Source organism: Streptomyces sp. SP18BB07 (assembly GCF_036322545.1).
GTDB lineage: Bacteria > Actinomycetota > Actinomycetes > Streptomycetales > Streptomycetaceae > Streptomyces > Streptomyces deccanensis.
The window spans coordinates 171,145-278,038 of sequence record NZ_JAQYWT010000362.1 but is presented as its reverse complement, the minus strand read 5'-3'; the positions used below and the strand labels follow the sequence as shown (position 1 = coordinate 278,038).

Here is a 106,894-nt window from a genome sequence, read left to right as displayed (position 1 = left end):
TGCTCTGAACGTCCGCATGCGGCCACCACCCGGTCCACCAACCCCGGCGGATACACCCAGGTCAGAAGACCAAGACCCGATAAGTCAGACGCACTCGCAGCCACCCCAACCACCCCCGGGACCCACTGCCAACCAGCCTACGCCCACGGCAAAAGCAACGGCATTGCGCCTAGAGGTTGTCCCGTATGAGGTGTGAGTTATCCGGCGAGGGAGAGGTTGTGGAGCCGGGCGATGCCCAGCATGGCCTGGTGAATGCCGTTGCCCTTGAGCCGGCAGTCCCGCAGGATCTTCCAGTTCTTCAACCGCGACAGGGCGTGTTCCACCCGGGCTCGCGCCCGTCGGTGGACGGCATTCTCCGCTTCCTGCTGCAGGCTGAGGTGCGTCTGACCTCGTCGTTTGCGGTGCGGGATGAGCAGGCCGGTGCCCTGGTATCCGCCGTCGGCGATGGTCGGTGCGCCGCGGCAGGCCCGGTCGACGCCGGACTCCGTGAAAGCCCGGCAGTCGTTGCGGCTGCCGGGCAGCGGCAGGCCGATCGCCACTACCAAGCGGCTGTTGGCATCGATCACGACCTGCACGTTCGTCGAGTACCGATAGTTCTTACTGGACGCGGCCACGCTGCGATCACGGGTGGGCACCAGAGTCCCGTCGACGATGTAGACGGTGTCTTTGCGCGGTCGGCGGGCCGGCGAGATGGCCAGCAAAGGCGCCAAGTGATCGAGGATGCGGTCGGCCGCAGACTTCGAGACCCCGAACAACGGGGCCATCTGCCGCAATGTCAGGTTCGTGCGCCAGTACGTAGCGACCAGCAACACCCGGTTCTCCAGCGGCAGCCGCCAGGGACGGCCGCGCTGAACGTCACCACCGCGACGCCGCACCAACGCGACCAGCCTGGTGAACTGCGACTCGGTCAGCCCGGAGAACGGCTCGATCCACTTCGGATCATCCGCTGAGATCACCCCACCCATGCCCAGCCAACGCACCAACCGCCCCACCGGTTACGGGACAACCTCTAGGTATGCGGATCGCTGGGTGCGTTTCCACAGCCTTCCCGGCTCGAAGCGCTACCCGGAGTCCGAGGACGAGTACGCGATCGTGCTGGACCGGTACAACACGATCCTCGACGAGTTGTTCGCCGACACGGACGTGTTCGTGGTGACCATGGATTGGTCGAACACACCGACCGGGCCCGCAGGTTACCCGACGCCACGACAGATGCTGCACCCTGACGGCATCCGCTGGTGGACCGAGTCGAAGCAGGACGACCCCGACCCGGATTTTCACACCCACACACGTCTGTACATCGACCGACGCCCGTGGGAACGCGGCTGCGTCGATGAGCTGTTGCGAGCGGTCGCGGACGATGCACTCGCCGAAGTCTTCCTCACCGACACGGAGCTTCGATGCATCCACCATCCCTACGACGGCGGCGCAGACGTCATCCTCGCCACGCCTGCGGAGCGCGACCGTGTGCGTGACCGACACACAAACTGGCTCTCCAGTCACCCAGCCTGCCTCTGAAACCCACGGCGGCTCCCCCTTCCCCGACCGACGCGCATGAGTCTGTCAACGCTTTTCGATGACTTTGTCAAGCCTCGTTCACAGACCCTTTCACCTGTCACCGACTCCTCTGCACAGCCCCCGACAACCCGCACGATGCTGCGTCCGACGTGCACCGTCGCAACGAGCGGCGGTCGAAAATCGCTGGCCTGCTGACCTGGCCGACTCCACGCTGTACGCCATGGAAGAACCGCACCGCAGGATCCGCGCGCTTCACACGGCATCGACGATCACCGTCTACCAGGCGTACTCCCCTCAAATCGGACTGCCCACCATCCGCGACGGCCGTTTTCCCGCCGCGTGGAAGCCTGACCGCATGACGTGGATCAAACCCAGTTTCATGTGGATGATGTACCGCTCCGGCTGGGGCATGAAGGAGAGTCAGGAGACCGTCCTGGCCTTCGAGATCACTCGCGAGGGCTTCGACTGGGCGCTGCGCCATGCCTGCCTGTCGCATTACGTCCGCGGACTGCATCCCGATCGCGACACCTGGCAGCGTGACCTCAAGCGCGCACCGGCCCGTGTCCAGTGGGATCCCGAACGCGACCTGCACCTGCGTCCCCTGCCGTACCGCTCGCTGCAACTGGGGCTCTCGGGTGAGGCATCGTCGCGTTACGCGGACGAGTGGATCGTGTCCATCAGCGACGTCACCCCGCTCGCCCACGAGATCCACGCACTCGTCAGGGACGGCGAACTGGACTCAGCTGCCCGACTGCTCCCCCAGGAACAGGAGTACCCCGCCAGTGCAGAACTCCTGGCCCACCTGCGTCCCTGACCGGCACTCCGGGCACAGCCGCCAGGATCACCCACGGGTCACATGGCAGCAAAGGTCTGTGAACGGTGCTTGATGATCCACGTCATCCGGTCCCGCTTCCACGCGGCCGGGAACCGGCCGTCCCGGGCCGCTGGGCCGCCAATCTCCGGGCGGTACGCCTGGTAGACGGTGACCGTGTCGGGGGTGTGGCGGGCACGGACGCGGAACCTGGGCTCGGTCGCTGAGGGGCGTTCACTTTCAGTCACGGGCACCAGGTTCGGTCACGGCGACGCCGCCGAGCCACCGAATATCCACGGCCGACGCGCGGCCGGTCACGGGCCCGACGGCTCTGCGGCCCCGGAAATATCCCCCATCCGCCCGCACGCCCCTTGGCGTGGCGCGTGTCCTGCCCCAAGACTGAGCCGATGACGCAGCGTGTGGAGCTCGCGACCGTGATGGACCGGCTCGCCGTCGACGGCCTGATCACCGAGTACGCGGTGGCGGTGGACGACGGCGACTGGGCGGCGTACCGGGACCTGTTCGCACCGCGGGGCCGCGCGGACTACCGCTCGGCCGGCGGTATCGAGGGCGATGCCGGGCAGGTCGCCGGGTGGCTGGCGCGGAGCATGGAGCTCTTCCCCATGCGCCAGCACCTCATCGTCAACCGCCGGGTGCGCTTCGAACTCCTGGAGCAGGACACCGGCGACACCGCCCGGGTCCAGGCGGACTACATCAACCCGATGCGCTTCGCCGGCCACGACGGGGGATCCACCGCCCCCGACTTCGTCTGCGGCGGCCGCTACGCCTTCGCCCTCGTCCGCACGCCGGACGGCTGGCGCCTGCGCGAGGTCGTGGTCCAGGAGAAATGGCGCCGGGCCCCCGAGGGCCTCACCCCCACCCAGCACCCCTCCCCAGCCTGACCGAACCACCCGTTCCGACCCCTCAGCCACGCCCCCGCTGTCACCACCCCCGCGCCCCGCGCACCACCCCGACGCCACGGCCACGCCCCCGCCGCCACCACCCACAGACCCGCGCCCCGCGTACCACCCCCACCCCCACCCCCGGCCCAGGCCCTCTGTCGGAGATCGTCCCCGGCGCGCACACTGGAAGGACTCACCGGTGGGGAGGGAGGCGCTGTATGCGGACGGCGGACTGGGTGGCCTCCCCATGGCGGCGGCGGACAGCGCACTGGTCGGCCACCCCATGGCGGCGGACGGAGGACTGGTCGGCCTCCCCCTGGCGGCGCCGAGCGGCCCTCGTCGTGGCCGGAGCCCTGCCCGTGCTCGCGTTCCCGGAGCCGGGCCTGTGGTGGTTCGCCTGCGCGGCGCTGGTGCCGTGGATGCTCGTGGTCCGCACGGCCCCGACCGGCCGCCGGGCGATGTACGACGGCTGGCTCGGCGGATGCGCGTTCATGCTGGCCATGCACCACTGGCTGCTGCCGAACCTCCATGTGTTCACCTTCGTCATCGCCGGCCTGCTGGGCGCGCTGTGGGCACCCTGGGCCTGGCTGGTGCGCCGTTTCCTGGCCGGGACGCCGTCGCCGGGCCGGGTCGCCGCCGCGCTGCTGGTGGTGCCGTCGGGCTGGCTGGTGATCGAACTCGTCCGCTCCTGGCAGGGCCTCGGCGGGCCGTGGGGCCTGCTGGGGTCCAGCCAGTGGCAGGTGGAGCCCGCGCTGCGGCTGGCCTCGGTCGGCGGGGTCTGGCTGATCAGCTTCCTGCTGGTGGCCGTCAACGTCGCGGTCACCGTGCTGGTCGCCGTGCGCCGGTCGCGGGCGCCGGCGCTCGCCGGTCTCGTCGCGACGGCCATCGCGACGTCGGCGGTGTGGCTGTGGGCGCCGCGCCCCGACATCCGGGGCGAGGTGCGGATCGCCGTCGTGCAGCCCGGGGTGACCGACGGCCCCGACAACCGGTTCGACCGTGAGGAGGCGCTCACCCGCCGGCTCGCCGGGCAGGACCTCGACCTGATCGTGTGGGGCGAGAGCAGCGTCGGTCACGACCTCGCCGACCGCCCCGACCTCTCCGACCGGATCGCCGCGCTGGCCCGCGAGACGGACACGAACATCCTGGTGAATGTGGACGCCCGCCGCTCCGACCGTCCCGGCATCTACAAGAGTTCGGTGCTGGTGGGTCCCGACGGCCCGACCGGCGACCGCTACGACAAGATGCGCCTGGTCCCCTTCGGCGAGTACATCCCGATGCGCTCGCTGCTCGGCTGGGCCACCTCCGTCGGCGAGGCCGCCGGTGAGGACCGCAGGCGCGGCACCGAGCAGGTCGTGTTCGACTCCGGGGAGGGGCTGCGGATCGGCCCCATGGTCTGCTTCGAGTCCGCGTTCCCCGACATGAGCCGTCATCTCGCCCGGGACGGCGCCGAGTTGCTGCTCGCGCAGTCGGCGACCTCGACGTTCCAGCAGAGCTGGGCCCCCGAGCAGCACGCCTCGCTGGCGGCGCTGCGGGCCGCCGAGACCGGCCGCCCGATGGCCCACGCGACGCTCACCGGTGTCTCGGTGGTCCACGGCCCGGACGGCGAGCGCGTCGGCCCCCGGCTCGGCACCGACGAGAGGACGACAGCGGTGTACGTCGTGCCGCTGGCGAGCGGCACGACGCCGTACGTCCGCTTCGGGGACTGGCCGGTGGACGCGGCGCTGCTGACGCTGCTCGCCTGGGGCGCCTTCGAGGGCGTACGGGCCGTACGGCTCAGGCGGCGGACCGGTCCTCCACCGCCCGGACCACCCGCTCGCACAGCTCATGGGTCGCCAGCGCGTCCCGCGCGCTGAGCACCCTGCCCGCGCGCACCGCGTCGAGGAAGGCGAGGACGGCCTGCTCGATGCCGCGCTGGCGGGCCACCGGCACCCAGTCGCCCCGCCGCCTCGTCGACGGCTGCCCCTTGTGGTCGATCACCTCGGCGAGGTTCACGACCTGTCGCTTGGTGTCCTGGCCGGAGACCTCCAGGATCTCCTCCGCCGAGCCACTGAGCCGGTTCATGACACCGAGCGCGGTGAATCCGGCTCCGGAGAGCTGGAGCACCACGTGGTGCAGCAGTCCGTCCTCGGTCCGGGCCCGTACGGTCACGTCCTCGATCTCGCCCGGCACCAGGAACCGCAGGGTGTCCACGACATGGATGAAGTCGTCCAGGACCATCGTGCGCGGCACCTCGGGCAGGCCGATGCGGTTCTTCTGCATGAGGATCAGCTCGCGCGGATGGTCGGCGCACTGCGTGTACCCGGGCGCGTACCGCCGGTTGAATCCCACGGCGAGCCCGACGCCGCGCTCCTCCGCGAGCCGTACGAGCCGTTCGGAGTCGGCGAGTTCGTACGCGAGCGGCTTGTCGACGTACGTCGGCACACCCGCCTCCAGCAGGCGTTCCACGATCTCGGGGTGGGCCACGGTGGGCGCGTGCACGAAGGCCGCGTCGAGGTCCTGGGCCAGCAGCGCGTCGAGGTCGGTGTGCCGCCGGCCGGGCGGGAGGTGGAGGCTGTCGGCGACGCGGGTGAGGGTGGCGGGCGTCCGCGTCTGCAGATGGAGTTCGAGCCCCGGTTGGGTGCCGAGCACCGGCAGATACGCCTTCCGCGCGATGTCGCCGAGCCCGATGCAGCCGACCTTCACAGGGGTCTCCCGTCCACGGTGTGCCGTCGAAATGCCTCGTCGGCAGCATACGGGGGCTGCGAGGATGGCCGGCATGACCGAACTGCGCACCGAACCCTCCGTCACCGCCGACGAACGGGCCATGTTGGAGGGCTGGCTCGACTACCACCGGGAGACGCTCGCGCTCAAGTGCGAGGGCCTGGACGACGCCCAGTTGCGGACCGCCTCGGTGCCGCCCTCCGAGCTCTCCCTCCTCGGTCTCGTCCGGCACATGGCGGAGGTCGAGCGCATCTGGTTCCGCAAGGTGCTCGTGGACGACGACCAGGGGCCGATCTACTTCAGCGAGGCGGACCCGGACGGGGAGTTCCATCCGACCGAGGCGGACACCTGGGAGGAGGCGTACGGGACCTGGCAGGCGGAGATCGCGGTCGCCCGCCGCAACGCCGGGGCCTTCGCCCTGGACGACGTCGCCAAGGCCGTGCACCGGCGGTCGGGCGAGGCACCGAGCCTGCGGTGGCTCTACACCCACATGATCGAGGAGTACGCGCGGCACAACGGTCACGCGGACCTGCTCCGGGAGCGGATCGACGGGGTCACCGGGTACTGACCGGCCCGAGCCCGACGAGAGGCGAGTCGCCCGCGCACGGCATCGGCGCCCCAGAGTGCGGCCCGTGGCGTCGTCGGGGTGCCGCGGGCGTCACCCATGTGGGGGCATCATCCGTCCGTCCTCTCCCCAAAGCCGCACGGACACAGCAGAGTTGCGCGCGTGCATCGACCGACCACCACCGCAACGCTCCTGGTCACCGTGGCCGTCTCGGCTCTCACCGGCTGCGTGACCGCGCATGACCCGCCCCCGTCGCAGGCGCCGCCCGTCCCGTCCCGGCCGTCCGAGCCCCGACCGGACGGCACCACGGAGACTCAGATCGTGGAGGCCCCGGCGCGCGAGGCCCTGAGACTGGTCGGCCCGCCGAGGGAACCCACTCCGAGCGCGCCCCGGAAGCCGGGGCCCGCCCCGTCCGCTCCGCCCGCCACCGGCGCCGCCCCGACCCCCGCCGCACCCCCACCACCCCGCGACGAGCGACCGGCGCCCCGCGAGCGGCACGACCCGCCGCCCGGTTCCCGCACCCACGTCGAGATCCCGCCCCTGCCCAAGTCCGTCCCGACGACCCCGCCGAAGAACGCCGACGTGTGCGCACTCGGCCACCGCTACGGCGGCTGGGGCAAGGACACCCCCCAGGCGGCCATCTGCAAGGACGTCTACGGCCGTTGACCCCCGGCGGACACGCGAACGGGCCCGCCCCAGCCGCACCCCCTAGGGCCGCTGTCGTGGCGGCCCCGGTGTCTCCCCTCCGGTGGGGCCCGTCTCGTCGAGCCGGGCCTCCAGGCGGGCCAGGGCGGTGCGGACGCCGTCGCCGTGGCCATCGTCCCCCAGCGTGGCCAGCGCTGCCCGGGCCAGCCGCAGATGGCTGCGGGCCGCGTCGTGGCGGCCCAGCCTGGCGTAGTCGGCGGCGAGGTTGAGGTGGAGCGCGGGGTAGAAGGCCCGCGCCGCGAGCTCATCTCGGTCCTTCGTCGGACGGCCGTCGGAGAGTTCGTCGGCCGCCGACAGCGCCCTGAGGTCCCAGGCCAGTTCGGTGTCGGGGTCGTCCTGGGTGTCGGCCATGTAGTGCGCCAGGGTGCAGCGGTGGAGCGGGGCACCGTCCTCCCCGATCTCCGCCCACAGCCGCAGCAGACGGTCCCGGGCCTCCTCGCGGTCACCCCCGTGGTGCAGCATGACCGCCTGCCCGATCCGGGTCATCACGGCGTCCGGCGCCATCCGCTCCTGTCGCTCCACCACCGCGTCCTCCGCACTCGTCGGCCCGTGACCCGCCTGTCCCTCCCGACGCTAGCGGCAGGCACGGGCGATCCCGGTCAGGCCGCTCCGTACGACCGCGGGGCCGCCCCGGCGGCCGTACGGCGAGCAGCCGGGCCCGTCAGCCGAGGTCGGGGATGGTCCAGTCGATCGCCTCGTGGCCCTGCCGGGCGACGGCCTCGTTGATCTGGGTGAACGGCTGGGAGCCGAAGAACTTCTTCGCCGACAGCGGCGAGGGGTGCGCGCCCTTCACCACCGCGTGGCGCTCCTCGTCGATCAGCGGGAGCTTCTTCTGCGCGTAGTTGCCCCACAGCACGAAGACGGCCGGATCGGGCCGGTCGGCGACCGCGCGGATCACGGCGTCGGTGAACTTCTCCCAGCCCTTGCCCTTGTGCGAGTTGGCCTCGCCCGCGCGGACCGTGAGGACCGCGTTGAGCAGCAGCACGCCCTGCTGGGCCCACGGCATGAGATAGCCGTTGTCCGGGATGGGGGTGCCCAGCTCGGCCTGCATCTCCTTGTAGATGTTCCGCAGCGAGGGCGGGGTCTTCACCCCGGGCCGCACGGAGAAGCACAGCCCGTGGCCCTGGCCCTCGCCGTGGTAGGGGTCCTGACCGAGGACGAGGACCTTCACGCTCTCGTACGGCGTGGCGTCGAGCGCGGCGAAGACCTGCTCACGGGGAGGGTAGACGGGACCCTTGGCGCGCTCCTCCTCGACGAACTCGGTGAGTTCCTTGAAGTAGGGCTGCTGCAGCTCGTCCCCCAGGACCCCGCGCCAGGACTCGGGCAGCATGGCGATGTCGGTCACGTCAACTTCCTCCGGTGTGCGCTCACTTCACGGCCACGGAACACGCGGCCATGGGCAGCCGCGCGAGGCGCGGCCGCCGTCAGAGCACAGAACCTACAGGCGCCCACTGACAACGGGGCCCGGCACCGGGAATTACCAGCTGGTCTTCCAGGACAGCTGCCACATGGTCATCATCGTCGCGGGGTCGATGACGTTCTCCAGGCCGGCGATCTCCTCGTTCGCGGCCGTGTACGCCTTGCCCTGCCACAGCGGGATCAGGCGGGCGTCGTCCACGAGGATCTGCTGGGCCTCCTCGAACTCCTCGGCGACGGCTCCGCGGTCGCTCTCGGCGCGCGACTCCGGGAGCAGCTTGTCCGTGATCTCGGGGGACTTGTACGGGGTGCCGAGCGCGTTCTGCTCGCCCACGAAGGGGGCGATGAAGTTGTCGGCGTCGTTGAAGTCGGGGTTCCAGCCACGTCCGAAGACCGGGTACTCGCCGTTCTGGTAGCCCTCGGAGTAGGTCTTCCAGGGGCGGCTCTTCAGCGTGACCTTGAAGAGTCCGGACGCCTCCAGCTGCCGCTTCAGCTCCTCGAAGGCCGGCTTGGTCTGGGAGCCGTACCGGTCCGTGGTGTACCAGAGCTCGAGAGGAACCGTTTCGGTGATGCCCGCCTCGGTGAGGATGGACTTCGCCTTGGTCGCGCTGGGGTTGCCGTAGTCGTCGAAGAAGCCCGTCGTGTGGCCCACCAGACCCCTGGGGATCATGGAGTACAGCGGCTCGACGGTGTCCTTGTAGATGTTGTGCGCGAGCGCCGGCCGGTCGAGGACCTGGGCGACCGCCTTGCGGACCGCGGGGTTCTTCGTCCAGGGGTCCTTGGGGTTGAACACCAGGTAACTGATCTCGGTGGTGGGGTTCTCCACGATCTGGAGCCCCTCCTCGTCGTGGTTGGCCTGAATGTCCACGATGTCCGAGGCGCCGAGACCCCGGTAGATCACCGAGATGTCCTTGTTCTTGAGGGCCTTGACCATCTCGTCGGACTGCTGGAAGTACTGGATGGTGACGGCGGAGTTCTTGAGGTCCGCGATGCCCTCGTAGTTGTCGTTGCGGACCAGCTCGGCCGTCTTGCCGTCCTCGTAGGAGGCGAGGTTGTAGGGCCCGGAGCCGACGATGCCCCCACCCTCGCGGAGCTTGTCCGCGGGGTACTCCTCGGGGTCCACGATCGACATCGCGGGCGTGGTGAGCACCAGGGGGAAGGTCGCGTCGGGCTGGCTGAGGTGGAAGACGACCTCGCGGTCGCCCTTCGTCTGCACCCGGGAGAGAGTGGTCAGCAGTCCGGCGGGGCCGCCGTTGACGTTGATCTTCTTGATGCGGTCGAACGAGTACTTGACGGCCTTGGCGTCCAGCGCGTGCCCGTTGGAGAACTTCAGGCCCTCGCGCAGCGTGCAGCTGTAGACCGTGCTGGAGCTGTCCGTGAACTCGCAGCTCTCGGCGGCGTCCGGCTCAGGCTCGGACCCGCCGGGCGAGTAGCCGAGCAGGGGCTGGAAGACGTTGCGCATCAGCTCCCAGGAGCTGTCCCAGGCCGCGGCCGGGTCCAGGGTGCTCGGCGTACTGGTCGTCCCCACGACGATGGGGTCCGCGTCGTCGGAGGCGTCCGAGGAGAACACACCGCACCCGGTCACCACGGATATGGACGCGATCACCGCGAGTGGCGGCAAGTATCGGTTCCGGTTGAACACGTGCATGCTCCTCGAAATGCCGTACCAAGAGTGGCCGAACGATACCGCAGGCCCCGGAGCCGATCCCGCCCGGCCGGTGGAGCCCTTGGTCAGTCCGCGTGTGACGGCGTTGTCGAGGTCCCGTGAGGGTGCGGACGGGCGCCGGAGATGTTCGGTGAATCGCGCACCGGCGCCCGTCCGTACTCTGTCAGCCCACCCCGGCGTTGAGGAAGATGCCGCCGTCGACCACGAGGGTCTGTCCGGTGATCCAGTCGGACTGCTCGGAGGTGAGGAACGCGGCGGCGCCACCGATGTCGGAGGGCACACCGAGCCGCCCGAGCGGGTAGGACGCGGCCGCCTCGGCCTCCCGGCCCTCGTAGAGGGCCTGGGCGAACTTGGTCTTCACCACGGCGGGCGCGATCGCGTTGGCCCGCACCTTGGGCGCGTACTCGTGCGCCAGCTGGACGGTCAGGTTGATCATGGCGGCCTTGCTGATGCCGTACGCGCCGATGAACGGCGACGCGGAGACACCGGCGACGGAGGCGATGTTGACGATGGCGCCGCCGTTGTCCTTCTGCCAGGCGTGCCAGGTCCTCTGGGCGAAGCCGAGCGCGGAGACGACATTGGTCTCGAACACCTTGCGGGCCACGTTCAGGTCGAGGTCGGCGATCGGTCCGAACACCGGGTTCGTGCCGGCGTTGTTGACCAGGTAGTCGACGCGGCCGAAGGCCTCCATCGTGCGCTCGACGGCGAGGGCCTGGTGGGCCTCGTCGTGGGCCTTGCCGGCGACGCCGATGACGCGGTCGGCGCCGAGCTGCTCGACGGCCTCCTTGAGCGCGTCCTCGTTGCGGCCGGTGATGCAGACCCGGTCGCCGCGTGCGACGAGGGCCTCGGCGATGCCGTAGCCGATGCCGCGGCTGGCGCCGGTGATGAGCGCGACCTTGCCCGAAAGTTCGGGGAGTTCCACCGAAGTCATGTTCTGGATCCCTTAGTTGAGCGGTCCGCCAGCGACGTACAGCACCTGACCGGAGACGAATCCGGCGTCCTCGCCCGTGAAGTAGGCGATGGCTCCGGCGATGTCCTCCGGGCGGCCCACGCGCTGCACGGGGATCTGGGTGGCCGCGGCGGCCTGGAAGTCCTCGAAGCCCATGCCGACGCGGGCGGCGGTGGCGGCGGTCATGTCGGTGACGATGAAGCCGGGGGCGACCGCGTTGGCGGTGACGCCGAACTTGCCGAGCTCGATGGCGAGGGTCTTGGTGAAGCCCTGCAGACCGGCCTTGGCGGCGGAGTAGTTGACCTGGCCCCGGTTGCCGAGCGCGGACGACGAGGACAGGTTCACGATCCGGCCGAACTTGGCCTCGACCATGTACTTCTGCACCGCCTTGGCCATCAGGAAGGCGCCGCGCAGGTGCACGCTCATGACCGTGTCCCAGTCGGTCGCGCTCATCTTGAACAGCAGGTTGTCGCGGAGCACGCCCGCGTTGTTCACCAGGATCGTCGGGGCGCCCAGCTCCTCGGCGATCCGGGTGACGGCGGCCTCGACCTGGGCCTCGTCGGAGACGTCGCAGCCGACCGCGAGCGCCCTGCCGCCCGCGGCGGTGATCTTCTCCACGGTGTCCTTGCAGGCGGCCTCGTCGAGGTCGATCACCGCGACGGCCCGCCCCTCGGCGGCCAGTCGTACGGCGGTCGCGGCGCCGATGCCGCGCGCGCCACCCGTGACCACGGCGACACGCTGCTCAGTGGTGGACATTGCTGGTTCTCCTCGCCCTTGGGATGCGGCTCCTGCGGCGCGCCCATCTGGTGAGCGACCGCTTAGTACCTTCAGCACACGTGACGCTAGAAGTCCTGGCACCCGGTGTCAACGTTCCACCAGGTGTGATCCCTGACGTCCGTCGGTCACTTCACCAGCAGGGCGAGCAGCCGCTCGGCCTCCGCCGCCGGATCCGCGGTGAGCCCAGTGTGCACGGGTCCCGCCTGGACGACCGTGGACCGGGGCGCGACGAGCCACCGGAACCGCCGTCCGGCGTCGTCGGAGGCGGCCTGCCCGGCGGCCTCTCCCCCGGCGCACACGCCCTCCACGGCGCGCAGCGCGGCGCGCACGCCCGCCACGTCCGCCCCGGGGTCGAGGGCGAGCAGCTTGGCCTCGTCGAGGTGGGTACGGGCCGCCACCAGGGCCCGGGAGCGGCTGTAGACGAGCACGCCCGCGTTGAAGCACTCGCCGCGCTCGACGCGGGGCACGATCCGCAGCAGCGCGTACTCGTAGACGTCCCGCCCCGTCGCGCCGGTCCCCAGGAAGCGGTCGCTCACTTGATCCCCTCGATACGTTCGTGGATGCCGACGGCGCGGGCGAGCAACGGCTGCGCGTACGCACGCCGCAGCGCGTCCGGCGTCTCGAAGCCGGGCTCGTCCGCCAGCCAGACGTCCGGGATCTCGGCGGTCACCTCGGCGAGCAGGTCCTCGGTCACCAGGGGCGCGAACTCGGCGGCGGCCGACGCGACATCGGGGCCGAAGCGGGCCAGGGCGTGGTCGGCGGCGTCGTACGGCTTGGCGGCGGAGGCGCGGGCGCCGGGCCAGTGGTGGTGCCAGATCATGGTGGCGCCGTGGTCGATGAGCCACAACTCGCCGTGCCACATCAGCAGGTTGGGGTTGCGCCAGGACCGGTCGACGTTGTTGATCAGCGCGTCGAACCAGACGATCCGCCCGGCCTCCTCGGGGCTCACCTCGAAGGCCAGCGGGTCGAAGCCGATCGCCCGCGTCAGGAAGTCCATGCCCAGGTTGGTGCCGCCGCTGGACTTGATCAGCTCCTGCACCTGTTCGTCGGGTTCGCCGAGGCCCAGGACGGGATCGAGGTCGACGGTCACGAGACCGGGCACGCGCAGTCCGAGCCGCCGCGCCAACTCCCCGCAGACCACCTCCGCGACCAGCGTCTTGCGCCCCTGACCCGCGCCGGTAAACTTCAGGACGTACGTCCCCCGGTCGTCCCCCTCGACGAGACCGGGCAGCGAGCCGCCCTCCCGCAGAGGGGTGATGTAGCGGGTCACGGCGACCTTTCTCAGCATTTCCTCAGGCCACCCACTTCATTCACCTTGCAATCCACGGTTGACGTCCGGGGTGTCGGAGAGCGTGAACCGTCCGCCATCAGACCTGGGGAGAATCTGGGGAGTTTCGGCCGTCATGCAGATCTCCCCGACTCTCCAGTAGTCCGTCAATGACCGTTCGGCCCTTGCGTCCGGCTTCCGGCATGAAGTGAGCATAGTAACCGAGGGTGATCGTCGGCGAAGAGTGGCCAAGCCACCGCGCCACGGTCACTACGGATTCTCCCGCCTCCAACATGATCGAGGCGTAGGTGTGCCTCAGCACGTGGAAGCCATCCTTCGGGGCCGCCGCCCACTGCCAGGGCTTCGCCCCTTCGGCGCGCGGCGGGATGACGCCGGCCTCGGCCAATGCGGGCTTCCAGGTGTAGGTGTTCCACGTGTTCACCGCGATGGCGTTACCGAAGCGGGTAGTGAGCAGCAGGGAGAACTTCTTCCCTTGCCCTCCCGGCTTCCCCCACGGAAGCTCGACCTCCACCGGCGGGAACGCCGCGACGTGGCGCTTCAACTCCTCGGCCACCGAGGAGGGCATGTCGACGGTTCGGGTCCTCTTTCCCTTCGGCAGGGCGAAGTACAGCCTTCCGTGGATCGCCTGAACTTGGCGTCGGACGTGGAGAACGCCTCGTGCGTAGTCGATGTCCGCCGGGCTCAATCCGAACACCTCGCCTTGCCGGAGCCCGCACCCCAGGCCCACTACGACGGCGATCCTGTTTCGCGGACTGATGAGATCGCGGACTCGAAGCGCGGTAGCCAACGGCCACGCATCGCGTCGTTCCTGGGGCGCCTTGGGCCACCGCACGGACTTCGCGTGCATGGGGTTCCGGGCAAGCCGCTTGTCGTCGACTGCTGCCCCCAGGATGGAGGAAAGCTCGGACAGAATGCCACGCTGGTAGTCCACCGACGAAACGGTTGACTCCAGCTTGGCTATGTAGGCGCGAAGGTCGGCCGCCGTGATGTTCCGCAGCGGGAGTTCACCCAGATGCGGAACAATGTGAAGGCGCGCTCGGCGTTCCTGGTTGTCCTGGGTCTTCGGCACACCGCCTCTACCCGGCGCCCAGTGCATCGCAATGTAGTCGGCCAGCGTGATTGATCCATCGCGCGGGTCCACAAACTCCCCGCGTTCCTCATCGGTAGCTGCCCGACGAAGCCACGCCTTGGCATCCTCCAAGGTGTCGAAGGAACGGTCCCGAACCCCGGAGATGCCGGCGACCTTGTACCGCTTCCCCTTGCCGTAACGGGCAGTTCGTTCCCTCTTCCCTGTGATCGGGTCCTTTTTCTTCTTGATCCAGCGGTCTTCGATGTAGCCGGCCAGGGCAGCCTCCTTGTCGAGGGGGAATTTCGCTGCACGATCTCTGGCGGCTCATGTATTGGCGGTACGGCTGACCCGTTGCTCCGGAATCGCAAGCACCGGGTTCAGGGCGCTGTTGGAACGGGAGTCGGCCTGTTCCTGCTCGCGGATCCAGGCGTAGAGGGCTTCCCTCCGGTACATAACGCGACCGCGAGGCCCCATACGGAAGCTCGGCGGTCCCTGCCGCCGGTGCCGCCAGACGTAGAGCGTGTGCGGTGAGAGACCGAGATATTCGGCGGCGTCCTTCACATTGAGGAACGCCGTACGTGCCGTGCCCGTGACAACGGGCACGGTTGTAAGGGCAGGTAGCAGTTCTGCAGGCATGGGAGGTTCTCTGTGGGATGGGGGAAGGAGCGGGCCCGGGTGTGGCCGAGAGCTGGATCTCGGCCACACCCTTCGCCCTTGCTGATGTGGCGAGAAATAAACTGGCGCTGCAAATCAGGGATGCCGCAGGCGGGGGCCGCTCATCACCTCCTGCGTCTTGCGGCACTAACGACTGCGTTCCGCAACAGCTCCACCGCCAAGCACAGCCGCTGCGAACGCCTTCGATGATCGTGACGATCGCCGGTTTGGCCAACCGGCGATCGTCGTCTATGTTCCGCCCTCACGAGAGGGTCCACCGCCGGTCTAATCGATGGCCGGCGCCAGTCGGCCAGCCGGTACGGCCCGAATGCAAGGGCCCACGGTTGCCATCCCATCGTCAGTGAGCCGGTCGTGGTTGCCTGCCACAACCCATTCGCGAGCGCCGCCAGGTCGAGCGACGTATCACGTTACGGCCTCCGGGGGCGTCGCAAGGTGTGTGAGAACCGATCGGTTTCAGCAGTAGTCGCGTTGCAGCCAATTCCTTGCCGAACAGCCCACAGCGCGACAGGTCGTAGTTCTTCAACTCCTGAGCTGTCCAGACGTTCCGGCGCGCCGAGGAGAAAGAAACGATGTCCGCGAAACGAGCGAACCGAATCGCGGGACTCGACGGGATTACCTCCTTGGACGCGGCCTACAGTCCCGGACCAGTCAATGCGGCTCGTCTGGACTGCCGTGCTGGCCGACCTCTATCCGGTCGGCCCGGAAGCCCGTACGGTTCACTGGCCTGCAATTTCCAGCTCGTTGTACGTTGGCATGATCCCAGCGGAGGTTCCAGTCCGTTCGGACTCTTTCTCGTCTGCCGTGAGCTGAGGGTCCGGATTCAGCTGGCTTCATTGAGTTCCGTAGCTACGTTTGCGCGAGGGCCAGGGGATGATTTTGGCGGTCAAAACTCCATCCCTCAGCAGCGGCCCGGCCTCCTCCCCCTCCGGAGGCCGGGCCGCTGCCATGCGCTGAAGGCCCAAGTCGGCTGTCACAACTCGGGCGGGACAACCGGGCAACGTTTTCGGACACGACCGTCAGTTCACGGTCATCGACCACGCACCGCGCGAGAGGGTGAGAGTGCCGTCCGGGTCGACCCGGGCCTGCGCCCCGTAGACCGGCAACGCGCCCTCGCGGTTGAGCCGGTGCCGTATCCGCTCCAGCGCGTCCCACAGGCGCCTCGGGCCGCTCTGATGCACTGTGGGCGAGTCGAGGAGCCCGGACGCTGTGGCGCGAGCCCATGACCCGTCCGGGTGGAGCAGCCATACCGTGCGGGTATCGCCGTCCTGGGCGTGCCGGTAGTCGATGCCGGGGAGGTTCAGCGCGAGCATCGACATGACGTCCCAGGCGTCCGGGGGGTACAACAGCGGGTACCGGCTGGTGGAGGTCGCTTCGCCCTCCCCCTTCATCGCTCCCCTCCAAACGTCGTCCGCCGGGTGCGCGTAGTCGGCGCCATGCCGGGTGGGCATGAATCCCGCCCGGTCCCACTCGATACGCCCGACGGCGCCGCCGTCCTCGGTCTTGTCCGCGGTGAGGATCAGGCCCGTGCCGGCGAGCGTCGTCACGAACCGCCCGCCCCTCCGGAGCGCCTGGAGCCAGGACACCGGCACACGCCGCACGGACACCGTGGCCACGATCCGGTCGTACTCGCCGGGCAGTGGCCCAGTGATGTCGCAAACCTCGACGCGCGGGCGCTCGCCCATCAAACTCAGCCGATCCTGGGCGATGTTCACCAGCCACTCGTCGACGTCGACGCTCGTGACGTGGTCGCCGCCTAGCCGGGCGCAGGCGAGAGCGGTCCCATAGCCGGTGCCTGTGGTGACCAGGATCTGATTGTCGTCGGCGATCATCGCGTGCCGGTACATCCGGACGACGAGGCTGGGCAGCGTCGAGGAGGACGTGGGCGTGCCGTCGCTGATGATACCGATGCCTTCGATGTTGGCGACGTCGGCGTGACAGGTGTCGACGCGGGTGACCAGTGTCGTGTCCGTGTAGACGTTCTTCAGCCAGGCGTCGGGGTTGCTCTGGCCGTCCCGCAGGATCCAGACGTCGCCGTCCGCTTCCCACCACCGAGGGACGTACGTGTGTCGCGGCACGGTGGCCACGGCGGAGTACCAGCGCGATTCCGGCCGTACGACCTCGCGTGCCAGGCGCTGGGCATGAGGTAGCCATTCCATCGCTTGCGGCCTTCCTTTCCTCAGTCGTACGCCGGGTCGCAGGCCTCGGTGTTCGCCGGGTCGCAGTCGTTGGAGTCGGCCGGCGTACAGTCCGACGACGCGGTCCGACGCGGGATGCTCGCCGCGGTGAACGCCCATCGCTGCCCGCCGAACACCTCAGCGAGTCCATCGGTCTTCGCGTTTCCCGTCTGGAGGAACCGGCCCAGCACGCACGGGGTCACCGTGCCGTCGGTCATGACCGCAGCCCGCCCGTCCGCGCAGCCACCGCACAAGTCGTCGACGCTCGGGATGTGGACCTCGCCCCGGCCGACGCTGCGAACGCGGTCCGTGTTCACCCTACGCACGCCGAGCCCAAGCAGCTCTTCGCGGGCCTCCGCGGTGCGCTGCCCTTCGAACACCTCGACGATGCCGACCTGCAAGGGGATGCCGCGCTCCAGGGCCTGGACGATGTTCGCGCGGGTCGCCGCGTGTGAGTCCCTCCGGGCGGTCACCCGCTCGTGCTCCTCCGCCACGTCGCTGTAGTACGAGGTGGCCAGGGACACCTTCGGGTGCTGGAACAGCTCCCAGTGCTCGTGCTTCACTCGGTACAGGTTGCTGTAGACCTGGACGCCGAGGCCTTCGGCCAGGGCGCGGTGCACGAGGGCCTCGAAGTCGGGGTGCATCGTCGGTTCACCGCCGATGAACTGCACCTTCTTGACCCCGATGGCGGCCGCCTCGCTGATGAGCCGCTTCCAGTCGTCGCCGGTCATCTCGCCGTGCCCCTCGGTGGGGCCAGCCTTGGCGTAGCACAGCGAGGGACAAGTGAGCTGGCAGCGCTGGGTGAGCTCCAACTCGAGGAATTCCGGAACCGTCGCTCGTGCGGGAGCCTCGGGCGCGATCGTCATTGCGTCTCCTTCGTAGGTAGAGACTTCCAGTGGGCCCGGCGCGAGGAGCGGGATGTGTGTCGTGAGAGATCACAGCGGGGGTCTCCCCCTCGCTCCAGGGTTCTTGCCTGCCCGATGGCCGGGGCCGGACGGCACCCGGGCACCGGGCAGAGTCTTCGGCCCGGCTGGGTCAGCCTCCTGCCGACGGGCGGGCTGCTGCGCCTCTCCTCCGTGGAGTCCACAGCTGAGCAGTGCCGGCGACCTCCGCGACGGCGAGGGTCCCGGACAACAGGCGCGATATGGCGGCCGTGGCCATCCAGTTGGCCAGAACGGTGAGGTCGAACGCCAGGTGTCTGATCACGAGGGGAGCTACGCCCCCGTACCGCCGGACCACGACGGGCAAATGGCTCGGCGCCATCACGCGCTCGCCGCCTCTCGCACGGTCGAGCCGGCTTGCAGCTCGTCCAGGTCCACGACTGTTACGTCCGTAAGGGTGGCGGCCAATTGACTGCCTACCATCCACCTCATACGCCAGTCGCCGTTGAACACCACCGTCTTGTTCGCGGCCAGGACAGGCAGAGGCCCCGTCCCGCGCTTGTAGAGACTGCCGTACACGCCATCGACGACGGCCGTTTTGGCACGGACGGCCACGACGTTGTCGCGCAGGTGCGGGCACAGGCGCGCGGCTACAGAGGCGTGCGCGCGGCACAGCGGCGGATGCGTCGTGACCTCGCGCTCAGGCCAACCCTCCACGCCCCGGTAGTCCTCCAGCAGCCAGAGCCGGCCCTGCTCGTTCACGTCCGAAGGGCGGTTGCACACCTGGCACAGGAACAGCCGCATCGCGCGCTTCTGCCGGGGAGCGTGCACGACATCGAACAGGGCCTCCCCCACGCCCCGCCGCAACGCCCACCGCTTCCACAGTGCCCCGGCCTTGTCACGGCCCTGGGCGTTTCCGTTCGCGCCGATCGCGTCCTCGAAGGCGATGCCGTCGGATGCCTGCACGATGTGCGGCTGCGGCAGGCGCTCGCCGGTCCACGCGGCGATCTCAGGGACGGGGAGGCCTTTGTACGTGAGTTGTTCGGGCATGTCTCTCTCGCGGTGACCGGGTTGTGGGAGTGGAAGGGCTGGCTGAGTGCGCCGAGGGGGAGGGCGTGTCACGAGAGGGCATCTCCCATCAGGTCGATGAGCGTGAGCACGGCCAGGGCGAAGCGGCGGAGGTGGCCGTCGGCGTACTCCGGGCGGGGATGCTCGGCGCTCAGGATGACCAGGCGCGTGATTTCGTCGACGGGGTACGGCGTCACGAGGTGCGGCACGTACTGGACCAGCTTCGCGGTCGCTTCCTCGAACCGCCGTGCGATGGCGGCGGCTTGGCGGGGGGTGGGGTGCGCGTGCTCGCCGAGCACGGCCTCCAAGTCCTCGAACATCTGCTGATCGACGAACTCGCGGGCCAAGGAGCGGAGGAGCGCGGCCCGGGCTGCTGCGAGGGTCTCGTGATCATTGCGCCACCGAAGGTTGGGGAGCGAGGCGACGATGTCAGCGTCGGCGGTTGCTGCGACCATCGGAAACCTCTGGGGGGATGAGGAGTTCGGGCATGTGTCTCTCGCAGTGGCAGGGGGCGTCGGCCGCGCGCCCTGGGGAGGACCACACGCGGCCGACGCCGGTCTATGGGGTGGCGGCGAGCGCGCCGTTCACCGCTCCCTCACGGGGAGTTGTCCGGCGTGATCGGCTCCGGATTGGCGAGCCTGCTCAAGGGGGTCGTCCACTCTCTGCCCCCGCCCTCCGGCAGCAGCCAGGCCACGGGCGTTGGCTCCTCGCCGTCCGGGGCAACGGCTCGCAGACGTCCCCGGCGGCCGGTCGCGGTGTCCTCGACGGTCCGGCCGAGCCAGGGGTGATCACGATGCTGGAGGTCGGTGGTCTTCACCTGCTCTCACCGCCGCTCGTCCGCAACGGCTCCCAGGAGTAGCGCACCTGTACGCCGTGGTCCTGGAGCCACTGGACCTCGCGGTGCCGCAGGTCGTGTGCGGCGTCGGGGGCGATGGCCGAGGGCCACCGGACGATCACCACTGCGACCGCGGCGGTCTCCGCCAGCTCCCGCACGCGCATCCAGCCCTCGCGGCACTGAGGGTCGGGCTCCCCGAACGGGTCGCTGATGACCTCCGCGACCCGCAGGCCGCGCGCCTCCGCCAGGGCGCGGCCCTCCTCTTCCGCTCTCTTGGCGGCCAGGCCGGGGGCGTACGTTCCCGGCTCGGCGCACACGTACAGAACTGCGGCTTTCGTGTCCGGGCCGGCGGGTGCGGTCCTCTGTTTCGGGGTTTGGATCATGGTGGGCCTCTTCGTCGTCTCGGTGCCCGCTCGTTCCCCTTGTGGGAGTGGGAAGTTGAGCGGGGCCGTACACAACAGCTAACCCATCGTCACCATGCGTCGTGTATGACGAAGTTGGCCGAGCTACGGCTGCCCTGACTGACGAATTGACTCGCCCTTTACCCTGGGGGCTGGTCCCGACCTTCTACCGTGAAGGCATGGCGGAGACCCGAAACGACCCCTTGGCCGCCTGGCTCAAGGCTCACGAGATGTCGGCCGCAGAACTGGCAGACGCCGTCAATGAGGCCATTCTCAAGCTCACCAGCAAACCCGGAGCCACGTCGGAACGCACCGTGTGGCGGTGGCTGTCCGGCGAGAACCGATGGCCGCAGACGCTCCAGCGCACCGCACTGGAGATCGTCACCGGCGTCACCATCACAGGCCTGGGGTTCGTGCCTCGGAGGAAAGACAAGACCGTCTCACCGCCCCCAGCAGCTCACCCGGAGGACCCTTCAGTGCACCGCCGCCGTTTCGTCGGGGCGGCCACCGGCACCGCCGCCGGCGTCGCCATACCCTTCGCCAGTGCAGGCTCCCGCCGGTCCCGCGTCGGCACCTCCGACGTGATCCGGCTCCGGGACAACGTGGAGAACCTCGTCGAACTGGACGCGGTACGCGGCGGACACACCGCCCTCGAACGGGCCGCTCTGGCGGGAGCTTCCGAAGCCCTCGGGCTCCAGAAGCAGTCCACAACGCAGCGCGTGCAGCGACGCCTCTTCGCCCTCGCCTCAGACTTCACCGCAACCGCCGCATGGTCCATGATCGACGCCGGGCAGCTCGACAACGCCGGCCGCCACCTCGACCGCGCGCTCACCCTCGCCGGCATGGCCCAGGACCCGGACATGACCATGCAGGTGTGGAACCTTCGGGCCATGCTCGCCCGGCAGCGCGGTGACTACGCCGAAGCGGTCGGTGCCGCGCAGGCCGCACAGGCGACGACCGCCGTCCGCCGCAGCCCCATGCACGCCTCCCTCGCCCATGCCCGGGCCTCTATCGGTCTCGCGCACGCCAAGGAGCACCGCGCGGCCCTGCGCTCCCTCGGCCGAGCCGAGGACGCCATGGCCAAGGCCGACCTGTCGGCCCCGCTGCCCACCTGGATGTCCTTCTACGGACCCGCAGAGCTGCACTCGATCACTGCCATCGTGCACAACGTCGTGGGCCGCTCCGCCGAAGCCGAGGCCGCCTCCCACCGGGCACTGTCCGCCCTGCCCAAGGCCTACCGCCGCAACCGCGCAAACGCCACCGTCCACCTCGCCGTAGCCCAGCTCCGACAAGGCGACGTCGAGCAAGCCGTCACCACCGGCGGCCAGGTATTCGACATCATGGCGGGTGCCCCCATCCCTGGCCGGATGCGTCAGGCCCTCGGGGACTTCCAGCGCGACCTGATCACCCTCGCCCCCTCCGCGCACCTCGCGCACGAGTGGATCGACCGCTACCGGACCGAATGGAGCACCCCTTGACCACGTCCACCGTCGAACTCCGCCGCTACGGGCACGACGACCTACCGCACATCAGGCAGACCCTGCTCGATGTGCACGCGGACGCGTACGCGGACGAGATGGAAGACGAGTTCAACCAGCGGTTCCCCTGGTTCGTCGACCACTGGGGCGGGCACCCCGGCTTCGCGTGCGTCATCGGGTACGACGCCGCCGAACCCGTCGGCTTCGCCTACGGCGCCCCGGCCACCCCCGACCGCGAGTGGTGGCGCGAGCACCTGGACACGCCGCCAGCAGACGCCTCCACGTTCTCCGTTTCCGAGCTGATGGTGCGCCCGAAGTGGCGGAAGACCGGCACGGCCGAGCAGCTCCACGCGGCCCTGCTCGAGGGCCGACCGGAAGCCCTGGCTGTCCTCCTCGTCGACCCCGACCACCCCAAGGTGCAAGCTCTCTACGAGGCATGGGCCTATCGGAAGATCGGCAACCGCCAGCCCTTCCCAGACTCCCCGAACTTTGCCGTCATGCTCCGCGAACTGCGCCCCGCCTGAGATTCCCCCGAGCACTACAACGGCCCGCTCCCCAGCCGGGGCGGGCCGTAGCCGTACCGGCGCTTCCGGCGTCGGGCTGAGTCGGCTCGCTTTCCTTCGATCATGCTGGAGGTCATGCGGTCCTCTTCGGGCGGAGACTGGCCGGCCGGAGCTGCCTCACCGAGCAACGCCTGCCCGAGGTCCCGGGGCATTGTTCCAGCGGTATCAAGAGACTCCTCGCCTCAGCCTTCCAGCCACCCCTCGCTCCTGGCCCCAGCTGCCCGCTCCTCATTCCGTGTGCACGGTGATGGTTGCCAGGTGCTCCGCCATGGCGAGCACCGTGCGGTCGGCGTACGGTGCCCCGATGATCTGGACGGCGATGGGCATCCCGTGGTCGTCCATGCCGACGGGAGCGATGGCGGCGGGCAAGCCCACGTGGCTGATGAGGTTGGTCCAGCCGGTCTGGTCGAAGAAGTTGCGCTCGTTCCCGTTGACGTAGAGGGTGCGGCTGCCATTGGGGATCGCGGGGGTGGGGGCGGCCGGGGTGAGGAGTACGTCGTGGTGTTCGAAGAACGTCGTCCACTCGGCGCGTTGGCGAGCGCGTTCTTCGTTCGCGGTCAGCCAGGTGCGGTGGGCTTGGGTGCGGTGGCGCAGAAAGGTGGCTCGGGGGGAGGTGTCGTCGTCGGGTAGTTGCTGTGCGCTGGTCTGGTCCGCCGTGAATGCGGCGTCGGTGCCGACGAGGGCGGCGTTGGCGTAAAGGAGTTGTTCGAAGAGCCTCGATGATGCAGTGAAACTGACGGGGCCGGCGGTGCGGGTGATGTGCGCCCCGGTGGCGGTCAGTCGACGGGTGAGTTGTTCGAGGGTTTCTGCGGTGGCGTCGTCGACGGGGCAGTCGGGGTCGTCGGGCCAGACGGCGATGCGAAAGTCGTTCAGGTCTTGGGTTGGCTCGGGCAGGTTCAGGCTCCAGGGTGTGCGCTCGTCCGAGACCGGCGTGGTGAGGGCGGTGAGCATGAGGGCCAGGTCGCGCGGGTGGCGGGCCAGGGGTCCGGGGGTGAGCATGTCGCTCGTTGTCAGCCAGCCGGGTGGGCGGGGGATGTGCCCTCGGGCGGGGACGAGTCCTTGTGTGGGGCGCAGGGCATAGGTGCCGCAGTAGTGCGCCGGCAGACGCAGCGAGCCGGCGAGGTCGCTGCCGAGTTCTAGGGGGGTCAGTGCGGCGGCGACGGCTGCCGCGGCCCCGCCGGAGGAGCCACCTGGGGTGCGGGTGGGATCGTGCGGGTTGCGTGTGGTGCCGAAGAGGCTGTTGTCGGTGTGGAGGTCCTGGCAGTGGGCGGGGACGTTGGTCTTGCCCATGATCACGGCGCCTGCGTGGCGGAGTCGGGCGACCGCGTCGGCGTCGTGCGTGGGAGTGTGGTGGCGCAGTTCTTCGGCCCCGCACGTGGTGCGCAGTCCGGCGGTTTCGAAGGAGTCCTTGATGGTGAGCGGGAGTCCGTCGATGTGGCCCGTGGACTGGCCCCGTGCGCGCCGGTCGTCCGAGGCATCGGCTGCCTGGCGGGCCGCTTCGATGTCCAGGGTGACGACGGCGTTGATGGTGCTGGCCTGAATCCGCTGGTGGTGGAGCTCCAGCAGTTCGCGGCTGGAGATGAGGCGCCGGTTCAGAGCCGCGAGCTGGGCGTGGGCCGGGAGGGCCGTGTAGTCGGTGGTCACCGGATGATGTCCTTGGGGGCGGACCCGTCACGCCGGGCGTAGTGCCGGGCGACGGCGGTCAGGACGGTGAGGTCCTCGATGGGGTGGGAAGACTTCATGTTCTGGTCGGCGAAGTCAGTCAACCGAGCCGGTTGCGTGCCTTGGGTATGGGCGGTCAAGGCGGCGCGGATCTGGTCAGCACTTATCGCCGCGTGGAGTTCGTCTCCTGTGAGCCCGGCAGCCCGGCGTCGTTGTTCGCTGGCCGTGCGTACGTCGTGGTCGAGGTAGGGGCGGACGGCTGTCTGCCCGTCACGGATCTCCACGACGCGGCGGTAGACCTGGAAGGAGATGCCCTGTGAGGGCGGACGGTCGCCGGCAGTGCTGTTGTTGGGGGTGAGGACGATTTCGGGTACGGCTCGGTGGAAAGCGAGCCACAGCGGATGCAGTTGGCGGTGTGCCCGTCGCAGGCCGATCCCGTAGACAGTCCGCTGCACTTGGGCGGTGATGGTGGGGACGAGCCAACCGACGAGTGTGAGGATGGTGCCGACGTCGCCGCAGATCCAGGCGAAGTCCTCCCAGCCGGCCAGGGAGGTTCCGAGGGCGGCAGCGATCACGTTCCCGATGCGAACGGCGCTGTAACCGAGAGTGACAGCGGCGCCGATGGAGACGATGCGCAGGCCGATACGGACGGCCGTTCGCGGGCTGCGGCCGGCCAGGCGCCAGCACGCCAAGGCGAGGTAGAGCTCGGCGAAGGTGTAGGCGCTGATGTAGAGGGTCAGGTAGGTCGCGTAGATGTTGTCGTGCGCGTAGTACAGCGTGAAGTCCGTCGGCCGCTGTACGGCGGGCGTCAGTAGGAAGAAGAGCACGAACAACCCGCTGATGACGGCAAGGCCGGAGCCGAGCCATTTCCGCGACATTCGACGTGCCCGGTCGGCGGGTGATCCCCAGTAGCTGAGGACGACCTGCTGGCAGGCCAGCAATGCCACCACGCAGCTCTGGGCCAGGGGTACCGCGAGGTTCCGCGTACCGAGGCTGTCGTCTATGGCCCGCCACATGGAGCTGATCGAGAACAGGAAACTGAGCGCCGACAGCAGGTACACGGCCGTCAACGCCGCCCAGGCTGCGTCCCTGCGCCGGGCGGGGAGGTCTCTGAGCAGGAAGGCGAGGCCGACCAGCGCCACAGTCAGGCTGATCGGGTGCAGGAGGTCCTTCACCGGTCGGCCCCTCTGCGGCTGAGAAGGGTGTGGGCGACCCGCTCCTGTATCTCGTCACCAGTCGGGGACGCGGTGCGCAGACGGTGCTCGATAACGCGGCCGGACAGGTAGGAAGCGAGGAGTTCGGCGTCGTGCTCCTCGGTCTCCTCGTAGCTGCTGCGCCCGAGCATCATCTCGACCAGGTCCGGGTCGAGCAGCGGCGCGATGTCCTGCGGTTCCGCCTCGGGCGCAGGGCCGCGTTCATGGTGGCCGAGAAACAGGTGGGCCATCTCGTGGCCGATGACGTGGTCCTGGTGGGCGCGGCTGGTCCGCGGGTCGAAGAAGATGTGGAAGGCGCTCCGAGTGACGTACGTGACACCGCAGCGCCGCCCTGGAACGGTGTCCGCCGCCTCGATGTGCACCGTGCGCCCTGTCCGGCGAGTCACTTCGTGCCGGAGGTCACGGACGCTATCGACCTGAGGGAGTTTCAAATCCGCCAAGAGACTCGGTTGTTGGCGAGGAGACGACCACATACTTCTCTCTGTTTCTCGTTCTTCTTATCTATTTGACAGGGCGTCACTCAGGATCTGGAGGGAGCCCTTCGAGCTCCCTCACCCTGTCAACTTCCTTGAGTACTTGGGCAAATCCGTCTTCGGAGAGACCGATCATCCGGTAGAAGACGTGCTCGATGCCTGCCTGCTTCGACTTGACTGCAGCAAACTGGCGGATCGCTTCGGTCGCGACGTCGTCGTCATCGAAGAAGACGTGCGGGAACCCGAACGCCCTGGCCAGCCACACCTTGGTCTCCGGGGACGGATTGGCGCGCTTCCCGGTGCGCAGCAGCGAGATGTACGAGTCGGAAAGCGAGCCTCCGAAGCCTGCGATCCGCGCGGCCACTTCTTTGTTGCTGTAGACCCCCCGCCGGGGTGGGTGGACGTGCTCGAACAGCCAGTTCAGCCGTTCACGGAACACGACCCCTTCATCTCCGGACGTTCGCCCCGTCATGTCACTCATGATCAACTTCCCCTATATCCGACCCTTGCGACACCACCACCGTACGCCATCGTTGACTGGTGTTGACTGGGGCTCCCCCGGTATGAAAAGTTCTCCACCGTCGGCATCCTTCTGTTGGTACTGAAAGCTTGTCCTCATGAAACACGTATTCACATGCGCAATCAGTTCAATAGAGTGATGGGAGACACAGTCACGGCAGGCCTCTCGCCCCTTTCGCATACGAGCTACGCCGTATGCGAAACCTCTGACAAAGCTCAAGTCCGAGCCGTTCGGGGATTACTCGGGAAACGGAATCCGCCGCGTTCGATGCCGCCTTCGCGCTTCTAGTCTGAACGCGGACGCCTGTCGCACCACAAGCATTCCGAGCAGCTGCGGCAACGGCAGTTCGGAGGCTTCGGCAACTACAGCTCCGCACGCGGCGGTGATCACGAAGCTCGGCCGCCCGGTCACACTCTGCAACCAGTACAGAGTTTGAGAACCAACTCTGGATCTTGACGCAGCGGCGTGCGTATGTTCGTCGTCGCTCGGGCACCCCGCCCGCGACGACGGACGCGAGGAGCAAGTACGGAACGGACCGAGAAGGTCCTGTAACAGCGACGGCGTCCGCGAGCGGTAACTCGCGGACGCCGAACGCTAAGCGGCATACCCGCCCCGGCAAGGGCGGCGAATGCCCACCATCACCACGCTGAGTCCTTCCAAGGGGCGCGTCAGCGTGGCAACACTGCAAAGGGGGAGTATCGCATGCCTCCTGTCCTGCGCAAAGGGCCCTTCCGCCTGGCCTGCGCGGCAGCCACCTGCGCCTCAGTGCCTCAGCGCACCGAGCCGGAGCGCACCAACACGGCCCCGGCGGGCCACCTGCCCCGCCCGCTCAACGGGAGCAGCCGATGAGCAGCGAAGCCCGCGAGTGGGTGTGGGAGCACAGCTCCAGCAGGGGGACCGCGCGTCTGGTCCTGCTGTCGATCGCCGACCGGGTGGCCGACGAGCAGTGCGTCTCCTGGGCCTCGCTCTCCAGCCTGGCCAAGCGCACGCGCGCCTCCATCTCCACGGTGCGCGAGGCCATCGACCGGCTGGCCCGCTCCGGCGAGCTGGAACAGCTCGACGACCTCACCGGCCCGCAGCGCAGCACCGTCTACCGCCTCCCCCTCGCCGCCAAGGCCGTTGCACAGACCGTGGAGAACGAGGACGGCGCCGAGGGGCCGACGGAGGAGTACGAGGCAACTCCGGCAATCAAGGTCTCGGCCCTGCGACGGTGCGGGATCCGCCCACGTGAAGTACTGGAAACTCCCTCAAGGGTCCGGAAACCGGCAGTACCGGAAACCGGCAGGCCGCGACGGAAACCGGCACCCCGACGTACCGGAAACCGGCAGAGCGATGTACCGGAAACCGGCACACAGAACCGTAGTGAACCGGATTTGAACCGTAGGTACAGCAGTGGGGGTACCGCCGTCCTCTCGGCTACCGAGTGGCAAGTCGACCCCGCCACCCAGACTTGGCTCCGCCAAGAAGGGCACCTCGACCGTCTCGGCGAGCAGGGCCTGCAGGCAGCCGACGCGAAGTGGCGTGCCCACCGGGCCGACTTCAAGCCCAGGACGGCGGGTGCCTGGGCTGCCGACTGGCGCTCCTGGGTCACCCGAGAGCACTCCCCCAGCCGCCCGAACCTCTCCACCGCACCCGGTAAAAGGCCAGCCGTGCCGAGCGGTATGACACGGGCCGAAGCCCACACCGCCGCCCTCCTCGCCGCCCTCGACGAGCCGACCGAAACGGAGGGCTGACCATGGACCGCCGCGAAACCGCCGCCCTGCTGGCCTACATCGGCCGACTCGACCCCCGCACCATCCGCACCGACCAGGGCGAAGCACGCGACCAGCTCGCCCAATGGCACGAACTGCTCGGCGACGTTCCGATGGCCACTCCGCACGGCTGGGACGCCCGCGTCGCCGCCCGCCAGCACATCCGCATCTCGCCGTATCAGATCCTGCCCGCGGACATCGCCCGCCCCTGGGAGAGCTACCGGCGCGACCGCCTGGCCCGCCACTCCGACCCGACACCGTCCGCCGATCCGGACGACCAAGCCGCCTGGACCGCCGAACTGGTCGGTACCCGCCGCGCTGTTGCCGCCGGCACCGTACAACCCGCACAGGCCCGGGCGATCACCACGGGGCGCGACGGGATCGACCCGAGGCTGGAGGCCCGTCTACGGGAAGTCGGCTCCTGCATACCGCCCGCCGCACGAGCCGCCCTCGCGCCCTACCGGCCCGCCCGAGCAGCCCGCGAAATGGCCGTGGCGCTGGGGCAGCCGGATGCCCTGAGCGTCGGGTGCGAGTGGTGCAAGGCCCAGCCCGGTGAGCCGTGTCGCCGCCGCCGGATCGGCCCCGACAACGGAGTGCTCTCAACCGCACCACGCGCCACCCCGCATCCCGGCCGCCTCCACCGCGCCACCTTCCAGCAAGCCCAGCAGACCGCCATGGCCTGACCGGCGTATCCGGCGCGTGCATCCCGCCCAATGCACAGCCACCAACCCCATCGTCCCGCCCTGGCTGCAGCGCCCGCCCACACGCCGCCGCCAGCACCCGACGCAACGCCGCCGAGTCACGCCCCGCCGACCGACACGGCAGCACATCGGAGAACCCCTTGCGCCACATCACCACCCACGACGCGCCTGCCACCGGCCTGCGCGGCATCTCAGACACCAACTGGCACACTCGCGGAGCCTGCCACGGTATGGATGTCGAGGACGCCGACGCCGTGTTCTTCCCCGGTCCCCGGGACCACGAGGACATCGCGGAGGCGAAGGAGCTGTGCGGCTGGTGCCCAGTGCGCCGAGACTGCCTGAACTTCGCCCTGGAGAACGTCCTCAAGGAGGGCATCTGGGGCGGCCTCACCGAAGCTGAGCGACGTCCCTGGCACGACGGGCTGCACAAACGCCTCGACTACCGGCGTGTGACGGCCTTCTTCCAGGGACGCGACGTGCACCTGACCGAGGCGGAACGGCAGGTGGTCATCGACCACGCCTACGTACGCGGGTGGCGGCCCGACCGGCTCGCCACCGCCCTGCAGATCAGCCACAAGCACGCCCGTGACCTGCTCCGGCAGGCCGCCAACAAGGTCTTCGACCGCGACCGCACCTACGGCGTGCCGCACCCCAAGAAGAAACGGAAGAAGAAGACCGCCTCGGCGGCAGGCAGCCCCGCGCCCGCCGCACCCGGCACACAGCAGCCGGTAGCCCGTCCGGCAATGCCGAAACCGGCGCCCGCCACCCTCGGAAAGGCCGCATGACCCACCCTGCTCTGGCTGCCGACGCTGCCCGGGAACTCCCTCTCCTCCTCGCCGCTGGGGTGTCCGCCAGCCTGGTGCTGATATTGGTCACCTGGACGATCCGGCGCCGGAAAACGCCCCCTCAGAACCGTCTCGGCAGCCCAGCGGTAAAGGTCGCTGCCTTGGCCGCCCTCGGCTGCACCGCCTACAGCGCGGACACCAGCTGGCGGTTCGCAGCCGACTACCTCGACATGGCCGGCACAGCCGAGCGCGCCGGCATGTTCGCCGCCGCCGAACTGGCGCTCTTCGCGACCGCTCTGATGGCACGCCAGAACCTGACCACCCAGGGCGCTCCCGGTCTGCCAGGCACGCTGGTCTGGGTGATCACCGGGGTGCAGGTGATCCCCGCCTACGCCGAGAGTGGTCCCATCGGAGGCACAGTCAGGGCCTTCGTCGGACCGGTCATGGCAGCGATGCTCTGGCACCTAGCGATGGGGATCGAGCTACGCCTGCGCACCCCGGGCGCCAGCTCCCACGGATTGATCGCCGTCCTGGGCCGGGAGGCACGCGAGCGGCTCCTGTCCCGCCTCGGCATCGCCACACGAGACCGCGACGCCGCGCAGATCACCCGGGACCGGGCCACCACCCGCGCAGTCGCCCTCGCCGCCCGCCTCGCCGAGCGCACACCCGAGCAGCAGCGAAACTGGCGCGGCCGACGCCTCACGCGGCGCCTGTCGAAGGCGGTCGCCACGGCCTCGGTCGGCACCGACCCCCTCCAGCGCGCACAACTGCTCGACCAGCTCGCCGCCCGTCGGCACGCACTCGGCCTCGCCACGGTCCCGCTACCCTCGCCCTGGTCCCCGGTGCACAGCACCACAACACCAGCCACGGTCCCCTCCCCGCCAGCCTCGAAGGCGCCGGTCCCCGCAGCCGGTCCCCACGGTCCCGATAAGCCGAACGGGGACCGGGGACCGAGCGCCCTAAGGGGACCGGTCCCCGAGAATGCGGCCTCGAAGTCATCGACAGGCGCGGGGACCGACGGAGAGAACTCGGGGACCAGGGTGGGGACCGAGGCTCCGCAAGCAGTTGCCGTCCCGGGGACCGGTCCCGTCGATCCGGACGCCACAGAGGGGGACCCCCGAGGCATGGGAACCGAACATCTGGCTCGCGAAGTACCTGATCAAGCCTCTGAATCGCATCGGGGACCGAAGGCCACCGAGTCGGGAACCGACACCAGCGGGGACCAGGGACCGACCGACACCAACACGGGGACCGATACCACCAGGGACCGGGGACCCAAGGTCCCCCTCCGGCGGAAGGTGCCCACGAAGACCAGGGCCAAGAACAAGGGGAAGCGCGGCCGGTCCCGGACCCCGCAGACACAGCGCCCGCCACGCGAGCCGGATCAGTCGGTGGACCAGCTCGTCCAGCAGGTCCGCCCCCACGTTCCCGCGTTGCTCGCACGAGACGGCAACGCGGCCGTCACCCGGGTCCAGCTGCGGGAGATCCTCCGCCGCGAGGGCCTGAAGGGCGGCCGGAACGACCGGCTGAGCCTCGTTCTCCAGGAACTGCGGAGCGACGACACCACGAAGACAAGGAGCACCGCCCGATGAAGACCTGCCACCAGTTCGACGCCGTCCGCGCGGAGTACGAGCGGGAGATCGGCTTCATGCTCGCCCACTCCAAGCGGCACGAGGGCAGGCCAGCGGCGAAGTCCAGCGCAAAGCAAGCTGCCGCGACGAAGCAGCGGATGGCTCGGGCGCTCAACAGCCACGTCGGGCGCTGCCCCGAGTGCGGCTGATCCGTCAAAACCCCAGCTCACCACCTCTATCCGCGCTGGTGGCCCGGCTCCGTGCCGGGCCACGCCCCATTCAGGGAGGTACCCCATGACGCCGCGTTCCCCTCGCTCATCCGACCCCACCGCCGCCGAGGCCGGTGCCTGGGCGGACGTCCTGGTCCGTCGGCGGCTCCTGCACGCCGCCGTCCGTACGCCGACCGGCCAGTGGCTCGTCCAGAACCATCCCGACGGAGAGGTCCGCGTCCTGACGGGACCGGCCGACGCCCTCGCGCTGGCCGCAGCCATTCAGCACCACACCCGCATCACGAGGCTCGAATCCCGATGACGCACCCCGCCCGGAACGGCAACACCCCGGAACTCGCTCCCGACTCCAACTCGGTCTCGGGGCGAGCAAGTTGGGGCGGAAGCGTAGCTTCCGCCAACCCCTCCCCCCAGGGGGGCGGGGAGGGCCTGCACCAGGGGGCGCAGGCCCTGGAGGCTTCGACCGAGGGCGGATCGAAGCCGGGTGAGGAGGAGAAGCAGACCGAGCCGCGCGTACGCCGACAGCACGCTCCTCGTGCCCGTCAGCGCCCGCGCCAATCGCCCGAGAAGAAGCGCCTGCACCAGCCCAACACCCGTTTCAACGACGAAGAGTTCGCCCTGATCCAGTCCGCCGCCGCCCGGTGCAACCTGTCCGTCGCCGGGTTCCTCGCCCGCGCTGCACTCGCCGCCGCACGCGACCTCGACCGCACCAGCGCCGAGATCGCCGACGAACGCGAAGTGATCACAGCACTGTTCGACAGCCGACGTCGGCTCGGCTGGGCCGGCAGCAACCTCAACCAGGCCGTCAAAGCACTCAACTCCGGTGCACACGCTCCCCACCTCGAAGCCGCCATCGCCGCAGTACGGCGGGCAGCCGACACCGCGCACGAAGCCGCCACCCGGCTGATCGAGCACCACGGCTCATGATCCCCAGCGTCAACAACCCGGGATCACGAACCATCGGCCTCCTCAACTACCTCTACGCGACCAGCCAGTACGAGGATCACACCGACCCCCACCTCGTCGCCTCCTTCGACGGCATGTCCCCCGACCCCGGCCGCGACCCGAACGCCACCCTCCAGGACCTGGCCCAGCTCCTGGACCAGCCCGTGATGGCGCTCGCTGAGCATGCTCGCCCGGTCAAGCACGTCTGGCACACCTCCGTCCGCGCCGACCCTGGCGACCGGACCCTCTCCGACGAGGAATGGGCAGACATTGCCCGGCGGATCGTCGCCGCGACCGGCATCGACCCCGGCGGCGGGCTGTCCGGCTGCCGCTGGGCCGCCGTACGGCACGCGGACGACCACATCCACATCGTCGCCACTCTCGTGACCGAGGACGGCCACCACCCCGACGACTACCGCTCCGGGGCCCGCGCACAGGCCGAGGCCCGGCTCATCGAGAAGGAACTCGGCCTCCGCCAGGTCACACCCGGCGACGGCACCGCAGCCCAGCGGCCCACCAGCGCCGAACGCCACAAGGCCGAGCGCCAGGGCCGCGAGCGCACCGCCCGCGAGGAACTGCGGGAGACCGTACGGCGGGCGGTGGCCGGCGCCAGCAGCGAGGAGGAGTTCTTCGAACGGCTCGCCGCCGCCGGCCTCCTGATCCGTCAGCGCGCCGCCCCCTCCGGCGACCTCCTCGGATACAAGGTCGCCCTGCCCGACGACCTCAACAGGGACGGCGAGCCAGTGTTCTACCCCGGCGCCCGCCTCGCCCCCGACCTCTCCCTGCCCCGCATCCGGGAACGCTGGTCCGGCAACGCCCAGGACGATCCAACCCCCCGGCAGGAGGATGTGGTGCGTACGGGGCCGGGCGGCCCGGCCACCGCGCGCCGGCGTACGGCCTCGGCCGCATGGCAGGCGGTGCTGGTCGTCGAGCACGGCGACGACGCGGTGGCCGCCGCGTACATCGCGGCGACCGGGGAAGTCCTGGACGCGCTGGCGAAGACTTCCGCCGCCCACACCCGCCGCGAACTGCGCGAAGCGGCCTGGGCGTTCGAGCGGGCCTCCCGCTCCCACGTCCGCGCCGTACGCGGGCACGACCGGGCACTGCGGCAGGCCGCCCGCGACCTCGTCCACAGCGGCCCCGCCCTCGGCCGCGGCGAGGACGGCGCCACCACCGCGATGGCCATCGACATGCTGTTCTTCCTCATCACCGCCACCATCCACTGGCATGCCAGAAAGGGCCACGCCCAGCAGGCCGAAGCCGCCACCCGGGCCGCCGAGCATCTGCGGACCGCCTACGAGTCCGCCGCAGCACAACCCCTCGGCGCCCTCTACCAGCGCGGTCGATCCCTCAGCCGCTCCCTACGACAGCGGCAGACTGCCGTACTGCGCGAGGCCCTGCCGGAGCTGGCGGAGCGGATCCTTGCCGAACCCGGCTGGTACGCCCTCGCCGCCACCCTCACCGACGCCGAGAGCGCCGGCCACGACCCGGCCGCCCTTCTCACCGAAGCAGTAGGACAACGGGAGTTGGAGAGTGCGGCGTCGGTCAGCGACGTGCTCGTGTGGCGACTGCGCCGCGCCGCCGACCTCCCTGCGGACACCACCACGACGGTGCCCGACGACCACGGGACGGGCCGGGACACGCACCCCGCACAGGCACGGCGCGGATCTCACAGCCGCAGGCAAGGACTACAGACTTTGTGAATGGAAGCTGGTCAGGAAGTTGCGGCACGATCATCATGTGTGCAGGACGAGACGAGGAGGACCTGGGTTGTTCCACCGGATACGGCGCCGCCGCGCGGAGGCAGAGATGGCCGAGATACAGCGCCGGCACGCGGAGTTCGAGGCGCGCATCATCGCGAGCCAGGGTTCGCTACACCCCGCGGCCACCGTCCCGGAACCGCCTGCTGATCCGGCGGCGGTCGTGGACGACTTCCTGCCGCCGGAGCTGCGGGTGCCCAGCCACGACCAGGTCGCGGGCCAGGTGACGTCCTGGCCCTGGCCGATCGTCCTCGACGGCGAGGTCGTCGCCTGTACCGAGTGCGCCGCGTACCGGGACTGGCTGATCATCTCCACCCGCGGCGAGATCTGGCTGCGCTGCCGGGCTGGCCACCAGCAGCACGAGACGCGCCTCGACACCGCCTGGTACAACCGGCACTCCGGCCCCTCGGACGCGACGCACGTCTCGTTCGAGGACTGTCTGCGCCACCTCGGCCACTGACCCCCAGTTCCTACGACCCCACCGGGCCTGCGGGCCTGTACTGCCCAACCTGCCGCCCAGTACAAGGGGTCCGTCCGTGTGCGTCCGCGTCACCACCACCGTCCTCGGCCTCACCGCCGTCACCGTCCTCGTCCTGCCCGCCTGTTCCACCACCTCCAGCCAAACCGCGCCTACCGCCTCATCCCCTCTCGCTCCGGCACCCCGGTGAACGGTGAGCGGGAGACATCGCCGCTGTCGTCAGCCGCCCTGGCGAAGCTCCTGCTCGACGAGGGCGACCTTGGCAGCGGTTACGTTCGCACGCCCGAGCGTCCTGCCGAGCACGACGATGTCACCGTCCTCGGCTGCCCCGCCCTGGACACGTTGGGCAGCAGCGCAGCCGCCTCGCCCTCGTTCGCCTTCCCCCGCAAGGCGAAGGTGTCCTTCGTCTACGGCGGCGACAGCAACTCGGCGGTGTCGGAGGAGCTGTACAGCGACACCGCGGGCAAGCTCTCCGACAACACCGGACGGATCTTCACGGCCATGACCCGATGCCCGGAGTATCAGATCGTCTCCGGCAGCACGTCGATCGACGTCACCACACAGCGCGTGTCCGCTCCCCGGCTCGGCGACGAGCAGTGGAGCATGCTCCTCACCTTCTCCGCCGACGGGCAGGACAGGCTGATCAAGCAGACCGCGATCCGTTTCGGGAACGTTCTGCTGACCGTTTCGGGAGCACCGGCCCTCGTCGACCAGCACCTCGGCACGGCTCTCGCCAAGGCGACAGCAACCCGCTGACACTCCTCTTCTCCCCCTCCCCAATGGCGCCCTGTGCCGAGCGAATCGGCCGGGGCGCCATTGCTGCATCCGTCCCCCGGGATCCCTCGGGGGCGGCTTGAAGGAGACGTAGGAGCCAGCCGGTGTAAGCACGGAGCCCGGCCCCCGAAGAAGATCGGGAGGCCGGGCTTTGGGATGCGGCGGTGAGCTGGCACTCAGCCGGCGGGGGCGCGCAGGAGTCGGTCCCTGGTGCTCTCGGGAAGTACCCGGCGCAGGACCGGAGCGGTGGAGCTGAGGGAGGCGGCGAAGGCGGCGACGAGGTCGTGTGGCACGCCGGCGCCGAAGGAGACCGCCCACAGGCACGGCGCGGCCAGCGCGGGCTCTGCCCATGCCTGCCATCCGAGCGGCTGGGCCGCCTCCTCCTCGACGGTCAGGGCGCGGGGGTCGCCGTCCTGGATGAGGGGCGGCACCTCGCCGAGGCTGAGGTGTGAGGTGAGGGTCGGGTCTGTCGCGCCGGACTCGGGGTGGTCGATGTCGCGGATCCAGCCGTGTGCGGTGACCACGTCGAGAACCGGCTCGGGGCCGGTGAGAGCGGCGGTGGGATGGTCTCGGGCGTCGACGGCGACAAGGAAGTCCGCCAGTGCCTCACCCGGGACGCCGGGGGTGAAGTAGGCGGACCACTGCGCGAGCGGCGTGGTCGCCTCCTCGCGGGCGCACACCTGCCAGGCGATCGGCAGGTCACCCAGATGGAACGGCTCGTCCGGCAGCACCCATTGGGCCCACCGCAGGGTGTCGGGGCTGATGTGCAGGACGGTGCTGCGCAGGACCTGGCGGTCCTCCGACGCCTCGTCCGGCTCCTGGCGTCCTCGGATGATCGCCAGGCTCGTCCAGTTCAGACCGGCGAGTGTGTCGGCGACGGTGTCGTATAGACGTCCGTCGTCACCGGCCAGATGCCGGGGGCCAACCCAGTACGCGGGCAGAGCCTGGTTCGGGGTGGACGGGTCGAACGGGTGATTGGCGTTCAGGGGCGCCTCCAGGTCTGGGTGCGGATCTACTGGCCGCGGGCGGTGCGGCGGGGGCGGCGCGGTGGCGCCTGGACGGGAGCCTGCCAGGTCAGGGCGACAGCTACCTCAGGAGGCAGATGCCCGAGCTGGCTGTCCGTGTCCCGCCCCTCGGCCAGGTAGACGACGGGCCGCCCCGTCTCGTCGCGGGATTCGACGATCTGCGCCGGGCAGTGGGCCATGGGGAAGAACGGGTTCATCGCCAGCCGCAGAGGCGCGGTCCGGTCACACGCCGAAAGGAGGTCGATGACGTCACCGACGGTCATCTCCGAGGGCTCCACGAGAAGGTCTCCTTGCGTTCGGGAAGCAGAAGTACGGGACGACGCAGATCACATCGTCCAAGGGCCGGAGAGGCAGCAGCGTCGCGTGGAAGCCCCTGAAGGCGACTCGGATCCGCACTCCGGCAGAGGCCGGTGGCTCGAGCACGCGTAGCGCGACGCCGCCAGTCTGCGTCCTTGTACAGAAGGAGATACCCGACGGCACAAGCGGATCAGCAGCTCACTGGAGCCACGGATCACCTCTCTGACCTGGTCGTTTACGGGAAGGTCGTCTACGTTGACATGGCTCTACGCGTGTTGGCCAGTCCTTCTCGACTCTTTCCTGTCTGCCCCCGGCGAACTGTCCTTTGTCATCTAGTCGAGGCGTTTGACAACGAACCCAGTCGTTTCGGCTTCTCAGACAGTGAATCTAGTCGTGGGGGGTGAACACGCTAGGGGTCGGCATCGGCTGGGGCGGACAGGACGTGCCGTACGTCAAGGTGACGTGTGTGGTTGCCGCAGACAGGTATCGGCGCCCCTTGCTGGACTGAGCGACGGCGAGCGTCAGTCGTGGATGGCGGCGCATGGACATCGGGATCCCTGCTCAAGCTCTCTTTGCGCCGACCGAGAGCTTGCCGTCACCTCGGGTGGCGGTCAGCCGCGTCGGACCGGTCGGACAGGGCGATGCGGGCCGTTATGCGTTTGCCGACCGGCTGCTGCTCGATCAACAATTCCGTAGTGACGGCTTTCACGATCTCCAGGCCGTGCTGGCCGATCCGGTCGGGATCGGCGGCCCGGGCCGCCGGCACCATGGGGTCGCAGTCCCACACGACGACGTCCACGACGTGGGCGGTGAGGCGCAGTTCCATCAGAACCGGGCCGGGAGCGTACTTGAGGGCGTTGGTGACCAGCTCGCTGACGACCAGCTGAGTCAGGTCCCGCGTGCGAGCTGACACCATCAGGTGATGGTCGGCGTGGACCTGATCGAGGAAGGCGACGGCGTGGTGGCGTGCCTCGGCGATGCAGCCGCCGCCTCCGTCGAGGGCGTAGCCGGCGCGTCTCAGGTGCTCTTCCGGTTCGGTGCAGCCGTCTTCGTCGTCATGGGGTGCCTGGGGTGTCGACCTCATTTCTGGTTCACGAGCGCGCTACTACCCCCGGTTCCGTCATACATGTCAGAGGCATGTTGTTCAGCGACTTCCCCTGGGTGTATGGAGTCCGGGTGGTGGGGCAGAATCGTCGTGCACGCCGAGCCTGGGCGGGCCCAAACGCAGTCGAGGAGGCGGTGAGCGACATCGGGAACACGGACGGCCTGGACCGGTTCTCCGCTATCCACCGCATGGTCGACGGCGTGCGGGTCGTGACTGTAGAGGGTGAGATCGACCATCACGTCAGGGAGTTGCTCAGCGCAGTCCTGTTGTCCGGGTACGGCGCGGCGCCTCCGTCGCGGATCGTGGTGGACCTCGGCGGCGTGACCTTCATGGACTCCACTGGCATCAACATCTTCGTTACTACCTATCAGGCCGTTAGTAGTACCGAGGGGTGGCTGCGTATCGCCGCCGCGCAAGAGCCCGTTCTGCACGTCATGCAGCTGGTTGGCGTCGACGCTTTCATCGCCTGCTACCCCAATGTCGAGCAGGCTCTGAACTCCTGATCCTCAGCTAGTGAGGCTGGTCCGGAGCGTCCCCCTGCTGGGAGTGCCGTTGCACGGCCTCGCCCAGTTTCTGCTCCACGGGCGCCGGCAGCGGTTGACCCAGCGCCCAGTCGATCAGTGCCTTGGCGACCGTGTGCAGTTTGATGTTGGTGTGCTGGGAGACCTCGCGCAGCACTTCGAACCCGGCGTCCGGTGGGATCCGGTGGACCGCGATGAGGACACCGAGGGCCTGGTCGACCACCGCGTGGGAGCCGATCGCGTGACGCAGCTGGGTGTTCTCCTGCTCCAGGCCGGCCACCGTGGCGTTTGGCGTGCCGTCGGGAAGGGGCCGTGGCGCGCGGGAGGAGGTGGTCATGACCAGGCTCCATAACAGGGGCGGACGTTCCAGTTCACCTGCCCCCAGCCGCCGCTGCAACACAACCCTCCATGCGACACGAAGATCACATGCATCGGGGTGGAGTTCTTCACCGACCATGGACGGTGAAGAACCAGAGAGGCTGTCTGCCCAACCCCTCCCCCACCGAGTGGCCCCCACCACCGCCCCACGCCCCTCTTCGTACGGCAGCGGGGCCGGGGTCTGCATCGCCGGCGACCCGCCAGATCCGCTCCGCAACCACATCTACTTGCAGTAGTTTTCGTCGGACCCCACCAGTACCCTCCGGGTAAGCAACCGCTTAGAAAAGCGCGGGCTGATCACGCACGTCTGGGAGAGGAACGGGATTCATGTCCGTCGTCGACGTGTGGATGCAGCACCCGACATTGCGTCATTCCAATCATGAGATGTTCGAGTCATTGCGCCGTTGGACCGGCCGCGGCCTGCTGGAGAGACAGTTGCCCGTTGCCGCCACGGTGTCTGCGTGGAGGCCGCCAATGTCGAGATCGGCCTCTGTGCTGCCTGGTACGGGCCGCACGGGGCGCTGATCAGCAACGATGAGGTGGCCGAGTTCGTCGCCGAGTCGGGCGGTCGGCTGCGTGGAGTGGCCGGCGCCGATCTGACCCGGCCGGCGCAGGCGGTGCGGGAGCTGCGACGAGCGGTCGAGGAGCTGGGATTCGTGGCGCTCCGGGTGGTGCCGTGGCTGTGGGAGCTGCCACCGACCGACCGGCTGTACTACCCGCTGTACACGGCCTGCGTGGAACTCGACATCCCCTTCTGCACGCAGGTCGGACACACCGGCCCGCTCAAGCCCTCGGAGACCGGACGGCCCATCCCCTACATCGACCAGGTGGCCCTCGACTTCCCCGAGCTGACCATCGTCTGCGGGCACATCGGCTACCCGTGGACGACGGAAATGATCGCGGTCGCGGACAAGCACGAGAACGTCTACATCGACACCAGTGCCTACACGGCCCGCCGCTACCCGCCCGAGCTGGTGCACTATCTGCGCGGCCGAGGCCGGGGCAAGGTGCTCTTCGGCACCAACTACCCGATGATCACCCCAGCCCAGGCGCTGGAACACCTTGGCCAGCTGGAACTCGACGAGGAGACTCGCGAGTCGTTCCTGTCCGGCAACGCGCCCCGGGTATTCGACCTGTAGGCGTTGCTAAAGAAATGCGGCGTACCTGGCCTGGCCCCGGCACAGGACGGCGGGCAGAGGGTGAGGAGAACCTTGGTGGCGCGACGCTCGTACATGGCCTTGTAGCTCTACGGCAGCCTGGTCGAGGGGGGGGAGGTCGAAGACCTTGCCCAGATCGATGTTGCGGTCCCAGATGAGCTGGATGGTGTCCGGGCAGGAAGCGGCGCACTGGGGTGGGGCCGCCGAGTGGACGCCGACGAGGAACAGCTCGATGCCGGGGATGATGACGTCGTGGTTCACGCCGACGTAGCTCAGGTGTCCGCCGCCGCGGGTGGCGCCGACGGCCTGCATGAAGGGTCTCTGGGTGCCCGACCGTCTTCGATCACCGAGTTCCGATACACACGATCCCGAACAACGTCAGCACAAGCAGAATCGTTGACATCCAACCTAGTCGGCCCAGGTCAGAGGGCTGCACACGACTAACTTCGTAGTCAAAGGACACGAACGGTTGGCCGTTGACAGCTGTGAGAGGGCGGTATGAGAGGGCATAGCAGTTTTGTCGTCACCTGAATGTGTGGCGATGCGGCATCCCGGCCGGTTGGCGGCCGTAGGCATGTTGGGCTGGGCACCGTGAGCGAGCGCAAGCCCTACAAGACCGACGTGAGCGACGAGCAGTGGGCGCTGGTCGAGGCCTGTGATCGCGGCGTGGAAGGCCGCGCATCCCTCGGTCAGCGGCCATCAGGGCCGGTACGCGATGCGGGAGATCGTCAACGCGCTGCTTTACCAGGGCCGGACCGGTTGCCAGTGGGAGTTGCTCCCGCACGACTTTCCGCCGCCCGGCGCGGTGAAGTACCACTTCTACACCTGGCGTGACGACGGCATCGACCAGACGATTCACGATCTGCTGCGCTGGCAGGTGCGGGAATGGCGCGTCGGAAGGCGGACCCGAGCCTGGTGGTGCTCGACACCCAGAGCGTGCACGCGGCGGCCGGAGTGCCCGCTGAGTCGACGGGGCGCGATGCGGCAAAAAAGTACCGGGCCGCAAGCGCGGCCTGGCCGTTGACGTTCTGGGGTTGGCGATCGCGGTGGTCGTGGTGGCCGCGTCGGCGCACGAGAACGCCGTCGGCATCGCGCTGCTGGACAAGGTCGCCGCCGACACCGACACCGTGCAGAAGGCCCTGGTCGACCAGGGCTTCAAGAACGCCGTCGTCGCGCACGGGGAGAAGGTGGGCATCGAGGTGGAGGTCGTGGAGCGCAATCCCGCGCAGACCGGGTTCGTTCCCCAGGCCAAGCGGTGGGTCGTGGAACGCGCCTACGGGATCTTGATGCTGCACCGCAGGCTGGTGCGCGACTACGAGCATCTGCCCCGCAGTTCGGAGCCGCGGGTGTACTGGGCGATGACCGCGGTGATACTGCGCCGGCTGACCGCGGCAACCATGCCCGCCTGGCGCACCGCATGACCGGCGGGGAGCTGACCCTCGGCGCGGTGCTGGCGCGGCTGGAGGAGCGGGAACGAGAGATTGCCGTGCCGGCCGAGACGATGCGGGAACAGGTCGCGCAGCTGACCGCACAGCTCGACGAACTCGGCCAGGCCGCCGAAGAAGTCCGGATCACTCACAAGACGCTGCTGGCGCTGCCCGACCCGAAACCGCCCGCGCCGCCGGCCCCGAAACTGCCGGACCATCCGGCCTACCACGGTTGCTCACTTATGGGTGAAGTGGAGGCCGAAGTCGTGCGTCATGCCCTCGGGCGGGCGGCACGCGGCGCTGTTTGGCCCTGTGCGCAGGGGAATCATTGTCCACCCGGACGGGGCCCTTCGGTGCTGCCCCGACACCGGGGAACGCGGTCGGCGCTGCCTCCAGTGGAGGGTGCAGCGCCGATGTCCGTACGAGGGTGCCAGGCCGGGGTCAGCCGACGGCGTGCAGCGAACCGCGCCTCTTGGCGGCGGCCTTCTTGGATGCGGCGGCGGCCGCCGTCCGGCGCCTGCTCCATAGCCCCGCAGCGATCATGACGGCGTCGGGCGGCCGGGGCGTACCCCTGGAGCGGGAACGCTTAACCGACAAGTGGGTGCGTCTTATGGCCTTTTGACCTACCGTGAGTGGTCCGGCACGGGGCGATCTCCTTCTCTCGGCGCCGGTTCAGCCGGGGACGAACAGGGTGGGCGTGTGGACATCGAGTTGGCCGATGCGGTCGCTGTGGTGCGGGACGAATTGCTGCGGGCCGCAGCGCGCGGGGCGGATCAGGACATCGTGTTCAAAGTGGGCCCGGTAGAGCTGGAGTTCGCCGTGGAGCTGCGGGCGGACGCGAGGGCGAAGGCGGGCTTCAAGGCCTGGGTGGTCGCCGCGGGGGTGGAGACCGAGGCGGCCCGCAGCCGCACGCACCGCGTGGCGGTCAGCCTCACCCCGCAACGGCCGGGGGGAGGCGATCTGCTGGTCCAGGGCCGCCCCGACCGTCGGTCGGGGCCCGGGGACGTGAGCGGTCACATCTCTGACTGACCCCGGCACTACAAGGGCTCGCAGCAGGGTGAGAGGCGGGGTGGCCCGATGGATCGTGCGAGAGTCGTGGCGATCGACGGAGGCGCCGGACCGGGGACGGGCTACGTGCTGGCGCCGCGACTGGTACTGACGTCCGCCCATGTAGCGCCCGAACCAGGCATCCCCGTGACGCTTTTCAAGCCGGGGCAGCCGGACCAGTGGGAGGCGACGGTAATCTGGCGCGGCACCCCCGGAGGCCGTGATGACGCCGCCCTCATCCGCGTGGACGGCACGTCCTGGGTTCCGCCGAGGAGCCCACCGGTCCGTTGGGGCCGTCTGGTCACGCATCGTCCGGGCACACCGTGCGAAGCCTGGGGTGTCCCCGAGATCGTCCAGCGCCTGGGCCGTGCCACCGACACGCTCCAGCCCTCCGGCACGCTCAACCCCGGCGACCGGTACGTGGGCAACCGGTACGTGATGAATCTCGACCAGCATCCGCCGGCCGCCGCCCGCGACGGCTCCTCCCCCTGGGGTGGGATGTCCGGGGCCGCGTTGTTCTGCGGAGAACTGCTGGCCGGGGTCATCGCCGCCGATCCCGCCGGCCGTGCCCATGCGAGCCTCGAAGCCATTCCCGCGTACGTGCTGCTGAACGATCCCGGTTTCCGCGCCGCCCTCGCCGAGCACGCGCCGGAGGCCGCCACCGTGCTGGAGCCGGTGGAATGGCAGCACCTGGCCGAGGCCGCGACGCCCACCGCGACCATCGGCTCACCAGCCACACTGCTGCGGGCACGACAGGAGACCGTGCCCTTCCGCGGGCGCGCCGCCCTGCTTGACGACCTCGACGCCTTCGCGCGGGAGGAAGGCTTCGGAGCGCTGCTGCTGCACGGTCCCGGAGGGCAGGGCAAGACGCGCGTCGCGCAGCGTCTGACCGCTTCGCTCACCGGCCGGGGCTGGGCCACCCTGTGGTTGCGCTCCGACGCCTCGCGTGAGGCACTGGCGGTGCTCGCGGCCGCGGCCGTCCCCCTGCTCGTCGTCGTCGACTACGCCGAGACCCGCACAGCGCAGCTTGTCGCCCTGCTCGACGCCGTCGCCCGGCACAGCGGCGCAAACGCCGTGAAGCTGCTGTTACTGGCGCGCGGTGCCGGCGACTGGTGGCAGGACCTGCAAGCGGTCAGCCGGACCGCGGAAGACCTTCTCGACGGTGCGGACACCGTCGCACTGCGCGCGCTGGAGCCAGAACCCGGCGACTCACGCCTCGCGGCCTACCAGGAAGCCGTCCGGGCCTACGCCCAGCACATGCCCCGGGTACGCGGCTGGCAGCACCACGACTGGCCGGCCCTCGCATCCCGACTCCTCGCCCCCGCTCACCGCAGCGGCACCGGAGCGGAACTGGACCGGCCCGGTCTGGGGAGCGCGCTCACCCTGCACATGACCGCCCTGGCCGACCTCCTGGACGCAGCGGTGCAGAAGTCGCCCCGAGCGGGCGCCGCCGAGGTCGAGAGCGCGGACGGCGTGGAGGACCGGCTACTGGTCCACGAACGCCGTTACTGGACGAACAGCGCCACTGCATGCGCTCTGCACCCCGCCCTGACCTTCGACACCCTGACCGACGCGCTGGCCGCAGCCTTCCTCTTCGGCGCAGACAGCAGGCCAGGGGCACAGACGCTCCTGCGCCGGGTTCCCGGACTGGCCGACCAGAGTGTGGACCGGCTCGGCGCCGTGCGCGGGTGGATCGCCGCGCTGTACCCACCCGTCCCCGGTGCCCCTTGGGGCACGCTGCAACCGGACCGGCTCACCGAACGGTTCATCGGCCGTCATCTGCAGCAGGACCCCACCCTGGTCGACCACTTGATCCCCGGAGCGACCGAGACCCAGGCCGACCGACTTCTGACCCTGTACGCCCGGGCCGCCGCACATCCCGTCTTCCGCCAGCAACTCGATGCCCACCTGACCGCCATGTGCGTGCGCCACGGGAGCCTCTTGGCGCTGCCAGCCATCGACGCCGCGACGCGGACCGAAACACCTCAGCCTCTGCTCGACGCACTGCACCGGATCAGCGACGATCCGGAAACGACTCTGCCCGACCTGCGGCGCCTGAACGAACGGCTGCCCCACACGAGCCACAACCTGGCCCCCTTCACCGCCCACCTCGCCCGGCGCATGGCCGACCAGTACCGCTCCCTCGCACGCCACGACCCCGAGCGGCTTCCCGACCTGGCGCACAGTCTGCACTCCCTTGCCATCCGGCTGGGAGCGGTGGGGCAGCGGCCGGACGGACTGGCAGCGATCAGCGAGGCCGTCGGGATCTACCGGGAGCTGGTCCAGGCGCGCCCCGACGTGTTCCTCCTGGACCTCCTCGCCGCTCTAAACAACCTCGCCCACCGCCTGGCGGAGATGGGGCGGCTCGACGAGGCAGTGGCGGCAGCAGGAGAAGCCGCCGAGAAGTCCCGGGAACTGCTTCGTGCGGAGCCGGATGACGCCTCGCGCATGCTCTCCATGAGCCTGAGCAACCTGTATACCTGGCTGCGGCACTCGGGGCGAGCCGAGGAGGGGCTCGCGGCCGTCACCGAGGCTGTGGAGATCAACAGGCGGCTGTTCCGCCTCCGGCCCGACACGGATCGCAACCCGCTTGCCAACAGTCTGCTGAACCTCTCCATCGGCCTCAGCGAGGCAGGCCGGATCGAAGAGGCCCTGACAGCCGTCACCGAGGCCGTGCGGATCCATCGCGAACTGGCCCGCGACCGGCCCGACATGTATCTCCACGATCTGGCGAGGAGTCTGAACTCGTACTCCGTCCAGCTGGGCGAGGCAGGACGCCGAGAGGAGGGACTGGCCGCGATCGTCGAGTCGGTGGAGATCAATTGGAACCTGGCCCGCCACCGCCCCAAAGTCTTCCTCAACCCACTGGCCAAGGGTCTGAACAACCTCCTGGTCGACTTCACGGCAGCGGGGAAGGTCGAGGAGGGATTGGCGGTGATCGCCGAAGCGATGGAGTTTTACCGGGACCTGGACTGTCATCAGCCGGACCAGTTCCTGCTCCCCCTCCTCGAGAGCATGAACAGACTCATGGTGTGGCTGGCGGAAACAGGGCGACAGGAGGAGGGAGAGTCCGTGGCCGTCCAGGCCATGCAGGTCTTCCACGAACTGTACGGCTACTGGCCTCACGAGAGGTCCTAGCGCTGCGTTCGTCGATGGAGTTCCCTCCGAAGCCGCTGCCGCCGAGTACGTTCCTGCGGCGAGCCGCCGACAACGGCGCTCCGTCCCTTGGCCCTTGGGCCTGCGCCTGTGAGATCTGTCTTGGTCGGACGGCTGCGGGATGACCGCACGGATACCCCGGCGCCGCAGGTGGCTACGGATGGCGCGTGAGGAATACGCGCGGCGCGGTTCTGGTAGAGGATCGCGTCCACGATCCCCCGCATCGTGTACTTACCCTGGTGCCCGCTGACTGACGGATGCCGGGCCTTCCAAGCCGTGATCACGGGTTCGACAAGCTGCCACTGCTCGTCGGTGAGATCGCTCGGATACGGCTTGCGCATGCTCAGGCCATAACCCAAGCGAACCCCGAACGCCTGACCAGCGGCGTTGCCCCAACGTCACACCAACGAGCGATCACAAGCCGGACAGAAGGTCACGTACCGCACTCTGAGATCTCAGATCCCGCGGCCGAGTCTCACGGCCACTGGCCATCCGGCGGCCGATATGCCACAGATCTGAGACCGCCGGTTCTCCACACCAGTCCCGGGACGCCCATGCCTCGTTGTCAGTACCTTGCGACACACTTCGAGGGTGATCTTCGTACAGATCGAAAAACCGCTCCGGCTGGTCACCTTGCTTGCTCTGATCGCAGCCCTCTGGGGCGTGCGTCGTGCATGGATACGGTGGGCACGCCCGGTCGTACGCGCCCAGCTGAGAATCTTCTCGACCGACACCGAACGTAGAATTTCCACAGCAATGCGGGAGGCCCTAGAGGGCATCGTGACCCGCGGACCAGAGACCCGTGGACTGGTCGCCGCATCCGTCTGGCGCTGGGCGCGAGCCATGCCCACCACCATGCTCTGGCGACTCGCCGTTGTACTTATGGTGTTCCTCCTAATCAACCTCCGCCCTCCTGTACTGCACGACCCGACGACTTGGGTTGCCGCACTACACGAGGGGTGGGATGCGATAAAGAGCCTGCCAGGTAAGGCGGTTGCTGTCGTGAAGCAGCCGAGCAGGTTCTTGCCACTTCGGTTCCTCTTTTTCTGTTTGATGTTCGGTCTGGCCCTCTGGGTGTGCTGGCCTGCGCACCTGGCGCGTACAGGAGGCCAGGCCCAGCTCACCGGTTCGCCGAGACAGACACGTAGGCGCGAAGCCGCCGAAGCCGCCGCACTGAACTGGCCGGTCGTGGCATTGGCCGTGAGCGCGATTCAGTGCGGCCGTGCGTATCACGAGTTGCAGCAACAGTCCCAAGCTCCGACAGGAGTGGCGGAGCGCCAGCCAGTCTCGGTGAAGCGAGCCGAGAACGTGATCAAACAGGCATGGCGCACCCGCTATCCGGCCAGCTCGCTCAACAGGGTGCGCCGCCACGAGCGAAAGGCCCTCAAACAGCACGCCGAAAAGGTGATAGCCGCTCTGAGGAGCGTCGAGAGTCGCCAGTACAAAGACCCCTCGGGTGCACTGCCCGAGTTGGCGACGATGCTCCTGGTGATCGCCGAACGGTACGCGCAAGGCCGAGTCTCACAACTGTTGGACGACGAGCAGCTTGAGAATGTTCAGGTTGTGCGGGACTGGGGGTGGCTGCGGCTGCTGTTCGGCGGCGCGCTGATCACCGTCGCGCTGGTCGGCGTGGCGCAGATAGGACTGCCCGACACCGCCGTAGGCCCTGTAGCCGCACTGCTCATCACACTGGTTCTCACCATGGTGCACCGAGGACGCCTTCCTGGCCTCGCCGACCTGATCGACATCATGCGAAGTGCGGATCGACGTTAGCGAGTGATCACCAGCACCCCAGCACTTCACCCCGGGTGGGCCTGCACCCGAGTCAATCGCCCGCGACATGGTCGCCATCGGCTGCAACAGCCCCACCGCGCCCGCCCGCCAGTTCGTCTGCCAACAGCCCTAGAAGAAGATGGTTTCAAACAGACACGCCCGGTCCAACGAGTACGGGGAATGTTCTGTAGAGACCATCGCGGGCGGAGACCTCGCCACCGTCCTCCAAACCGCGCAGACGGCCTGCTCCGACACGACCCCTGCGGCGGTGCCAGACGTTCGCGCCTCTTTCGCCGACGTCACGGCCCCAGGTCGGTGGCCGCATCAACATGACGCCACTGCGAGCATCCGCCGTGGACGTCCTCGCCCGGACATCGTCCCCGCCGTACCGTGCTGCGAAACGATCACGAGCACGGGGGTGCACGATGCGGTGCGGGGTAGTGGTGGAGGAACTGGCGTCCGACGTGAGGGGAGAACTGTCCGCGGACGCACGGCGCGAGGTCCTGGAACTCGTCGAGCTTGTGCGCTTGGCCCCGGGCGCGTGGCCGGACGTACGGGACCCCGGAAGTGTCGAGGAGATCCGGGAAGCGTTCGGGGCACGCTGCTGGATCCAGTACATGCCGCACGAGGGGGCCATCGAGGTACGCGAGATCGCTTGGGCCGGGTAGGGCAACACGAAGGGCCCGCGAGTCGGTATGACTCCCGGGCCCGATATCTTCGAGGCGGTCTCGTCAGGCTCCTGCTGTAAGGGGGCGGTACGTCCGGGGCTGCGGTGTGGGCGCTTTTCAGCGGGCGCGGGCACCGCTGCGGGAGGTGGTCGTGGCGGGAGCCGTGTGCAGGGTTCGGCTGGCGGCTCGGCCCGGTGCGTTCGCGGTCCAGGCGCCGGGGAACCAGATGGCGGTGTACTGCTCGATGGCGTCGCGCAGCCCGGTGGTGACGGCTCCCTCCCACGGGGGGAGCCCGGGGCGGCAGTACGTGTCGAAGGTGCCGTACCGCTTGGTGTTGGGGCGGGTGTTGGCCGCTTCGTCGCGGCGGTGGAAGGTGCCGTGCTCCACGAAGCCGAGGGAGACCGCGTCGATCTCGCCCCGGTCCGGGTGGAGGACCGCCAGGCGCAGGCCGCCGTAGGTGTCCGCGTGGATGGTGCCGCTGAAGTCGATCCGCAGCCGCAAGGGCGTACCCGGGATCGGGGTGGCGTAGTACGTGTCGCCCACAACGGCGTGGACACGGAACGGGAGGCACAACTCGGCGAAGAACTCGGAGGCATGGAGCGACAAGGAAGTGATCTCCGGTAGAGGATCGGGCCAGGTCTATCGGCGTGGACCGGGCAGGGCCGACCGGGTCGTCGTGCTCCAGCGCGGAACGCTGGTGGCGGGGCGGACAGCCGGGGGGGCGGGCAGTCATGGCTCGCCGTACGTCGAGCGGAGTCGGGGCCGGATCCGCGGGCGGGGTGACGGAGGTCAGATGGGCGGCCTCGCGCAGTCCGGGGGACATCGCGTCCTTCCAGCGTGGCAGGGGCGCCGGGTCGGAGACGCTCTGGGTGATGGCCTTCACCAAGGGGATTGGGGTGTGGGTGGTGGCGGTGGCGTACCAGCGGGCGTAGCCGCTCTTCGGACCACCCCAGAGGTGCCATCGGGCCTGAAGGGTGGTGAGTTCCTTCTCCGAGTCGAGGCGGCCGGTGGTGTATTCGCAGGTGGCCAGCCCGTCCGGGGGCTGCAGTTGCAGCACGTTCCAGCGCGGTTGCTGGAACTGCCAGCCGTTCTTGATCAGCGGGACGACGGCGTCGAAGGCGCCGAGTTGGGGGTCCTTGAGGTCGGGCTCGGCGAGGTAGGAGTCGGGGCCGACGGTGTATGCCTGAGCGAGGGCGGTGGTGAAGGCGGTGACGAACTCAGTCGGTGCGCAGTCGTTGAAAGAGACGCCCCAGGCGGGTGGGCCGAACCGGTCGCGGTAGGCATTGATCCGCCACAGCCCGTCGTCGTCTCCCTCGGGCAGGAAGCCTAGGCGGACGCGGTGGTCGGAAGCGGTGACATAGGCGTTGCCGACGTCATGACGCAGGTCGAAGCCGAGCGCGAGCAGCGGCTCCAGCGCCGGGTCTCCCACGGCGGTGCTGCCGGCGAGGTAGCGGGGAGAGACGTAGACGTCGCCGTCGATCTCTTCGGTGTCGGGCACGAAAATCCTGGGGTTGAGGCTGGGCGATGGGCAGCACGGGGCGCCGTCAGGAACCGGCGCTGTCTGCGAGTACGTGCAGCAACTTCCGTTCCAGGTCGGTGGGCTGGCCGGCGTAGTGGAGCGTGCGCAGGCCCAGCTCAGCGGCGGCCTGGCAGTTGTCGTCGCGGTCGTCGACGAACAGCACCCGGTCGGGGTAGGTGACGCCGGTGGCGGCCAAGGCGTGTTCGCACGCGGCCGGATGCGGCTTGCACAGGCCCAGGCGGGCCGAGTAGAGGGCGTCGTCCATCAGCTCGCGCCGCCAGTCTGTGGCGTCCAAGACGTTGCTGAGGTGGGCGGGCGCGTTGGAGAGCAGCACCATCTTCAGCCCGGTGGCCCGGGCGCGGTACAGGACGTCAAGAATGCGAGGGTCGGTGCGCATCCACATGGCGGTGTCGGCATCGCGCAGGGTGCGCAGCCACCTCGGGCCGGGGTGGTGTCCGAGCACGTTGGCCCAGTAGGCGAGGTCGCTCAGTTCGCCGGCGTCGTAGCGCTCACGGGCGTTCCAGAAGGCGGCCTGGAAGGAGGGGAGGTGTCCGTCGGGCCATTCGGCGAGGTCTGTGAGGCGGGTCCACATAGCCGTACTGGGCTGGAGGCCGATGACGCCGTTGTAGTCGAGGATCACGGCGTCCACGTCGGTCTGGGAGGCGGGGTCGCGGGTCACGGGGTGGGTTTCTCCAGGGCTTTGGGGGCGAGGGCGGCGACGGTTGCGGCGAGGAGTGCGGGCAACAGCAGTGCCGTGGACAAGGTGGTGAGAGTGGCGAGGGCGCCGATGAGGGCGGGGCCGGCGAGCAGGCCGAGGTAGCCGGTGACGGAAACCGTGGCCACGGCCCGTGGGCCGCCTACTCCGGCGGCCGTGATCAGGCAGGGCACGGTGATGGACAGGCCGAGCCCGAACAGGGCCCAGCCGGTCAGGGCCATCGGCGTGCTGGTGGTGACGACGCCGGCGGTGAGTCCGGCCGCGGCGAGGATCCCGCCGGCCCGTACGACTGCGGGGGTGCCGAAGGCTGCGGTGAGCCGGTCGCCGGTGAGCCGTCCGAGGGCCATCGCCGCGCTGTAGAGGGCGAACGCCGTGGCACTCACGGCCGTTGAGGCATCCAGGCTGTGCAGGTGGACGGCGGCCCAGTCGGCTGCCGCTCCCTCTCCCAGCAGGCACGAGGCCGCCAGGGCGCCCAGCAGCCACAGTCTTGTGAAGGAGAGTGCCGGCCGCGTCTGGCTCGGTGGAAGGACCGGCGATTCGGGCGGTTGATCGGAGCCGTCCAGGGATCGGGTCGCGGTGGCGGCTGCGAGCGCGGCGCAGGTGAGGGCGAGGCCGGTGGCGAGGAAGAGGGTGCTGTGCGTGGTGCGGGCGGTGACGGCGGCCAGTACGGCTCCCGCGAGCGCGCCGAGGGAGTAGGCGGCGTGGAGCGAGGACATGATGGGTCTGCCGGCGGCGTTCTGGCAGCGCACCGCGGCGGAGTTGACGGCCACGTCCAGCACACCGTGCGCGATACCGAACGCGAGGGCGGCGGTGAGCAGCATCGGCAGTGTGTCGCCTTGGCCCAGGAGGGCGAGGCATCCGGCGAGGCTGGTGGCGCCCGAGGTGAGCAGGGCGGGAAGGCGCTCCGGTCGTTCGAGTCGGCCTGCGGCCTGGAGTCCGGCGACCATGCCGAGCGCGGCGGCCAGCAGCACCAGGCCGAGGTGGGCGGTGCTCAGGTGGGCGGCCTGCTGAACGGCCGGCATCCGGGCGCCCCAGATGGCCATCACTACGCCGAGACCGAAGAAGTAGCCGGTCAGCAGGACGCGGCTGCGGCGGATCGTAACGGGTGCCGTCTTCATCCGAGCAGATCCGTCCCCGTGCCTCGGCCGGCCCAATGGGGTACTACGTCGAAGGCCCGGCCTGCTGTGGACAGTGCCGTCTGGCCGGTGGGGTCGGGCACGACCAAGGTGAGGACGACAGGACGGTCGGACAATCAAGACTCCTCGAAGGATGTGGCGGAGGTCCGGCGTGTGCCGGCCGGTGGTCACGCACTGCGCCGACGGCGGACCTCGATGACGCTGGCCCACTGCGGGTGCGCGTCGAGCAGCCGTCTCGCGTAGAGAGCGGTGTAGTTGTTGTTGAGGCCCTTGACGCCGTGCGGGTGGCGCCAGCGCAGGGCCTCGAACAGCGCCTTCATGCCGACCCGTGTCGCACCGGTCGCACGGCGCTGGGCAACGAGCTGTTCCAGGGCCCGGTACCCCCAGGGGTGGCCGGCGTCGAAGGCATGGAACTGCTGGGTGATCGTCGGCCGCGCACCGTGGTGCGCGAGGTCATGGCAGGGCAGGGCGGGCTGCGTGAGTGGGCATGAGCGTGAAGGGTCCTCTCGTACCTGGGTGGGTCAGGCCGATGAGGTGGGTGGCGGGGGCAAGATGCGCAGGCGGGCGAAGGCGACGGCGAAGCCGAGGGCCTGGGCGGCGGCGGCGATGGTGATGGCGTGCCCGAGCTGCGCGGGCGGCAGGGCGGCGACGAGCAGGCCGGCGGCGGGGAAGGGCAGCAGGAGCAGCAGGATCGTCACGGCGAGGGTGCTGGCGAACACCTCGGGCGGGATCAGGCGGGAGCGCAGGGTGCGCAGGACGACCGTGAGGCTCCCCTCGCCGGCCATCACGACGGCGATCAGCAGCAGGTAGCCGCGGTAGGTGTCGGCGTGGGCGACGGCGAACGTCGCTGCGGCTGCGAGGGTTGCGGCGACGGCGCCGACCGGCCACAGCCCCCATCGATCGATGGCGCGGCGGGATGCGGTGATGGCGAGCAGGGAGGCGACGGCTGCGGCGGACCAGATGAGTCCGGCATCCGCGCTGGAGTGGTCCAGCTCGGTGACGATGACGACCGGGACGGCCGCGTGCAGGAGCGCGATCGCGGTGTTGGAGACGACCAGTCCGCCCACCAGCCAGGCGAGGTGCGGCAGCGAACCCAGGGTTGCCCAGCCCGCCCGCAGCCCCCGCATGTCAGACACGCCGACCGGCGCCGCGCCCGTGCGGGGGCCGAGGGCTGCGGCGAGGAGGGACAGGCCCGCGAGGGCGCCGAGCATGGCGGCCGGTCCGCCGTTTTCCAGCAGCAGCCCGGAGACCGCCGGTCCGGCCAGGGTGGCGGTCTGGTCGATCCCGATCAGCACGGACTGCACCCGGTGCGCCCCGTCACCGGCCATCCGGCTCGCCTCGCCGCCGGCGGTTTCCGCCGCGACGAAACTGAACTCGGTGAGGACACCGGTCGAGGCGGCGAGCAGCATTACCGTGAGCGTCGCTGCCATCGTTCGAGCGTCCAGGGCGGTGAGAACGACGGCGGCGGCGAGCACGGCCAGGGCCCGCGCGAGGCAGGCAGCACGGAAGATGCGGGCCGTGCCGTAGCGGTCGACGAGAGTGCTGGCCACGGTGAACGCCCCGATGCGCGGGAGCCACTCCAGCGCGAAGGCCAGTCCGGTCAGGGCCGCCGAGCCGGTGACGGTCAGGACGAGCAGGGGGATGCCGTAGGTGGTCATCGCGAACGCGGCGGCATCCGCCCCTCGGGGCAGATAGATCCGGCGTCTGAGGCCGGCCGCAGAAAGGGCCGCGTCGTCCGGCGTCACGCGGCCATGCCGGGATCGCCGCAGATCTGCCGGGGCTGGTGCGTGCAGATCCACTCGGCGAGCAGTCGCTGGACACGGCCGAACTCGGCATCAGCCTCGCCCGCGGTGAGGCCGGGATCCGTGGACGTCTCGCCCAGCAGGGCGAAGGTGTGCCGGATCCGCTCGGCGAAGTCACAGACCGGTGCCGGGGAGTTGTGGCGCCGGGCCCAGCGGGCGCTCGCGTCGTAGAGGTCGGCGAGGTCCTCTCCGGCGGGGGTGAGCCCGAGTCCGGCATGCGAGCGGTCCAGGAGTCCCAGTCGGTCCGCCTGCCCGGTGGCCTGCCGGATCTGCTCCCGGGTGAGATCGGCGAGCGTGCACGCCAGGGTGCGGGGCGGGATGGCCCCGTGGTCGTCGATCTCGCTGACCAGGCGAATCAGGCCGGACGTGGACAGCTCCGTGCTCGCGGCCTGCACCTGCCGGGGAGAAAGCGCGGGCATCATCGGCGGACTCCTGATGCCGTCGGCAGAGCCGGTGTCGGGCGGGCCGGTGTGGAGTGGGAGAACAGGTCGCCCGACTGCCAGGTGGGGCGGTGCTCCGCTGGTGCCGGACGGGCGGATCGAGCCGCAGGCCGGCTCTGGTGGCTGATCCACCTCCCCGGAGCGGTCGTGGCACTGGGTTCCGGTCGGCCCCACAGCGGGTGCCGCGCCGCGTGGTCCACGGGTCGTCCGGCTGCCCACATCGACAGCGCGCCGAAGACATGGCCGAGTCCGTCGCCGCCCGGCGAGAGACGGTAGGGCCGACCCTTGCCCGCGGTCACCACCAGGCCGTCGTCGATGAGCTGGCGCAGCGGCGGGTAGATGCTGGTCCAGTAGCCGTCGGGGATGACGATGCGGGCCAGGGCCCGGGCGCTGGCCTCCTGACGTGCCTTGAGCACCCACAGGATCGCCGGGGCCTGTCGGCGGGTGAGGAGGGTGAGGCTGTCCTCGGTCTGCTCGATCGCGGACAGCGGCTGCTCCGGCTTCTCCAGGTACTCCTCGGCCCAGGCGGCGATTGCCCCGAGCACCGGCAGGAGTTGTCGGCCGCGCTGGGTGAGGTGGTAGGTGACGTGGTGGGCGGAGTGCTCGGTGCGCTCGACCAATCCGGCGTCGCACAGCGAGCGGACCTTGGGGTGCAGCTGACCGCTGTGGAGGTAGGGCAGCTTGTTCGCGATCTGCGTGTAGCGCTGCGGCGGCTGGTTCAGGGCCAGCAGGATCCGCACGTTCCAGCGCGGGGTGATCATGTGGAGGGCTTCGGTGACCCGGGCGACGTCGGCATCGACGGCGGGGAGCAGACCGGTGGTGGCCAAAGGGGGAACTCCTGGATGAGAAAGGGCTGGGGCCCGATCGGTCAGCGGCTCGGGGCAGTGCTCACGGTCGGCGCGGGCGCAGCGGGAACAGCGCGAGGCGTCGAAGCGGTGGGTGGTACCGGCGCGTTAGTGCGACCGAGGCTCTGCAGAACCGCTTGGGTGGCGACGGCCTGGGTGTCGCGGACAGCGACGGCTTCGGCGAGGCGGCGCGCGCAGTCGAAGATGTGCGACACCTCGAAGGCGCCGATCTGCCGCTCGGGATGGACGAGCTGCTCAAGCCGCTCGCGGTAAAAGCTGATGGTCTGCTCGGCGAAGGCGAGCCGGTCGTGGCTGCCAAGGAGCGCGGCCAGCATGCCAGGCGGCTGGTCCTGGACGTGGGCGTCGAGGTCGGTCAGCGACGCGCCGTACAACTCCTCGATGCGGGAGCCGATCTGGGCGGACGTGGGGTGGGGCAATCGGCGGGGTCTTTCACGGTCAGCGCTCCCGGGCCGTCCCGGCACGCTGAGGTGCCGGGACGGCGGTGGCGGGAGGCAGGGTGGTGGTGATCGTCTGCTGGTTCGTGGTGACCGGGCGGCTCCGTCGGCCAGGCGGCGGCATGGTGCGCAGAAGGTCGTCGAGGGCGGTGCGATAGCCGTCGCGGGCGCTGAGCGCCGCCTCCAGCCACTGCGCGTCCATCCGCAATTGGTCCGCGGACAGCTCGTCCATGTCGCGCTTCGGCGCCATCGCCTCGTGCACGCGCGTGCAGATCCGGGCGACCTGTTCCTCGGCCAGGGCCAGGAACGAGCGCATCTCCAGCGCCCGGGTCAGCGCGGCGGAGGCGTCCGGGCCGACGGCCATCCGGTACAGCTCAGCGACCGGGGCGCCGAAGACTTCCCCGAGCCGGCCGTCGTGACTGCAGGGCTTGTCGCTCACGCTCACCGCAAGACTCCTCGGCCAGTGACAGGCGCCGCCGCGGGCCGGGAGGACGGCGCGCTGGTGCGCACAGCCGGGCCGGGACGGGACCCACGACTGAAGCGGGCCAGACGTTCGGCGGCAAGGCCCTTCTTCCCCGGAGCGTCGGGGTCGAGGAGCCAGCGCACAACCAGGGCACGCCCGTCCCGCGCGGTCACAGCCGTATTGACGCGGTGTGCAACGTCCAGTGTCGGGCCGTCGACCTCACTGGGCTGTGTCTGAAGCACGGCGAGGAGGTCGTCCTCGGCGCGGTCGAGCGCCGCCTGGGACTCGGTGAGGAGCCCGTGCCACTTGACGATGTCGGTGGCTGCGGGGTTCGCGTCCGGCGCCGCAGCGACAGCCGCGGTCAGTTCGCTCATACCCATCCCGAAGCGTCGCTCGATCTGCTCGGTGAGCACGCCCACGACATCCTCGGCGTCATCGGATATGCCGTCGGACAAAAGGAACTCTCCTGTTCTGAAAGGTCGATGCGGGTATGTGAGGGGCGGCCGTACCCGGCACTTCAGCCTCGGCCGGGTGCCTGCTTTCCGGGCAGGGTGTATGCACCGAGGCGGCAGCGGCGGAGACCGCGCTCACAGGGGTTGCGGACAGGACCGGCAGTGCGCGGCGGATACAGCAACTCCGGTGAAGCACATACGGAAGAACCCTCCGCAAAGGCATGGGGATTGCATGGATTGGCGCTGCGGGGTATTCCCCGGCGGCTGTTTAAGGGTCCGGAGAATCGCCGGTTTGGCTAACCGGCGATCGTCGGCTATGTTTCGCCGCTTGCGTCGTCCATGGCGCTCAGCGCGAGCGGCCGGGCGGACGTGGGGTAGGGGGATGTGCCGCACCGGCCGGACGAACGGCCGCGGTTGCCGGGCGGACCGGCGGGAGGGGGCCCGCCTCGCCGGTGAGTCGGTCGTCGCACCACTGCAGGGCCTCATCCACCGTGGTGAAGCCGCCCTCGCGCAGGGTGTGGGTCCAGGAGTCGGTGTCGACCTCCTCCACCAGGACACGGAACGGGGAGGGGGCGCGCTCGTCCAGGGCGCGCAGGGCCACGACGGTGACCATGTCGTCCGGGTCGTCGCTCGTGTACGAGTAGCCCATGGCGTAGTGGTCGCCGTCGCCCGCGAGGCGCCGCTCCAACGCGCGCGTGGCCTCATCCGCCGGCGGCGGGCCCAGTTCGGGGTTGAGGCCGATGGCATCGTGCGGGCAGCCGCCGTGGATGAGCCAGGACTGTGCCATCGCGGGCAGCGGCAGACGGGCGTGGTCGAAGGTGAACGTCCGCTTCTCACGGTCTCGTTGCAGATGGACAGCGAGCACCTGCGCCATGCCGGGGTGGCCCCACGTGGCGGTGCGGTCGAACAGGATGTAGTAGCTGTGCGCGGCGCCCGGAGTGTGGTGTTCGGCGAGGGGGACGAGCATGTCCTCGCGGACAGCGACCTTGCGGTAGAAGTCGAGGTACCTCTCCTCGTCGGCGGCGAAGTCGTCGAGGTCGAACTCGACATGAGGGATGGACTTCCGGGCTTGCGCCGGTTCGGTAGGAGACAACAAGGTCCTTGCGTTGGAGTTCAGCGACGCTGTGCCGGGGTGGACGGCGGTGTGCCGGGGCGTTGCGGGACCTTCGGCGCCGGGGTGGTGGGGGTCCGTCGGGCGGCGAGCAGCGCGGCGCGTCCGGCATCGGTGAGCGCGACCGGCTGGCCGGCGTGCACGGGGTGGGTGGTGTCCCGGACTGCCAGCCCTGCGTCCTCCAGCCGCTGGAGTTTGGCGTGAGGGATGCGAGTCCCGGAAGCTGCGGTGACGGACAGTCGGCCGGTCAGCAGGTGCTCGTGGAGCTTGGCTCCGCCGGCGATGGCGAGCAGTGCCGCATGGTCGCCCATCGAGAGCGGCTTCACGTCGGGCATCGAGGCCGCTGCGGCGGCCTCGATGGGTTCCAGGGCGGCGAGTACGTGCCGGGCAGCGGCGTCCCGCGCGGTGGCGGCCTCCTGCAGCTGGTCCACGGTGCGGTCGATGCGGGCGAACAGGGCGTCGTCGACCTCGAACTCGCCGCTGGAAAGGCGGTTGAGGAGACGGAGGTAGAAGGTGACGCCGGTCTGGGCCTTGGCCAGCTCCCGGTGCAGGTCGACGAGGTGGGCGTGCGGCTCGTCAAGGACGCCCCGGTCGCGGTAGGTCCACAGGGTGTCGATGTCGTGGCCGGTGACGGCTTCGAGGCGGTGGTCGAGCGGGGAGACCGCACGCCGGGCCGGTGTCGACGTGGGTTCAGGCACGGGCGAGTGCTCCTGGTGTCATCGGGCGTGGCGCGGCGAGGAAGCCCGGGCGGGTCGAGGCAGACCCGGCAGTGCGGTGGGCGGCGGTCCCGGCTTCGGCGCGGGCCCGCGAGCGGTGAGCTGCGGGGGGCGGGAGCGGGCAGCGTGGGTGCGGGCGCTCAGGGGCCGACGGGTCATTCCCAGTCGCTGTCCGACGGTGTCGTAGACGTCGTTGCCCGCCCGTGGCCGTATGGCCACGACGTGGATGTCGTTGTGGTGCACGGACGTCGGCGGAGCGGGGCGCACGGTGTAGACGACCCGCCATTCCTTGCGGGAGTCCACGAGCAGCTTGCGGTGACCCTCCAGGTCACCGGTCAGTTTGATCCCGAACCGCTCGGCGTTCACCACCTCCTGCAGATACGACAGCGTCAGGTCGCGGATGTCGCCGGGGGCCTGGAGAAGGTCGGTCAGGGCCCGGGGATCGAAGCTGAGGCCGAAAGCCGGCTGCCCCGCGCTCATGACGTCGGCTCGTCCGGCTCACCGGAGCCGGGCGTCCCCGCCCCGGCCGTGCCCGTCTCCTTCGTGCGGGCCGAGGGCGGCGGTCCGGGCAGGATCCGGTGTGCGGGCCGTTCCGGTGAGGTCATGCACGCCGACAATGGTCCGTCGGGCGCCCGGACCGCCGTGATGGCGTGGGTGAGGAAGTCCCGGTGCCACACGAGCAATCCGCTCAGGCCGGCTTCGGGGTCCTTGTGCTGCTGGTAGGCGAGCCAGAGCGCGTGGAGCCAGGCCACGACGGCGTCGTGCTCCTGCCACTGCGGGCACCAGGGCGCGGCCGTGGTGACCTCGGCCCCGTACACCGGATTGAGGAAGTCGTCGACCCAGTCGCTCAGGGCGTCCAGTTCGTCCTCGTACTCCTCCCCCTCCAGCTCCAGAATCGGGCGCGGCTCGGCCGGAACGGAAAGTGCGGGTCCGCCGAGCCCCGGCATACCGAACGCGGCGAACGGTGACGGCGGAGTCGGTCCGGTGGCGAGGTGGTCGAGCTGCTGGGCCTGCTCGGCGGACTGCTCCATCAGCTTCCGGACTTGTGCCTCGATTCCTTCGAGGTGAGTACTCGGAATCCTTATCGGCTCCAACTCCCCATCATCGTGGGGCTCTACAGATTCAGGCATGGAAAAGACGGGCCTCCTCGAAGCCGGGGAACAAGAGAAGTGGTGCGGCCGACGGTGCTGGGGCCGTCTGTGGACGACCCCAGCGACAGGCCGCTGGGAGGTCTCCCGAAATCACTTCAGGGAAACGGCGGTGACTCAGGCGGTCAGGACGAGGTCATCCTGGGTGAGGGTCTGACGGACGGTCTCCGCGAGCCGGTCAGCCGCGACGGAGGCGTAGTGCTTGGTCTTCTCCACGCCGATGAAGTCGCGGCCTTCCAGCAGCGCGGCAACACCGGTGGAGCCGGATCCGGCGCAGAAGTCGAGGACGGTACCGCCCGGCGGGGAGATCTTGACCAGCTCGCGCATCACCTCGACGGGCTTTTGCGTGATGTGCTGACGCTTGGCGCCAGAGGGCTGCGAAGCGCTGTAGAGGCCCGGCAGGTAGACGGCGTTGCGGGAGGCGTCCAGCGGCCCGTTGGACGCCCAGACGATGAACTCGCAGTTCTGCGTGAACCGGCCCTTCTGGGGCCTGGCCTGCGGCTTGTGCCAGGCCAGCACCCCGCGCCACAGCCAGCCGGCCGCTTGGATGGCGTCGGTGGTGACGGGAAGCTGGCGCCAGTCGGTGAACAGCAGAGCTGTCCCGCCGGTCGTCGTCAGCCGCTGGGCCTCGGTCATGATCTGGGTGAGCCAGAAGCCGTAGGAGCGCTGGTCCATGTTCTCGCCGGTGAAATCGGCCAGGCCATGATCGGCGTCGGCGGAGGTGTACTTCTGCTTCGCGCTGCGGGAGGTGCGCTCCTTCGCGGTCCGCCCCCCGGAGTTATACGGCGGGTCGGTGATGACCGAGTCGACGCAGTCGTCCGGAAGGCCGGCGAGAACGCTGAGCGCGTCGCCTTGGTGCAGGGAAAAAGGCAAAGAGGTACCCCGATTCGGGTGGGAGAGTGCGGAGAACCCCCATCGCACGGCAGACACCCCGCGGACAGGAATTGGGCGTGCAGAAGCCCAGGGCCACAGACCGGGGAAGAGCAAGGGGGGAGTCCAAAGACTGTAGATGCATAACGCCGGTCGGCCAAAAAGCGGTCTGCCAAGGTGCCGGAATCCGATACCTCATACCGACTTTTTGGTCGACCGGCGATCCGGGCCTACAGTTTTTCATCCGCCCGGCGCACACCGCCGCTGGCGCATTTCCCTTTCCCCCGTCTCACGGAGGTTCCCCCTGCCCCGGCACACCTGACTCACGGCTCTGGCCCGTTCGGCGAGCGGCAACTCGCCTGTCCCGGACCGCTCTCATCGCCCACCACCGGCCGCCGCGTTCCCTTCCACCCTGCTCCCCGCGCCGCGCGGCACGCCGGACACTGCTTCCCGAAGGACACGTCCTTGACGCCTCGTTACCCACCCCTGTCCGAAAGCCCCGGCACCCTAGGGGGCCGCGCCGGTTGAAGGCGCTCGCCGCCGGCATCGGCGTCGTCGTCCTCTGCCCGTTCCTCCTCGGCGGCGCCGCGATGCTGATGGCCTCCTCCAGCGAAGCCGCCCAGGGCTCAACCTCCACCCTCCACTGCGTGACCAGCCCCGACACGGACAAGGTCAGCGAGCAGGTGACCAAGATCCTCGACGGTTCCTCCGGCAAGGACGTCCACATCGACGGCCTCGCCCTGCCCGAGATCCAGATACCCCACGCGGCGACCATCGTCGCCACCGGAATCAGCCTCGACGTGCCCAAGAAGGGCCAGGTCATCGCGCTCGCCACAGCCATACAGGAGTCGAGGCTGCGCAACCTGACATACGGGGACCGCGACTCGCTCGGTCTGTTCCAGCAGCGTCCCTCGCAGGGCTGGGGCAGACCTGAGCAGATCCGCGACCCCGTCTACGCGAGCGAGCGTTTCTACAAAGCGCTCCTTCAGGTGAGCGGCTGGCAGCAGATGACCGTCACACAGGCCGCCCAGGCTGTGCAGAGGTCCGGATATCCGGACGCGTACGCGCAGTGGGAACCGCTCGCGACCGCGCTGCAGAAGGCCATCGCCGCGACGTTCCCCCCCGTCGGCGAGGACGACACCGGTGGGGACAACGAGGCCACGCCTTCAGTGTCCAACTGCGGCACGACGGACGACGGGTCGTCCTTCGGACGGATCCCCGAAGGCGCCGTCCCGAAGGGCTACGCGATCCCCGAGGGGACCGATCCCCGTGCCCGGAAGGCGATCGTCTGGGCGATGCAGCAGCTCGGCACGCTGTACCAGTGGGGCGGCTCCTGCACCAACCCGCGCGGCGCTGACCCCATGGGCCGCTGCGACTGCTCCAGCCTCATGCAGCAGGCATACGCGCACGCCGGTGTCACCCTCACCCGCACGACCTATACCCAGGTCAATGAGGGCAAGGCCGTCTCCGCCAAGGCCCTGAAGCCCGGCGACCTGATATTCAGCCGCGGCAGCGCTGCCCGTCCCGAGCACGTGGGCATGTACCTCGGCGAGGGCCTCGTCATTGAGGCCCCGCGCACGTCCAAGCCTGTCCGGATCACCGCGATCAAGGACTGGACCGTTCTGGCAGCGCGCCGCGTCATCTGACGCTGGCCCCTCCCGCGCCTCGCCCTCGCCTCTTTCTCGTTCTTCCCCTCTGCCCGGGCCCTCTTGGGCCTGCGCATGCAAGGAGCTCCACCATCCCCATGATCTTCCTCGCCGACCACGTCATCCAGCTCGCCTACGACCCGGGCATCTCCCCCAAGGGGGGTGGGCTGCCGGGCCTGTCCGTGCTGAAGAACGTCGTCAACAGCATCAACCTGTTCGGCATCGTGGCTGTGGTCGGCGCACTCGCCGTCTCCCTCGGCGTCTGGGCATGGGGCCACCACACCGGTGGCCACCAGGCCGAGGCGAACGGGAAGAAGGGCGCGGTGGTCGCGGCCGGCGCCGCGCTCGGCCTCGGTGCCGCCAACGGCATCGTCGCCTTCTTCTCCGCTCTCGGTTCCCAGGTCCGCTGATGCCAAAGCCGTCCTTCACCTTGTCCCGATACGGCGCCGGCTGGTCGGCGAACCGTCGCGTCACTCTGATCGCCCTCGCTCTGGCCGGTTTGCTCGCCGTCGCCGGAGCGACCGCCTACCTCACCGGCCGCGGTGAACAGCACCGTTCCTCCTCCAGCGGCCCTGCTGTCCCCTCGTCGCCCGCTCCGGCTTCCCCGGACAGCACCCGGCGACCGGCCACCGGGACAGGGTCGGTACCGCAGCCCCCGGAGGTTGCCGATCCGCTCGCGTTCGCCAGGGCTGCCGCCGGGATGCTCTGGTCCTACGACACCCGCTCCACCAGCCACGCCCAGCAACTCGCCGGCATGCAGGCGTGGATGACGAAGGAGAGCACGTACAGCGACTGGGCCTCGGTCTCCGCGCAGATGCCCACCTCAGCGCTGTGGGCGCAGATGGCCGGTCAGCAGCAGCGCGCCGGCGCCACCATCGCCGAGGGCCATTTCCCGAGTGCGTTCAAGCAGGCTCTTGCCGACGATCCTGCGGCGATCACCGAGGCGTACATCTACGCCGTGACCGTCACCGGCAAACAGACGATTCGCTGGGCGAAGGGCGGCCAGGGGGCAGAAGACCGCTCCCTCACCCTCGCCGTGCAGTGCCGGCCCTCGTCCGACTGCTCGCTCGTCGCCATCGCCCCGAACATCGCACCCTGACCGAAAGGAGAGTCCCGCATGGGGTTTTGTGACCTCCCCCTCGCAAGTACGGTCTGCACGGTCGGGGAAGCCGTGGACTTCGCCTCCGACCCCGGCAAGGCGATCGGCGACTGGATGGCCAAGAGCGCCGGCGAACTCGCCGCCACCTCGGCCGACCTCGCCGCCACGGCAGTCAACTCCACCACCCGCGTCGACCTCAACGCCGCCTGGTTCCGCGACAACTACGCGACGATCCTCCCCATCGGCCTGGTCGTCCTGGTGGCCACGTTCTGCGCCCAGCTCGTCCGCGCCGCGATCCGCCGCGACGGCCAGGCCCTCACCCAGGCGTTCACCGGCACCGCAACAGGTGTGATCTTCGCGTTCGCCGCCATCACCCTGACCACCGTCGCCATCGAAGTGGTCGACGCCCTGTCCGCCGGACTTTTCAAGGCCGCGAACCTCGACATCGCCTCCGCCGTCCGCCGCATCATCAAGGTCGCCGCGCTCCCCGGACTGTCGGCGATGGGCTGGCTCGTCGCCGTCTTCGCCTCCCTCGGAGCAGCCCTCGGAGCCGTCCTGTACTGGGGCGTGATGATGGTCCGCAAGGTCGGCATCCTCGTCATGGTCACTCTCGCCGTGTTCGCCGGGGCCGGCGGAGGCTGGGAGGTCGCCCGCCGCTGGCGCAGGGGCTGGATCGAAGCCACCGCCACCCTCGTCGTCTCCAAGCTGTTGATGACGATCATCTTCGTGCTCGGAATCGCCGCGATGGGCAAGACCGAATCGAAGGACGGTCTGGCCGCGCTCGCCGATGTCCTCGCCGGCATCGTCATCATGATCCTTGTGTTGCTCTGCCCGTACGCGACCTTCAAGTTCGTCCACTGGGCAGCCGAAGGATCCGACGGAGAGTCCCTTCACCGTGCCGGCGGCGCCGGTGCCCAGCTGGCCAAGCAGCACGCCGAACGAGCGGGGAAGAAGGCAGCCGCGATGGCCGCCACCGCCGCGACCGGCGGCGCCGCAGCAGGCGCCGGCGCGGCCCCTCAAGGCCCCGACGCCCTTGCGGACGGCTTCCCCGGCGACATCGCTTCCGGCCCGAGCGACGCTGACTCAGGCCAAAAGGATTCTCCGGGCAACGGGACCGGTGCACCGTCGGGCGGCGACGTCACGTCCGCTCTGGAGAAGGCCGTACAGCCCCCGCCGACCAGTGTCACCGACGACACCAGCTCCCAGGTCGGCGGCAGCCCGGCAGCAGGCGGCTCCGCAGCCGGTCCAGCCGACACATGGCGGTCCGCGCCACCGACCACGAGCCCGCCGCCGCAAGGCGCCCCGCCGTCCTCCAGTTCGCAGACGACGGGGACCAATACCGCGGCATCCTCACCGCCGCCCCCGACCGGCCTGTGACCATCCGCCCGAACCCCTCGGGGGCGGGAGGCGCCGATCGCCTCCCGCCCTCGGGGATCCACCCGCGCCCCTCAGGACCAGCATCCTTTGTCTGATCTTTCCGTCGCGCCGGTCACGGTGAAGTTCCCCCACCGGTCCCGCCGCGGCATCCTCCTCGGCCTCACCCTGCCCCAACTCGTCCTGGTCAGCTGTTCTTTGGCGCTGCTGCTGATCACCGTGGTGTCGACCGGGCTCCTCGGCGCCCTCGCACTGGCCCCCGCGTGGGCTGCGGTCGTCGCGCTGGTGGCCGTGCGCCGCCACGGCCGCTCGCTGATCGACTGGGCGCCGATCGTCCTGCGCTACACACTGCGCCGCCGCAGCGGCCAGACGCTGTGGCTCGCCCGGCCCGTCTCCCGCCCCCGCCAGGACGGCACCCTGCATCTGCCCGGCACCGCCGCCTCACTGCGCGTGGTCACCCCCGGCGACTCCGCCAACGGCGCCGCGGCCGTCCACGACCCGCACCGCCAGACCCTGACGGCCGTCGCCCGGGTCTCCTCCCGCGCCTTCGCCCTGCTCGACGCCGCCACCCAGAACCACAACATCACCGGCTGGGGCCGAGCCCTCGCGGGCATCGCCCGGACCGGGCACGTCGCCACCGTGCAGGTTCTGGAACGCACCGTCCCCGACTCCGGCGACACCCTCACCCGCCACTGGACCCGTCAAGGACACCCACACACACCCGTCGCGGGCCAGGTGTACTCCGAACTGGTCGCATCCGCAGGCCCGGCCGCCGCCCCGCACGAGGCATATCTGGCGATCTCCCTGGACCTCAAGGCCGCCAAGCGCCTCATCAGCCAGGCCGGCGGGGGCCTTCCCGCAGCGTTCACGGTCATGGAGCAGACCACCTCAGCCATCGCTCAGGCCGCCCGCAGCGCCGGACTGACGGTCACCGGCTGGCTGACCGCGAGGGAGATCGCCGCCGTCATCCGCACCGCCTACGACCCCAAGGCCCTGGCCGGCCTGCAGCAATGGTCCACCTCCGGACGCGCCGAGGCCGACCCGGCAGCGGCCGGGCCCGTCGTCCAGGTCGAGGAGTACGACCGCCTCACCACCGACACCGCCCGGCACGCCACCTACTGGATCGAGAACTGGCCCCGCACCGAAACCCACGCCGGGTTCCTGCACCAGCTGATGTTCACCGCCGGCGTCCGGCGCACCCTCTCCCTCATCTACGCGCCCCAGCAGCTGGAGTCCGCACTGCGCGATGTCCAGCGCAAGAAGGCCGCGATCATCTCCGACGCCAACGAACGCGCACGACGCGGGCAGGTCGATTCCGAAGCCGACTCCGTCGAGTACGCCGACGTCAAACAGCGCGAGCGCCAGCTGATCGCCGGGCACGCCGACGTCGCCCTGACCGGTCTGCTCACCGTCTCCGCCGAGACCGACGCTCTCCTGGACGCGGCCTGCGCACAGATCGAGACCGCCGCCGTCACCGCCCAAGTCGACCTGCGCCGCCTGAACTTCCAACAACCGGACGCCTTCACCCTCGGCGCACTGCCCCTGGCCCGCACCGCACTATGACCACCCGTCCCGCCTCGGTACCGCCCGACCGCACCTGACCGGCACAGCCCGTGCCATCAGGCAGGAAGGACCCCTCTCTCTTTGACCTCTTCCTCCCCCGCCAGCCAGGCGCACCCCTACCTTCGCGCCGCGTCCGCCGGGCTGCGACACCACCAGCACGCTCTGACCCGAACCGGCCCCGCTCCTGCCGCGGATCGAGTCCACCTCGATCTGGTCCATGCCCATCTCGCCGCGCTGCTTCAGCTGCTCAACCAGCTCGCCGAGACAACCCGCCCGCCCCATCCCGCGGCAGGACGACATCTCGCCACCGCCCACCTGCGGCTGTGGCAGGCCACCGCCGCCACCCACGACGCCTTCCACCTCCTGCCACCCGCGCACGAGGAGATCCCGGAAGCAGGGTGCCAGCCCGAACGGCTGCCGGAGGGGCCACCCGTGCTGACCATCTGCCAGCGCCACCTCGCCTGCGGACACACCCTCCGCCGCACCACCACCCCCACCGACCTCCACACACCGCCGCACGGCCACACCACCACCTGCAGCCAGTAACCCCACCTCGCCGAAAGGGCCCTGCATGCGCACCGTGAAGCGCTCCACCACCACCGCGGCCATAGCCGCCGCGCTCGTCGCCTCCGCCGCACTCGCGACCGCCAACCCGGCCGCCGCCGCCGACTACCGGTGCACCACCAGCACCAAGTCGATCGACGATCCCGCCTACTCGGGCCCGTGGGCCGACAACTGGGACGTCACCGTCCGCCTGTGCGCCAAGCGCTCCGGCTCCACCGTCTCCACGTACGCCAAGCTCAGCTGGGACGGTCCGGCGTACACCTACGCCGACGACAGCACCATCTTCGACGGCGCGTACTTCAACCTGCAGGTCAAGAAGTCGCAGGCGGGCACCGATCCGGTGAAGAAGTCGAAGAAGTACTACGGCATCGAGTCGCGGCTGGAGAGCAGCGGCTCCGACGCCAACTACAACAACAGCTACACCACTCCCGTCCTCAGCTACGCGATCGGCTCCAGCCGTGCACTGGCCGACGGCGAACTGCGCCTGGACTGGAACAACGACGGGCGCGGGTACTGGAAGCACCTGTTCAGCGCCTCACCGACCGTGTGATCCACAATCCCTCGCGCCGTGATCACCGCCGTCTGAAAGCCGTCCTGCCATGACCCACCGGCCCGTACGAGGCCCCCGACGCGCCAGCGCCAGCCCGCTGTTCACCCCGCACGGCACCGACCGCGCCAGCCGCAAGGCCGCCCGCCGGCAAGCCGCCGAAGCCGTCGCCAAGGCCCGCGCCGCATCCACCGCCCTGCCAGACGGGACCACCGGTGGCGGGCAGGACATGCCGCCCCCGGTCCATCCGCCCGGCGGACGCCCCGGCCCCGCCTCGGCACGGGGGAACAGGCTCAAGCTGCCTGCCCACCGTATGACCACGGCCACCGCCTCCGGCGCGTATCCCTTCCTCGCCGAGGGCGGACTCGGCGCCGAGGGCATCTACATCGGCCGCGACGTCCACGCCGAGGCATCGTTCGTCTTCGACCCCTTCGCCCTGTACGGCAAGGTCGAGGGGTTCACCAACCCGAACCTGCTGCTCGCCGGAGTGATCGGCCAGGGCAAGAGCGCCCTCGCCAAGTCCTTCGCGCTGCGCTCGGTCGCCTTCGGCTACCGCGTCTACGTCCCGTGCGACCCGAAGGGCGAGTGGACACCGGTAGCCGAAGCCCTCGGCGGCCGGTCCGTCGCCCTCGGCCCCGGTCTGCCCGGACGCCTGAACCCCCTGGACGCGGCCCCGCGCCCGGAGAGTGTGGCGGAGGCCGACTGGGCCGGCGAGATCCGCAAACGGCGCCTGCTCCTGCTCGGCTCCCTGGCCCGGACGGTTCTGGGGCGGGATCTGATGCCCATGGAGCACACCGCCCTGGACGTAGCCCTGGACACCGTCGTCACCCACGCCGCCGCCACCGGCCGCACCCCGCTCCTCGACGACGTCGCCGCCACCCTCAACAACCCCGGCACGCTCGACGAAGCCGCCCGGATGATGGCGGGCCAACTCGGCGACGCCGCCCGCGACCTGGCCCACGCCATGCGCCGCCTCGTCCGCGGTGACCTGGCCGGAATGTTCGACGCCCCGTCCACCGTCGCCTTCGACCCCAGCAGCCCGATGCTCACCATCGACCTGTCCCGGCTCGGCGGCTCCGGCGACGACACCGCCCTCGTCCTCGCCATGACCTGCGCCTCCGCCTGGATGGAATCCGCCCTCACCGACCCCCAAGGCGGCCGACGGTGGATCGTCTACGACGAAGCCTGGCGCCTCATGCGCCACCCCGGACTCCTCCAACGCATGCAGTCCCAGTGGAAACTCAGCCGCGGACTCGGCATCGCCAACCTCATGGTCATCCACCGCCTGTCCGACCTGCTCACCGCCGGCGACGCCGGATCACAAGGCCGCGCCCTCGCAGAAGGCCTCCTCGCCGACTGCTCCACCCGCATCATCTACCGGCAGGAAACCGACCAACTCCACGCCGCCGCAGCGCTACTGGGCCTGACCTCGGTCGAGACCCAGGCCATCGCCCACCTCAACCGCGGACGAGGGCTCTGGCGAGTCGCCGGACGATCTTTCATCGTCCAACATCAACTCCACCCCCACGAGCTGACGTTGTTCGACACCGACGCCCGCATGCAGTGAGTCTCCAACCGGTTCCCGGCTTCTGCGCCCTTGCTCCGCATGAACCCGAGGGTGGCTAGCCGTCAAAAAAGGGGGCATTCGCGGCCGTCGGCTGCCGGGAAACCGTGGCGCCCCGCCGGACAGGACGCGGTTTCCCCACCACAACGCCACCCACAAATCCTTTCCCCCCTCATCCCCCACCAGGAGCGCCTCATCGAGACCCATCCCATCGCCTCACTCTTTCCGCAGCTCGACGAGGACGAGCTACGCGCTCTAGCCGACGATGTCCAGGCACGCGGCCTGCTTCACCCCATCGTCCTCGATCCCCAGGGCCGTCTCCTCGACGGACGCGGCAGGCTCAAGGCGTGCGAAATCGCCTCCGTCGAGCCGGAGTTCGTGACGTACGAGGGAGGCGACCCCAGCGGATACGTCCTCTCGGTCAACCTCCGCCGTCGCAACATCAGCAAGGGGCAGGCGGCGATGATCTCCGCCAAGGCCCGCTCAGAATCTGAGCAGCAGCCGTGTTCAGGCTCTGAGCAGTCCACCCGTTCAGTAGCTGAGCAGACGGGCCTGTCCCTGGGGCGTATCAGCCAGGCCAACATGGTGCTGCAGCACGCCGCGGACCTGGTCGAGGCCGTCATCAACGGCGCCATGGGCCTGGACGAGGCATATTCCATCGCCAGGGAGAACAAGGCCAAGGCCAACTCCGCCGAGGTGCAGCTCGCCCGGCTGCGGGAGGAGGACCCCGAACTGGCCGACCGGGTCGTCGAGGGCGCCCTCACCCTGGCCGGCGCGTGGGCGGAGCGCACCGAGCGGGTGGAGGAGGACAAGCGGCAGCGGCGGGTGGCCACCCGGCTGCTGGACGAGGTGGTCCCGCCCCTCGCCCAGGCCCGCGGAACCCGTACGTTCGGCCGCTACGACCCCGAGTACGCCAGCGGCACCCCCATCTCCCGCGAGACCATCGCGCACGCCATGACCGCGCTGGCCGAGATGGACCAGGTCTGGCAGGAGCGTGACCTGCCGTGACCGCCACCGCCGAGATCCGCCTGCAGCACCTCGTCGAGCAGAGCGCCGTCGCGCTCACCGACGCCACCGGCCGCTTCCACAGACGCCACCTCACCGATACGGTGCGCGAGCAACTCGTCCGCGAGGACCTCCACCCTCACATCAGGGCCGCCGCGCTGGACCGACTCGCCCAGAGCCTGGTCACCGGCTTCGGCGAACAGCGCAACCCCCGCCGCAGACGGACCGGGCGCCTCTTCCACCCCCAGGACGTCATCAAGCTGGGCAACGGCATCTGGGTCTGGATGGACCGCGCCACCGACTCCGACGTCCTTGAATGGCGCCGCCTCTCCCGAAAGAACCGGGCACGCGTCGACCTGGCGGACAACGAGATCCAGGACTACACCGACGACGTCCTGGACGCCTTCCGGACCCATACCGACCTCGTCCACCTCGGAGACCTCGAACGCGCCGTCTTCGGCTGGAGCGAAGACCACACCGACCAGGGCGAGTTGTTCGGACCGTGACCCCCATGATCTGCGGGCCTGGGCGTCCCCGCCCGGCCGGCAGCGAACCCACGGCCCCGCCGGCAAGACGTCCGCGGCCTGCCGTGTCCCGCTCCTCATCCCTCCGACGTCTTCACGAGGGTCGGCCCGATGAAGGCCCGCCTCACCGTTCGCCTGGTGCCCTGTGCTGTACCTCGGCACGCCGTCGGGGCCTGAGATACGGGCGGCGATGAGCGCCGGACGGATCGGCTGTATGACCACCCCGGCGCAAGGCGCCCGGATCCCCGACGGAGCCTTGTTCGCCTGTGACAACTCCAGGTTCGGCAGCGACGGCAAGGGCCGCTACTGGCCCGGCGCGGAGGCGTGGTTCGACTGGCTGATCCGGACCGTCCACCGGTACGGGCCCGACCGCTGTCTGTGGGCGCTCGCCCCGGACCAGCCGTTCGATGCCGCCGCCACCCTCACACAGTCCCTGCCGTGGCTGGCCCGCATCCGTGAGCTGGGCGTCCCCGCCGCGTACGCGGCGCAGGACGGCTGCGAGGAACCCGGGCTGCTGCCGTGGGACGCCTTCGACATCCTGTTCCTCGCCGGATCGACCGAGTGGAAGCTCGGCCCGGTCGCGGAGCGGCTGGCCCGTGAGGCGAAGGCGCGCGCGGCAAGGCCGTGCACATGGGGCGCGTCAACTCCCGTATCCGCCTGGGGATCGCCGAGTGGCTCGGCTGCGACACCGCCGACGGAATGTATCTGGCGTACGGGCCCGACAAGAACCTGCCCCGGCTTCTGAGATGGCTCGACGAACTCGACGGCCGCCCCTCCCTCGTCGGCCCCCTCACCGCCACGCCTCTGCCGCCCCCACCACTCGCCACGACACCGAGAAGGCACCGATGACCCAGCCCCGCACTCCCACCGACCCGACCAGTCACTACGTCTACGGCCGCATCATCCTGGACCTGACCGACCGGCTCAACGCCACCGAGTCGTTCGAGAAAGCGGCCCAGTTCGTCGATCACATTCTGGAACCGACCGACGGGCTGCTGGAACGCCTCGCCGAGTTCTTCGAGGCAGTAGCCGAGAAGGCCAAGGAGTCCGAGGCCGACGACGGCTTCGACCTGCACGACGATCTCCAGGAGGCCGCCGCCACGGTGCGTGCTCTGGGCGAGGATCTGCACGTCGCGGTCGACCGTCTCAAGGTCCTTGCACCGCCGCGGCACCACGGTCGACGGCACTCCACGGCCGACGCCGCCGGGAGGCGCTCGCCCGGGTTTCCGTCACCGTCGGGCTCGTCCCACGGCCCGTCCACCGGCCGCAGCCGCTGACCACCCGCCAGGGGAACGTGCCCCTGCGCACCGACCTGCCCGGCTTCGCCACCGCCCTCTCCCGCCGTCTGCCCGGCGGCAACTGGCGCACCCAGGAGCAGACGTTCGCCACCTTCGAGGAACAGTGGCCCGTCGCTGGTCTGCTGTGGGACGCCGGGCCCGCCCGCTCCGCGCTGCTGGACCACCCGCTGGAGTCCGGTGCGGTGCTCCACGGGCCCGGCGGTACGCAGCTCTCCGTCACCGTACGGCCGTCCCGTCCGCGTCAGTTCCTGGTGGCGGCGCTGAAGCCCGAGGGCGTTCAGCGGCACAACTTCAGCGTGGTGGACGACCCGATGGGCATCAGCGTCCCCGACGATCCGGTCCGTGCCGCCTGCGCCGTCGCGCGCCGACTGCTGCCCCGCTATCTGCGGGCCCTGAAGGCCGTACGCCGCGATGCCCGTGCCCGGCCCGAGCCGCCTCACCGTCCTGCCGCCCCGGCAGTCGCCCGGTCCGTCACCCTCATCTGGCATCCCGACGGCGTGGTCGGCGCACCGTACGACTCGGTGCCCGCCGACGCCCGCGCGGTGCTGTACGGCTGCCGCTTCACCTATGACCTGGACCAGTACGCGTTCGTGCTGCCCGCCTCCGCCTCCGACGCCGAGCGTGCCCTGCTGCTCCAGAGCGTCATCCGGCTGCTCACCGCCCAGGGCATCGGCGTCGACTTCCGCCACGCCACCCCGCACATCCCCGCCCCGCCATCCCGCCCGCACCCGACCGGACCCGGCGTACCGCTGCGCCCCGCGCAACCGCCGCCCACCGTAAGGCGATAGCCCCTCCACCCCGTACTCGCGAGTTGCCCGCTGTCCGAGTCCGACCTTGACCAGCGCCTGCTGCTGCACTCCGTGGCCGACCGGCTCGACACCGTCGCCGACCACCTCCCACTCCCCGACCAGATCGGCCCGGATCCGGCACTGAGCGAGATCCTCGACGACGAAATCCGCCACCTCGCCAGCCTGCTCGGCTACCTGGCCGGGCAGCACGCCTTCCGCCACCGGGCCGCCATGCGCTACCCGAGCAGGATCACCACCGCCGGCCGCCGTACCGCTCTGGCTCTCGCTTCGGCCGCCGCGCCCGCCGGTGCCGCGCTCGCCGCCCTCGGGGCGGCCGTCCACCACCTCGGCCACCTCGCCGACCTCACCCACCAACCCCGAGGTCCCGCCCGTGACCGGGCGACCATCGCGGTGCAGCAGGCGCTCGCGGACCGCATGGGCGACGTCCGTACGCATCTGGCCCGCGCCGCAAAGGAGCTGCGGACCACCGCCGACACCCGCACGACCCCGCACACGTTCCCGGTCCGCACACCCCCCGCCGCCACCTCGACCTCCACGTCCCGTACCCGCTAGCCGCTCACACCCCGGAGCCTTCCCCATCCCCCTCGACGTCTCCGGCCGTTGCACGAGGAACCACCGTTGTACATAACCGAGTTCGCCCACGCGCTCGCCGACCGGCTGCCCGGCTGGCACCCCTCCCCCGCCTCGGTGCCCCTGGCCGACGACCCGGCCAGCAACCGGATCTGGGACACCGGCCCCCTGCCCTACGCCACATTCTCCACCGACGGCTTCCACCGCAGCGTGCTCACCCACCACTGGGGACTGCAGCTGTACGTCATGCCCCGCCCCCACCGGCCGAACGAGTACCTTGTGCTGCCGATGCTGCCCGGCAACACCAGCCACCAGCACGTCCAGGGCCTGCGCGCCCCCCGCGGCATCACCGTCCCCACCGACCCCGCCCGGGCCGCCACCCAGCTGCGCCGCCGGCTCCTGCTCGACTACCGCCTCACCTCCGCCATCGCGATCCGGCGCAGCAGCCCCGGCCGGCTCCAGGTCCACGTCGCCTTCGACTCCCAGGGGCGTCCGCGGATCCGCACCGGCTACATCGGCGTCTTCAACGACCTGCTCGCGCACGGTGAGTTCCTCCTCGACCCCGCCACCGGCGAATGCCACCTCCCCGACACCCTCACCCCCGAGGAGACCCGCCGCCGGCTGGTCCAGGGCCTGCAACGCCTGCGGTACCGGGATTTCCACGTCACGGTGGACTCCCCTGACGGCCCCCGCTCCCACCCGCCCCTGGCCCGGCCCGACTTGCGCAGGGGGCACCGCCGGTGAGCCAGAGCCACAACGCCTTCGTCCATGCGCGGCTGGCCACCTGGCAGCGCCGCATCAACGACACCGTCACCACACTGTCCGTGCCGCAGACCGGGAACGCGTCGCCGGGGCTCGTGCCGGTGCTGGAACAGTTGGTCGCGGTGTACAACGTGTCCACCGGTCTGGTCGCGGACCTGCGACAGTCCGCCGACAGCCCCCTGGCGACGACCAGTCCGGGGCGTGCCTATCTGGCTCGGCTGGCTGCCGCTCTCGCCCACAGCAACCGAGCAGCCACCCACCTGAGCACGGCGGTGACCGGCCTCGCCGACCTCCACCAAGCCGCTCCCCGACCCGGCGCCGCCGACCGGGCCGAGCACATGTTGAACATCGCCCTCGGCCACGCCGCCGCGCTGCGCAGCCTCCACCGGGCACACCACGCCCTCACCCGCCCGCCCGATGACACTCAACGGCCGTCGGAGCCGTCCCCGTTGCCGGCAGTCGGCGAGCAGCACCACCGTGCCGCCGACGTCAGTGGCGTCCGCCCCGTACGCCGCCGTCCCTGACCCGCAGCGCCCCAACCACCCACCGCCCGTACGTCCTTGGAGAAACTCCTGGCCACCCGTTCCGTCATCGCCCGTCCCACCGACACCGGATACGCCGGGGTCTGCGTCCAGTGGGACGGCTACCCCAGCGACCGACTCTCCCTCCTCCTCACCGCCCACCGGTACCGTTTCGGCGGCGACCTCGACGCCCTCGCCCGGCACCTGATCGACGAGGCACCAGAGGGCTGGGGGGAGCTGGGCACCGACCTCCTCGACGGCGCCCCCGCCTCCTTGCGGACCGAACTCGTCGGCGACGACGACCGGCCCAGCAGCAAGCACGACGCCATGGTCGTCATCACGATCGGCGATGTCGGCCCCGAGTTGCACACGTTCACCGAACAGTCCAGCGGAGACCTGGACTGGGGCTACGTCCTGCACCCGCACGGCATCGAAGTTATCTCCCTCCACGCGGAAGCCCGCGGCCCCGTCGTCGGATGGGACACCGACCCCCGCACCCGGTTCAGCAACTCCCCCTACCGCTGGCGCCCCGGCAACCCGATCCCCGTCACCCGCCCGACCAGGGCCGTGGCCACCGCACCACCCACTCCCCCGGCGCGCACCGCCACGCCGCAGCCCGTACCCCGCCGCTGACCGCGCCACCGTGCCACTGCCGCGGAGACCTTCCTGCCCGCCCTCAACGCCAAGACCACCGTCATCACCGCAACCCAGACCCGCCGAGCGTGGCGAGTACGGAAGCAGCCGAGGTGATCTGATGCCCTCATCCGTCACCCCGAGCACGCTCGACCGTCTGGCGCGGCGCCTGGACGGGCTCGCCGACCAGGTTCCGTCCACACCCGAGGCCATCGATCCGGTCACACTCACCGACGACATCAGCATGCTGGCCCACCACCTTCAGCACGCCCTCGAATGCGCCCAGGACCGTTTCACCGCACCCGCAACCGTCCACCCGCCCGGGTGCACCACCCTGGTCCAGCTCGCCACGGCCACCGCTGGCATCGCGCACGCCCTGCACACCCTCACCGAAGCCCTGGCCTACGCCACGACCGGCTTCCAGCGCGAAGGGACGGAGAAACCCATCCCCTCCCACCTGCGCAACGACCCCCAGATACTGCGGACCCTGGCGGCCGAGCACTGCGTCACCGCCCGCTTCCGGCTCCGTGACACCGCCACTGCCCTGCGCGAGGCATCCTCACCGCCCCGGCCGTCCGCGCCACGAGCATCCAGGCCGCGGACCCAGCCGGCCACCACCTCGCAGTCCGGACAGTCCACCCGCCGCTGAGCCTGCCGAAGTACCCCACCCATCTCTGCGAACCCTGCCGCCAAGATCCTGCTCGTCTACAGCCGCGCCGCCGGTCTGCTCGCCATCGCCCACGGCTAGCAGTACCGGTTGGCCCACACCGCCCTGGAACAGGCCGGATTCACCAGCCGGAAAGACGGCAGCCACCACCTTCCCGGCCCGGACTTCCAGACCGCCGTCGCACACCTCCTGCCGCTCGCCCAACGCCACCGCACCACCGCGCGGGTCAGTTCACGCCCGTTCGTCGGCGACGTCGCCGACCAGATCGCCGGACACCTGCCCGGGACCTGGAGCACACAGGTCGAGATCTACGCCCACCCCCACTGGCACGGCGATCTGCTGCCCTGCCTCTGGGACCGCGGCGAGTTCGTCCAGGCCGTGGAGGAGCAGCGGGTGCCGTACGCGGTGAAACTGACCAGCGACACCGGCATCGAACTCCTGCTCGCCGAGCGGAACGGGGATCCCGCACACGGCTATTTCCTCGCGGCGCTCGCGCCCCAGGAGTTCGACGACAGCTACGACAACCCCTACGCCCCGCCCGGCATCGTGCTTCCCCCACACTCCGGCCCTGCCGCCGCGGCGATCACGGACACCTACCTCCCGGCCTACCGGGGAGCCCTGCACGAGCGGCGTCTGGACGCCGTGGTCACGGCACTCGAGCGGCGACGCGACGAGTACGACACCGCGGCGGCGATTCGGGGGACCGGCCTCGCCGGTGACGGCACCGCGCTCACCGGCCGCGCACGACTGGAGGTGAACAGGGCCTTCGCCGAACGGGCCTGGCACGCCTTCCGAGCCGTCCTCACCCACGCGCCCTCCCTGCTCCACCAGTGCCGTGCCACGCTCGCGGACGGTTCCACCGACGCCGCGATCGTGGAGCAGCTGAGCGAGGGGCTGACCCCCAGCCAGGCGGCATTCGACACCTGGCTTCGCAACAACCTCCCTACTGACGTCCAGCCCACCGCCCGCGTGCAGCCGCTGAAGGAGGTACGCGTCCGGCTCGGCCTGGAGGCGGTGCCGGCCATCGAAACGTGGCTCACTGAACGCGATTCCTTCGTACGCATCGCCCGTGCGGCCGAACCCGTCGGCCCCACCCGGACGCTGCCCGGCACCACCTCCGCCCCGGCGCCGCCCGCCGTGCGATGCCCACCCGAGCCTCCGGCTCCACGCCGGTGACCCGTAGATGAGGATCCGCCTCTGTTCCACCACTTCCGCTTCCGAACCGACCCCGAGCACGGCTACATCGCCACCGCCGGCCCGACCTTCACCCCGCACCTGGCCGAATGGTTCCTGACCCGCGAGCAGTTCGAGCCCGTCCCCTTCTCCCCGGGGCTGTACCGGCTCACCGACCCCGACCGCGACGCACTGCGCCGCACTCGCCAGGCCGTCCGCGACCTGCGCAACCTCGGCTACGCCGTACAAGCCGACAGAACACTCGACCCCGGCCCTGCACCGGCTCCCGCACCGCCGTCGGCCGGTAACGACCGGGCCGAGCAGCGCTCACGCATCGCACGGGCCGCAGCACGGCTTCCCTCGCGCATCACCGCCCTGGCCCGAGGCACTTCCACGCCCCCTGCGTTCACCGTCACCACGCCGGTCCCTCGCCGGGGACGGGGCCGATGAACACCGCCGAGCCGATCCGTATCCTGCGCGGTCCGGGCGGTGAGGTCGAAGTCGAAGGAGCCTACGACGAGTTCGCCGGGCTGATCCTGGCCCGGGCCGGGTTCATGACCTTCCCCGCCCTGCGGGGGCAGTGGGTCCGGCTGCCCTTCGACCTCGGACGCGACTGGGAGAACCGCCACGCGTCCTGGGCCGCCGAGATGCTGAACGCAGCCCGCTACCCCGTACACCTCGACCCCGACCTCCGGATCCCGCCCCCCGGCCAGCCCACACCGCCTCCGGCAATCCGGCCGGCGCCGGACGCGCCGAAAGGACACCGGACACGCCGCTGACCATGACCGCCCACAAGCAGCCGATCCCCCAACACCCCACCGCTTCCCGCCACCACCGGTAGGAGATCCGCTTGCCCGAAGCACCAGCAGAGCCGTTCATGACGATCCGGCACACCATCACCGGCGAGATCACCACCACCGGCTACAACGCCGCCGCCCGGCGGATCCTGCTCCAGGCCGGCTTCGAAGAGACGCCAGGCTGCGCCTGCCGAGCGACGGAAGGCGGTACGGAGCGGACGCACGGGCCTGCTCGGCAGCCAGCGAGCTGCTCGTCGCCGGCCATCCCGTGCATCTGGACCGAGCCCTCGGTCGGCCGGTGAGCGCCGACGGTACGCCCCGGTTGGCCCGGTCGCCGATGTCGGCACAGTCCGTGATCCGCTCCGAGAGCGGCCAGCCTCTCCAGCGCATCGCCAACCCCGTCCGCACCCGTACCTGTTGAAGGGGCCTCGTTGTGACCACATCCGGAACGCCTACCAGTCCAGCGCGGACCAAGGGCGGCGAACTACGGGCCAAGGTGGCCCGACTGCTGGCCGGCCGGCCGGCGGACACGCTCACGATCGGGGACATGGCCAGGCAGCTGGGCCACTCCCACGGCGCCGTTCGCAACGCCGCCCTTACCCTGGTGAGACGCGGCGAGGCCGACCAAGGCGGAACCGGACAACCGGAGTTCCGCGCGAACGCGAAGACCGCCGCAGCCGCGCAGACTGCTGTGATCAGCCCACCGGGCACCCACTCCCCCCGCGCCCAGGCGGCGACGGCCCGAACGACCATTCCCGCAGCAGCCACGCCCAGGCAGACCGGCCCGATCCGCCGTGCGGGGGGCCAGGTCTACCACCCCCGGGAGCTGGCCGATCTGCCCGACGTCGAGGCGTTGAATCGCTTGCGCGACGCCGACGTGCCGGTGCTGCTCTACGGCCCTCCGGGCACCGGCAAGACGAGTCTGGTCGAGGCGGCGTTCGAGGACCTGCTCACCGTCGCCGGTGACGGCGACACCACGGTCGGCGACTTGATCGGCGAGTACACACAGGACGACGCGGGAGCCTACGTCTTCCAGTACGGTCCGCTGGTCACCGCGATGACCGAGGGCCGAGCCCTGCTGATCGACGATGCCACCTTGATCTCACCGAAGGTCCTGGCGGCGTTGTATCCCGCGATGGACGGGCGCAGGCAGATCCAGGTCAAGGCCCACAAGGGCGAGACCATCAAGGCCGAGCCGGGCTTCTACGTGGTGGCGGGCCACAATCCCGGCGTCCACGGGGCGGTTTTGACGGAGGCGCTCGCGAGCCGGTTCAGCGTGCAGATCCAGATCGGCACGGACTATGACCTCGCCCTGGCGCTGAGGATCGATGCCCGGGTGGTCCGGGTCGCCCGACACCTCTCCCGCCAAGTCGAACTCGGCGAGCTGGGCTGGGCCCCCCAACTGCGAGAGCTGCTCAGCTACCAGAAGACCGAGGCCGTCCTCGGCACCAAAGCCGCGCTCGCGAACCTGGTCGGCATCGCTCCTGTGGAGGATCGCGACGCCGTCGCCGCTGCCGTCATCAAGGCTGCTGGCGTCAAGGAGGTCGCTCCCCTCACCCTCGGCAAGCAGCTTCCCGCCTCGGCCGTCCGGCAGCCCCCGGGCAGCACCGGCTCCGCGCACCGGGGCCGCTCGCGATGAACGCCCACCACCACGTCCAGTCCCCCGCCACCACGCCGGACGACGACGCCGACCTCGCGCGATGGGACGACGACGGCGCCCCACCCGCGCAACCCCGTTCCTCCCCGGACGCGTGGCTGCGCGTGGGAGCCGAACTCGGCGACCGGCTGGTCGCCCTCTCCGGCCGCCAGGACCTCCTCGTCACCTGCCGCCCCGGCACGCGCAGCGGCGCGCCGGCCGCGTTCTTCCCCACTCTGGGCGAGGTCGAGTTCGACGCCGGCCTGTTCGCCCCGCTCCAGCCACACGAGATCCATCCGCGGATCGTGGGCGACGAGGAGCGGTATCCCACCGCCTGGGGAGTGTTCGTCCACGAGGCCGCGCACGCGGCCCACTCCGTCTGGACGGCGCCTGCCGGAGCCAACCCCCGTCTCGTCGAGGCCGCGCTCCTGCTGGAGGAGAGCCGTGTCGAAGGCGCACACCTGATCACGCGGCCCACGGACCGCACGTACCTGCGCACCAGTGCCCGAACCCTGGTCATGCCCGACATCGCCCACCCCACCCTCCAGGGCATCGAGCACGCCGCCGCCGTGGCGGCCCTGGTCCTCGGCCGCCGTGACGTCGGCATCCTGGACGCCGGCGAGACCCGGGCCGTCGCCGATCTGTGCGAAAAGGTGCTGGGCGCAAACCTGCTGGCCACACTCACCCGCATCTGGACCGCAGCCCACCAGTGCGCCGACCACGACGCCACGACCATGCTCGCGCACGCCCAAAAATGGTGCGACGCTCTGGACACCGCGGCCCCCGCCCTGCCCGTGCCGGAGAACCTCACCGATCTGCTGTCCGGCGCCGTGGGGGTCGTCATGGACAGCACGGCAGCCACCGACGCCGCCGACCTTGCGGCACAGGCCACAGCGACCAACGCCATGGCCGCGCAGTCCAAGGCGCAGGCTCAGGACCGCGCCCAGCGGGCCGGCCAGCGACGCAAAGCCGCCGCCACCGCCAAGTCGGTCTTCAACGCCCGTGGCACCACCGTCACCCCCGACGGCACACCGGCGCCCAACAGCAACCCGGTCACCGGCACCCGCAGGCCCACCGCCGCCGAGCAGAGCGCCGCCGCGCGCCTGAGCCGCGCCCTGCGCGCCGCCGCCTACCGCGAGCGGACCGAGGAGCGGACCACCAGCCCCACCCCGCCCGGCCGCCTCAACATGCGCGCGGCCCTCGCCCGCGACGCTCAGCGCGCGGCCGGGTCAGTCCCCACCGCGGAACCGTTCACCCACACCCGCCGCCGGAACTCCCCCACCCCACCGCTGCGTGTGGGTATAGCCGTCGACGTCTCCGGCTCCATGCGTGCCGCCTGCGCGCCCGTCGCGTCCGCTGCCTGGATCGTGGCACGCGCAGCAGCCCTGACCGACCCCGACTCCCGTACCGCCACCATCGCCTACGACAGGCACCTGACCGCATTGACCCGACCCACCCACCGCGCACCAGAGCGCGTGACGACGTTCGATGCCAACGGCGGCCACCACAACCTCGCCGACGCCATCGACGCACTCGACCACGGCCTCGAACTCAGTCGCCCCGGCGCCGGCCGCCTCCTCGTGATCGTCACCGACGCCCGGTACCGCAGCGACGAAACCGCTCAAGCCGTCACCCGCGTCAAGCAGCTCACGACCGCCGGCTGCGCCGTACTCCAGCTCACCCTCACCGCGAAGTCCCACCATTTGCCGGGGACCACCTTGCTGCACCTGCCCCAGCCCTCCAGCGCTCCCGTCGCCATCGCCACGGCGGCCACAGACGCCATCCGCAGGACACGCTGAGACAACACAGAAGACAGAAAGCAGGAACAACTACGTGGCAATCCGTAGACATTGGACCGTCACTCACTCCTGCGGCCACGAGGCCCAGCACGATCTGTCGAACCGACCCGCCGACAGCCGGGCCGGCTTCGCCCGGTGGCTCGCCGAACGCACATGCAGTGACTGCTGGAAGGCCGCCCGCGACGCCGACAGCGCCGGCAAGGAAGAGTGGCTCGCCGCCAAGCGCGCCGAGGAACAGCAGACCGCAGCCCAGTGGGCCGAGCAGTTCGAGATGCCGCCGCTGGAGGGCACCGAACGCGCTCTGAGCTGGGGCGAACGCTCCCGCCACCAGCTCGTCACCCGCGCCTACACCGCCCTGGTCACCGAGGGCACCTGGAGCGAGACCGACTGGGCGGTCGCGGAGGAGAAGATCCGCACGGTCACCAGGGCCAGCTGGTGGATCGACCAGAGGGATGCCGACGGCACCGATCTGCCGGAACTCCTCGACGCCGCCACCGAGGCCGACCGCGGAACCGAAAACCCGTACCGGTAGAACCGCCTGCGGCTGGTGAGCATCACCAGCCCCGATGCCGCCCGCCTGACGGACGGCCTGCGCCAGCAACTCGGCGGTCCCGCTGCCCACGCGAGATCGGGTCTCCGTCTCCGCGACATCGGCCGGTCACGTCCCCGGGCGGCCGGACCGGCACCGCCCGCTCACCTCATCGCGGGTGAACAGATGGCTCAAGTTGCCTTGATTGGCACATGCGTGCGATGAGACGGTGGCGTGCCCAAGGGGGGCCTGAGTCCCTCTGGGACTGTCGTCATCCTTTGCTGCGCGCCAGATGAGTTCTCCTGCCGGCTGCTTCGCGGGACGTGTGGTGCGCAGCCTCATCAGGTGAACGGGGACTATGAGAATGACGTTGCGCCGGACCTTATCCACCGCTGTGGCGGTCGGGGTCCTGACCGGGGCCTGCTCTCACGCCGGCTGGGGCCAGAACTGCACGAGGTAGCGCTCAACGCCCTCGGCGATCCCATCCTCCTCGACGACGCGAGCCACCTCCTCGCGGCCGGAGCAGTACACCCGCACACGCCACTCCCGGCCGGAAGCCCCCAACTCGATCACATCCTCGATCGGGCCGTACGCCACCGCCCACACCCCCAGAGTGCCCGTCGCGGACCTCACAATGGTGTCGGCCCGCTGGTCCCACACGCGGCTGGTGTCCACAGGTGGTTCGCCGTCCCACACCTGAGCGGTCATCGCCGGCGTGTGAGTGTGACCAGCGCTCTCGATATCGACCCGGCCAGGATGAGCGGTCACGAACACGCCCTCATCCATGACACGCCCGCCTGGATAGGCAACCTGGGCCGACTCCTCGTCCTGCAAGGACATCCCGTAGAAATCCACCTCGGGTTCGAGTTCCTGCTCCCTCACCATCCGGGACTCAGACACAGCACTCCCACTCCTCCAAAGGTCACACACGGCCCGTACCCCATACGCCGGGGAATGCCTCACGGCCCCGTCCCAGAAACCTCACTGCCGTCAACAACCCTCGTCCTGGTCTCCGGTGTCCGGAACTCCCCGTTCTCACTCTCTAGGGCGGGGCTCCGACTATGCCGCAGGCTGCGCGTGTTACTGCGTACCGCACAGCGCCCATGCCTCGGGGTGCGAGGGGAACGCCCGGCAGCGCATCGTCCTGGTCTACGTGCACGCCCCGGCTGTGATGGTGGATCGACCAGCGTGACGCCGAAACCACTGACCTGCTCGAACTCCTCGACGCAGCCGCTGCGGCGGACCTCGGGACGGAGAACCCGTTCCGGTGACGGCAGGGGGAACATAGCCGGGAAACGCCGGTTAGCCAAACCGGCGTTCCTGCGGACCATTGTTCCTCCCACCCCGCCACCGAATGCGTGGAAGGAACCCATGTCCCAGCCCCCGCCCACCTCGGCCTTCGCGCCGACGCCCGACCCGCTCACACCCGCCCGGGACATCACCCACCAGCACTTCCAGAGTGGTGACACCGTCATCGTCGTGAAGGGGGTCGCCGGTGGAGAACTGTGGGGCGACGCGATGCGCGTCGTCGCCCCGTCCTGGCACACCCCGACCGACGAGGACGGCTGGCGGCTGTACGACGCGACCGGCGGAGCCCAGTCCTACATCACCGCCCACCCCCGCTACCTCGTGCACCTCTCGCGCCGCTGCCCGGACTGCCTGATCCACCTGCGGGCCATGGAGGACACCCTCCGTGCGCGGTTCGCCGGCCGCGAGGAGCTGATCGACTGCGGCTGGTACACCACCACCGCCCTGGGCCAGCTCGTCCACATCGCCGACGTCCGCAACGGCCGGTGACACCCCATCCTCATGAGCGATCCCACAGCCCGAGGCGACGCTGGGGGCCGGTCCCGCCGAACGATGTGCCTCACGGAGAAGAGGGTCGTCGCCCACTGGCCCGGGCACCCCGGATGTCCGTCCAGTGGGCCGAGCGCCTCGAAGTCCCCTGCCTGGAGGATCCGTTCACCGCCGGGTGCGGTCGACGACCGGCGGACTGGCCGTGTCACCGCCCGGGCCACCACCGGCCGATCACCTTAGGAGAAACGTCTCTTTGCCCCGTACCGACCGTTTCCTGGACGTCCGCCTCGACTCTCACTCCGGTGAACTCCTCGCCCGTGGCGGGGACGTTGAGGCGCACAGCGTCCTGCAGCGGGCGGGTTTCGTCGCCGTCGTCCGTCTCCACGAGACCTACCACCGGGCGCCGGTCGGCCTCGCCCAGGACGACGAGAGGCGTCTCGGCACCGACGCGGTCGCCCGTCTGCGGGCCGCCGGTTATCACGTCGACTGCGACACGGCTTTCGACACCGCCGCCCGTCCGGCCGCATATCCGTCGCTGGGCTCCCTGGTCGCCCACCTCGCCGAGCGCGTTCGCGAGGCCGTCACCACGGACGAGGCGGCCGATGCGCTGACCGAGCTGACCGCAGCCCATGACGGTGTCCTGGCCGCGCTGGAGGAAGTCCTCACCGCCACCGCCGACTTCCACGACGGGCTCGGCGCACCGGCCGACCCGTACATCGCCCGGCGGCTGCGCCACCTCGCCGACGAGTACCTGCGCGTCATCCGCAACGACCTCGGGCACACCCGCAACGAGCTGGCCGACCGGCACGCCCCGCACCCCGGCCGCAGCACCTGCACCGAGCAAGTTCCCGCCACCGAACGCGAGCGCTCCGCCGTATGTGCCTGCCCTCCCCCGCCACGCGCCCTCCCGGCCCCGCCGCCCCCAGTGGCCGCCGGACCGCGCCGCTGAAACTCCCCCTCCGCCCCTAGGACACCATGCACGATCACGACATCTCCGAGCGCCTCGCCTCGTACGCCGACGTCCTCGCCGGTGAACTCCCCGGCACCTGGACCACCTTGCACCTGCCGCCGGATGCCAAGGACGATCTCGCCGAACTGGCCGACCAGATCTGGGACCTGGACCTGGTCGCCGCCCGTCTTGCCGAGCACCCGCTGCAGCAGGCCATCGTTCTGAACCGCCCGGACGGCGCCCAGCTCGTCCTGCTGGACCGGCCAGGCGCACGCGAGGGCTTCCTCATCGCCGCCGTCGCCCCCCGCGCCCTGCCCAGCGAGGCATACCGCACGGTCCCCGAGCCGAACGGCCTCGCCCTGGCCGACGACCCGTTCCTGAGCGCCGAGCAGATAGCCGGCGACCTGCTCGCCCGCTACGACCGGGCGCTCGCCCAGGTCCGCCACCACGCCCTGGGAGGCAGCCGGTCCTCCCAGCCGGACCGGCTGGTCCTGACCTGGCAGCCGGACGGCAGCATCGCCACCGCCCCCGCCGACGACCGTGCCCGTCCGGTCCTCCTCGCCCACGGCTTCGTCCAGGACCCGCACAGCGGCATCTACCACCTCCACGGCGACGACACCCAGGCCCAGGCACGCGCCCTGCGCGAGATCGGCCCACAGCTGGACACGCTCGGCATCGGCACCGCCCTCCAGCACCCCGCCGGCCGTACCGCCCCCACCGCCGCCCCCGCCGCGACGCCGCCGGTCACAGCCGGTACCCGTACGCCGGCGGGCCGGACCCGATGACGGCGAAGGAGCCCGTCTTCTCGGCGGTGGAGTACGTCACCATCACCAAAGGACCCTCGCGCAGCTGAGGAAGTGCACCGAGTCCATGAGCCAGGCCAGCGAGGTCATCCTCCACGCCCGCAATCACGCCGCCCGCACACCCCACCCGACGGGCACCACCGCCCCGCCGAGCAGTGTCCAGCCCCCGGCATCCCGCAGCCGCTGACCTCGGACTGCACACCCCCCACCGGGCGCCCCTCGCCTTGGAAGCGCCCCCCGACATCCCGGAGAAGACACACATCCTGATGACTGCCCTACGCCGCCTCGCCACTGTCGCCCTGTCGGTCACCCTCCTCGGCGGCACGGCCGCCGCGCTGGCGCCGACCGCATCAGCCGCCACGCCCTCCTGCACCTACAACGTCGCCGACCACAACGCCGTCGTCGACGGCAACGGGATCAACTACCGCACCGGCCCGAGCACGGCCTACACGAGCAAGGGCCTGCTGTACGACGGCGATGACCTCCGGGTCTACTGCGGCAACGGCTCCTGGTACCACACGAAGCTCACCAGCCGGTCCAAGAGCGGCCTGAAGGCCGGAACCTACGGCTGGATCCGCAAGGACATGCTGCTCCAACTCGCAGGCTAGCCTCCCCCGTTTCAGCGGGTTGTAGGTTCCCAGAACCGGTGGCCACTTCACACGAACCGTGGCCACTCGGTGGCCAGCAATGAGAGTCCGCAGGTCAGCGCCGTGCCCTCGGTGGCAAAGGCCGAGGATTTGGACACATCTGTGAGATTGAGCGGCTGGCCACGGCGTGAGACACCGCGAGAAGCCGCTGGTCACAGCCTCGCCGTAGGACACGAGCGACGAGAACCTACAGGTTGCGGGATCCGGTCTGCCGTGCCGGAGTCCGGTTCTGATGTCGGTGGCGCTGTCGGATCCCGCACCACTTCCGTCAGACCGCAGGCCACGGATCTGGCTCACTGCCGCCGAGGGATGCGGCACCAGGGCGAGACGGGACTCGGACGACGCATGGGCCCGGCCGGGAGATCAGCCAGGCGGGCGGCGACGCCCGCCGTCCCCACCGGTCGCGCCGCCGACCCTCGCTGCCGAGCCGTCGAAAGCCAACCAGTCCCGCACCTTCCCACCATCGCTGAACAGGAACTCGCTGACCATGGGCAACCTCGCCGACGAATACGGCACCGCCGTCGAGATCTACCGCAAGGCCCTGACAGACACCATCTACGCCGTCAGCCCAACCGCCGCTCCTGAGCAACTCCTCGCCCTGCTCGACCGACTCGGCCTGGAGCGCAAGGAAGCCGTCACCCCGGGGCCCTCCTGTATCTGGCACCAGGTCCCCGGGCACCTCGACGACTCTCAGCAGGAGCAACTCGCGACCCGCGCGACCGCCCTGCTTGAACTGGCCGGATACAGGGTCAACTGCAGCCCCGACGTCTTCGACGAGGCCGCCTACCGGCAGGCCGTGGCAGACATACGCGACCGTCTCGCCGATGCCAGAGGCCCCAGGCCCTCATCGGCTCCCGCAGCCCCCGCCACCGCCTCGCCCGGACGCAACCGCTAGCACGAACAGCGGCGGCCCCGCCCCCGCCCGGGGCCGCCCTGTCCCCTCTCGCTTCCCGCTCCACCGACCGGAGAGACCCGTAGCACCCCGCACTCCACCGCCGATCTCCCGCCACCGCACCCCCCGCCTCGCCACCGCCCTGTTCCGCCGCTATCTGCGCGCGGGCGTCCCCACCGGCCCCCACCGGATCGTCCCGCCGCCCGGTGAACACCCCGAGGCCGGTCTCGGCGCAGCCCGACGGTTCGGCCATCGCCACCACCACTGATCCTCAACCCCGCCCGGGAGGACCATGCCCCACCCCGCCCCGAACCCGGTCCGGCTGGCCGACGAGATCGCCCGCCGGCTCGGCGAACTCGCCAACCACCTCGCAGCTCTGCCTGCCGGCGAGGCCACGAAGGTCATCGCCCGCGTCCTGGACCCCGAAGACGGAGTCCTCGGCCGCTTCACCCACCTCGTGATCACCGGCAGCTACTTCGCCAAGACGCAGGCCGAAGAAGGCTCCTTGCCCGCAGAGGTGTGGCTCGCTCTCGGCCGGGTCGCCAACGAACTCCATGACATCGGCCTGGATCTCGACGAGCACACCAACACCCTCCAACGCCTCCACACCCGCCCCGCCACCACACCAGCCGTACCCCCGACCGCTGCCCCGCTCGTCGTTCGGCGCCACCGGTGAAGCGACAGAAGGCGCAAGGGTGGGGGCCCGGTGAGCAGGCAAGCACTACCTCGTCCAGCCCCGCGCCTTGGCGGGCGGCGGCGACCTGCGGCACGTCGCGGAGTTCCTGCGGGCCAGCGGCTGGCAGGACAGGTCCCGGCGCAACGGACCACTCGTCCTCGACAGCCCCGACCGCACGATCCGAATCGGCTACAACCCCCATGTGCAGCCCGGCGGTTGGACGATCCACAGCAAGGCAACGGCCCACCAAGAGGCATGGACGGTGTCGCTGGGCCGGCAGACCCCGGTGGAGATCGTCGCCGGACTCACCGACGCCCTCACCCGCCCCCGCGCCGCGCACGCCCCCGACGTCTGGGCCCCACTGCGGGAGCAGCGCTGGAAGACCAGCCGCAGCGACGGGTACTTCGGCGCCACGAGTCCCGACGGGGCGGCGTGGATGCAGTTCCGCCAGGACCCCGGCGGTCAGGCCCTGTGGTGGTCCGGGGCCCGGGACGAGCAGGGCAACGGCTGGAACGCGACCTTTACCGCGTCCACACCCATGCACTTGGTCCAAGCCTTCTCCGAGGCTCTGGCCAGCCCCGAGCCCGTGATGCGGCCTCGCGGACGTGTCCCGTACAGCGCGCGGATCCGCACCACCTCCGTCTCCGTACTCCCCTCCCAGCTCGGCGCCTGGCAGCAGGCCCGTGTCCACGCCGCCCGCGCCGCCACCTGGGCCCGCGGACCCCAGACGGCCGGCCGCCCCCGCACCGCGGCCCGCCCCTACGCCAACCCCGGTGCACGCGCCCACCGTTGACCCATCCCTCGCGCCTCCCCAAGGAGCACTGTGCCCGCCCCGACCATGGACGACCTCCACACCGCCACCGAGACCCTGTCCCGGCTCACCGAGTACTTGCGCGACGCCCCCGACCCGAACGTAGCGCTCGCCCTGGCCGAACCGCTGCTGGACGAGTACACCGGCATCCCCGTCCAGTTCGGCGACACCCTGCGCGCCCTCGCCCGCGCCGTGCACGAGCACACGGACACCCCGCGCACCCCCGCCCTTGGCCGCCTGGTCGACGAGTTGCGCACCGCCGCGTGGGAACAGTCCGACCAGCACACCCTTCACTACGCCCTGGACGACCTGCGCACCCTCCTCGCGAACGCCTCCCCGGCCATGGCGGAGGGCAGCCGATGCCGGTGAGCGAGCGGCAGCTCGCCGGGTTCGCCGACAAGCACGCCTGGCAGATCCCGTTCGACACCGGCCCCCGCCATCTCGCCGGCCCCGGGGACGCCCGGCACGTCACCCATGGCCTGGCCGCCGCCGGATGGAGCGCCGTCTCCGACCCGTTGAGTGCCGAGATCGTCCTGCGCAGCCCCGACCTGCGTCACAGCCTCCAGTTCGATCCGCAGTCCGCCACCTCGGCATGGTGGCGGCTGCGGGCCGAACCCGCCGACAGCGAGCCGGGCTGGTACGCCGAGTTCGGTGAACTCGTGCCCGCCGAGGTCTTGGCCGGCTTCACCGACGCCCTCATCTCCCCTCCACCACATCAGCAGGACGCGTGGCAGCCGGTGACTGCGGCAGGCTGGCAGCGCGACTCCGACGGCACGGCGCACTCACCGGATGCCATGTGCCACATCGAACGGCGCCCGCTGAGCGAGTTCCACGAACGGTCGTTCTGGCACGTCGAGACCCGCGAGCCCGGCCACGGACGGTACCCCGGCCCGCGTATCTGGCATGCCTTCCTCGACGAACGCGTCCCCGCCCACCTGGTCGGATCGTTCCTCACCGCGCTCACCGACGACAGCCCACTCCTGCGCGGCGGGTTCGACCGCACCGCCCACTACAGCGCTGTCAAGGAACCGAGCCGACTGAGCCCCGAGAAAGTGGTCGAGGCGCACACCGCGCGTATCGCCTCGCTCCGCGCGCGGGCCCGCTCCACCCGCCGACAGACGACGAAACCCGCACCGCCGGCAGCCACGACCCCCACCCCCGCCTCCCCAACGTCCACCCGCCGCTGAACCGACAGGACTCCCCCGATTTCCGCCGATCACCGCGCCCACCGCACCCTCCTGCGTCACCTCGACCGCTACGTGAGCGACAGCAAGAAGATCCTCGACGCCTGGGACGCCTACTCCGACGAGCACACCGACCTCGACGGATGGCCCTACGACGACCACGCCTACGGCCTCCGTGCGAGCCGGCGCGACGCCGACACCGCCGAGGCGTTCGAGCCCCTTCGCCACGGGGCCCGTCATCTGCTGGCGACCGCGGAGACGCAACTGGGCCGCCTGCCCGCGGGCGCCGTGCAGAGCCGCTGGGTCTACCAGCTGGGTGTCCTGCACGCCGGCCTCGACCGGCTCGAACAACTCCACCAGCAGTGGCGGGAAACCCGGGACGCCCTCCCCGCCACCGCCACACCCGGTACCCCGGCATTCGACGACGCCCTCGCCGAGTACCACGCCGAATCGTGGAGCTACCTCGACGACTGGGCCACCCACGGCAACACACTCCGCGAGATCAACACCGTCGCCCGCAATGCGCCCTCGCCCCTGGCGCCCGCACCGGCCCCGGCCACGGCTTCTGCGGCGGACCGGCGGACCCCGGCCCGGAAGTGACCTTGCATTCCACCGACGACCCCGGTCCCTGCGCGGATTCCATCGGCAATGAACCGCCGCAGCCACTGGCCACTCCGTCCCCGCCCGGAAGCACATAGCCCTTGCCCCCCTCCTCCCCCAGCAACACCGACGGATACGACCTCGTCCTCCGCCTCCTGCTCGGCGTGCTCGCCGTCGTCGTCCCCCTGTCCCACCTCGCCTGGCTGTCCGGAAACATCACCGCCCACCTCACCGGAGCCGACTGGGCCCCCTACCAGCCGACCACCGCCCTGCTCCACCCCCACCAGCTGTGGCCCGCGACAGGGGCAACGTCCCTGCTGATCGGGGCTCGCATCGTTCCCGTTCTCCTCCTCCTTGCCCTCGCAACGGCGGCGGGCATGCTGTGGGCGCGGCGCAACAACCGCGGTGGCGGCCGGGAGAAGAAGGTCACCGGCATGGCCAAGGCCCGGGACATCGAACCGCTGTTGGCCAAGGCGATCACCGCCAAGGCCCGCTCCCTGCGCCCGAGCCTGAAGCACGCCAAGCGCATCGACGCCTCCGACACCGGCATCTTGCTCGGCAATCTGCAGGGCACCCGGCACGAGGTGCGCATAGGTTATGAGGACGTGGCCGTCGCCATCATGGCCCCGCGCTCGGGCAAGACCACCTCGCTGGCGATCCCCTCCATCCTCAACGCGCCCGGCCCGGTCCTCTTGACCAGTAACAAGGCCGCCGGCGACGCCTTCACCGCCACCGTCGACGCCCGCGCCGGCGTCGGTCGGGTGTGGTCGATGGACCCGCAGCAGATCGCTCACGCCGAACGGACCATGTGGTGGAATCCGCTCGCCGACGCCAAGACCCTCGACGGCGCCGGGCGTCTGGCTGGGCACTTCCTGGCGGCGTCGGTGGACGCCTCCCAGCAGGGGGACTTCTGGTCCAAGGCCGGGTCCAACATCCTGAGTCAGTTGTTCCTCGCCGCCGCTCTGGACGACCGGCCGATCACCGATGTCATGCAGTGGCTGGCGTTCCCCGCCGACCGGACCCCGCTCGACATCCTCCGCGACCATGGCTTCAGCGCGGTCGCCTCCCAGCTCAAGGGCACCGTCGAAGGACCTCCGGAGACCCGGGACGGTATCTACGAGACCGCCCGCCAGTACGCCGCCGCGCTGCTGAACAGCGAGATCGCCGCATGGGTCACCCCCCAGCCGAGCGTGCGGGAGTTCGTCCCGTCCGAGTTCGTCGTCAGCACCGACACCTTGTACCTGTTGTCGAAGGACGGCGGAGGCGGAGCCAGTGCCCTGATCGCGGCGTGCGCGGACTCCGTCATGCGCGCGGCGACCGCCCAGGCCGAGCGTGCCGGCGGCCGGCTGGACCCGCCGATGCTCGCGATCCTCGACGAGGCCGCCAACGTGTGCAAGATCTCCGATCTGCCAGACCTGTACTCCCACTTGGGCTCGCGCGGGATCATCCCGATCACGATCCTGCAGTCCTACCGCCAGGGCCAGAAGGTGTGGGGCGACGCGGGCATGGACGCGATGTGGTCCGCGAGCACGGTCAAGGTGATCGGCTCCGGCATCGACGACCCCGACTTCGCCGACAAACTCTCCCGCCTCATCGGCGACCACGACGTGGAGACCACCTCCACCTCCGTCTCCGAATCGGGCAAGTCGACATCGGTGTCGATGCGGCAGGAACGGATCCTGCCCGCCGACGCGATCCGCGCCCTGCCCAAGGGCACCGCCCTCGTCTTCGCCACCGGCCTGCGCGCCGCCATGCTCGACCTGCGCCCCTGGTACACGGAGCCCGGCGCCGACAGCCTGGCCGCCGCCTCCGCGCGGGCGTCGAAGGCCATCACCGCCCGCGCCGTCGCCAAGCACGCACCGCAGCAGGACACCTCCGGCACCGCCGGATGACGCCCGCCGCCTCACCCCGGCCCTCCTCGCCATGTTCTCACCCTCTTACCGTCCCGGAGTTTCTTCGTGCAGATCACCGACCTGACGACAGCGCCTGCGAAGGCCGCCCCCACACCGCCCGCCATACGCAGAGAAGGAGTACGTCGGTGATGCCGTTTGAGGCGGGGGACCGGGTCCTGGTCTCCCCGCGCTATCTGGCCGGGGCGGGCGACCGGCTCGCCGACGCGATCGGCCCGCTGATCCACCTCTTCGGCTGGCCCTACGAGCACGAGCGCGCAAGCGGACGCATCCACGTCGACAGTCCCGACGGCAGCATCTTCGTGAGCTTCGACCCCGGACACCCCAACGGCCAATGGTGGACCATCGCCCACCACGAACCGTGGTGGGAAGCCAAGTTCACCCAGCAGACCCCGATCGAGGCCATCGCCGCCGTCACCCAGACGCTGCCCCAACTACTCGGCGACGACCGCCACATCGAACGGATCCCGCTCACCTCCACCCCCCTCGCGCAGATCGCCGACCTGAGCCACTGGACTCGCGAGGGTGCCACCTTCACCTCGCCCGACGGCCACTGCCACCTGAAGCACATCCCGGGGGAAGAGACCCCGTGGCGATTTCGCCACCGTGTGCGCGGGGGCTTCGACACCCATTGGTACGCCGCCTTCACCCAGGACACCCCCGAGCGGCTCGTCGCCCAGTTCTTCACCCAACTCGCCACGACCACGCCGGTCGAGCGCGCCTTCGGTGATGTTCCCCGCCTCGTGCGGAACCTGGATGACGCGCTCATCACCCCTGTCCGGGCAGCCGCCGTGAATCCACACGTGCACCACGCCGCCGCCCGGCTCGAACGCGCCGTGCGCCGCCGCTGACCCCGCCACCGAACAGAGACCCTCCACCCGTGATGACCAATCCGACCGTGCCGGCCGAACATCTCCTGCTGCTGGCCGCCGCCCTCGGCCAACCACGCCCTTTTGCACCCACCGCCGCACGCCCCGCGAACCGCCTTCCCGCGACCGCAGCACGCGCAGCGCGCCGTTGAACCGCATCTCCCTCCCCCGCCACGCCGCCTGAACACACCAGGCTCCCCGCACTGACCACCTGGAACTCCATGGCCGTCACCGACCACCACGACATCTTCATCGGCTCGACGGACGACGGCTGGACCTTCGTCGTCGTCAACCGGCCGATCCGCAACGCCGCCCGCATCCTGACCGGTGCGGGTTTCACCGCCCGTACCCAGCAGGGCCGCACGCTCTATCTCCTGCCACCCGAGACCGCCGAGGACGCCCACGAACGCGCCGGCGTCGCCGCCTACGGACTCATGGCCCACACCATGGACCTCATCGACCTCGCCTGGACAACTCGCCGCCCCGACGCCGACGGTGCCGAGTACGAGGCGACGATCCGGTTCCACGACGGGACGGTCACCGCCACCGCCCGCACGGACCGCGCCGGCGAGGTCCTCGCCCAGAACGGCTTCGCCCCCACGAAGGCGTCGCGGGCGTACACACTGCCTGCCGGACTGAGCGAACGCGACGCCGTGAACGCGATCGTCCGTGCCGAGACCCACCTCCACTCCTACGGCATCCCCGTGCGCGTCGGCCTCGGCATCCCGACCGTGCAGAACATCCCACCCGCGCCCTCGCGCCCCGCGGCCACCCCCGCACCGCTTCCGCCGGACCAGGCCCGCCACCGCCGTCACCGCTGACCGGGCCCCTCTTTACCCTCTTCTTCTCCCGGAGCACCATGAATCAGATCGACCTGAAGGCCGAGATCGCCGAACTACGGCGGCTCGGGCACGACTTCGAGGACCTGCGGGACCAGGTCCGCTCCCCCGCTCTCCCTCCCGGCACCGCCACGCGTGAGCGGCTCACAGCACACATCGTCGCCGCCAACGAGCTGGCACACCGCACCCTGAAGCGTCTCGCCGCTCTCGACAACAGCCCGTACGCGGCAGTCCCCGGCAGCCGACCGGCCCTGGAACTCCTCGCCGCCGCCGTCTGCGCCGCCACCACCGCCGCCTCCGACCTGGCCTGCGCACTGGTGACCAACCCCCTGCAGACCGCCCCGTTCCCGGGCCCGCCTGCCGACGAAGCCACCCTGCAGGCAGCACGGTGCAAGGAGGCGACCCCACGGATGGCCAAACACCTGGCGGACGCCGCAGAGCAGCTCGAACTGGGCCATACCAGTTGCCTCTACACCGCCGCCGGCATCACCCGGGGCCTGAAGCGGCACGCCGAGCAGCACCAGGACCAGCCAGCCCCGCCCGTGAAGATCACCGACAGCCAGTACGCCGTCCTCGTCCGGCTGTCCGCCGGGGTCGGCACGCTCCACGAGGCCGGCCGTTCCGGCGTGATCAAAGCCGTCGACAAGGACCGGGCCACGGTGAACATAGCCACCCTCAACTCCCTGATCAAGCACAGGATCGTCGCGGTCGACACCACGACCTCCCTGTATGCGGGCCAGCGCCTCCTTGTCACCGCCGACGGCACCCGCACCCTCGCCGCATACAAGCCGCCCGCAACGGCCCCCACCCAAACGACGGCCATGACGCCTCCCTCCACACAGCGGGCCACCGGCCGCACGCGATGAACAGCACAAGCCGGCCTGCCCCGGAGTCCGGCGATCCCCGGGCCCCCGCTCCTGGCGAACCGTCGTTCTCCGCCCACGAACTGCCCGCCCCTACCCGCTCCCTGACCTGGCATCAGCGCGCCGCCCTGCGCGTTCTCGCCCGTACGCCCAGCCGGATCAGACAGCGTGAGAACGGCTCGCTCTACGTGGACACCCAGACCTCCACGCACATCGCGATCACCACCTGGCGGGCCCTGGAACGCAAGGGCCTGGCCCACCGCGACCATGCCGCCCACCCCGCGTCGGCCCTCGGCCAGCGGCTGGCGCTCACCCCGCTCGGGCTCAGGGTCCTCAACCACGTCACCGGGCTCGCCTTCCCTCCCTCCGCGACCCGGCTGTGGCCACCCGCACCGCCGCAGCACTTCACCGCACACCCCACCGTTCAGCACACCAGCCCGCCCAGCGCCCGCCGCCGCTGACCATCCGGGCCCCCGCAGCCCGCCTCCCCACCCTGCTGTTTCACCAGACCAGCCCTCACGCAGGCCAGACGCCTCCCGCCAGCGCCGGGTGGACGGCACACGGCTGGCCTCGTCCCTTCTCCCGGAGTCCCCCTGTGATCAATCCGCCTTCTGCCACGGAGGTGTTGTCGGTCCCCGCCGCTGAGGGCAACCCGTTGGCCGTCTACCGCGACACCCCGACCCGACCCCGGCCAGACGGGGCGACGATCGTGCTGGTGCACGGCGCGTCGGTCACCGCGGACCTGTGGCGCCTGCACACCCGGCACCTGACCGGCCTGGGCTTCACCGTGCTGCGCCACGACCAGCGCGCACACGGCCACACCCCGCGCGGCCGAGCCCCGCTGACCGTCGAACAGCTCGCCGACGACCTCCACCGCATCCTTGACACCCTCGCCCCCACCGGCCCGCTGGTGCTCGTCGGCCATTCCCTGGGCGCCCTCGTCCTGCAGGAACTCGCCGCCCTGCACGCGGCTCTCCTGCCCCGGGTACGGGGCATGGTGTTGCTGTCGGCCACCGCCCACGGCACCAGCGTCCGGACCGGCCGGAGCCCGCGCGCCCTGCTGCTCGCCGCCGGACGCAGCCTTACCGTCCTGACCTGCACCCACGCACCCCGAGCCGTGGATTGGGTACGACGCTGGCTACCGGACACCCACCACTTCACCCTCACACCCCGCCCCGGCACCGGGCCGCACGGCGGTCCGCCGCCGTGCCGCGACGGCATACGCCACACCCCCACCGCCGATCTCGCCGCGCTCTGGCAGGTGCTGCACCGCTACCGGGCCCGCCACCTGCCCGTACTGGAGCAACTCGGTGAGCGGCTGCTGCTGATGGCAGGTGCGGACGACCGGCACATCCCAGCCGCACACACCACCGAGTTGGCCGACCGTCTGACCGGCGCCCGCCTGGAGATCCTGCCCCGCACCACACACGCCCTACCCATCCGCCACCACGCACTCATCAGCGTCCGCATCGCACACGTGGCTACCGGGCCGCACCCCGATGCTCGTTTCCCGAAGGGCCCGTCATTTCCGAACGTCCCGCTTTCCGAGCCATTTCACTAGGCGCTGGCGTGCAGTCCAGCGCCATGCTCGCCCTGTCAGCCGAAGGCATTCTCCCGAAGGTCGACTACGCAATCTTCGCCGACACCGGATGGGAACCCAAAGCCGTCTATGCGCACCTGGACCGCCTGGAACGCAAGATAGCCAAACCTGCGGGAATACCCGTTCTGCGCGTCTCCTCAGGCAACATCCGCAAGGACGCCCTCAACCCGGAACACCGCTTCGCTTCCATGCCGCTCCACGTCCTCAACCAGGACGGAAGACCCGGTATGACCAGGCGCCAGTGCACCGGGGAATACAAGATAAAACCGATCAAGAAGAAGGTACGGGAACTCCTCGGCCACCCCTACCCACAGCGCATCCCGAAGAATAAATTCGTCGAACAATGGGTGGGCATCTCCACGGACGAGTTCCACCGAGCCAAAGACGCCGACGTCAAGTACATGCGCAACCGGCATCCACTCATCGAACTCGGCTGGACCCGCACAGACTGCGTCCGCTACCTTGCGTCCATCGGCCTGGGTAACACGCCGAAATCGAGTTGTCTGGGCTGCCCATTTCACGGAAATCAGCAGTGGCGCAATATCCGGGACACCAGTCCTCAGGAATGGGAGGACGTGGTGGCATTCGACGCGGCCATCCGCCAGGGCAACGCCCGCGCCAACGCCTCCGGGAACCGGCTGCTCGGCCAGGCGTTCCTGCACCGCTCCCGTGTCCCGCTCGACCAGGCCCCCATCGACCACGTCACGGCCGCCGAATGGGCGGCGCGTCAGCAGGAGCTCGACCCTGCCGAGGTGGCCGAGGAGCTGGAGGAGGGCGTGGTCGACGGCTGTTCACCCTGGGCCTGCCGGGGTGACGCCGAGCCGGTGCAGGACGACTTCGGGCTGGCTTCTTGAGGCGGATCATCCTGGACCTGTTCGCCGGGCCCGGCGGCTGGAGCCACGCGCTGACCGTTCTCGGCGCGCGGGATGTCGGCCTGGAGTGGGACGAGTGGGCGTGCAAGACACGTGCCCGGGCCGGGCAGTTGACGATCCGGACCGATGTCGCCGTCTATCCGGCATGGATCTTCTCCGGCCGGGTCCTCGGTTTGATCGCCTCCCCGCCGTGTCAGGCATGGAGCATGGCGGGCAAGCGGCTCGGCCTGGTCGACCAGCCCCTCGTCCATCAGGCCGTCGCCGATCTGGCCGCCGGACGCGACACCCGTGAGCAGTTGCTCGGCGCGTGCGCGGACCCGCGCTCGCTCCTCGCTGCCGAGCCCATGCGCTACCTGCACGCCCTCAACACGGTGGGCGAGCCGGAGTGGGTGCTGATGGAGGAAGTCCCGGACGTCCTGCCGTTGTGGCGGCAGTACGCCGCCATTCTGCGGGCCTGGGGGTTCTCCGTATGGGCGGGCATCCTCAACGCCGCCGACTACGGCGTCCCGCAGACGAGGCGGCGGGCGATCCTGCTCGCCTCCCGCACCCGCACCGCCGCGCCTCCGCCGCCCACCCACGCGCCGGTGGCCGAGCCGGAGTCGCTGTTCGGGCCCGGCCGCGCCCGCTGGGTGTCGATGGCCGAAGCCCTGGGCTGGGGCGCCACCGACCGTCCCGTGCCCACCGTGTGCGCGGGCGGCGGACCGGGAGGCGGCCCCGAACCCTTCCCCACCGGCTCCCGCAAAACCCTCACCGACGCCCGCAACCGCGGCACCTGGACACCCCACCCCGACGCCGAACTCACTCCGGCCTCCCGCCGGGAGGACTCCGGCCGGGCTGCCCGGCCCGGCGAGAACCGCCCTGCCGGTGCTGCGACGCCCACGTTCACCACCGAGCGGCACCGCTGGTCGTGGTCGCTGCGCAGCAACAACCAGAGCAACGCGACCGTGCGCCGGGCCGACGAGCCCGCCGGCACCCTGTTCTTCGGCCACCGCGCCAACGAATGTGCCTGGATCCCCGGCGCCCCCTCCGGCCTGCCGGACGACGAGCAGCGAGCGGCGCCGGCCCCGATCAAGATCACCGCCCGGGAAGCGGGTGTGCTGCAGAGCTTCCCCGCCGACTACCCGTGGCAGGGCAACAAAGGCCAGACCTTCTCGCAGATCGGCAACGCCGTCCCTCCTCGCCTGGCAGCCCACCTGCTCGCCCCGCACCTGAACAAGCCCTTCAACCCCGACGACTTCATCCTCGCTGCCTGATGCCTCCCACCCCCGACCTCGACGAGGACGACGACCTCGGCCGCACGCCGGCGCCGCGACCGGTCCACTACGCCGAGCAGGCCCTGCTCGGCGCCCTCCTCCTCCAGCCCGCACGTCTGGCCGACACCGAGCCGCTGATCGCCCAGCACTTCGACAGCCACACCCACGCGATGCTGTTCACCGCGATCCGCACCCTCCCGCCGCCCGACCCCGCCGACCACGCCAAGGACACCGCCTGGCTCAACACGGTGCTGGACCACGCGCGTCCCCACGCGCCCGGCGTGAACGCCTCCTACCTCCACGCCCTCATCCAGTTCTGCCCGAAGCCCCAGCACGCTGCGGCGTACGCCACCATGATCCGCGCCGACAACGCCCGCCGAGTTCTGCATGGCCATGCCGAGCGCCTCGCGTCCACCGCGACCGACCCGGGCCTGCCCAACCCGGTCGCCGCGACGCTCGGCATGACCGACGACATCGGCCGCGTCCTGGACTCCCTCGCCGCACAGTTCTCCCCACACCCCGGATCCTTCCCCCGTACCCCACTCCCGCCGGATGTCCCGCGGCAGGCCCGCGAGGAAGACCTCGTCGACGAACGCCTCCTCCTGGCGACCGCTACCGCCTACCCGGCGGACGTCGAGCAGATGCGGTGGCTGACCGAGACGGACTTCCAGCTGCCGCTGCACGCCGCGCTCTGGCAGTCCATCACCGCCCTGGTCCACCGCGGCGACATGGTCGACCCCGTCACCGTCCTCGGCGAAGCCCAGCACCGCGGCGTGCGCACCGGCTCCCTCACCCCCAAGGACCTGATGGCCCTGGTCTCCACGCCCGCCGGCTCACCCGAGTACTGGGGCGAGAAGATCCTCCAGCGCGCTCTCCTCACCCGCGCCCAGACGGTCGCCGCACGGATCACCGCCTACACCGACGACCTGGCCAACACCCCCCACCAGATCGTCACCGGCAGCCGTCGCGCCCTCGCGGACCTCAACTCCCTGCGCACCCGCTGGATGCGCGCCACCGCAGTCCCACCCACTCCCGCCGAAAGCCGGCCGGCCCGCCACGGGCAACCGCCCCGCGCGACCGGCCCTCCGCCCCAACCTGCGCTGACCACCCCACGCGCTCACCGATGACCCCGCTATCGGGCCCGGACCTCCGTCGGCCGGGCCCGGACCCGAAACGAGACTGCCTTCTATGCCCGGTATTCCTCCCGACGCCCCCGTCCGCCTCGACGCCCAGGTCTTCCTCGACGCACATCCCGCCCACCCCACCGCCGTCATCGCACGCCTGACCGGCAGCCACTACCGCACCGCCCAGGCCCTCCTGACCGCGCACGGCTTCGACTCCCTCGACGAACACACCATGGTCCTGGCCCGGATCGACCGCGAGGAACCGCACTGGGCCCAGAAGGCCACCCACGCCCTGCACGCCGAAGGCATCACCGCCGAGATCACCCCGGGCCTGCAGGAAGCCATCGACGAGGAATGGCCGTGGATCACCTACCCTGACCCCCGCCCCAGCCACGACGAGATCCGCGAACGTACCGACCAAGCGCAGAAGATCCACGACGCGATCCGCGACGGCCGCCTCGTCATCCATGCCCACGCCCACGCCGACACCGGCAGGGACACCGTGGCCGTCGGCACCTAACGAGACAGCGGCAAAAGCATCCACCTGCAGGGCGAGAACCACCTGCGCCGCATCACCCACGCCTTCGTCTCACCGGCCCAGGCCCTCACCGCCTTCGAACAGGCCCACGGCAAGAACGTAGTCCCCGGCCCCGCACCCATGACCGACACCGAACGCCACACCGCCCACGCCCGCACTAGCCTCACCCCTCCGGACACGGCCCCGACCGCCACCGCCGCGCCGCTGGTCAAGCGGGTACCCGCCTATGCCGCCGATCCCGGCGACCACGAAGCCGTCTTCAACGTCTTCCTCGACAACAACGGCGACTGGGAGAAGTACCGGACCTGGTACGACAACACCAGCATCGCCAACCACGAGTCACTGACCCTGCGCATCCTCTTCGACCACGACGCCGGCCCCCGGGACGCGGCATGGACGCTTGCCGCCTACGAGAGCCCGGTCAGCGAACGTATGTGGCACATGACCCTCACCCCGACCGTCCCCGCACCGGTCCTCGGCGCCCTGCTGTCCACCCTCACCGCCGGAGACGCCCACGACTGCGCCCTCGGCAGCCCCATCGAGACGACCGTCACCGAGGTTGTCAAGCCGCTCGCGGACGTCGGCTGGACGCCTGTCGTGGACGGACGCTGGATGCGCTGGACCAGCGAACAGGGCGAGGCTGGCGCCCAGTTCGACGCCTTCGCCGCCCACGACCCCGGGCTCCTCGACACCTGGACCCTCTGGGCCGGCCCCAGCGTCAACCAGCCCGCCTGGACCATCCGCGCCTCCGCCTACACCCCCGCAGACCTCCTCTCTGCCCTCACCGGAGAACTCGCCCACGGCCTCAGCACCCGCCGCACCGCCGCCGTCACCACGGCGCCCTCCCGACAGCACACCCCCGCGCTCCCGCCGACCGCACCCTCACCCTCACCCCACCCGTCGGCACCCCGACGCTGACCAGCTCACACTCCGGTGTAATCCACCAGCACCACATCGCCGGCCGCCCCGGGAGACGAACCAGAGGCCGCCCACGGTAGGCAGCAGGCAATTCCGTCCGCCCGAACTTCCATCCATTCCGCATTCGTTGACTATCCGTCGCCAATTCCCGTGAGACAGCTGCCCCCAGGGCATGCAGCCCATATGATGGCCCCTGGTATACCGGCCCGTTCACGCTTCCTCCCTCACGCGCCCCGGCAACAAGGCCGGGGCTCCACGCGAGACCACGAGAGAGGTAGGACATGCCGGAACACCTAGAGGGTCAGGCAGACCAGGAAAGACCGACGACAGGGTTAAGCCGACGGCTCGCGGACATCCTCCGCAGCCGCTGGTGCCAAGCAGCAGGAACGGCCACCGTAACGACGGTCGTCACGGTGCTGACCAACAAGATCGTCGGCCTCCTCTGACCCCTTCCCGGATCTCGTACATCCGGGAAGGGGCGGCCAGAGAATCGCGGCTGTCGACCCAACGCAGTGCCCATGCCTTCAGGTATGGGCACTGCCCGCTATAGGGCCCTGCCCGGGTCGGCGCGTATATCTTGACTCTTAAGGCCCTACATTGCACGGGAAAAAAGAAGGAAGCAATACCTCCTCGGCGACAGGCGGAGTCCGTGCTTGTCTCCAACCCGCGCCCGCCGCCCAAAGCATGCCGGGCAGAACCGGCAGCCGATTCGCCTCGCCAAGGGGCTGCCGGACAGCCGACGGCGGGTGAGACGCCCGCTGCACTCCACTCTGGCGTCAAGCAGCGCGGCTTGCTCCCATCGGCAGGTGACTCAGGTACTCATCAGCCTCGTTGCCGTGGCCGGCGCGCTGCTGGGCACGGTGCTCGGCTACCGCCTCCAGCGGCACTCCGCCGACCGGAGTGAACGCAAGGCCGCCGTACTCGCCTGCAGCAGCGCCGTCACCGAAGTGATCCGCGGACAACAAGACTGGTGGCACCGAAAGAGCGAGGACCGGGAGGGCCCCGAACACCGGGCCTCAAGGGTCGAAGCACACCGGCTGCGCGGCGTAGCACGGCAGTCCATCAACGGCATTGCCTTCTACATCGGCGACGACGAACTCCTCGGCCTCGCGGAATCCGCCTTCGAGGCCGCCAGCGACCTCCACCGAGCCGACACCCGGGACGAGTTGGACCGGAAAACCGCAGCGGCCCGTGAGTCACTCCGCCTCTTCATCTCCCGCGCATCCCACAAGGTCCGGTAGACCAGCCGGAGCCTGCTCTGCCGACCGTGCTCCATGCAAGGGGCTCTGCCGTCATTCATTGGCCCGTTGATCTTGGCCACCGCCTACTGATGTCGCACGGATTCCACGAAGACCGGAAGTTCACCGCCGGCCCCGACAAGGCCGCCGGGCCCGGGCGTCCACAGTGCTGCGTGCCCCTCAGCAGGCGCCCGGATCAGAGCATGTCCTCCTTCCAGGTGACCGCCACTCGGAAACCAGCCAGGACAGAGATGGGGGCAATCTCGTGCCCTAGGATCCAGCTGCGGCCCGACCACCGCTCCCCGGAGAACGATTCGGCCCTGATCTCCAAGCTCGGGTGAACCGGTCATCCACCGAACCTCCGTGCATCCCACTGGATCTCGATTCGGTACGTCCTGGGCCGAGACGTGCAGGAGACCCATGAGTGCACAGCACCAAGACGTTGCCCTGCTCCGACGCCGCTACACAGGCGAAAGCGTCCAACAGGCCCGCCGGGCAGTCGATGCGCTGCACGCCGGTGAATCCCCGATTCCTGCAGCATCGTCGTCGGCCCAGCAACTCCTTGAGACCCGCGTGTTCATCGCACTCCTGGAGTTCCGCAACCTCTACACCCGCTACCCACTGGGGATCACTGCGGTCCGCCCCGAGCCAGACAGCATCGCTCTCGGTGTGGAGAGCGAAGAACGAGCGGCCGAAATTCTCTTCAACCTCCTGCCGTCGTACGTCTCCGATCACGAAGTACACGGCGTCCCCGGTCTGCGCATCACACGCCGTGACCAGACCGCGATCGAACTGCAGGTCCTGGGAGAGCTGGCCCGGCTGCGGCTGACCGGGCTCCCGGCCACCGTCTGGCGCAGCGCCGAAGCACGAGCGCTCGCCCAGTGGATCGACCCGGACAGCATGCAGTTGTGCTGGCGGTCCTCGCCCCGCACCTGAACATCGGCGGAACAAGCGCACCACGCCCACTGGGAAGATCCCCATGACCACTACGTACAGGTGACACGGCGCGGGGCCTGGCTGGGCAGCGGCCTGCTCCGGCGCGCTGCCCTCCTGCACACCGTGGCCAACTCCTTCATGGCCGACGGCTATAGCGGCGCGGCCTTCGACGTGGCACGGATGGTCCTACGGTCCTCCCACACCCGCGAGCAGGGACCAGGACCGCACAACATCGTGGCGGCCCTGGTCGACCCCGTGTGCGGTCTGCCGCTTCGCCTCAAGCGGTTTCGCGGAGACACCGCCGAGAACTACGGCAGCGACCAGCAGTTCGTCCTCCAAGACGCCGCCAAGACGGCCGTACTCGACCTCCAGGCCACAGTGGAACGACCCCCTCCAGCCTCGCCCCCGACCTCTGGCAGGCCATCGTCCGCCGCATGCCCCGCGCCGGATTCACCAGTGGTGGTCTGACCCCGAGCGTCCTCGCCGGCTTCTGCAGCCTGGGAACACCCTAGGGATCAGCAGTCGTCAGTCACCCCCGCCAGCTTCGCCGGCCCACGGAGCGGAGCCTCGCTCGGGCAACCGAGTCAACCGTTGAGCGAGCCATTCCCGGGACGGGTCTGGCTGGTTGCCAAACTCGCAGGATGCGTCACACCGGCCCAACGAGGTCTGACGTGCAGCGTGCCCGGCCCGACAAGACACACCGCGACGAGCCACCTCGGCTGGCGTCGCACCTCAGTACCGAGTTCGTCGAGCGCGGAGTGTAGCGGCGGAGTCCCGGTTACCGAAACCGGGACTCCGCCGCATCATTAGTAGTCCACCGCCACGACTTGCCCGTACGTCGAAAGAGACACCCGACGACCACAGACCCGATCCCTGACACCCACAGCCGGAGCGCCGGCGAGCGATCACGCTGCCGCGTAGCTCGCGCGGAACAGGTCCTGCGCTCGCTCTACGTCCCTCGCTGTACGGAGCTGCACCTCCAGGTCGCCCGTCCCGTGGTGCCCAAGACCAGACACGTCCCGGGTGAAGCCCGGAATGAGGTCTACGTCCTGCGGGTCGACCTTCAGGTAGACCAGGAGTTTGCTCCGCTGCGGCGGACACAGGCACGCGAAGTTCCGCAGCCGCTGATACGCCCAGTACTGCTTGCGCTCGACTCGGTTCACGCCGTCTCCGAGCCCGAGCAGCGCCTCGTCGACCGCACTTGCCAGCTCCGCCATCGACTCGCCATGGGCTGCCGCCCGGGCGACCGCCCGCCTACGCGCCCGGCGTGTTGCCTGCATGCCGCCGCTCACGGATGCCACGGTCTCAAGCCCGAGCAGGTCGCTGCCGAAGAGTCGGTAACGGACCAGGTCAATCGACCTCCGGTGCTCACGTACGGCGTGAACGTCGTAGCGCGTGAAGTCGCCGGCGATGCAGATCAGGCGCGGGCCGTTCCACAGGACCCGGGACGCGGCCGTCGCCCCGAGCCGGTCACGAACCAGGCGCTCGAACTCGGCGCGGTGATCCATCAGCCATGAGAGGTAGAACAGGCCCTGGTTGATGACGCCGGCATCGACGCCTCGCTTGTACTCGACGATGACCGGCGAGCCATTCTCGTCCAACCCGAGCGAGTCGATCCGGCCTCCGTGGACCGGCCCAGTGCAGTACTCGCTCGACAGAAATCGAACGCCCAACAGCGTCTCCATGTGCGCCTCAACGAGGCCCTGCACATCCGCCTCGGCCTCAGCGAGGCGCTGCGCGACTTCTGTCACGCCGCCCTTCGTCGTATGGAATAGCTTCAGGCCCGACACCTTCCCCTCCTCGACTCGAAGACCGAGAACACCGGCGAGGGGCGGGATTGTTTCCGCGAGGGGCTTCGAGCGAGTGAGAAGATGGTGTGAGAGGCTACGTCCGGGCTGCTGGGGTGGGCTGGTGTCCCACGAATCCCACAACTCACCTGGTCCCACATACGTCCCACAAATTAACTGACGTCACGTCAGGGACCTGGAAACCCGCAGGTCAGAGTAAGTGGGGCGTGGATACAGCAGGCGCCTTCTAACGAGTTGGTGCGGGATAGCGGGTGAGGCGTCGTGCCTGGCCGGTGGCATGATCTCGCTGTGGCGATCATGGTCAATCGGGCGGTGCTGGCGCATCGGCTGTTCACGGGGCTCTCTCGGTCTCATCTTGCGTTCCTGGTCGAGGAGTTGGCAGTGCCGTGGCAGGCCAGGGTCGAAGGTCGTCGCCATGCGGCGCGGGGCGGGGCCAGGAAGCGGGCCGCGGGTGCCGGCGCCAGCCATCAGCTGGTGTTCGTCGACAGGCTGGTGGCCACGCTGATCCATCTGCGGCACGACCTGCCGCACGCGGTGCTGGGGCTGCTGTTCGGTGTCGACCGTTCCACCGTCACCCGGGCGATCGGAGAGGTGCGCACGCTCCTGGCGGAGCGGGGGTGCGCGGTTCCCGACCGTCCCGGCCTGCGGCTTCGAACGCTGACGGATGTATTTGCCTATGCCCAGGCCGAAGGCGTCGAGCTGCGTTTGGACGCCACCGAGATCCAGGTCCGTCGGCCGCCGGCCAGCCGCGGCGGACACCGTGCCTTCGTCTCCGGCAAGAAGAAGCAGAACACGATGAAGGCCACCGTGATCGCCGACTGGCGAGGCCGCACGTTATGGACCGATGCCCTGCGACCTGGGCGTATGCACGACGCCACGGCCGCCCGCAACGAAGGCATCGCCGTCTGCTTCCGGCACTTCCCCGACGTCGAAGTCCTCCTGGACGACGGCTACCTCGGCCTGAGCCGCGACCACCGTGGCCAAGCGATCACACCGCCCAGAAAACCGCGGCCCGGAGCATTGCCCGGCAGAGTCGAGCAGTGGGAACGGGACCGACACGGGCACTCCTCCGACCGCATCACCGTCGAACACGCCCTTGCCGATCACAAACGCTGGAAGCAACTGACCCGCTGGACACACCGGCGAGATGTCCTGCCCGACACCTACCGCGCCATCGCCGGCCTCGTCTCCGACCGCACCGCCAACGCATGAAAACCGGCCACGGCCAGCCCGAACACGCCTCACCCGCTATCACGCACCAACTCGTAAGGGCTCGCAGAGAATCAACATGCTGATTTGATCTCCGCAGGGCTGCTGTTCGCGAGGAACGCGGTGACGTCAGCAGGCGTGCGGAACCTGGCTGTCGAGGGTGGAATGGTGTAGCCGCGCTCGGCCAGGATGGGCTGGACTTGGTGAACGGCCCTGGTGAGGGTGCTGCCATTTACTCCGAAGAGCTGGGCGAGTAGGTCTCGGGTACCGAGCTTGCGGAGGTAGAGCACGGTGGCCAGGACTCTGTCGGCCGTGGTCAGCCTGTCCTTCGCCCCTGCGCCGCGAGCGCGGATGCGCTCACCTCCTCGTTGCTGGAGCCGTCCCTGCTCACGTAACTCATCGAGTTTCGCGATCAGTTGGTCGACGAGTTCGTCCAGTGCCGGTTCGGGCATGCCGGTCAGCTCCGGGTTGCGCAGACACCCAGTGCCGGGCGGCAGGGATGGGCCAGCTGATCGCGGGCTCTTGGCTTCACCGGCTGCGCTGGTGATGTCGCGAGGCTGAGGGTGGAGGGTGTAGTTCCAGTCGCCGTGGAATCGGTGCCGGTCCATCGGCAGGGCGTCGATGTCGCTGTCGGTGACCTTAATGCCGGTGTCGTAGGTGCCCGGGTCGAGTTCGGCGTGGACCTTCAGCCCGGCGCGGGTAGTGGTCGCCGCGATGCTGTTCACGATGACGTCGTGGCTGGTCAGCGGGCGCCCTCGCCAGTTCATGGAGATGTGGGAGAACAGCCGGTGCTCGATCTTGTTCCATTTCGAGGTGCCCGGCGGCATGTGGCAGACCGTGATGTCCAAGCCCGTCTCGGCGGCCAGGGCGGCGAGTTCAGTCTTCCAGGCACGGGTGCGGTAGCCGTTGGAGCCGCCTGCGTCCGCGGTGATCAGCAGACAGGTGGCGGCCGGATAGTCATGCCGACCGCGGGCCTGCCACCAACGGCGGATGGAGGCGACAGCGAACGCGGCGGTGTCATGATCAGTGCCGACGCTGACCCAGCCGGTATTCGCGGCGATGTCGTAGATCCCGTACGGGATCGCCTTGCCTGGTCCCTGACGGTCCAGGAAATCGTGCGTCTTGACCAGCACCGGCTCACGGGCCGGACGCCACTGCTGGCCCGCATTCTTGTAGTCGCCGACGAGCTCCTTCTTCTTCGCGTCCACGCTGATCACCGGCTGACCAGCACTCATGTGCTGTCTGGCGCGCTCGTTGATGTAGCGGAACTGGGCGTCACGGTCCGGGTGCTGCTTGCCCTCGATGGTCTTGGAGCCGGCCTGCAGACTGAAGCCCTCCTCACGGAGCAGGTCCCCGACCGTGTCGGCGCTCACCCGGTGTCCCCGGCGGGTGAGCTCGGCCGCGAGGTTCCTGGTCGACTTCACCGTCCAGCGCAGCGGCGACATCGGATCGCCCCGCTCGTCAGGTTCCACGAGCGCCAGCAACGCGGGCCGCAGACCGGGATCAAGGTCGACCGCCTTCTTCCGACCGCCACCGGGCCTGCGAACCCGTCCCGAAGGTTCCTCGCCGGCCTCCAACTCGTCCACGCCCTTGCGGACCGTCGTTTCGCTGACCTGGGCCGCCCGTGCGACTGCCCGGATACCACCGTGCCCCAGGATCCGGGCCTCGGCCCCTATCAACAGCCGACGCTGCCGCTCGTCCAGATGCGGGAACAACACCCCGAACTTCACAGCGAGTTGACTACGAACCACATCGGAGACGCCCATAGCAGACCAACGAGCCGAAGCACGCGAAGCAACACCTTGATTCTCTGCGAGCCCTAAGGGCAGTCCCTACTGGCTCTGACAAAAGCGGTTTGATCATGCGACTGTCGGCTTGACCGCTCATTGACGAGGGCACGGGGAAGTACAGGCGGCAGCAACTCGCCAGCCCCACCCTGCTATCAGACTC

Annotated in this window: 116 protein-coding genes and 6 pseudogenes; 74 read left to right on the top strand and 48 right to left on the bottom strand. The window is 69.9% G+C overall.

The genetic code is table 11. From position 1 onward, the window contains the following. Nucleotides 1–197 precede the first annotated feature (197 nt). Nucleotides 198–965, bottom strand: coding sequence for a transposase (locus PUR53_RS41205; protein ID WP_329911990.1), 768 nt, complete (start codon nucleotides 963–965; stop codon nucleotides 198–200). Here PUR53_RS41205 and PUR53_RS41200 point away from each other — a divergent pair. Both PUR53_RS41200 and PUR53_RS41195 read left to right on the top strand, forming a co-directional pair. Next, nucleotides 964–1,518 carry a DUF3885 domain-containing protein gene (locus PUR53_RS41200; protein WP_329911989.1) on the top strand — a complete coding sequence of 185 codons (555 nt, stop codon included), beginning with the start codon at nucleotides 964–966 and terminating at the stop codon, nucleotides 1,516–1,518. The genes PUR53_RS41205 and PUR53_RS41200 overlap by 2 nt on opposite strands. Before the next feature lie 220 nt (nucleotides 1,519–1,738). Then, entirely contained in the window at nucleotides 1,739–2,332 is a 594-nt protein-coding gene (locus PUR53_RS41195) for a DUF4291 domain-containing protein (protein ID WP_329901122.1), read from the top strand. Between the two features lie 74 nt (nucleotides 2,333–2,406). On the opposite strand, the pseudogene PUR53_RS41190 reads toward PUR53_RS41195, so the two are convergent. Continuing rightward, a pseudogene (locus PUR53_RS41190) lies at nucleotides 2,407–2,577 on the bottom strand (DUF4291 family protein); the annotation flags it as partial. Between the two features lie 159 nt (nucleotides 2,578–2,736). Between PUR53_RS41190 and PUR53_RS41185 the strand changes: the two are divergent. Both PUR53_RS41185 and lnt read left to right on the top strand, forming a co-directional pair. Then, nucleotides 2,737–3,231, top strand: a complete 495-nt coding sequence (locus PUR53_RS41185; RefSeq protein WP_329901121.1) for a nuclear transport factor 2 family protein — start codon at nucleotides 2,737–2,739, stop codon at nucleotides 3,229–3,231. 218 nt (nucleotides 3,232–3,449) lie between these two features. After that, the gene (lnt, locus tag PUR53_RS41180; protein ID WP_329911988.1) at nucleotides 3,450–5,084 is read left to right on the top strand and encodes an apolipoprotein N-acyltransferase; all 1,635 of its coding nucleotides are present in this window, start codon (nucleotides 3,450–3,452) and stop codon (nucleotides 5,082–5,084) included. Here the strand turns inward: lnt and PUR53_RS41175 are convergent. Further along, nucleotides 5,005–5,913: a Gfo/Idh/MocA family protein gene (locus tag PUR53_RS41175; protein WP_329901119.1), complete on the bottom strand. Its 909-nt coding sequence runs from the start codon at nucleotides 5,911–5,913 to the stop codon at nucleotides 5,005–5,007. The two genes, lnt and PUR53_RS41175, sit on opposite strands and share 80 nt — an antisense overlap. 73 nt (nucleotides 5,914–5,986) lie before the next feature. On the opposite strand from PUR53_RS41175, the gene PUR53_RS41170 reads away from it, so the two are divergent. Continuing rightward, nucleotides 5,987–6,499: a DinB family protein gene (locus PUR53_RS41170; RefSeq protein WP_329911987.1), complete on the top strand. Its 513-nt coding sequence runs from the start codon at nucleotides 5,987–5,989 to the stop codon at nucleotides 6,497–6,499. A 159-nt stretch (nucleotides 6,500–6,658) separates the two neighbouring features. Continuing rightward, nucleotides 6,659–7,162 carry a hypothetical protein gene (locus tag PUR53_RS41165; RefSeq protein WP_329911986.1) on the top strand — a complete coding sequence of 168 codons (504 nt, stop codon included), beginning with the start codon at nucleotides 6,659–6,661 and terminating at the stop codon, nucleotides 7,160–7,162. A gap of 42 nt (nucleotides 7,163–7,204) precedes the next feature. Here the strand turns inward: PUR53_RS41165 and PUR53_RS41160 are convergent, their stop codons facing one another. The 15 genes from PUR53_RS41160 to PUR53_RS41090 form a co-directional block, all read right to left on the bottom strand. Then, a complete protein-coding gene (locus tag PUR53_RS41160) occupies nucleotides 7,205–7,726 on the bottom strand; it encodes a hypothetical protein (protein WP_329901116.1) in 522 nt (173 codons plus the stop codon). Between the two features lie 136 nt (nucleotides 7,727–7,862). Continuing rightward, nucleotides 7,863–8,546, bottom strand: a complete 684-nt coding sequence (locus PUR53_RS41155; RefSeq protein ID WP_329901115.1) for a uracil-DNA glycosylase — start codon at nucleotides 8,544–8,546, stop codon at nucleotides 7,863–7,865. Between the two features lie 132 nt (nucleotides 8,547–8,678). Beyond that, the gene (locus PUR53_RS41150) at nucleotides 8,679–10,259 is read right to left on the bottom strand and encodes an ABC transporter substrate-binding protein (RefSeq protein ID WP_329911985.1); all 1,581 of its coding nucleotides are present in this window, start codon (nucleotides 10,257–10,259) and stop codon (nucleotides 8,679–8,681) included. A 187-nt stretch (nucleotides 10,260–10,446) separates the two neighbouring features. Beyond that, entirely contained in the window at nucleotides 10,447–11,214 is a 768-nt protein-coding gene (locus tag PUR53_RS41145) for an SDR family oxidoreductase (RefSeq protein WP_239752306.1), read from the bottom strand. Nucleotides 11,215–11,226: 12 nt separating this feature from the next. Beyond that, nucleotides 11,227–11,988, bottom strand: coding sequence for a 3-oxoacyl-ACP reductase FabG (fabG, locus tag PUR53_RS41140; RefSeq protein WP_329901113.1), 762 nt, complete (start codon nucleotides 11,986–11,988; stop codon nucleotides 11,227–11,229). Nucleotides 11,989–12,134: 146 nt separating this feature from the next. Further along, a complete protein-coding gene (locus tag PUR53_RS41135) occupies nucleotides 12,135–12,545 on the bottom strand; it encodes a DUF3037 domain-containing protein (protein ID WP_329901112.1) in 411 nt (136 codons plus the stop codon). Next, on the bottom strand, nucleotides 12,542–13,297 hold the full coding sequence (locus PUR53_RS41130) for a HipA family kinase (RefSeq protein ID WP_329911984.1): 756 nt from the start codon (nucleotides 13,295–13,297) through the stop codon (nucleotides 12,542–12,544). Before PUR53_RS41130 ends, PUR53_RS41135 begins: the two co-directional genes overlap by 4 nt. Nucleotides 13,298–13,376: 79 nt before the next feature. Beyond that, nucleotides 13,377–14,498: a tyrosine-type recombinase/integrase gene (locus PUR53_RS41125; RefSeq protein WP_443080423.1), complete on the bottom strand. Its 1,122-nt coding sequence runs from the start codon at nucleotides 14,496–14,498 to the stop codon at nucleotides 13,377–13,379. A gap of 192 nt (nucleotides 14,499–14,690) precedes the next feature. Continuing rightward, nucleotides 14,691–14,969, bottom strand: coding sequence for a helix-turn-helix transcriptional regulator (locus PUR53_RS41120; RefSeq protein WP_329911983.1), 279 nt, complete (start codon nucleotides 14,967–14,969; stop codon nucleotides 14,691–14,693). Between the two features lie 1,088 nt (nucleotides 14,970–16,057). After that, nucleotides 16,058–17,197, bottom strand: coding sequence for a protein-L-isoaspartate O-methyltransferase family protein (locus tag PUR53_RS41115; RefSeq protein ID WP_329911982.1), 1,140 nt, complete (start codon nucleotides 17,195–17,197; stop codon nucleotides 16,058–16,060). A 20-nt stretch (nucleotides 17,198–17,217) separates the two neighbouring features. Further along, nucleotides 17,218–18,081: a radical SAM protein gene (locus PUR53_RS41110; protein ID WP_329911981.1), complete on the bottom strand. Its 864-nt coding sequence runs from the start codon at nucleotides 18,079–18,081 to the stop codon at nucleotides 17,218–17,220. A 396-nt stretch (nucleotides 18,082–18,477) separates the two neighbouring features. After that, complete coding sequence (locus tag PUR53_RS41105) at nucleotides 18,478–19,146, bottom strand: hypothetical protein (RefSeq protein WP_329911980.1); 669 nt, start codon at nucleotides 19,144–19,146, stop codon at nucleotides 18,478–18,480. Nucleotides 19,147–19,214: 68 nt separating this feature from the next. Beyond that, nucleotides 19,215–19,619 (bottom strand): DUF6415 family natural product biosynthesis protein, encoded by a 405-nt coding sequence (locus PUR53_RS41100; RefSeq protein ID WP_329911979.1) that lies wholly within the window; start codon nucleotides 19,617–19,619, stop codon nucleotides 19,215–19,217. Between the two features lie 140 nt (nucleotides 19,620–19,759). Next, nucleotides 19,760–19,981 (bottom strand): hypothetical protein, encoded by a 222-nt coding sequence (locus tag PUR53_RS41095; RefSeq protein WP_329911978.1) that lies wholly within the window; start codon nucleotides 19,979–19,981, stop codon nucleotides 19,760–19,762. Further along, entirely contained in the window at nucleotides 19,978–20,382 is a 405-nt protein-coding gene (locus PUR53_RS41090) for a hypothetical protein (RefSeq protein ID WP_329911977.1), read from the bottom strand. The genes PUR53_RS41095 and PUR53_RS41090 overlap by 4 nt, the downstream gene beginning before the upstream one ends. Before the next feature lie 197 nt (nucleotides 20,383–20,579). Here PUR53_RS41090 and PUR53_RS41085 point away from each other — a divergent pair, with 197 nt between their 5' ends. Then, entirely contained in the window at nucleotides 20,580–21,878 is a 1,299-nt protein-coding gene (locus PUR53_RS41085) for an XRE family transcriptional regulator (protein WP_329911975.1), read from the top strand. Then, entirely contained in the window at nucleotides 21,863–22,402 is a 540-nt protein-coding gene (locus tag PUR53_RS41080) for a GNAT family N-acetyltransferase (protein ID WP_443080422.1), read from the top strand. Before PUR53_RS41085 ends, PUR53_RS41080 begins: the two co-directional genes overlap by 16 nt. A 267-nt stretch (nucleotides 22,403–22,669) precedes the next feature. On the opposite strand, the gene PUR53_RS41075 is transcribed toward PUR53_RS41080, so the two are convergent. From PUR53_RS41075 to PUR53_RS41060, 4 genes are all read right to left on the bottom strand, one after another. After that, nucleotides 22,670–24,085, bottom strand: a complete 1,416-nt coding sequence (locus PUR53_RS41075) for an amidase family protein (RefSeq protein WP_329911971.1) — start codon at nucleotides 24,083–24,085, stop codon at nucleotides 22,670–22,672. Further along, nucleotides 24,082–25,278 (bottom strand): MAB_1171c family putative transporter, encoded by a 1,197-nt coding sequence (locus tag PUR53_RS41070; RefSeq protein WP_329911970.1) that lies wholly within the window; start codon nucleotides 25,276–25,278, stop codon nucleotides 24,082–24,084. The genes PUR53_RS41075 and PUR53_RS41070 overlap by 4 nt, the downstream gene beginning before the upstream one ends. Beyond that, nucleotides 25,275–25,703 (bottom strand): secondary metabolite protein, encoded by a 429-nt coding sequence (locus PUR53_RS41065; protein WP_329911968.1) that lies wholly within the window; start codon nucleotides 25,701–25,703, stop codon nucleotides 25,275–25,277. The genes PUR53_RS41070 and PUR53_RS41065 overlap by 4 nt, the downstream gene beginning before the upstream one ends. Before the next feature lie 130 nt (nucleotides 25,704–25,833). Then, the gene (locus tag PUR53_RS41060) at nucleotides 25,834–26,271 is read right to left on the bottom strand and encodes a helix-turn-helix domain-containing protein (RefSeq protein ID WP_329911966.1); all 438 of its coding nucleotides are present in this window, start codon (nucleotides 26,269–26,271) and stop codon (nucleotides 25,834–25,836) included. 884 nt (nucleotides 26,272–27,155) lie between these two features. On the opposite strand from PUR53_RS41060, the gene PUR53_RS41055 reads away from it, so the two are divergent. The 10 genes from PUR53_RS41055 (at nucleotide 27,156) to PUR53_RS41010 (ending at nucleotide 35,284) form a co-directional block, all read left to right on the top strand. Further along, nucleotides 27,156–28,043: a helix-turn-helix domain-containing protein gene (locus tag PUR53_RS41055; protein ID WP_329911964.1), complete on the top strand. Its 888-nt coding sequence runs from the start codon at nucleotides 27,156–27,158 to the stop codon at nucleotides 28,041–28,043. Nucleotides 28,044–28,045: 2 nt separating this feature from the next. Continuing rightward, nucleotides 28,046–28,744: a zinc finger domain-containing protein gene (locus PUR53_RS41050; protein ID WP_329911962.1), complete on the top strand. Its 699-nt coding sequence runs from the start codon at nucleotides 28,046–28,048 to the stop codon at nucleotides 28,742–28,744. Nucleotides 28,745–28,902: 158 nt separating this feature from the next. Continuing rightward, a complete protein-coding gene (locus PUR53_RS41045; protein ID WP_329911960.1) occupies nucleotides 28,903–29,547 on the top strand; it encodes a WhiB family transcriptional regulator in 645 nt (214 codons plus the stop codon). After that, complete coding sequence (locus PUR53_RS41040) at nucleotides 29,544–31,139, top strand: hypothetical protein (RefSeq protein ID WP_329911958.1); 1,596 nt, start codon at nucleotides 29,544–29,546, stop codon at nucleotides 31,137–31,139. The genes PUR53_RS41045 and PUR53_RS41040 overlap by 4 nt, the downstream gene beginning before the upstream one ends. After that, nucleotides 31,136–31,327, top strand: coding sequence for a hypothetical protein (locus tag PUR53_RS41035; RefSeq protein ID WP_329911956.1), 192 nt, complete (start codon nucleotides 31,136–31,138; stop codon nucleotides 31,325–31,327). Before PUR53_RS41040 ends, PUR53_RS41035 begins: the two co-directional genes overlap by 4 nt. Before the next feature lie 85 nt (nucleotides 31,328–31,412). Further along, the gene (locus PUR53_RS41030; RefSeq protein ID WP_329911954.1) at nucleotides 31,413–31,649 is read left to right on the top strand and encodes a hypothetical protein; all 237 of its coding nucleotides are present in this window, start codon (nucleotides 31,413–31,415) and stop codon (nucleotides 31,647–31,649) included. Beyond that, a complete protein-coding gene (locus tag PUR53_RS41025; RefSeq protein ID WP_329911952.1) occupies nucleotides 31,646–32,272 on the top strand; it encodes a plasmid mobilization protein in 627 nt (208 codons plus the stop codon). The genes PUR53_RS41030 and PUR53_RS41025 overlap by 4 nt, the downstream gene beginning before the upstream one ends. Then, complete coding sequence (locus PUR53_RS41020; RefSeq protein ID WP_329911950.1) at nucleotides 32,269–33,993, top strand: relaxase/mobilization nuclease domain-containing protein; 1,725 nt, start codon at nucleotides 32,269–32,271, stop codon at nucleotides 33,991–33,993. Before PUR53_RS41025 ends, PUR53_RS41020 begins: the two co-directional genes overlap by 4 nt. A gap of 106 nt (nucleotides 33,994–34,099) precedes the next feature. Further along, nucleotides 34,100–34,510: a hypothetical protein gene (locus PUR53_RS41015; protein ID WP_443080421.1), complete on the top strand. Its 411-nt coding sequence runs from the start codon at nucleotides 34,100–34,102 to the stop codon at nucleotides 34,508–34,510. 204 nt (nucleotides 34,511–34,714) lie between these two features. Continuing rightward, entirely contained in the window at nucleotides 34,715–35,284 is a 570-nt protein-coding gene (locus PUR53_RS41010; protein WP_329911946.1) for a hypothetical protein, read from the top strand. Between the two features lie 194 nt (nucleotides 35,285–35,478). Here the strand turns inward: PUR53_RS41010 and PUR53_RS41005 are convergent, their stop codons facing one another. From PUR53_RS41005 to PUR53_RS40995, 3 genes are all read right to left on the bottom strand, one after another. Further along, nucleotides 35,479–36,300 (bottom strand): DUF317 domain-containing protein, encoded by an 822-nt coding sequence (locus tag PUR53_RS41005; protein WP_329912013.1) that lies wholly within the window; start codon nucleotides 36,298–36,300, stop codon nucleotides 35,479–35,481. Nucleotides 36,301–36,314: 14 nt separating this feature from the next. After that, a complete protein-coding gene (locus PUR53_RS41000) occupies nucleotides 36,315–36,605 on the bottom strand; it encodes a hypothetical protein (RefSeq protein ID WP_329911944.1) in 291 nt (96 codons plus the stop codon). 614 nt (nucleotides 36,606–37,219) lie between these two features. Next, on the bottom strand, nucleotides 37,220–37,708 hold the full coding sequence (locus PUR53_RS40995) for an ATP-binding protein (protein ID WP_329911942.1): 489 nt from the start codon (nucleotides 37,706–37,708) through the stop codon (nucleotides 37,220–37,222). 155 nt (nucleotides 37,709–37,863) lie between these two features. Here PUR53_RS40995 and PUR53_RS40990 point away from each other — a divergent pair, with 155 nt between their 5' ends. Then, on the top strand, nucleotides 37,864–38,232 hold the full coding sequence (locus PUR53_RS40990) for an STAS domain-containing protein (RefSeq protein WP_443080420.1): 369 nt from the start codon (nucleotides 37,864–37,866) through the stop codon (nucleotides 38,230–38,232). 7 nt (nucleotides 38,233–38,239) lie between these two features. Here PUR53_RS40990 and PUR53_RS40985 read toward each other — a convergent pair whose 3' ends face one another. Further along, entirely contained in the window at nucleotides 38,240–38,587 is a 348-nt protein-coding gene (locus tag PUR53_RS40985; protein ID WP_329911940.1) for an ANTAR domain-containing protein, read from the bottom strand. Between the two features lie 502 nt (nucleotides 38,588–39,089). On the opposite strand from PUR53_RS40985, the gene PUR53_RS40980 reads away from it, so the two are divergent. Beyond that, nucleotides 39,090–39,767, top strand: coding sequence for an amidohydrolase family protein (locus PUR53_RS40980; RefSeq protein WP_329911938.1), 678 nt, complete (start codon nucleotides 39,090–39,092; stop codon nucleotides 39,765–39,767). Nucleotides 39,768–39,773: 6 nt separating this feature from the next. Here PUR53_RS40980 and PUR53_RS40975 read toward each other — a convergent pair whose 3' ends face one another. After that, the gene (locus PUR53_RS40975) at nucleotides 39,774–40,097 is read right to left on the bottom strand and encodes a hypothetical protein (RefSeq protein ID WP_329911936.1); all 324 of its coding nucleotides are present in this window, start codon (nucleotides 40,095–40,097) and stop codon (nucleotides 39,774–39,776) included. 279 nt (nucleotides 40,098–40,376) lie between these two features. Here PUR53_RS40975 and PUR53_RS40970 point away from each other — a divergent pair. The 3 genes and pseudogenes from PUR53_RS40970 (at nucleotide 40,377) to PUR53_RS40960 (ending at nucleotide 45,397) form a co-directional block, all read left to right on the top strand. Beyond that, nucleotides 40,377–41,206: pseudogene (locus PUR53_RS40970) on the top strand (IS5 family transposase). 705 nt (nucleotides 41,207–41,911) lie between these two features. Then, nucleotides 41,912–42,241, top strand: a complete 330-nt coding sequence (locus PUR53_RS40965) for a trypco2 family protein (protein ID WP_329911934.1) — start codon at nucleotides 41,912–41,914, stop codon at nucleotides 42,239–42,241. A 48-nt stretch (nucleotides 42,242–42,289) separates the two neighbouring features. Continuing rightward, entirely contained in the window at nucleotides 42,290–45,397 is a 3,108-nt protein-coding gene (locus PUR53_RS40960; protein WP_329911932.1) for a tetratricopeptide repeat protein, read from the top strand. 96 nt (nucleotides 45,398–45,493) lie between these two features. Here the strand turns inward: PUR53_RS40960 and PUR53_RS40955 are convergent. Together PUR53_RS40955 and PUR53_RS40950 are read right to left on the bottom strand one after the other, a co-directional pair. Then, nucleotides 45,494–45,598, bottom strand: a pseudogene (locus tag PUR53_RS40955) (IS5/IS1182 family transposase); the annotation flags it as partial. Between the two features lie 2 nt (nucleotides 45,599–45,600). After that, nucleotides 45,601–45,762: pseudogene (locus tag PUR53_RS40950) on the bottom strand (transposase); the annotation flags it as partial. A 244-nt stretch (nucleotides 45,763–46,006) separates the two neighbouring features. Between PUR53_RS40950 and PUR53_RS40945 the strand changes: the two are divergent. Together PUR53_RS40945 and PUR53_RS40940 are read left to right on the top strand one after the other, a co-directional pair. After that, nucleotides 46,007–47,188 (top strand): hypothetical protein, encoded by a 1,182-nt coding sequence (locus PUR53_RS40945; RefSeq protein ID WP_329911930.1) that lies wholly within the window; start codon nucleotides 46,007–46,009, stop codon nucleotides 47,186–47,188. A 425-nt stretch (nucleotides 47,189–47,613) separates the two neighbouring features. After that, entirely contained in the window at nucleotides 47,614–47,856 is a 243-nt protein-coding gene (locus PUR53_RS40940) for a hypothetical protein (protein WP_329911929.1), read from the top strand. A gap of 117 nt (nucleotides 47,857–47,973) precedes the next feature. Here the strand turns inward: PUR53_RS40940 and PUR53_RS40935 are convergent, their stop codons facing one another. From PUR53_RS40935 to PUR53_RS40860, 16 genes and pseudogenes are all read right to left on the bottom strand, one after another. Continuing rightward, nucleotides 47,974–48,462: a hypothetical protein gene (locus PUR53_RS40935; RefSeq protein ID WP_329911928.1), complete on the bottom strand. Its 489-nt coding sequence runs from the start codon at nucleotides 48,460–48,462 to the stop codon at nucleotides 47,974–47,976. A 298-nt stretch (nucleotides 48,463–48,760) separates the two neighbouring features. Further along, nucleotides 48,761–49,285 (bottom strand): annotated as a pseudogene (locus PUR53_RS40930) (DUF317 domain-containing protein); the annotation flags it as partial. 115 nt (nucleotides 49,286–49,400) lie between these two features. Beyond that, nucleotides 49,401–50,054 carry an HAD family hydrolase gene (locus PUR53_RS40925; RefSeq protein WP_329911926.1) on the bottom strand — a complete coding sequence of 218 codons (654 nt, stop codon included), beginning with the start codon at nucleotides 50,052–50,054 and terminating at the stop codon, nucleotides 49,401–49,403. Then, a complete protein-coding gene (locus PUR53_RS40920; protein ID WP_329911924.1) occupies nucleotides 50,051–51,208 on the bottom strand; it encodes an MFS transporter in 1,158 nt (385 codons plus the stop codon). Before PUR53_RS40920 ends, PUR53_RS40925 begins: the two co-directional genes overlap by 4 nt. A 185-nt stretch (nucleotides 51,209–51,393) precedes the next feature. Next, nucleotides 51,394–51,546 carry a hypothetical protein gene (locus PUR53_RS40915; RefSeq protein ID WP_329911922.1) on the bottom strand — a complete coding sequence of 51 codons (153 nt, stop codon included), beginning with the start codon at nucleotides 51,544–51,546 and terminating at the stop codon, nucleotides 51,394–51,396. A gap of 201 nt (nucleotides 51,547–51,747) precedes the next feature. After that, on the bottom strand, nucleotides 51,748–52,884 hold the full coding sequence (locus tag PUR53_RS40910; RefSeq protein ID WP_329912011.1) for an MFS transporter: 1,137 nt from the start codon (nucleotides 52,882–52,884) through the stop codon (nucleotides 51,748–51,750). Between the two features lie 83 nt (nucleotides 52,885–52,967). After that, nucleotides 52,968–53,450, bottom strand: a complete 483-nt coding sequence (locus PUR53_RS40905; protein WP_329911920.1) for a regulator — start codon at nucleotides 53,448–53,450, stop codon at nucleotides 52,968–52,970. Further along, a complete protein-coding gene (locus PUR53_RS40900) occupies nucleotides 53,447–54,295 on the bottom strand; it encodes a winged helix-turn-helix transcriptional regulator (protein WP_329911918.1) in 849 nt (282 codons plus the stop codon). The genes PUR53_RS40905 and PUR53_RS40900 overlap by 4 nt, the downstream gene beginning before the upstream one ends. Nucleotides 54,296–54,336: 41 nt before the next feature. Next, on the bottom strand, nucleotides 54,337–54,750 hold the full coding sequence (locus PUR53_RS40895) for a hypothetical protein (RefSeq protein ID WP_329911916.1): 414 nt from the start codon (nucleotides 54,748–54,750) through the stop codon (nucleotides 54,337–54,339). A 19-nt stretch (nucleotides 54,751–54,769) separates the two neighbouring features. Next, nucleotides 54,770–55,213, bottom strand: coding sequence for a hypothetical protein (locus PUR53_RS40890; RefSeq protein WP_329911914.1), 444 nt, complete (start codon nucleotides 55,211–55,213; stop codon nucleotides 54,770–54,772). Continuing rightward, nucleotides 55,210–55,686, bottom strand: coding sequence for a hypothetical protein (locus PUR53_RS40885; protein ID WP_329911912.1), 477 nt, complete (start codon nucleotides 55,684–55,686; stop codon nucleotides 55,210–55,212). The genes PUR53_RS40890 and PUR53_RS40885 overlap by 4 nt, the downstream gene beginning before the upstream one ends. Before the next feature lie 343 nt (nucleotides 55,687–56,029). Beyond that, nucleotides 56,030–56,779, bottom strand: a complete 750-nt coding sequence (locus PUR53_RS40880; RefSeq protein WP_329911910.1) for a hypothetical protein — start codon at nucleotides 56,777–56,779, stop codon at nucleotides 56,030–56,032. 17 nt (nucleotides 56,780–56,796) lie between these two features. After that, entirely contained in the window at nucleotides 56,797–57,492 is a 696-nt protein-coding gene (locus PUR53_RS40875; RefSeq protein WP_329911908.1) for a hypothetical protein, read from the bottom strand. Between the two features lie 18 nt (nucleotides 57,493–57,510). After that, nucleotides 57,511–57,990 carry a hypothetical protein gene (locus PUR53_RS40870; protein WP_329911906.1) on the bottom strand — a complete coding sequence of 160 codons (480 nt, stop codon included), beginning with the start codon at nucleotides 57,988–57,990 and terminating at the stop codon, nucleotides 57,511–57,513. Further along, complete coding sequence (locus tag PUR53_RS40865; RefSeq protein WP_329912010.1) at nucleotides 57,987–58,541, bottom strand: DUF4913 domain-containing protein; 555 nt, start codon at nucleotides 58,539–58,541, stop codon at nucleotides 57,987–57,989. The genes PUR53_RS40870 and PUR53_RS40865 overlap by 4 nt, the downstream gene beginning before the upstream one ends. A 234-nt stretch (nucleotides 58,542–58,775) precedes the next feature. Next, nucleotides 58,776–59,531 carry a DNA-methyltransferase gene (locus PUR53_RS40860; RefSeq protein WP_329911904.1) on the bottom strand — a complete coding sequence of 252 codons (756 nt, stop codon included), beginning with the start codon at nucleotides 59,529–59,531 and terminating at the stop codon, nucleotides 58,776–58,778. 521 nt (nucleotides 59,532–60,052) lie between these two features. On the opposite strand from PUR53_RS40860, the gene PUR53_RS40855 reads away from it, so the two are divergent. The 24 genes from PUR53_RS40855 to PUR53_RS40740 all read left to right on the top strand — a co-directional run bounded on the left by PUR53_RS40855 (nucleotide 60,053) and on the right by PUR53_RS40740 (nucleotide 80,611). Beyond that, nucleotides 60,053–61,174 carry a C40 family peptidase gene (locus PUR53_RS40855; RefSeq protein WP_329911902.1) on the top strand — a complete coding sequence of 374 codons (1,122 nt, stop codon included), beginning with the start codon at nucleotides 60,053–60,055 and terminating at the stop codon, nucleotides 61,172–61,174. Between the two features lie 98 nt (nucleotides 61,175–61,272). Beyond that, nucleotides 61,273–61,584 carry a DUF6112 family protein gene (locus PUR53_RS40850; protein ID WP_329911900.1) on the top strand — a complete coding sequence of 104 codons (312 nt, stop codon included), beginning with the start codon at nucleotides 61,273–61,275 and terminating at the stop codon, nucleotides 61,582–61,584. Then, nucleotides 61,584–62,273, top strand: a complete 690-nt coding sequence (locus PUR53_RS40845) for a hypothetical protein (RefSeq protein ID WP_329911898.1) — start codon at nucleotides 61,584–61,586, stop codon at nucleotides 62,271–62,273. Before PUR53_RS40850 ends, PUR53_RS40845 begins: the two co-directional genes overlap by 1 nt. An 18-nt stretch (nucleotides 62,274–62,291) precedes the next feature. Further along, nucleotides 62,292–63,650, top strand: a complete 1,359-nt coding sequence (locus tag PUR53_RS40840; protein ID WP_329911896.1) for an SCO6881 family protein — start codon at nucleotides 62,292–62,294, stop codon at nucleotides 63,648–63,650. An 87-nt stretch (nucleotides 63,651–63,737) separates the two neighbouring features. Next, nucleotides 63,738–65,210: an SCO6880 family protein gene (locus tag PUR53_RS40835; protein ID WP_329911894.1), complete on the top strand. Its 1,473-nt coding sequence runs from the start codon at nucleotides 63,738–63,740 to the stop codon at nucleotides 65,208–65,210. Nucleotides 65,211–65,291: 81 nt separating this feature from the next. After that, the gene (locus tag PUR53_RS40830; RefSeq protein WP_329911892.1) at nucleotides 65,292–65,756 is read left to right on the top strand and encodes a DUF6238 family protein; all 465 of its coding nucleotides are present in this window, start codon (nucleotides 65,292–65,294) and stop codon (nucleotides 65,754–65,756) included. Between the two features lie 25 nt (nucleotides 65,757–65,781). Next, nucleotides 65,782–66,324, top strand: coding sequence for a hypothetical protein (locus tag PUR53_RS40825; protein ID WP_329911890.1), 543 nt, complete (start codon nucleotides 65,782–65,784; stop codon nucleotides 66,322–66,324). Nucleotides 66,325–66,373: 49 nt separating this feature from the next. Next, nucleotides 66,374–67,888, top strand: coding sequence for an ATP-binding protein (locus PUR53_RS40820; protein ID WP_329911888.1), 1,515 nt, complete (start codon nucleotides 66,374–66,376; stop codon nucleotides 67,886–67,888). Nucleotides 67,889–68,263: 375 nt separating this feature from the next. After that, the gene (locus tag PUR53_RS40815) at nucleotides 68,264–68,893 is read left to right on the top strand and encodes a hypothetical protein (protein ID WP_443080419.1); all 630 of its coding nucleotides are present in this window, start codon (nucleotides 68,264–68,266) and stop codon (nucleotides 68,891–68,893) included. Beyond that, nucleotides 68,890–69,396 carry a hypothetical protein gene (locus PUR53_RS40810; RefSeq protein ID WP_329911887.1) on the top strand — a complete coding sequence of 169 codons (507 nt, stop codon included), beginning with the start codon at nucleotides 68,890–68,892 and terminating at the stop codon, nucleotides 69,394–69,396. The genes PUR53_RS40815 and PUR53_RS40810 overlap by 4 nt, the downstream gene beginning before the upstream one ends. Nucleotides 69,397–69,604: 208 nt before the next feature. Then, nucleotides 69,605–70,159 (top strand): hypothetical protein, encoded by a 555-nt coding sequence (locus PUR53_RS40805; RefSeq protein ID WP_329911885.1) that lies wholly within the window; start codon nucleotides 69,605–69,607, stop codon nucleotides 70,157–70,159. Nucleotides 70,160–70,259: 100 nt separating this feature from the next. Next, a complete protein-coding gene (locus PUR53_RS40800) occupies nucleotides 70,260–70,691 on the top strand; it encodes a hypothetical protein (RefSeq protein WP_329911883.1) in 432 nt (143 codons plus the stop codon). A gap of 17 nt (nucleotides 70,692–70,708) precedes the next feature. After that, entirely contained in the window at nucleotides 70,709–71,500 is a 792-nt protein-coding gene (locus PUR53_RS40795) for a hypothetical protein (RefSeq protein ID WP_329911881.1), read from the top strand. 72 nt (nucleotides 71,501–71,572) lie between these two features. Further along, nucleotides 71,573–72,073, top strand: coding sequence for a hypothetical protein (locus tag PUR53_RS40790; protein WP_329911879.1), 501 nt, complete (start codon nucleotides 71,573–71,575; stop codon nucleotides 72,071–72,073). A gap of 66 nt (nucleotides 72,074–72,139) precedes the next feature. Further along, complete coding sequence (locus tag PUR53_RS40785) at nucleotides 72,140–72,835, top strand: hypothetical protein (protein ID WP_329911877.1); 696 nt, start codon at nucleotides 72,140–72,142, stop codon at nucleotides 72,833–72,835. Further along, nucleotides 72,832–73,377 carry a hypothetical protein gene (locus tag PUR53_RS40780; RefSeq protein WP_329911875.1) on the top strand — a complete coding sequence of 182 codons (546 nt, stop codon included), beginning with the start codon at nucleotides 72,832–72,834 and terminating at the stop codon, nucleotides 73,375–73,377. Before PUR53_RS40785 ends, PUR53_RS40780 begins: the two co-directional genes overlap by 4 nt. 36 nt (nucleotides 73,378–73,413) lie before the next feature. Then, nucleotides 73,414–74,007 (top strand): hypothetical protein, encoded by a 594-nt coding sequence (locus PUR53_RS40775; RefSeq protein WP_329911873.1) that lies wholly within the window; start codon nucleotides 73,414–73,416, stop codon nucleotides 74,005–74,007. Nucleotides 74,008–74,128: 121 nt separating this feature from the next. Continuing rightward, nucleotides 74,129–74,656, top strand: coding sequence for a hypothetical protein (locus PUR53_RS40770; protein WP_329911872.1), 528 nt, complete (start codon nucleotides 74,129–74,131; stop codon nucleotides 74,654–74,656). A gap of 108 nt (nucleotides 74,657–74,764) precedes the next feature. After that, nucleotides 74,765–75,850, top strand: a complete 1,086-nt coding sequence (locus PUR53_RS40765; RefSeq protein ID WP_329911870.1) for a hypothetical protein — start codon at nucleotides 74,765–74,767, stop codon at nucleotides 75,848–75,850. A 443-nt stretch (nucleotides 75,851–76,293) separates the two neighbouring features. Then, nucleotides 76,294–76,626 carry a hypothetical protein gene (locus PUR53_RS40760; protein ID WP_329911869.1) on the top strand — a complete coding sequence of 111 codons (333 nt, stop codon included), beginning with the start codon at nucleotides 76,294–76,296 and terminating at the stop codon, nucleotides 76,624–76,626. Between the two features lie 98 nt (nucleotides 76,627–76,724). Then, entirely contained in the window at nucleotides 76,725–76,946 is a 222-nt protein-coding gene (locus PUR53_RS40755; RefSeq protein WP_329912008.1) for a hypothetical protein, read from the top strand. 194 nt (nucleotides 76,947–77,140) lie between these two features. Further along, complete coding sequence (locus tag PUR53_RS40750) at nucleotides 77,141–78,283, top strand: AAA family ATPase (protein ID WP_329912007.1); 1,143 nt, start codon at nucleotides 77,141–77,143, stop codon at nucleotides 78,281–78,283. Then, on the top strand, nucleotides 78,280–80,079 hold the full coding sequence (locus tag PUR53_RS40745; RefSeq protein WP_329911868.1) for a hypothetical protein: 1,800 nt from the start codon (nucleotides 78,280–78,282) through the stop codon (nucleotides 80,077–80,079). Before PUR53_RS40750 ends, PUR53_RS40745 begins: the two co-directional genes overlap by 4 nt. Before the next feature lie 34 nt (nucleotides 80,080–80,113). Continuing rightward, nucleotides 80,114–80,611 (top strand): hypothetical protein, encoded by a 498-nt coding sequence (locus PUR53_RS40740; RefSeq protein WP_329911867.1) that lies wholly within the window; start codon nucleotides 80,114–80,116, stop codon nucleotides 80,609–80,611. 423 nt (nucleotides 80,612–81,034) lie between these two features. On the opposite strand, the gene PUR53_RS40735 is transcribed toward PUR53_RS40740, so the two are convergent. Continuing rightward, complete coding sequence (locus PUR53_RS40735) at nucleotides 81,035–81,508, bottom strand: hypothetical protein (RefSeq protein ID WP_329911865.1); 474 nt, start codon at nucleotides 81,506–81,508, stop codon at nucleotides 81,035–81,037. 471 nt (nucleotides 81,509–81,979) lie between these two features. On the opposite strand from PUR53_RS40735, the gene PUR53_RS40730 reads away from it, so the two are divergent. The 24 genes and pseudogenes from PUR53_RS40730 to PUR53_RS40615 all read left to right on the top strand — a co-directional run bounded on the left by PUR53_RS40730 (nucleotide 81,980) and on the right by PUR53_RS40615 (nucleotide 102,395). Next, nucleotides 81,980–82,405 carry a hypothetical protein gene (locus PUR53_RS40730; protein ID WP_329911863.1) on the top strand — a complete coding sequence of 142 codons (426 nt, stop codon included), beginning with the start codon at nucleotides 81,980–81,982 and terminating at the stop codon, nucleotides 82,403–82,405. Nucleotides 82,406–82,658: 253 nt separating this feature from the next. Then, complete coding sequence (locus PUR53_RS40725; RefSeq protein ID WP_329911862.1) at nucleotides 82,659–83,354, top strand: hypothetical protein; 696 nt, start codon at nucleotides 82,659–82,661, stop codon at nucleotides 83,352–83,354. 26 nt (nucleotides 83,355–83,380) lie between these two features. Continuing rightward, nucleotides 83,381–84,139, top strand: a complete 759-nt coding sequence (locus tag PUR53_RS40720) for a hypothetical protein (RefSeq protein WP_329911861.1) — start codon at nucleotides 83,381–83,383, stop codon at nucleotides 84,137–84,139. 284 nt (nucleotides 84,140–84,423) lie between these two features. Beyond that, nucleotides 84,424–84,765, top strand: coding sequence for a hypothetical protein (locus PUR53_RS40715; RefSeq protein WP_329911860.1), 342 nt, complete (start codon nucleotides 84,424–84,426; stop codon nucleotides 84,763–84,765). Between the two features lie 526 nt (nucleotides 84,766–85,291). After that, nucleotides 85,292–85,699, top strand: a complete 408-nt coding sequence (locus PUR53_RS40710; RefSeq protein ID WP_329911858.1) for a hypothetical protein — start codon at nucleotides 85,292–85,294, stop codon at nucleotides 85,697–85,699. 289 nt (nucleotides 85,700–85,988) lie between these two features. Next, nucleotides 85,989–86,372, top strand: a complete 384-nt coding sequence (locus tag PUR53_RS40705; RefSeq protein ID WP_329911857.1) for a hypothetical protein — start codon at nucleotides 85,989–85,991, stop codon at nucleotides 86,370–86,372. Then, nucleotides 86,369–87,165 (top strand): annotated as a pseudogene (locus PUR53_RS40700) (DUF317 domain-containing protein). Before PUR53_RS40705 ends, PUR53_RS40700 begins: the two are co-directional and overlap by 4 nt. 30 nt (nucleotides 87,166–87,195) lie before the next feature. Beyond that, nucleotides 87,196–87,552, top strand: coding sequence for a hypothetical protein (locus PUR53_RS40695; protein WP_329911855.1), 357 nt, complete (start codon nucleotides 87,196–87,198; stop codon nucleotides 87,550–87,552). After that, on the top strand, nucleotides 87,543–88,370 hold the full coding sequence (locus PUR53_RS40690) for a DUF317 domain-containing protein (protein WP_329911853.1): 828 nt from the start codon (nucleotides 87,543–87,545) through the stop codon (nucleotides 88,368–88,370). The genes PUR53_RS40695 and PUR53_RS40690 overlap by 10 nt, the downstream gene beginning before the upstream one ends. Before the next feature lie 72 nt (nucleotides 88,371–88,442). Then, nucleotides 88,443–88,967 carry a hypothetical protein gene (locus tag PUR53_RS40685; RefSeq protein WP_329911852.1) on the top strand — a complete coding sequence of 175 codons (525 nt, stop codon included), beginning with the start codon at nucleotides 88,443–88,445 and terminating at the stop codon, nucleotides 88,965–88,967. Nucleotides 88,968–89,068: 101 nt separating this feature from the next. After that, the gene (locus tag PUR53_RS40680) at nucleotides 89,069–90,859 is read left to right on the top strand and encodes a type IV secretory system conjugative DNA transfer family protein (protein WP_329911851.1); all 1,791 of its coding nucleotides are present in this window, start codon (nucleotides 89,069–89,071) and stop codon (nucleotides 90,857–90,859) included. A gap of 149 nt (nucleotides 90,860–91,008) precedes the next feature. Continuing rightward, nucleotides 91,009–91,728: a DUF317 domain-containing protein gene (locus PUR53_RS40675; RefSeq protein ID WP_329911849.1), complete on the top strand. Its 720-nt coding sequence runs from the start codon at nucleotides 91,009–91,011 to the stop codon at nucleotides 91,726–91,728. A gap of 239 nt (nucleotides 91,729–91,967) precedes the next feature. After that, complete coding sequence (locus PUR53_RS40670; RefSeq protein ID WP_329911847.1) at nucleotides 91,968–92,567, top strand: hypothetical protein; 600 nt, start codon at nucleotides 91,968–91,970, stop codon at nucleotides 92,565–92,567. 38 nt (nucleotides 92,568–92,605) lie between these two features. After that, the gene (locus PUR53_RS40665) at nucleotides 92,606–93,451 is read left to right on the top strand and encodes a hypothetical protein (protein ID WP_329911845.1); all 846 of its coding nucleotides are present in this window, start codon (nucleotides 92,606–92,608) and stop codon (nucleotides 93,449–93,451) included. Continuing rightward, nucleotides 93,448–93,909 carry a hypothetical protein gene (locus PUR53_RS40660; protein ID WP_329911843.1) on the top strand — a complete coding sequence of 154 codons (462 nt, stop codon included), beginning with the start codon at nucleotides 93,448–93,450 and terminating at the stop codon, nucleotides 93,907–93,909. Before PUR53_RS40665 ends, PUR53_RS40660 begins: the two co-directional genes overlap by 4 nt. A gap of 134 nt (nucleotides 93,910–94,043) precedes the next feature. Further along, complete coding sequence (locus PUR53_RS40655; protein ID WP_329911841.1) at nucleotides 94,044–95,009, top strand: alpha/beta fold hydrolase; 966 nt, start codon at nucleotides 94,044–94,046, stop codon at nucleotides 95,007–95,009. A 23-nt stretch (nucleotides 95,010–95,032) separates the two neighbouring features. Further along, nucleotides 95,033–95,902: a hypothetical protein gene (locus tag PUR53_RS40650; protein ID WP_329912006.1), complete on the top strand. Its 870-nt coding sequence runs from the start codon at nucleotides 95,033–95,035 to the stop codon at nucleotides 95,900–95,902. A gap of 5 nt (nucleotides 95,903–95,907) precedes the next feature. Then, nucleotides 95,908–97,173, top strand: a complete 1,266-nt coding sequence (locus PUR53_RS40645) for a DNA cytosine methyltransferase (RefSeq protein WP_329912005.1) — start codon at nucleotides 95,908–95,910, stop codon at nucleotides 97,171–97,173. Beyond that, nucleotides 97,173–98,300 (top strand): DnaB-like helicase N-terminal domain-containing protein, encoded by a 1,128-nt coding sequence (locus tag PUR53_RS40640; RefSeq protein ID WP_329911839.1) that lies wholly within the window; start codon nucleotides 97,173–97,175, stop codon nucleotides 98,298–98,300. The genes PUR53_RS40645 and PUR53_RS40640 overlap by 1 nt, the downstream gene beginning before the upstream one ends. A 61-nt stretch (nucleotides 98,301–98,361) precedes the next feature. After that, nucleotides 98,362–98,817 (top strand): hypothetical protein, encoded by a 456-nt coding sequence (locus PUR53_RS40635; RefSeq protein ID WP_329911837.1) that lies wholly within the window; start codon nucleotides 98,362–98,364, stop codon nucleotides 98,815–98,817. A 138-nt stretch (nucleotides 98,818–98,955) separates the two neighbouring features. Beyond that, nucleotides 98,956–99,753: a DUF317 domain-containing protein gene (locus PUR53_RS40630; protein ID WP_329911835.1), complete on the top strand. Its 798-nt coding sequence runs from the start codon at nucleotides 98,956–98,958 to the stop codon at nucleotides 99,751–99,753. A gap of 806 nt (nucleotides 99,754–100,559) precedes the next feature. After that, complete coding sequence (locus tag PUR53_RS40625; RefSeq protein WP_329911833.1) at nucleotides 100,560–100,994, top strand: hypothetical protein; 435 nt, start codon at nucleotides 100,560–100,562, stop codon at nucleotides 100,992–100,994. Between the two features lie 570 nt (nucleotides 100,995–101,564). Further along, nucleotides 101,565–101,927 (top strand): hypothetical protein, encoded by a 363-nt coding sequence (locus PUR53_RS40620; protein ID WP_329911831.1) that lies wholly within the window; start codon nucleotides 101,565–101,567, stop codon nucleotides 101,925–101,927. A gap of 60 nt (nucleotides 101,928–101,987) precedes the next feature. After that, a complete protein-coding gene (locus tag PUR53_RS40615; RefSeq protein WP_329911829.1) occupies nucleotides 101,988–102,395 on the top strand; it encodes a hypothetical protein in 408 nt (135 codons plus the stop codon). A gap of 437 nt (nucleotides 102,396–102,832) precedes the next feature. On the opposite strand, the gene PUR53_RS40610 is transcribed toward PUR53_RS40615, so the two are convergent. Then, complete coding sequence (locus PUR53_RS40610; protein WP_329911827.1) at nucleotides 102,833–103,717, bottom strand: DUF5655 domain-containing protein; 885 nt, start codon at nucleotides 103,715–103,717, stop codon at nucleotides 102,833–102,835. Nucleotides 103,718–104,032: 315 nt separating this feature from the next. Here PUR53_RS40610 and PUR53_RS40605 point away from each other — a divergent pair, with 315 nt between their 5' ends. Continuing rightward, entirely contained in the window at nucleotides 104,033–104,947 is a 915-nt protein-coding gene (locus PUR53_RS40605) for a transposase family protein (RefSeq protein ID WP_329912004.1), read from the top strand. A 71-nt stretch (nucleotides 104,948–105,018) separates the two neighbouring features. Here PUR53_RS40605 and PUR53_RS40600 read toward each other — a convergent pair whose 3' ends face one another. Then, nucleotides 105,019–106,710, bottom strand: a complete 1,692-nt coding sequence (locus PUR53_RS40600) for an ISAzo13 family transposase (protein ID WP_329911825.1) — start codon at nucleotides 106,708–106,710, stop codon at nucleotides 105,019–105,021. Nucleotides 106,711–106,894 lie beyond the last annotated feature (184 nt).

Coding starts and splice junctions, on each gene's coding strand:
- PUR53_RS40745 (WP_329911868.1), top strand. CDS start 78,280: ATGAACGCCCACCACCACGTCCAGTCCCCCGCCACCACGCCGGACGAC.
- PUR53_RS40710 (WP_329911858.1), top strand. CDS start 85,292: ATGGGCAACCTCGCCGACGAATACGGCACCGCCGTCGAGATCTACCGC.
- PUR53_RS40715 (WP_329911860.1), top strand. CDS start 84,424: ATGACTGCCCTACGCCGCCTCGCCACTGTCGCCCTGTCGGTCACCCTC.
- PUR53_RS41115 (WP_329911982.1), bottom strand. CDS start 17,197: ATGGAATGGCTACCTCATGCCCAGCGCCTGGCACGCGAGGTCGTACGG.
- PUR53_RS40760 (WP_329911869.1), top strand. CDS start 76,294: ATGAACACCGCCGAGCCGATCCGTATCCTGCGCGGTCCGGGCGGTGAG.
- PUR53_RS40910 (WP_329912011.1), bottom strand. CDS start 52,884: ATGACCACCTACGGCATCCCCCTGCTCGTCCTGACCGTCACCGGCTCG.
- PUR53_RS41035 (WP_329911956.1), top strand. CDS start 31,136: ATGAAGACCTGCCACCAGTTCGACGCCGTCCGCGCGGAGTACGAGCGG.
- PUR53_RS40975 (WP_329911936.1), bottom strand. CDS start 40,097: ATGCAGGCCGTCGGCGCCACCCGCGGCGGCGGACACCTGAGCTACGTC.
- PUR53_RS40670 (WP_329911847.1), top strand. CDS start 91,968: ATGGCCGTCACCGACCACCACGACATCTTCATCGGCTCGACGGACGAC.
- lnt (WP_329911988.1), top strand. CDS start 3,450: ATGCGGACGGCGGACTGGGTGGCCTCCCCATGGCGGCGGCGGACAGCG.
- PUR53_RS41060 (WP_329911966.1), bottom strand. CDS start 26,271: ATGAGTGACATGACGGGGCGAACGTCCGGAGATGAAGGGGTCGTGTTC.
- PUR53_RS41040 (WP_329911958.1), top strand. CDS start 29,544: ATGACCCACCCTGCTCTGGCTGCCGACGCTGCCCGGGAACTCCCTCTC.
- PUR53_RS40690 (WP_329911853.1), top strand. CDS start 87,543: ATGCCGGTGAGCGAGCGGCAGCTCGCCGGGTTCGCCGACAAGCACGCC.
- PUR53_RS41100 (WP_329911979.1), bottom strand. CDS start 19,619: ATGGTCGCAGCAACCGCCGACGCTGACATCGTCGCCTCGCTCCCCAAC.
- PUR53_RS40985 (WP_329911940.1), bottom strand. CDS start 38,587: ATGACCACCTCCTCCCGCGCGCCACGGCCCCTTCCCGACGGCACGCCA.
- PUR53_RS40805 (WP_329911885.1), top strand. CDS start 69,605: ATGAGCGCCGGACGGATCGGCTGTATGACCACCCCGGCGCAAGGCGCC.
- PUR53_RS40705 (WP_329911857.1), top strand. CDS start 85,989: ATGCCCCACCCCGCCCCGAACCCGGTCCGGCTGGCCGACGAGATCGCC.
- PUR53_RS41085 (WP_329911975.1), top strand. CDS start 20,580: ATGGCGGAGACCCGAAACGACCCCTTGGCCGCCTGGCTCAAGGCTCAC.
- PUR53_RS40870 (WP_329911906.1), bottom strand. CDS start 57,990: ATGAGCGCGGGGCAGCCGGCTTTCGGCCTCAGCTTCGATCCCCGGGCC.
- PUR53_RS41020 (WP_329911950.1), top strand. CDS start 32,269: ATGATCCCCAGCGTCAACAACCCGGGATCACGAACCATCGGCCTCCTC.
- PUR53_RS40915 (WP_329911922.1), bottom strand. CDS start 51,546: ATGAAGGCGCTGTTCGAGGCCCTGCGCTGGCGCCACCCGCACGGCGTC.
- PUR53_RS40770 (WP_329911872.1), top strand. CDS start 74,129: ATGCCCTCATCCGTCACCCCGAGCACGCTCGACCGTCTGGCGCGGCGC.
- PUR53_RS41185 (WP_329901121.1), top strand. CDS start 2,737: ATGACGCAGCGTGTGGAGCTCGCGACCGTGATGGACCGGCTCGCCGTC.
- PUR53_RS40665 (WP_329911845.1), top strand. CDS start 92,606: ATGAATCAGATCGACCTGAAGGCCGAGATCGCCGAACTACGGCGGCTC.
- PUR53_RS40820 (WP_329911888.1), top strand. CDS start 66,374: ATGACCCACCGGCCCGTACGAGGCCCCCGACGCGCCAGCGCCAGCCCG.
- PUR53_RS40650 (WP_329912006.1), top strand. CDS start 95,033: ATGCTCGCCCTGTCAGCCGAAGGCATTCTCCCGAAGGTCGACTACGCA.
- PUR53_RS40720 (WP_329911861.1), top strand. CDS start 83,381: ATGCACGATCACGACATCTCCGAGCGCCTCGCCTCGTACGCCGACGTC.
- PUR53_RS41015 (WP_443080421.1), top strand. CDS start 34,100: ATGGCCGAGATACAGCGCCGGCACGCGGAGTTCGAGGCGCGCATCATC.
- PUR53_RS41145 (WP_239752306.1), bottom strand. CDS start 11,214: ATGACTTCGGTGGAACTCCCCGAACTTTCGGGCAAGGTCGCGCTCATC.
- PUR53_RS40635 (WP_329911837.1), top strand. CDS start 98,362: ATGCCCGGTATTCCTCCCGACGCCCCCGTCCGCCTCGACGCCCAGGTC.
- PUR53_RS40755 (WP_329912008.1), top strand. CDS start 76,725: ATGACGATCCGGCACACCATCACCGGCGAGATCACCACCACCGGCTAC.
- PUR53_RS41195 (WP_329901122.1), top strand. CDS start 1,739: ATGGAAGAACCGCACCGCAGGATCCGCGCGCTTCACACGGCATCGACG.
- PUR53_RS40630 (WP_329911835.1), top strand. CDS start 98,956: ATGACCGACACCGAACGCCACACCGCCCACGCCCGCACTAGCCTCACC.
- PUR53_RS40730 (WP_329911863.1), top strand. CDS start 81,980: ATGTCCCAGCCCCCGCCCACCTCGGCCTTCGCGCCGACGCCCGACCCG.
- PUR53_RS41130 (WP_329911984.1), bottom strand. CDS start 13,297: ATGCTGAGAAAGGTCGCCGTGACCCGCTACATCACCCCTCTGCGGGAG.
- PUR53_RS40905 (WP_329911920.1), bottom strand. CDS start 53,450: ATGATGCCCGCGCTTTCTCCCCGGCAGGTGCAGGCCGCGAGCACGGAG.
- PUR53_RS41080 (WP_443080422.1), top strand. CDS start 21,863: ATGGAGCACCCCTTGACCACGTCCACCGTCGAACTCCGCCGCTACGGG.
- PUR53_RS40865 (WP_329912010.1), bottom strand. CDS start 58,541: ATGGAGCAGTCCGCCGAGCAGGCCCAGCAGCTCGACCACCTCGCCACC.
- fabG (WP_329901113.1), bottom strand. CDS start 11,988: ATGTCCACCACTGAGCAGCGTGTCGCCGTGGTCACGGGTGGCGCGCGC.
- PUR53_RS41110 (WP_329911981.1), bottom strand. CDS start 18,081: ATGACGATCGCGCCCGAGGCTCCCGCACGAGCGACGGTTCCGGAATTC.
- PUR53_RS41105 (WP_329911980.1), bottom strand. CDS start 19,146: ATGCCCGAACAACTCACGTACAAAGGCCTCCCCGTCCCTGAGATCGCC.
- PUR53_RS41030 (WP_329911954.1), top strand. CDS start 31,413: ATGACGCCGCGTTCCCCTCGCTCATCCGACCCCACCGCCGCCGAGGCC.
- PUR53_RS40920 (WP_329911924.1), bottom strand. CDS start 51,208: ATGAAGACGGCACCCGTTACGATCCGCCGCAGCCGCGTCCTGCTGACC.
- PUR53_RS41025 (WP_329911952.1), top strand. CDS start 31,646: ATGACGCACCCCGCCCGGAACGGCAACACCCCGGAACTCGCTCCCGAC.
- PUR53_RS40605 (WP_329912004.1), top strand. CDS start 104,033: ATGGTCAATCGGGCGGTGCTGGCGCATCGGCTGTTCACGGGGCTCTCT.
- PUR53_RS41170 (WP_329911987.1), top strand. CDS start 5,987: ATGACCGAACTGCGCACCGAACCCTCCGTCACCGCCGACGAACGGGCC.
- PUR53_RS40800 (WP_329911883.1), top strand. CDS start 70,260: ATGACCCAGCCCCGCACTCCCACCGACCCGACCAGTCACTACGTCTAC.
- PUR53_RS41090 (WP_329911977.1), bottom strand. CDS start 20,382: ATGATCCAAACCCCGAAACAGAGGACCGCACCCGCCGGCCCGGACACG.
- PUR53_RS41055 (WP_329911964.1), top strand. CDS start 27,156: ATGAGCAGCGAAGCCCGCGAGTGGGTGTGGGAGCACAGCTCCAGCAGG.
- PUR53_RS40600 (WP_329911825.1), bottom strand. CDS start 106,710: ATGGGCGTCTCCGATGTGGTTCGTAGTCAACTCGCTGTGAAGTTCGGG.
- PUR53_RS40640 (WP_329911839.1), top strand. CDS start 97,173: ATGCCTCCCACCCCCGACCTCGACGAGGACGACGACCTCGGCCGCACG.
- PUR53_RS40960 (WP_329911932.1), top strand. CDS start 42,290: ATGGATCGTGCGAGAGTCGTGGCGATCGACGGAGGCGCCGGACCGGGG.
- PUR53_RS40940 (WP_329911929.1), top strand. CDS start 47,614: ATGCGGTGCGGGGTAGTGGTGGAGGAACTGGCGTCCGACGTGAGGGGA.
- PUR53_RS40850 (WP_329911900.1), top strand. CDS start 61,273: ATGATCTTCCTCGCCGACCACGTCATCCAGCTCGCCTACGACCCGGGC.
- PUR53_RS41050 (WP_329911962.1), top strand. CDS start 28,046: ATGGACCGCCGCGAAACCGCCGCCCTGCTGGCCTACATCGGCCGACTC.
- PUR53_RS40660 (WP_329911843.1), top strand. CDS start 93,448: ATGAACAGCACAAGCCGGCCTGCCCCGGAGTCCGGCGATCCCCGGGCC.
- PUR53_RS40840 (WP_329911896.1), top strand. CDS start 62,292: ATGGGGTTTTGTGACCTCCCCCTCGCAAGTACGGTCTGCACGGTCGGG.
- PUR53_RS40995 (WP_329911942.1), bottom strand. CDS start 37,708: ATGAGGTCGACACCCCAGGCACCCCATGACGACGAAGACGGCTGCACC.
- PUR53_RS41205 (WP_329911990.1), bottom strand. CDS start 965: ATGGGTGGGGTGATCTCAGCGGATGATCCGAAGTGGATCGAGCCGTTC.
- PUR53_RS40825 (WP_329911890.1), top strand. CDS start 65,782: ATGCGCACCGTGAAGCGCTCCACCACCACCGCGGCCATAGCCGCCGCG.
- PUR53_RS40845 (WP_329911898.1), top strand. CDS start 61,584: ATGCCAAAGCCGTCCTTCACCTTGTCCCGATACGGCGCCGGCTGGTCG.
- PUR53_RS41200 (WP_329911989.1), top strand. CDS start 964: ATGCCCAGCCAACGCACCAACCGCCCCACCGGTTACGGGACAACCTCT.
- PUR53_RS40675 (WP_329911849.1), top strand. CDS start 91,009: ATGCCGTTTGAGGCGGGGGACCGGGTCCTGGTCTCCCCGCGCTATCTG.